Origin of the sequence: Mesorhizobium sp. M0011, assembly GCF_040324155.1 — a bacterium.
In the GTDB taxonomy this organism is placed as follows: domain Bacteria; phylum Pseudomonadota; class Alphaproteobacteria; order Rhizobiales; family Rhizobiaceae; genus Mesorhizobium.
This window is the reverse complement of record NZ_JAMYVQ010000015.1, coordinates 56392-157971: the sequence shown is the minus strand read 5'-3', so window position 1 is coordinate 157971 and position 101580 is coordinate 56392. Positions and strand designations below refer to the sequence as shown.

Annotated in this window: 84 protein-coding genes and 9 pseudogenes (1 of these 93 only partly in view); 52 read left to right on the top strand and 41 right to left on the bottom strand. The window is 60.7% G+C overall.

Translation table 11 applies throughout. From position 1 onward, the window contains the following. Positions 1-509, top strand: a 509-nt coding sequence (locus NKK51_RS18110) for an ATP-binding cassette domain-containing protein (RefSeq protein WP_352554145.1), incomplete at its 5' end; no start/stop codon positions are given. 307 nt (positions 510-816) lie between these two features. Here the strand turns inward: NKK51_RS18110 and NKK51_RS18105 are convergent. The 3 genes from NKK51_RS18105 to NKK51_RS18095 form a co-directional block, all read right to left on the bottom strand. Then, the gene (locus NKK51_RS18105; RefSeq protein ID WP_352554144.1) at positions 817-2112 is read right to left on the bottom strand and encodes an NAD(P)/FAD-dependent oxidoreductase; all 1296 of its coding nucleotides are present in this window, start codon (positions 2110-2112) and stop codon (positions 817-819) included. A 106-nt stretch (positions 2113-2218) separates the two neighbouring features. Then, positions 2219-3220 (bottom strand): dipeptidase, encoded by a 1002-nt coding sequence (locus NKK51_RS18100; protein WP_352554143.1) that lies wholly within the window; start codon positions 3218-3220, stop codon positions 2219-2221. Between the two features lie 788 nt (positions 3221-4008). Beyond that, a complete protein-coding gene (locus NKK51_RS18095; protein WP_352554152.1) occupies positions 4009-4926 on the bottom strand; it encodes a LysR family transcriptional regulator in 918 nt (305 codons plus the stop codon). Between the two features lie 245 nt (positions 4927-5171). On the opposite strand from NKK51_RS18095, the gene NKK51_RS18090 reads away from it, so the two are divergent. Next, the gene (locus tag NKK51_RS18090) at positions 5172-6623 is read left to right on the top strand and encodes an aldehyde dehydrogenase family protein (RefSeq protein WP_352554142.1); all 1452 of its coding nucleotides are present in this window, start codon (positions 5172-5174) and stop codon (positions 6621-6623) included. Positions 6624-6804: 181 nt separating this feature from the next. Here the strand turns inward: NKK51_RS18090 and NKK51_RS18085 are convergent. The 4 genes and pseudogenes from NKK51_RS18085 to NKK51_RS18070 form a co-directional block, all read right to left on the bottom strand. After that, positions 6805-6918 (bottom strand): annotated as a pseudogene (locus NKK51_RS18085) (ATP-binding protein); the annotation flags it as partial. Positions 6919-7196: 278 nt separating this feature from the next. Further along, positions 7197-8387: a hypothetical protein gene (locus tag NKK51_RS18080; protein ID WP_352554141.1), complete on the bottom strand. Its 1191-nt coding sequence runs from the start codon at positions 8385-8387 to the stop codon at positions 7197-7199. Between the two features lie 141 nt (positions 8388-8528). After that, on the bottom strand, positions 8529-9203 hold the full coding sequence (locus NKK51_RS18075; RefSeq protein WP_352554140.1) for a class I SAM-dependent DNA methyltransferase: 675 nt from the start codon (positions 9201-9203) through the stop codon (positions 8529-8531). Between the two features lie 298 nt (positions 9204-9501). Next, on the bottom strand, positions 9502-10239 hold the full coding sequence (locus NKK51_RS18070; protein WP_352554139.1) for a class I SAM-dependent methyltransferase: 738 nt from the start codon (positions 10237-10239) through the stop codon (positions 9502-9504). Between the two features lie 798 nt (positions 10240-11037). Between NKK51_RS18070 and NKK51_RS18065 the strand changes: the two genes are divergently transcribed. Beyond that, the gene (locus tag NKK51_RS18065) at positions 11038-12117 is read left to right on the top strand and encodes an IS630 family transposase (protein ID WP_352554138.1); all 1080 of its coding nucleotides are present in this window, start codon (positions 11038-11040) and stop codon (positions 12115-12117) included. A 314-nt stretch (positions 12118-12431) separates the two neighbouring features. On the opposite strand, the pseudogene NKK51_RS18060 reads toward NKK51_RS18065, so the two are convergent. After that, positions 12432-12981 (bottom strand): annotated as a pseudogene (locus tag NKK51_RS18060) (transposase); the annotation flags it as partial. 477 nt (positions 12982-13458) lie between these two features. On the opposite strand from NKK51_RS18060, the gene NKK51_RS18055 reads away from it, so the two are divergent. Further along, positions 13459-13584: a hypothetical protein gene (locus tag NKK51_RS18055; protein WP_352554137.1), complete on the top strand. Its 126-nt coding sequence runs from the start codon at positions 13459-13461 to the stop codon at positions 13582-13584. 415 nt (positions 13585-13999) lie between these two features. Here the strand turns inward: NKK51_RS18055 and NKK51_RS18050 are convergent, their stop codons facing one another. The 14 genes and pseudogenes from NKK51_RS18050 to NKK51_RS17985 all read right to left on the bottom strand — a co-directional run bounded on the left by NKK51_RS18050 (position 14000) and on the right by NKK51_RS17985 (position 27059). After that, a complete protein-coding gene (locus NKK51_RS18050; protein ID WP_352554136.1) occupies positions 14000-14971 on the bottom strand; it encodes a dipeptidase in 972 nt (323 codons plus the stop codon). Positions 14972-15687: 716 nt separating this feature from the next. Beyond that, positions 15688-15783, bottom strand: a pseudogene (locus tag NKK51_RS18045) (nitrogenase); the annotation flags it as partial. Positions 15784-15881: 98 nt separating this feature from the next. Beyond that, positions 15882-16031: pseudogene (nifH, locus tag NKK51_RS18040) on the bottom strand (nitrogenase reductase); the annotation flags it as partial. 1 nt (position 16032) lies between these two features. Next, positions 16033-16254: pseudogene (locus tag NKK51_RS18035) on the bottom strand (type II toxin-antitoxin system HipA family toxin); the annotation flags it as partial. After that, entirely contained in the window at positions 16229-16555 is a 327-nt protein-coding gene (locus NKK51_RS18030; protein ID WP_352554135.1) for a helix-turn-helix domain-containing protein, read from the bottom strand. The gene NKK51_RS18030 and the pseudogene NKK51_RS18035, both read right to left, overlap by 26 nt. 577 nt (positions 16556-17132) lie before the next feature. Further along, positions 17133-18236, bottom strand: a complete 1104-nt coding sequence (fni, locus tag NKK51_RS18025; RefSeq protein ID WP_502902474.1) for a type 2 isopentenyl-diphosphate Delta-isomerase — start codon at positions 18234-18236, stop codon at positions 17133-17135. A gap of 28 nt (positions 18237-18264) precedes the next feature. Next, complete coding sequence (locus NKK51_RS18020) at positions 18265-19167, bottom strand: terpene synthase family protein (protein WP_352554134.1); 903 nt, start codon at positions 19165-19167, stop codon at positions 18265-18267. Then, the gene (locus tag NKK51_RS18015) at positions 19164-20681 is read right to left on the bottom strand and encodes a hypothetical protein (protein WP_502902473.1); all 1518 of its coding nucleotides are present in this window, start codon (positions 20679-20681) and stop codon (positions 19164-19166) included. The genes NKK51_RS18020 and NKK51_RS18015 overlap by 4 nt, the downstream gene beginning before the upstream one ends. 176 nt (positions 20682-20857) lie before the next feature. Beyond that, on the bottom strand, positions 20858-21847 hold the full coding sequence (locus NKK51_RS18010; protein WP_352554132.1) for a polyprenyl synthetase family protein: 990 nt from the start codon (positions 21845-21847) through the stop codon (positions 20858-20860). A gap of 147 nt (positions 21848-21994) precedes the next feature. Beyond that, on the bottom strand, positions 21995-23338 hold the full coding sequence (locus NKK51_RS18005) for a cytochrome P450 (RefSeq protein WP_352554131.1): 1344 nt from the start codon (positions 23336-23338) through the stop codon (positions 21995-21997). Further along, positions 23338-24180 (bottom strand): SDR family oxidoreductase, encoded by an 843-nt coding sequence (locus tag NKK51_RS18000; protein WP_352554150.1) that lies wholly within the window; start codon positions 24178-24180, stop codon positions 23338-23340. The genes NKK51_RS18005 and NKK51_RS18000 overlap by 1 nt, the downstream gene beginning before the upstream one ends. A gap of 168 nt (positions 24181-24348) precedes the next feature. After that, positions 24349-24474: pseudogene (locus tag NKK51_RS17995) on the bottom strand (ferredoxin); the annotation flags it as partial. Position 24475: 1 nt separating this feature from the next. Beyond that, the gene (locus NKK51_RS17990; protein WP_352554149.1) at positions 24476-25765 is read right to left on the bottom strand and encodes a cytochrome P450; all 1290 of its coding nucleotides are present in this window, start codon (positions 25763-25765) and stop codon (positions 24476-24478) included. Positions 25766-25856: 91 nt separating this feature from the next. Then, entirely contained in the window at positions 25857-27059 is a 1203-nt protein-coding gene (locus NKK51_RS17985; protein ID WP_352554130.1) for a cytochrome P450, read from the bottom strand. A 1334-nt stretch (positions 27060-28393) separates the two neighbouring features. On the opposite strand from NKK51_RS17985, the gene NKK51_RS17980 reads away from it, so the two are divergent. The 3 genes from NKK51_RS17980 (at position 28394) to NKK51_RS17970 (ending at position 31708) form a co-directional block, all read left to right on the top strand. Next, complete coding sequence (locus NKK51_RS17980; RefSeq protein WP_352554129.1) at positions 28394-28927, top strand: peroxiredoxin; 534 nt, start codon at positions 28394-28396, stop codon at positions 28925-28927. Between the two features lie 69 nt (positions 28928-28996). Next, positions 28997-30433: an RNA polymerase factor sigma-54 gene (gene rpoN, locus NKK51_RS17975; RefSeq protein WP_352554128.1), complete on the top strand. Its 1437-nt coding sequence runs from the start codon at positions 28997-28999 to the stop codon at positions 30431-30433. Positions 30434-30490: 57 nt separating this feature from the next. Continuing rightward, on the top strand, positions 30491-31708 hold the full coding sequence (locus NKK51_RS17970) for an MFS transporter (RefSeq protein ID WP_352554127.1): 1218 nt from the start codon (positions 30491-30493) through the stop codon (positions 31706-31708). Positions 31709-31791: 83 nt separating this feature from the next. Here NKK51_RS17970 and NKK51_RS32425 read toward each other — a convergent pair whose 3' ends face one another. Continuing rightward, positions 31792-31947, bottom strand: coding sequence for a hypothetical protein (locus NKK51_RS32425; RefSeq protein ID WP_502902472.1), 156 nt, complete (start codon positions 31945-31947; stop codon positions 31792-31794). A gap of 211 nt (positions 31948-32158) precedes the next feature. Here NKK51_RS32425 and NKK51_RS17960 point away from each other — a divergent pair, with 211 nt between their 5' ends. The 6 genes from NKK51_RS17960 to NKK51_RS17935 all read left to right on the top strand — a co-directional run bounded on the left by NKK51_RS17960 (position 32159) and on the right by NKK51_RS17935 (position 38435). Further along, positions 32159-32530 (top strand): type II toxin-antitoxin system RelE/ParE family toxin, encoded by a 372-nt coding sequence (locus NKK51_RS17960; RefSeq protein ID WP_352554126.1) that lies wholly within the window; start codon positions 32159-32161, stop codon positions 32528-32530. Next, positions 32530-32925, top strand: coding sequence for an XRE family transcriptional regulator (locus NKK51_RS17955; RefSeq protein WP_023801991.1), 396 nt, complete (start codon positions 32530-32532; stop codon positions 32923-32925). Before NKK51_RS17960 ends, NKK51_RS17955 begins: the two co-directional genes overlap by 1 nt. Before the next feature lie 66 nt (positions 32926-32991). Beyond that, positions 32992-34335 carry a hypothetical protein gene (locus tag NKK51_RS17950; protein WP_352554125.1) on the top strand — a complete coding sequence of 448 codons (1344 nt, stop codon included), beginning with the start codon at positions 32992-32994 and terminating at the stop codon, positions 34333-34335. A 92-nt stretch (positions 34336-34427) separates the two neighbouring features. After that, on the top strand, positions 34428-35147 hold the full coding sequence (locus tag NKK51_RS17945; RefSeq protein ID WP_352554124.1) for an RNA polymerase sigma factor: 720 nt from the start codon (positions 34428-34430) through the stop codon (positions 35145-35147). Continuing rightward, positions 35144-36673, top strand: a complete 1530-nt coding sequence (locus NKK51_RS17940; protein ID WP_352554123.1) for a ParB N-terminal domain-containing protein — start codon at positions 35144-35146, stop codon at positions 36671-36673. The genes NKK51_RS17945 and NKK51_RS17940 overlap by 4 nt, the downstream gene beginning before the upstream one ends. Further along, on the top strand, positions 36663-38435 hold the full coding sequence (locus NKK51_RS17935) for a DEAD/DEAH box helicase (RefSeq protein WP_352554122.1): 1773 nt from the start codon (positions 36663-36665) through the stop codon (positions 38433-38435). The genes NKK51_RS17940 and NKK51_RS17935 overlap by 11 nt, the downstream gene beginning before the upstream one ends. A 183-nt stretch (positions 38436-38618) precedes the next feature. Here NKK51_RS17935 and NKK51_RS17930 read toward each other — a convergent pair whose 3' ends face one another. The 7 genes from NKK51_RS17930 to NKK51_RS17900 form a co-directional block, all read right to left on the bottom strand. Then, positions 38619-39176, bottom strand: coding sequence for an endonuclease III domain-containing protein (locus tag NKK51_RS17930; RefSeq protein ID WP_350314092.1), 558 nt, complete (start codon positions 39174-39176; stop codon positions 38619-38621). 46 nt (positions 39177-39222) lie between these two features. Then, entirely contained in the window at positions 39223-40668 is a 1446-nt protein-coding gene (locus tag NKK51_RS17925) for a DNA cytosine methyltransferase (protein WP_352554121.1), read from the bottom strand. After that, entirely contained in the window at positions 40652-40849 is a 198-nt protein-coding gene (locus NKK51_RS17920) for a hypothetical protein (RefSeq protein WP_023766888.1), read from the bottom strand. The genes NKK51_RS17925 and NKK51_RS17920 overlap by 17 nt, the downstream gene beginning before the upstream one ends. Then, positions 40846-41148 carry a hypothetical protein gene (locus tag NKK51_RS17915; protein ID WP_352554120.1) on the bottom strand — a complete coding sequence of 101 codons (303 nt, stop codon included), beginning with the start codon at positions 41146-41148 and terminating at the stop codon, positions 40846-40848. The genes NKK51_RS17920 and NKK51_RS17915 overlap by 4 nt, the downstream gene beginning before the upstream one ends. Before the next feature lie 111 nt (positions 41149-41259). After that, the gene (locus tag NKK51_RS17910; protein ID WP_352554148.1) at positions 41260-41880 is read right to left on the bottom strand and encodes a nitrogen fixation protein NifQ; all 621 of its coding nucleotides are present in this window, start codon (positions 41878-41880) and stop codon (positions 41260-41262) included. Positions 41881-42210: 330 nt separating this feature from the next. After that, entirely contained in the window at positions 42211-42411 is a 201-nt protein-coding gene (locus tag NKK51_RS17905; RefSeq protein ID WP_023770879.1) for a ferredoxin, read from the bottom strand. 40 nt (positions 42412-42451) lie between these two features. Continuing rightward, positions 42452-43669 (bottom strand): cytochrome P450, encoded by a 1218-nt coding sequence (locus NKK51_RS17900; RefSeq protein ID WP_352554119.1) that lies wholly within the window; start codon positions 43667-43669, stop codon positions 42452-42454. Between the two features lie 413 nt (positions 43670-44082). On the opposite strand from NKK51_RS17900, the gene NKK51_RS17895 reads away from it, so the two are divergent. Beyond that, a complete protein-coding gene (locus tag NKK51_RS17895) occupies positions 44083-44472 on the top strand; it encodes a hypothetical protein (protein WP_023813703.1) in 390 nt (129 codons plus the stop codon). A gap of 52 nt (positions 44473-44524) precedes the next feature. Here NKK51_RS17895 and NKK51_RS17890 read toward each other — a convergent pair whose 3' ends face one another. Then, positions 44525-45607 (bottom strand): hemin-degrading factor, encoded by a 1083-nt coding sequence (locus NKK51_RS17890; protein ID WP_023813704.1) that lies wholly within the window; start codon positions 45605-45607, stop codon positions 44525-44527. Between the two features lie 679 nt (positions 45608-46286). On the opposite strand from NKK51_RS17890, the gene NKK51_RS17885 reads away from it, so the two are divergent. From NKK51_RS17885 to NKK51_RS17810, 16 genes are all read left to right on the top strand, one after another. Next, positions 46287-46607, top strand: coding sequence for a HesB/IscA family protein (locus tag NKK51_RS17885; protein WP_023766895.1), 321 nt, complete (start codon positions 46287-46289; stop codon positions 46605-46607). A 431-nt stretch (positions 46608-47038) separates the two neighbouring features. Continuing rightward, on the top strand, positions 47039-48205 hold the full coding sequence (gene nifS / locus NKK51_RS17880) for a cysteine desulfurase NifS (protein ID WP_352554118.1): 1167 nt from the start codon (positions 47039-47041) through the stop codon (positions 48203-48205). 25 nt (positions 48206-48230) lie between these two features. Then, positions 48231-49439 (top strand): homocitrate synthase, encoded by a 1209-nt coding sequence (gene nifV, locus NKK51_RS17875; protein WP_352554117.1) that lies wholly within the window; start codon positions 48231-48233, stop codon positions 49437-49439. Beyond that, positions 49436-49816 carry a nitrogenase stabilizing/protective protein NifW gene (gene nifW, locus NKK51_RS17870; RefSeq protein ID WP_023736300.1) on the top strand — a complete coding sequence of 127 codons (381 nt, stop codon included), beginning with the start codon at positions 49436-49438 and terminating at the stop codon, positions 49814-49816. The genes nifV and nifW overlap by 4 nt, the downstream gene beginning before the upstream one ends. Positions 49817-50003: 187 nt before the next feature. Continuing rightward, positions 50004-50855 carry an electron transfer flavoprotein subunit beta/FixA family protein gene (locus tag NKK51_RS17865; protein WP_352554116.1) on the top strand — a complete coding sequence of 284 codons (852 nt, stop codon included), beginning with the start codon at positions 50004-50006 and terminating at the stop codon, positions 50853-50855. A gap of 17 nt (positions 50856-50872) precedes the next feature. After that, positions 50873-51982, top strand: coding sequence for an electron transfer flavoprotein subunit alpha/FixB family protein (locus NKK51_RS17860; RefSeq protein WP_352554115.1), 1110 nt, complete (start codon positions 50873-50875; stop codon positions 51980-51982). Positions 51983-51991: 9 nt separating this feature from the next. Further along, positions 51992-53299: an FAD-binding protein gene (locus tag NKK51_RS17855; RefSeq protein ID WP_023784677.1), complete on the top strand. Its 1308-nt coding sequence runs from the start codon at positions 51992-51994 to the stop codon at positions 53297-53299. Between the two features lie 11 nt (positions 53300-53310). Then, complete coding sequence (locus NKK51_RS17850; RefSeq protein ID WP_023678245.1) at positions 53311-53610, top strand: ferredoxin family protein; 300 nt, start codon at positions 53311-53313, stop codon at positions 53608-53610. Between the two features lie 179 nt (positions 53611-53789). After that, a complete protein-coding gene (gene nifA / locus NKK51_RS17845) occupies positions 53790-55553 on the top strand; it encodes a nif-specific transcriptional activator NifA (RefSeq protein ID WP_502902471.1) in 1764 nt (587 codons plus the stop codon). A gap of 239 nt (positions 55554-55792) precedes the next feature. Further along, entirely contained in the window at positions 55793-57268 is a 1476-nt protein-coding gene (gene nifB / locus NKK51_RS17840) for a nitrogenase cofactor biosynthesis protein NifB (RefSeq protein WP_352554114.1), read from the top strand. A gap of 31 nt (positions 57269-57299) precedes the next feature. Beyond that, entirely contained in the window at positions 57300-57494 is a 195-nt protein-coding gene (locus NKK51_RS17835; protein WP_023672218.1) for a 4Fe-4S dicluster domain-containing protein, read from the top strand. A gap of 88 nt (positions 57495-57582) precedes the next feature. Then, entirely contained in the window at positions 57583-57900 is a 318-nt protein-coding gene (locus NKK51_RS17830; protein WP_352554113.1) for a nitrogen fixation protein NifZ, read from the top strand. Beyond that, positions 57897-58109, top strand: coding sequence for a putative nitrogen fixation protein NifT (nifT, locus tag NKK51_RS17825; protein WP_023813715.1), 213 nt, complete (start codon positions 57897-57899; stop codon positions 58107-58109). Before NKK51_RS17830 ends, nifT begins: the two co-directional genes overlap by 4 nt. A 33-nt stretch (positions 58110-58142) precedes the next feature. Next, positions 58143-59045 (top strand): SIR2 family NAD-dependent protein deacylase, encoded by a 903-nt coding sequence (locus tag NKK51_RS17820; RefSeq protein WP_352554112.1) that lies wholly within the window; start codon positions 58143-58145, stop codon positions 59043-59045. 72 nt (positions 59046-59117) lie between these two features. After that, positions 59118-60962, top strand: a complete 1845-nt coding sequence (locus tag NKK51_RS17815; RefSeq protein ID WP_352554111.1) for an ABC transporter ATP-binding protein — start codon at positions 59118-59120, stop codon at positions 60960-60962. Between the two features lie 22 nt (positions 60963-60984). Continuing rightward, positions 60985-62877 carry an ABC transporter ATP-binding protein gene (locus NKK51_RS17810; RefSeq protein ID WP_352554110.1) on the top strand — a complete coding sequence of 631 codons (1893 nt, stop codon included), beginning with the start codon at positions 60985-60987 and terminating at the stop codon, positions 62875-62877. A 600-nt stretch (positions 62878-63477) separates the two neighbouring features. On the opposite strand, the gene NKK51_RS17805 is transcribed toward NKK51_RS17810, so the two are convergent. The 3 genes from NKK51_RS17805 to nifA (NKK51_RS17795) form a co-directional block, all read right to left on the bottom strand. Then, positions 63478-64518 (bottom strand): LLM class flavin-dependent oxidoreductase, encoded by a 1041-nt coding sequence (locus NKK51_RS17805; protein ID WP_352554109.1) that lies wholly within the window; start codon positions 64516-64518, stop codon positions 63478-63480. A gap of 89 nt (positions 64519-64607) precedes the next feature. Next, positions 64608-65747 (bottom strand): histidinol-phosphate transaminase, encoded by a 1140-nt coding sequence (gene hisC, locus NKK51_RS17800; RefSeq protein WP_023736288.1) that lies wholly within the window; start codon positions 65745-65747, stop codon positions 64608-64610. Positions 65748-65965: 218 nt separating this feature from the next. Continuing rightward, positions 65966-67732 (bottom strand): nif-specific transcriptional activator NifA, encoded by a 1767-nt coding sequence (gene nifA, locus NKK51_RS17795; protein WP_352554108.1) that lies wholly within the window; start codon positions 67730-67732, stop codon positions 65966-65968. Between the two features lie 1280 nt (positions 67733-69012). On the opposite strand from nifA (NKK51_RS17795), the gene NKK51_RS17790 reads away from it, so the two are divergent. Further along, positions 69013-70341, top strand: a complete 1329-nt coding sequence (locus NKK51_RS17790) for a dicarboxylate/amino acid:cation symporter (protein WP_352554107.1) — start codon at positions 69013-69015, stop codon at positions 70339-70341. A gap of 302 nt (positions 70342-70643) precedes the next feature. Next, the gene (locus NKK51_RS17785) at positions 70644-71675 is read left to right on the top strand and encodes a LacI family DNA-binding transcriptional regulator (RefSeq protein WP_023736284.1); all 1032 of its coding nucleotides are present in this window, start codon (positions 70644-70646) and stop codon (positions 71673-71675) included. A gap of 503 nt (positions 71676-72178) precedes the next feature. Here the strand turns inward: NKK51_RS17785 and NKK51_RS17780 are convergent. Then, a complete protein-coding gene (locus NKK51_RS17780; RefSeq protein WP_023736282.1) occupies positions 72179-73204 on the bottom strand; it encodes a LysR family transcriptional regulator in 1026 nt (341 codons plus the stop codon). A gap of 238 nt (positions 73205-73442) precedes the next feature. Between NKK51_RS17780 and NKK51_RS17775 the strand changes: the two genes are divergently transcribed. From NKK51_RS17775 to NKK51_RS17695, 17 genes and pseudogenes are all read left to right on the top strand, one after another. Continuing rightward, a complete protein-coding gene (locus NKK51_RS17775) occupies positions 73443-74036 on the top strand; it encodes a NodA family N-acyltransferase (protein ID WP_023736281.1) in 594 nt (197 codons plus the stop codon). After that, positions 74033-74692 carry a chitooligosaccharide deacetylase NodB gene (gene nodB, locus NKK51_RS17770; RefSeq protein ID WP_023766912.1) on the top strand — a complete coding sequence of 220 codons (660 nt, stop codon included), beginning with the start codon at positions 74033-74035 and terminating at the stop codon, positions 74690-74692. The genes NKK51_RS17775 and nodB overlap by 4 nt, the downstream gene beginning before the upstream one ends. A 14-nt stretch (positions 74693-74706) precedes the next feature. Continuing rightward, the gene (nodC, locus tag NKK51_RS17765) at positions 74707-76065 is read left to right on the top strand and encodes a chitooligosaccharide synthase NodC (protein ID WP_023736279.1); all 1359 of its coding nucleotides are present in this window, start codon (positions 74707-74709) and stop codon (positions 76063-76065) included. Positions 76066-76100: 35 nt separating this feature from the next. Then, positions 76101-76709 (top strand): nodulation methyltransferase NodS, encoded by a 609-nt coding sequence (nodS, locus tag NKK51_RS17760; protein WP_023736278.1) that lies wholly within the window; start codon positions 76101-76103, stop codon positions 76707-76709. 35 nt (positions 76710-76744) lie between these two features. Continuing rightward, positions 76745-76990: pseudogene (locus tag NKK51_RS17755) on the top strand (carbamoyltransferase N-terminal domain-containing protein); the annotation flags it as partial. Positions 76991-77033: 43 nt separating this feature from the next. Beyond that, positions 77034-77945 carry a nodulation factor ABC transporter ATP-binding protein NodI gene (gene nodI / locus NKK51_RS17750; protein ID WP_023736276.1) on the top strand — a complete coding sequence of 304 codons (912 nt, stop codon included), beginning with the start codon at positions 77034-77036 and terminating at the stop codon, positions 77943-77945. A 3-nt stretch (positions 77946-77948) separates the two neighbouring features. Further along, positions 77949-78737, top strand: a complete 789-nt coding sequence (locus NKK51_RS17745; protein WP_023736275.1) for an ABC transporter permease — start codon at positions 77949-77951, stop codon at positions 78735-78737. A gap of 66 nt (positions 78738-78803) precedes the next feature. Further along, the gene (locus tag NKK51_RS17740; protein WP_023736274.1) at positions 78804-79754 is read left to right on the top strand and encodes a LysR family transcriptional regulator; all 951 of its coding nucleotides are present in this window, start codon (positions 78804-78806) and stop codon (positions 79752-79754) included. A 74-nt stretch (positions 79755-79828) separates the two neighbouring features. Continuing rightward, positions 79829-80032: pseudogene (locus tag NKK51_RS17735) on the top strand (IS21 family transposase); the annotation flags it as partial. A gap of 623 nt (positions 80033-80655) precedes the next feature. After that, a pseudogene (locus NKK51_RS17730) lies at positions 80656-81170 on the top strand (beta-barrel domain-containing protein); the annotation flags it as partial. A 722-nt stretch (positions 81171-81892) separates the two neighbouring features. Beyond that, positions 81893-82693, top strand: a complete 801-nt coding sequence (locus NKK51_RS17725; protein ID WP_023766920.1) for a calcium-binding protein — start codon at positions 81893-81895, stop codon at positions 82691-82693. Between the two features lie 396 nt (positions 82694-83089). After that, on the top strand, positions 83090-84865 hold the full coding sequence (locus NKK51_RS17720) for a type I secretion system permease/ATPase (RefSeq protein ID WP_352554106.1): 1776 nt from the start codon (positions 83090-83092) through the stop codon (positions 84863-84865). Next, positions 84840-86153 carry an HlyD family type I secretion periplasmic adaptor subunit gene (locus NKK51_RS17715; RefSeq protein WP_352554105.1) on the top strand — a complete coding sequence of 438 codons (1314 nt, stop codon included), beginning with the start codon at positions 84840-84842 and terminating at the stop codon, positions 86151-86153. Before NKK51_RS17720 ends, NKK51_RS17715 begins: the two co-directional genes overlap by 26 nt. Positions 86154-86511: 358 nt before the next feature. Further along, entirely contained in the window at positions 86512-86997 is a 486-nt protein-coding gene (parS, locus tag NKK51_RS17710; RefSeq protein ID WP_352554104.1) for a type II RES/Xre toxin-antitoxin system antitoxin, read from the top strand. Then, positions 86994-87503, top strand: coding sequence for an RES family NAD+ phosphorylase (locus NKK51_RS17705; RefSeq protein WP_352554103.1), 510 nt, complete (start codon positions 86994-86996; stop codon positions 87501-87503). The genes parS and NKK51_RS17705 overlap by 4 nt, the downstream gene beginning before the upstream one ends. A gap of 229 nt (positions 87504-87732) precedes the next feature. Next, positions 87733-88170, top strand: a complete 438-nt coding sequence (locus NKK51_RS17700) for a hypothetical protein (protein ID WP_023813918.1) — start codon at positions 87733-87735, stop codon at positions 88168-88170. 214 nt (positions 88171-88384) lie between these two features. Continuing rightward, positions 88385-89440, top strand: a complete 1056-nt coding sequence (locus tag NKK51_RS17695) for a DUF4432 family protein (protein WP_352554102.1) — start codon at positions 88385-88387, stop codon at positions 89438-89440. A 6-nt stretch (positions 89441-89446) separates the two neighbouring features. On the opposite strand, the gene NKK51_RS17690 is transcribed toward NKK51_RS17695, so the two are convergent. From NKK51_RS17690 to NKK51_RS17680, 3 genes are read right to left on the bottom strand one after another with little or no spacing between them, the layout of a single operon-like run. Next, positions 89447-90322 (bottom strand): alpha/beta hydrolase, encoded by an 876-nt coding sequence (locus tag NKK51_RS17690; protein ID WP_352554101.1) that lies wholly within the window; start codon positions 90320-90322, stop codon positions 89447-89449. A 23-nt stretch (positions 90323-90345) separates the two neighbouring features. Next, positions 90346-92397 carry a Fe(3+)-hydroxamate ABC transporter permease FhuB gene (fhuB, locus tag NKK51_RS17685; protein WP_352554100.1) on the bottom strand — a complete coding sequence of 684 codons (2052 nt, stop codon included), beginning with the start codon at positions 92395-92397 and terminating at the stop codon, positions 90346-90348. Continuing rightward, positions 92390-93265 (bottom strand): ABC transporter substrate-binding protein, encoded by an 876-nt coding sequence (locus tag NKK51_RS17680; protein ID WP_352554099.1) that lies wholly within the window; start codon positions 93263-93265, stop codon positions 92390-92392. The genes fhuB and NKK51_RS17680 overlap by 8 nt, the downstream gene beginning before the upstream one ends. A gap of 513 nt (positions 93266-93778) precedes the next feature. On the opposite strand from NKK51_RS17680, the gene NKK51_RS17675 reads away from it, so the two are divergent. Continuing rightward, positions 93779-94126, top strand: a complete 348-nt coding sequence (locus NKK51_RS17675; protein ID WP_032808338.1) for a hypothetical protein — start codon at positions 93779-93781, stop codon at positions 94124-94126. Positions 94127-94212: 86 nt separating this feature from the next. Here the strand turns inward: NKK51_RS17675 and ggt are convergent, their stop codons facing one another. The 3 genes from ggt to NKK51_RS17660 all read right to left on the bottom strand — a co-directional run bounded on the left by ggt (position 94213) and on the right by NKK51_RS17660 (position 99648). Beyond that, positions 94213-95952 carry a gamma-glutamyltransferase gene (ggt, locus tag NKK51_RS17670; protein ID WP_352554098.1) on the bottom strand — a complete coding sequence of 580 codons (1740 nt, stop codon included), beginning with the start codon at positions 95950-95952 and terminating at the stop codon, positions 94213-94215. Between the two features lie 291 nt (positions 95953-96243). Beyond that, positions 96244-97533 (bottom strand): L-rhamnose catabolism isomerase, encoded by a 1290-nt coding sequence (rhaI, locus tag NKK51_RS17665; protein ID WP_352554097.1) that lies wholly within the window; start codon positions 97531-97533, stop codon positions 96244-96246. 12 nt (positions 97534-97545) lie between these two features. After that, on the bottom strand, positions 97546-99648 hold the full coding sequence (locus NKK51_RS17660) for a bifunctional rhamnulose-1-phosphate aldolase/short-chain dehydrogenase (RefSeq protein ID WP_352554096.1): 2103 nt from the start codon (positions 99646-99648) through the stop codon (positions 97546-97548). Positions 99649-99834: 186 nt separating this feature from the next. Between NKK51_RS17660 and NKK51_RS17655 the strand changes: the two genes are divergently transcribed. Further along, positions 99835-100644, top strand: coding sequence for a DeoR/GlpR family DNA-binding transcription regulator (locus NKK51_RS17655; protein ID WP_352554095.1), 810 nt, complete (start codon positions 99835-99837; stop codon positions 100642-100644). A gap of 55 nt (positions 100645-100699) precedes the next feature. Next, on the top strand, positions 100700-101580 hold the 5' portion of the coding sequence (rhaS, locus tag NKK51_RS17650) for a rhamnose ABC transporter substrate-binding protein (RefSeq protein WP_023813908.1). It continues 115 nt past the right edge of the window; only the first 881 of its 996 coding nucleotides appear in the window; the start codon lies at positions 100700-100702; its stop codon lies off the right edge, out of view.

Here is a 101580-nt window from a genome sequence, read left to right as displayed (position 1 = left end):
CCACCATCATCGGCCGGCCGCTCGAATTCTATTTCGGCATGCGCGGCCGCGAGCGCGACAGGCGCGTTACCGAACTGCTCGACAAGATCGAGATGGGCAAGGGGTTTTCCGATCGCTACCCGGCCGAGCTTTCCGGCGGCCAGAAGCAACGCGTCTGCATCGCCCGGTCACTTGCCGCCAAGCCCAAGTTGATCATCTGCGACGAGGTGACCTCGGCACTCGATCCGCTGGTGGCACATGGCATCCTCGAACTGCTGCTCGAGCTGCAGAAGGAGGAGAATGTCGCCTATCTCTTCATCACCCATGACCTGGCCACGGTGAAGTCGATCGCCGATTCGATCGCGGTGATGTATCGCGGCGAGGTGGTGCGCTACGGGCCGAAGAGCAAGGTGCTGGCGCCGCCTTTCGACGCCTATACCGACTTGCTCCTGTCCTCCCTTCCCGAGATGGAGATCGGCTGGCTGGAAAAGGCGATCAAGGGACGGCGCATGGCGAGCGCGGGAAGTTGAGACTGACTGTTCCAGCCGGTTGAACCAGCATAGACCATGGCGAAGGCCCGGATGGTAGCTAGGATCTGCTAGGGCAATTCCAGGAAAAATGTGAAAAGGTTTTCCGTCCGGAATTGCGTTGAAACAAAGAGTTAGAGTATCCGTCTTGGTCAAGGAATCGAGCGCACCGTGATCGAAGGCGCGATCCAGATCCGTGGGCGTCGGTGGGGACGAAGCGCTACGAGTGGGAGAGCGCCTCCCTAGTTCGTTCTTCACGACCCCTTTGCGTGCGAACGTCGTTTGAGTCAGGTGTCGTGAGCGTTCGTTGCTACGCCGCCTTGATGATTTCGTAGTCGCCGTCGGTGAACCTGGAGGACTTGAACTTGCTCAGATCGAGAGACGGCGCTCCGTCGACGATCCACTTGCTCATCTGCTTACCCACGACCGGACCGAGGGCGAAGCCGTGACCGCTGAATCCGCACAGCGCGTATACGTTCTCGTAGCCATGAAGAAGGTCTATGACGGGAATGAGGTCCGGAGTGGTATCGATCCGCCCTGCCCAGCTGTCCGCCAAAGTCAGGCCGCTGATGTGGGGGAACATGACACGAAACTCGGCTAGGTTCTGTTTCACTTTCGCGATATTCGTGGCAGGCTCCGAGAGCGGACTGTGCTTGCCCTTTCCCGGCAGTAGATCCGTCAAGCTTCTGATGGTGTCCCGTCCGAGCCCGATCCGCAGCAAGCCTTGGTTCTGCTTTAGGGCCGGCAGGAAATACCGAAGGTTTGTGAAGGCTTGGAGCGTCAGGTCGTAGTCAGTTCCGGCATTCCGATACCCGTTTCCGATGATGAAGGACCCATCTGGCCTGGGGCGGTAAGCCGTGGTGGGCGCCCACATGGCAATTTGGGTGAACGGGGTGGTTGCCGTCGTGAGGCCCACCGATGATCTGATGTTCTGTACCGGAAGGTTGTAGCCGAGTTTCGCCAGGAGCCTCCTCGATCCGATACCACTGGCAACAACCACCTTCGCACATTGATAGGTGTTCCGCAGCGTGCGGACGCCTGTCACGCGACCTCTGGTTGTCGTGAAGTCAATGATGACTTCGTCGTTGAAGAACTCGGCACCAGCCGCCTTCGCCGCGCGGGCTACCGTGTGGGTCGACAACTTGGGATCGCCGTGTCCGTCATCTCGCGTGAAAAGCGCGCACCGCCAGCTTCCAGCGAGTTCGGGAAGCTTTTCCTTGAGCGCTTTCGCATCCAGTATTTCCGAAGCCAGGCGATGCGTCTGCGCATCGCGATAGCTCGTTTCCACGAGCTCTTCGTCTTCGGCCGTTTTCGCAGGCATGAGGATACCTGATTTCACGCGCTGGGTGGAATCGAACCCGAACTCATCGGTAATCTCGTCCCAAAGGACAGAAGCCTCGGCCGCCAGAGGGATTTCAGCAGGGTGGCGGCCTTGCTTTCGAATAAAACCCCATGCACGGCTTGACTGCTCTCCCGCGACCGGACCGCGATCGAAAACCGCAACGCGCACGCTTTGGCGGGCCAGGTAATAGGCGGTCGAACACCCAGCGATACCCGCCCCGATTATGGCGACTTCGTAAGTCTTGGGAGTGGCCGTCTTCGCCATGAAAGCGTGGTCCTCAGTAACGTCGTCTACCCTGCGCTAGGCGGGTGGGGCCTCTTTCGACTGCGCCAGACCGCTCTGTTTGAGCCGATGTCGGGGTTCTAAACGCCTATTCCCAGTTCGCGGCTGCGACGCGCATGAAGTTGCCGCCGAGAATTCCGCTGATGTCCTTGTTGCTGTAACCCCTTGCCGACAGGGCGGCCGTGATCTGAGGGAACAGTTCGATATCAACGAAACCGAGATTGGCTCCGGCCGGGTAATGCTCCGGCGGCCAGTAATCGGTGGCGTTCGCGAAGCGCGTCGAAAGCGCATTCGTGATCTCCGCAAAATCTGTTCCGAAGCCCACGTGCTGTGGCCCGACCAATTCACAGTAATGGTCGATGTTCCGCACGAGGAGATCGACATTGGAGGTGTTGTCGCCTGCTTTCGTCATGAAGATACGAATACCGGTAACGCCGATCACGCCTCCGGTGTGCGCACAGGCGATAGCCTGCTCATTCCAGATGTTGCGTGGGTGGTCGTGGAGAACGCGGCTGTTCGAATGGCTGATGATGATCGGCTTCGACGAGGTTTCTGCCAGGTCAATCGACATACTGGGACTGCAGTGAGTCCCGTCAACGAGCAAGCCGACGCGGTTCATCTCCCTGACGACTTCCCGGCCGAACGCAGTGATCCCTGTGTTGGGGCCGTGGCAGCCGCCGCCTCCAGCGTTGTCCTTGTTATAAACGAATGAGATCTGGCGAACGCCCAGGCGATGGTAGGTCTCGACGAGTTCGATCTTGCCGTCGAGTGCCGACACGCCCTCGATGTCCATTGATACCGCGAGTTTTCCTGCCCGCTTGGCGGCGAGCACGTCTGCGACGCTGGAAACGCGAATGTACTTGTCCGTGTTGTCGCTCAGGAACTTGCGGTAGCCGGCTATGACCGCGAATGTATCATGCCAAGGCAACACGTCATAGCCAACGTTGGTACTGACGAACGTGAACCCGGCCTTCCGGATCCGCTCCAGCGAATTGACGTCGATGGGGACCTGAGGGTCCATTCCGCAATGGGCATCCCAGACGATGCTCTTCTGGAATAGTTCGTCAACGTTGAACTGGGTCACGTCCATAGCAATCACGCCTTTGAAATTGGGTGACAGTACAATCCGCGGAGGCGGCGAGCCTGTCCAACAGCAAATTGATATAGCGCGATGAGAAAGGGAGATCGGTGAGCCCCTGAGCAGGTATCGTCGGAGTTTCGCTGCAGTCTTTCTGAATGAGGGCCACCAGGTCACGCTTTAGGATCCGGCCGTCCAGTGGGTGGTGCTTCTTATGGCAATGCCGGAATCGCCGAACGAGCTGTCTGCCCATCGCGAACCCTAGTTCTGCGGCAGATCCCAAAATCTCTGGTTTGTCTTGGCGACGCGCTAGAGAAAATCGACAGGTCAGGCACGAGCCCAGCTATTTCTCAGTCGGAAAGCTCTGTCGGGACACGACCTCTACTCGATTTCATCTCAGTTCCCGGCATCATACACCGCGTCGGCAAACCAAGGGATTCGAAGCGGGGTTCCAGGCTAGAGAAACTGCGCGAGGTTTCGCCCAAGGTCACGGTATGAAAATAGGGCTGCTCGACGAGGGTGCGATTCAAGATCTCGAACCTAGTCTTTCTCAGATGCTTTCCAACGGAGTTCTGCGATCTCACTCACGCTTTGTAAGTTGTCAAAAAGGGCTGGTCGAGACTTGCGAGCGCCATCTGCTGGTCAGTGGCGGAGATGTACGCCAAGTTGCATTGAAAAGGATTGAGATTCGCGGTGCGGAATGCGCTATCGTGAGTGGAGAGGGGAACCTTTCGTTTTGAAAGCCTCGTGATGAGTGGCTAGGCGGTTCAGCGAATGCTACGGAGCGGGCGGAGTGTCGATCAATCGCCGGCAGGGTGTCCCAAGACAACATCGATGAAGTTTCGTAAGGTGGGTGCCGTGTTGTGCTTTCGCCAAGCCGCGTAAAGGTGGAACGGCTCTGGGTTTTCCCGAATAGCTACCGTGGCGACGCGGTTTGAGTAGGTGGCAGCCACCGAGCTTGCGATCAGGACGACCCCAACGTTTTCTTCTACTAGAGCGAACGCACTTTCGTTGTCCTGCATCATGATTGAGGGCCGCGGGAGGAAACCAGCCTGGCGGCAGATGTTGTTGATACGACGGGTGTAAATCTGCCAAGGTTCAGTCGACCACAGCAAAATGTGTTCGTGTTTCAGTTCGGACGCCGAGATCGAATCCCGCTGCGCCAATCTATGGGTCTTAGCGACCGCGAGAGCTACGTGGTCTTCGAAAAGGTGTATGGCCTCCAGCTCATCGTCTATAACGGGTCCAACCACGAACCCGATGTCGACCTCGCCGCGGCTGATTGTCCCCGCGGTGTTCTCGGGGATCATTTCCGACGTCGCCTGGCTAATCAGGCGCAGATCCACATTCGGATACTGCCTGTGGAACTTGGCCAGCACCTTCGGCAAAAACGTTCGGATCGAGATTTCGTTGTAGCCGATCTTCAACTGCCCGACTTCGCCACGAATCGCGGAAAGCGCCTTGATCGAGATTTCATCCAGGCCACCGACGATCGTCCGAGCGTATCCAAGTAGATTTTTTCCGACCGAACTCGGCTTCACGCCTCGCGCGGTGCGCTCGAACACCGGAACGCCCAACTCGGCCTCGAGCGTCTGGATTGTCCGGCTGATTGCCGACTGCGAAGTGTTCAAGCGTTCGGCAGCGCGCCGGAACCCTCCTTCGTCGTTTACCGCCAGCAATGCGCGGAGCTGCTGCAGACTGATCCGCGGCGATCTCACCAAGGCATCACCCAATACCAAATAGCTGTTAGACAGGTATCGTATATCATCGCAAGGAGCGTCCGTCTAATGCTCGCGGCGTGCCGCACGAAACTGTGCGGGAAGACGGTCCGAACCCATTGAAACTACCAAGGGCATTCTGTCAGGAACGGACCCGAGTTTCAGCCGCGGCTTGCCAAGCAGGCGATCAAGATACACTCGCGCTGCGATCTAGGGGAGACTCGTACCATGATGGAAGCGACCTGATGAATCTCCTCGAAGTGCGCAACAAAAGGTGGATGAATTTCGTCAACGGCGACTGGGTGTCTTCGACCGAGTTCATTGACATCGAGAACCCGGCTTCAGGGGAGATCATTGCTTCGGTCGCTGCCGCGAGAGAAGATGATGTCTCGAGCGCGGTCGCTGCGGCGAGAGCCTGCGTTGCAACCGGTGCGCTCACAAGCTGCCGACCAGCCGTCCGTGCGGAAATGATGACGAGAATCGCATCGGAGATTCGTAACCGGGTTGAGGATGGTGCCTACATAGGTTGCCTGGAGAGCGGAAAGCCACTCGGGGCGGCAAGGGCCGAGTTCGAAGAGGCTGCGAGGTATTTCGAGTACTACGCGGGCATGGCCGACAAGATCGAAGGCAGTGCGATACCGTTGGGGCACCGTTACCTGGATTATACGATCCGGGAGCCCTACGGCATCTCGTTACAGATCGTACCATGGAACTTCGCGCCTTCCATCTGCGCCCGCTCGCTGGCACCAGCGCTGGCCGCCGGGAATGCCGTCATCGTCAAGTCGCCAGAGCTGACTCCGTTGGCGATGATCGTCCTCTTCGAGGCCATGGAACGGGCAGGGGTACCGAAAGGTGCCGTGAACCTCCTGTGCGGCCTTGGGCGGGCCACAGGTGCGGCTCTGGTCAGCCATCCCGATATCGATCAGATCGTATTCACGGGTTCTGTCCAGACGGGCGTGTCAATCATGAAGGCGGCCTCTGAGCGATCGGTGCCATGCGTCATGGAACTCGGAGGCAAGTCCGCTGGGATCGTCTTCGCCGATGCCAACGTCGATCAAGTGGTCGAGAGCGTGAAGTCGGGCAGCTTCTACAACGCAGGCCAGGTCTGTTCAGCGTTGTCCCGCCTGATCGTTCACGCCTCCGTCTATGACGCTGTCGTCGAGAAGGTGTCGGCGATGGCCGGAGCCTTGCAGGTCGGAGACGGTTTGGTAGGCGCGGATATGGGCCCGGTGGCGTCTGAACATCAGCTCAGGAAGATCGAGGGCGTATGCGTTCGTGCCAAGAGCGCTGGCGCAAAGCTCGTGACCGGAGGGGAGCGCCTGCCGGGCAAGGGAGGGTGGTTCATGCAGCCCACCGTCTTTGCAGATGTCGACCCGAGCATGGAAATAGCTCAGGAAGAGGTATTCGGTCCGGTCCTGTCCATTATCAAGTTCGAGAACGTCGAAGAGGCCTACGACATCGCGAATGGCACGCGGTTCGGTCTGGTCGCGGGGGTCTTCACGCAGCGGCTTGACATCGCTCTCAAGGCGCCACCCCGCCTGAATGCAGGGCAGGTCTTCGTCAACGAATGGTTCGCTGGCGGGATAGAGACCCCTTTCGGTGGGAACAAGATGTCTGGGCATGGGCGGGAGAAAGGGCAGGAGGCGATTTACAGCTATGTCCGGACGAAGAACGTGGGAGTCTCCCTGGCACCTTAGAATCGAGAGAACGATAACTTCTCCGGGGCCGAATACGGTTTGTTAGGCCCAATCGGTGCGCATTTCCCTGATCGTGAGCAGTTTTTTCACGCGATCATGGGCGGCTGCCTCGCCCAACCTGTTCATTGATAGGCGATTGCGGCGGGTCAAGAGCGCTGGCGCGGGCGTTGTTTTTTTCGCATCGATTGTCGCGGCAATGGCCGAGGGCGCAGGCGATCCAACTCTTACCCAGGCCGATTCCGCCTGTGACCAGGAGGTTCTCGTGGCGGCCGATCCAGTCGCCGGCGACGAGCCTGGATGATGAGTTGAGCTACGACGCTACCTGGCCGGCGACGTCCCGACAACGCTGCTCGAGTTCCTCACGCGGAGTGGTGGACAATTTCACCGACTCTGTATTAATTGCAAAACTGTCAACTGATCGATCTCCTAATCGCCGCCGCGCCTCGTACGAGCCCTTTGGATGCAGGGTCTACCGGTCCCAAAGATAAGGCCACCAAAAAACTAGTTCATACCGACTACGACACTCGCTTTGACAAAGGGCTCGCTGAGCTAAGATTGGGAATGTCTCCACGCCTACCTTGGAATCGGCATCGCTTGAACGTCGCTCAAGGGGCGATACGGCAAGCCTTTTTTCTCCGCCGACAGCGCATGGGTCAGGTGGCCACCGTAGCAACAGACTCCGTCACGCAGGCTTTCATCTTCAGTGATGGCCTGCAAGGATTTGAGACTAGCGATGTAACGAATGTAAGGGAAAGTTCGCGCTGTGAGCAGCCGCGTCGCGGTGTTGGCCACCATTGATGGAATATGATCGCAGTTATAATGCACGACATTTTCTTCGCGATACGAGTGGTAGAGCGATGCTGAAGAAGTACAGGTTTCGATGAATTCACGATCACAGGCAGTACAATCGCACAGTATGCTACCTCTCTGCATGGCTCCAACCATGCTGCGGTCGATCAGGTACTCCATTCTCTGCTTCGGAAGATCGGGGCGACGCACCGCACAGTTGAGGACGATGTCGATCTCCGGCAGTGCCGCCGCAATCGTGTCCTGAGTGCGTGAAGGATCCTTCTTATCCATGAGGATTAGGTCGGTGCCAGTTGCGCCGATGTAGTCGACGCCTTCGGTTTCGAAGCGCGCATTGGCTTTGCAATTGAAATCCTCACGGCCTCGAGTGACAACAACGGTCAAGGCGACCCCGAGGTCCGACAAATATTTGAATGCGGACAGACCGATATTGCCGCATCCGATGATCAGAGCCCGCCCTCCGGGAAGGAAGTTCTCATTTCGCGGGCAGAACACTCCTTTTTCCTTGGAGCACAACTCTAATGCTTGCTGAGCGAAGAGATAACCAGTCAGTCGGCTCATCGGCTCAAGTAGTGGTTGCTGGCCGCCTTTTCCCACCCACTCATAAGCAATTCCAAGAAAGCCTCTACTGACGAGTTCAGAGATGTCCTGCGGATCGATGTTCTCATCGAAGTGCAAATACGTAAACAGAATGTGGTGCGGAGAATAGTCAGAGTATTCTGAGCGTAGCGGTGCCTTCACCTTGAGGAGGAGCTGCGCCTGGGCGAGGACCTCGTCTTTCATCGCCACCTTCCCCCCGCGGACCTGATAATCCGAATCCGAGTATCCAGCCCCTTCCCCGGCACTGATTTCAATATAGACATTGTGGCCGAGGCGCGAAAGAGCCTGCGCTTGGATCGGCTGGAGTGCGACACGCCGCTCGTCTTCTTTGATTTCCTTCAAGACGCCGATGTTCATCTTTGAAACTCCCTTTCTGCCTTCGGTATGCGGCTGTTGTCGATCTAATGACCTCTGTTCTTGGACATGTCAGTCGTTCCAGTTCTTTGCAATCGCAGGCTATATTTGCCATCATAGCTGTCGTTCCGTTGGCGCGTTGGCTTATGACGCAATCCGGAAAACCCAGTAGTGCGCCTGCTCGTCTGCGATGTATCTGCTGTCACTTAGACATTGGGCCGGCACAACGACGCCCCCATGCTGAAGACGCCGCACCTCGTCTTCAAAGGATGTGGCCTCAAGGTAGCGCCTGCTGGTGCTTGCAATGACGAACCCGTTCGGGCGCGTGACGCGAGCTAGTTCGCGTAACCCTTCCGGCCGGACTTGCCCGAGCCCGAAGACGCCGCAGCAGACGGTAATGTCATAGGTCGCGTTCGGGTATCCGGAGAGGGTCCCGTTAAGATCGGCGCCAACTTCGATACTGCGGTAGACGCCGGTTCGGCGTGCCTTTCGGGCCATCTCTTCCGTAAGGTCGAACCCGTCGATCAACTGGAAGCCCAAGCGTGCAAGTTGCACGCCGACCAGACCTGTTCCGCAGCCAGCGTCCAGGACTGCGATGGCTCCCCGCTCGCTCGCCAGATAGGCGGCCTGCACCACTCCCGCCAGTTCAGCCACGGCTATCGGTCCGTAGTATCTCTCGCCGCCGACATCCCGATTGTACGAACCGGCCCATTCTCGATAGAATAGTGACAAGCGATCGGCGTCGCATTCGAGGTGGGAAATCTCGGCGCGTTTTCGTGCGGCTTGGTCCAGTGCCGACTCTCGGTCGGGGGTTTTCATTGACAATTCCTTTAGGTTGATGGCATTTGGCACAGCCGCTTGAGCCATTAAGCTGTTCGTTGCGGAGCAATAGGTGAGGCAACAAGCTGTTCGGTAACAAGTTAGCTAGTGGACACAGAGTAGCTCATAAGTCCAACGAGCGATTTCGACACAGGCACAGGCCATGATCTCCATCGAACTTCAGCAATCGAACGGTTCCATGGTCGGCTGAGATCACCAACTCTTCTTTTGCCAGACCCATACGGTTGGAAGTTTCTAAGACCATTCATCGAATGATCGGCCGACGAAAGTTCCTGGACTACAGGCTGGTTCGGCGGTAAACGGAGATATGACGATTGCTGCCTTCGGCGAAAGCACTTCTCGTCCAGTCTCCCCAGCGTTCTGCGAGCTCCAGTCCTACGGACTCGGCCATAGTGTCAAGTTCTTGATGATAGACGTAACGGGCGCGATGTGGTAACCGCCTGACCGATGTACCAGAAAACCAGAGAAGGCTCGAAACCAAGTTCTGGTTCAGTGGATCGTGGACATGCGTGTTGAGAATCGTGTTGTCATGATCCACGAAAATCGTAGTAGTTTTTTGGCCGTTCACGAAGCCTTCCAAGGTCGGCACATCGAGCTCGATCACCAAAATTCCCTGAACGTCTAGCACCTCCGCAACAGATCGGAGGCATGCCAATTGAGCTTCGCGCGTGAAGAGGGCCTTGAACGTGTTATAGACACAATATACCAGGTTGTAGCGTTGCTCCGATCTGAAATCGGCAATGTCTCCCTTCCAAGCTTTAACAAGATCAGTGCGCTCGGCGAGCACTTCTAACATACTGTCCGAATTGTCTATACCTTCGACCCTGACCCCACGCTCACTCAACGGTACCGCTACGCGTCCGTCACCAATACCAAGTTCGAGAGCTCCCCCCTCGCCACAATACCCCTCAAGAAAATCAACAGTCTCGACTACATCAACCATTCTGCCGTGCACACGGGCAAATTTGCCGTAATTAAGAGCCCATTCCCTATCGTAAATAAAGTCGCCACCCATATTTTCTTCTCCTGGCAATATACTAGAGTGTATTCACTTCGCTATATGTTAATGCGGGTTGATCAGATCAACATTGTCCAAGCGATTGATCGCGAGTTCGAACTCGGCCGATCGTCTCCGGTCGGCGACCCGGCACCGTTGCCGGTCTGGTGTAAATCTGAACTGCTTTCCTTTTTGATTTCATCAATCACGGTAATCACCTCAGGATGGATATCGGTCGGCAACTCTCCTACGAGGTGATGCGAAAGTCGTGCCAACTGCCTCATCGAGGTGTTTTTAGGCGCTATTTAGCGAGTAAGACTGGTCCGGCAGATAATCAAATTGAGCAGCAAAGCGTCACACCCACGACAAACCCGACAGGAGTGTCGGCTGTCCGCCGTTTTCTTCGCCAGGGGTCGTAATTGACAACTAGCCCAGCCATCCAACTGTCGGCCTCGCAGATCGGGCCGGGCGAAAAAGCTGGTGAGTCGGATCTTGAATGAACCGTCGTGGTCGCCTAACCTCTAACTCGCACATGCAGCCGTCGCGAATGCCCAGCGTCGCCACGAACACGCCTTGATTTTCGCGCCGCCGATTTCGGCCAGACGCTCGCCGAAGTCGATCTGCAGCTGTCGCCCCGGTGGCCTCTCGAACCGGTCGCCAGCGCCGGCCCCCAGCCCGGCTGCCAGCGCGTTGCATGTTAGCCGGCGGCACCACGCAAGACCTTCACGGTGTGGTGGCCACAGCCTAGTGGATTGATCGAGACAAAAGAGTCCAACGTTGGATTCCCATCGGTTTTCGCTTGTGCAACGATCGGGCATGCGCACCGGTATTACATTTGACGTCACTGCCGCCGACAGGATTCGGCTCGAAGCCATCGTGGCAAAGCACGGTTCGCCGCAGAAGCATGCGTGGCGGGCGAAGATTATTCTGATGAGCGATGACGGCTTGGGAACTGTGGCCATTATGGAGGCTACCGGCAAATCGAAGACCTGCGTGTGGCGATGGCAGGAGCGTTTTATGGCCGAAGGCGTGGATGGCCTTTTGCGCGACAAGAGCCGCCCGCCAGGCATTGCGCCACTCGATCCCGAACTGGTCGATCAGGTGATCGCGCTGACGCTGGAAACGCCCAAGCAAGAGGCCACACACTGGACCGTTCGCGCGATGGCAAAGGCGGTGGGGATCGCGGCCTCTTCGGTCGTCAAGATATGGCACGAGCATGGTCTTGCACCGCACCGCTGGCGCAGCTTCAAACTGTCGAATGACAAGGCCTTTGCCGAGAAACTGCACGATGTCGTTGGGCTCTACGTCTCGCCGCCGGCCCATGCCATTGTTCTTTCCGTCGATGAAAAAAGCCAGATCCAGGCGCTGGACCGCACCCAGCCAGGACTTCCTTTAAAGAAGGGGCGGGGTGGCACGATGACCCATGATTACAAGCGCCACGGGACCACCACCCTGTTTGCTGCCCTCAATGTTCTCGACGGCTCGGTGATCGGCCGCAACATGCAGCGACACCGGCATCAGGAGTTCATCCGTTTCCTCAATGTGATTGAGGCGCAACTGCCGAAGGATAAGGCAGTCCACGTCATTCTCGACAACTACGCGACCTCTAAGCAGCCGAAGGTCCGCGCCTGGCTGGCAAGACATCCGCGATGGACCTTCCACTTCGTTCCAACATCATGTTCATGGCTCAACGCTGTCGAGGGCTTCTTCGCCAAACTGACACGACGCAGACTGAAACACGGCGTCTTCCACTCCGTCGTCGACCTGCAGGCGGCAATCAACCGCTTCATGACTGAGCACAATCACGAACCGCGGCCATTCGTCTGGAAAGCAGACCCCGATGAGATCATTGCAGCGGTCAAACGCGGGCACCAAGCGTTGGAATCAATCCACTAGCTGCCGCGCGATCCGCTTCAGTCGCTCCATCCGCACGCCTTCAGGCGCCACATCTCCGCGACATCGCATGGTCTCTTCATCACCTGCCCCCCGCGGATCACTCCACGACGGGTTTCCCGTGATTCGTTGTACGTTAATTTGCTGTCTTCTCAGTCGCCCCTGAGGTGGCAATTCCCGTGGCGCAGAGGAGGGCAATTTTCCATGACGCCCGACACTAGAGCACGTCCTGTTCAATCTGGGTCACCCGGCTGCGTTGAAGTAGTTGGCGCATTCGTCAGGGGTGAAGCGTTCGAGGACGCGCCGACCGCAGCCCGAGCGCCGTCGTAGACGAAGGGGGCGGTCATGCCGGTCAGCCGCAGCGCTCCGGTGAAGGTGGTGGTCTTCCGATGCCCGTGCGGCACGCCAGCCCGGCAGCGTTCGCCGCGCGGCGCTCTTCCGCGCAGGCGCGCCATCTCCGTGGAGAGGCCCGTCTCGTCGATGAACACCAGCTTCGCCGTATCGAGATCGAGCTGGCCGTCGAACCAGTCCCGGCGTCGCTTCAGGATGTCGGGGCGGTCCTGCTCCAGTGCGTGCGCGGACTTTTTTTGAATGTCCAGCCGTGCCGGCCCGAGCCAGGCGCTCAAGGCGCTGCGGCTGATCCGAACCGACTGCTCGACCTCCAGCCGCGCCACCATCTCGTTCAGCGTGATCTCCTTGCGCTCCTCGATCAGCCCGACGATGATGGCGTCATGCGCATCGAGGCTGGACGCGCGGCGGCGACCCTGCGGCCGCGCGTCCAGTCTCGCCGATCTTCGCCCGAGCAATCCAGCGGATCGCACTTGATATACCCACACCAAACCGCGCCGCGGCTTGGCGCGCCGACATACCTTCGTCCGAAGCCTTCAACACACGCCACCGCAGATCGCCACTCAGTGCTTTTCCCTTATCCACCTCCGTCGAGATGAATGTTGAATCAGCACATAACGCGGACGTCACTTCACAATCGATTCATCGATGGCAGGACGTGCTCTTGCAAGACGGCTTAAGAGAATCTCAACGGGCCACTCAACCGAGCCCCCCGACCATCTCGAGTTTTTGATCAGGCCCTGACGCGTACGGCTTATGCGGTGGCTGCAAATGCGATCACGTCAGAGGACTGCGCACACCCAAGGGTCCGGCGGTTTGGCGGACTTCCGATCAAAAGCTGACCTGATTGAGTTTGCGAAATTTCTCGACCTCTCAATTCTACGCGTTCTGTGGAATGTCGGCCCGAAATACCGTCTGTAGACAACAGGTACGCGCCATCCTGCGCGAGGCCGGTGTCAAGCTCGGACGCGCTCGCGCACTGCCTTAGCTGATCTTGTGCGCGAGCTGGCCGACGCCGAGGCGATGGTGATGGTGATGGTCGAGCCGCTGCTTTCGATCCTCGGCTCCATGCCCAAGGAGTTCGCCCGCCTGACCAAGCAGGTTTTCGACATCGCGGGCTAGGAGGAAGTCTGTCGACGAATGGAAGCCCCAAGACGTATTACGGAACTGCGGTAACCAACCCGCGGATAAAAGCGTGATCGACCGTCGCCCGAAGGCCCATCCCGTCCCCGTGCTGTCCCAATCGACGGAAACGAGCCTGTGACAAAGGACATCGGGAAGAAAATTCATGCATCACCTTTCACCACGGTGATAAGAGTTATGTGGCTGAGCCGATGCGATCGATCAGATTCTCATCCGGGCTGGGTAACCGCCTTCCGTGTCTTTGTCTCGGGGCTGTCCTCGGTCTAGAGAGCGGGCGTCGGGCGTCGTCTTTGAGATCCATCGCCAGCCTGTGCAGCTTCAGCCAATCCGACTGCTTCGCAAGCCTGCCAAGCAGGGAACATGAGAGCTAACATCCTCTGCCCTTAGCCAATCCTCACTTCCACACGTGGTTTGCGACACGGAGGAAATTTTCTCCCATTATCCCACGCACGTCTTTGTCCGAGTATCCGCGCGTGCTTAGAGTGTCAGCGATTTGTGGAAATGCTTCTGGATCCATAAACCCAAGACTTGGACCATTCGGATATTGCGACTTTGGCCAGTAAAGAGAGTTCCATGAAGAAACCAAACCGGCTCTGTCTGGAAAGTAGTCAAGTCCAATACCGACGGACATAGGGCCAACCAAGTCAGCCTTGTGATCAATGTGTCTGATCAAAGCTTCAACGCTAGCGACACCCGTTCCCAAAAAGACACCTAGACCGGTGACACCGCTCACTCCTCCCTTTGCGGCGCAGGCGATTATCTGCTCATCGCAGATGTTGCGTTCGTGATCGTAAATCGAACTGCAATTAGAGTGCGAGAATACGACGGGGTTTTCTGATAACTGGATTGCCTCCATCGAGGATTTAAAAGAAACATGAGAGCAGTCGATCACCATTCCCAGTCTGTCCATCTGCTGAACAATATCTCTACCGAACTTCGTGAGACCTTGGTCTTCGTCATGACATCCGGCGGCAGCCGCGTTGTTCCTATTGTAGGTAAGCGTCATCTGCCGAATCCCAAGATCATAGTAGAGTCTCAACATCTCTAAGGAGCCATTGAGGGCACTCATCCCTTCAATGTCGAACACAATAGCTAACTTGCCATCCGTCTTGGCCTGCCTAATATCCTTTTCACTGCGGACAATCACGCATTGGTTTGGGCGGGCTGCAACGGCCGCTCTGTAGACCGATAAATTTTGGATGCATTCGGACCACGGACTTACATCGGAACCGACATTGAGGGTCAGCAATGTCACACCAGAATCAATGTATCGCCGCAGATACGTTGGCTCATCAGTATCATCAAATAAGATTCCGGAATGACCGTCCCATATCACGCCTTCGAAGCGCGGGCCGTCTCTGCTCACGAGATGCCTCCTGCAAAGTGGTCACAATCAGAGCAAAACCTCGGCCTCGGCCAAGCAGAAAGCTCAAGGCAAGTTGTCGGGGCTGTGAAGCGGGGGCCCACTGCCACACTCTGGTTATCGGATTTCGTTGGCTTACCCGCTGCGGCTCTTCAGATCCGAAAGGAACTAAATTCGCTGCTGGGCGAGTGTAGTGGCTCTCGCGACGGAAGCATTTCGTTCATGTTAATTCCTTCGGGGCGGGTACTTCGAGGCCGCGATGGTCGTGACGGCCCCCCATTTTCCAGCAATATGTGTGCCAATGAAGCGATGCGCGAACAACAGGTCCAAAAACTAGTGTTTCGCCTCGCGATGTCGGCACTTGAGCCTCAATGTGACGGATTCCAGACATAGAGAGACGGCTCGCACCCCACGCGGAATGAGCTTGGCCTCGGTCAGGAAAATGACGTTCGGTCGTTCCCAGCCGAGTAGATGCTATGGGCCGAGCAACGAGGGATGTCATCCTTCGGCGCTGGAATCCACCATCAGAAGAAGGCCCCCGATGTCGCAGTCTTTTGAGGCAAGCCCGTCCTTACAGCTCTCGAACAGCAAACGTCGTAGCCGTCATCGAAAACAGCAAGGCAAATAGCTGATCCGCCGCACTCGTTCCGGGTCTTGAGCGACAGCCTCTCAAGAAGATCCATGCCGACACACCATCCCTTTGCGACGCTGAGGTGCTATTTGAGGCGCTTCGCCGACTTGTCAGGATATTGCGACAGCACTTCCTCGATAAGCCTCGCATGGAGGCCTCCGTCATTCTCGTATTCCAGGCTCATGGGACCCCTTTCAAGGTTCAGGGTGACGCCTCACCGACGAGGCGCCGTTCTTTGAAAGACGCACCAGGTCAGGCGGCGCCTCATGTCGGCAGCGGTCGCTACTGTGCGGCCGCCTTAGCCGGTTCCTTGACCTGAAGCTCGGCAAGCATCTGCTCGTCCGTCTTCATGATGCCGAAGTCGAGCAGCATGTCCTCGAGCTCCTCCATGGTGATCGGGGTCGGGATGGTGCCCTGGCCCGAATTGGCATGGCGCGAAAAAGGCGAGCAAGGCGCTAGCCAGGGGCCTCGGATGTTTCCGCAATCCTCCCGTCCCTGCCCGGAACGCAGGCTGAAAACCGGAAAGCCGCCCGTCGCGCGGCACGCCTCATCGAAGTTGGATGCACGGCGTCCTGACGATTGTGCCGATCTTCACTGCGTTCAAGAGCACGTCCAGCGACGGGATCGTCTTAGGTGCGCGAAATACTGGGGCCATGATCGTCATCGTCAGGTTGAGAAACAAAGGCGGGTCGATCGTCATCATCATGCGGACGCAATAGAGCCTGGACAGCTGGCACCATGACTTGCGGAACCAGCATCATTTCCAGGCCGAGCGCGCGAGCGATATTCATGAGCGTTGTTGCACGCGCGGCTGCGGCTCCCGTTTCGATGTCGCGATATCGGGGACGGGATATACCCGCCAAATTAGCGACCTGCTCCTGCGTCATCGCAGCGGCCAGCCTCGCCTGCCTGAAAAGCCCACCGATTTCCCGTAGAATTTCCGATTGAGAGTCCATATGATACGTAAACGATCCATTCCAATGCTAGATGATATGGAAGAGCATCTTATCCAGCGACCGAGTCAACACGTATGATCTGTTCGCGTATCATGCATTAGCCCTATGAAACGTAAAGAGATCACTCATCCTGCATTTAGCGCCGCCGGACGGTGGGACGCCGTCCGAAATTAGCGCCCGACGCGCTCCGAAATCATCGGAATGTTAAATCAAGGGGGTCCGGCGGCTGAAATCGCTTCCCTCTTCTCGTTCATACGGCCCACCGCGCTGACTCGGGGTCAATGTGGATCGCGACTCCTTTATTGCGATGGATTTGCACCATCTACTCCCTGCCGGTCTCCCGGCGCACCATGTTCCGACTCCTTCAGGGGCCCGGCTAGGTCGGCGTGACCGATCACCCTGATCAAAGCATCGACATAGCCGTCGAATACAGCTTCACTCTCGGCTGTCCAGTCCGGCATGGCGGGGTGCCTCCCTGATCACGAAGCAGCACCCGAACACAGCGCAAATCCCCCGCTTCCGAGACTTTCTGACCCAGTAAGACTAGCGTCCGCCGCACGTACGGGCGGCGCCGCCGTCAACCGGCGGGCAGATGCGCCGAGGGCAACAAGCGGGCATGACGCAACGCCGCCAGATCAGCCGAGCCGGTGCAGAAGCAGGCGACGGCCAACTGGCGGATGACGATCTCGAAATGCGCGACAACCGCCTCGGTGGATACCGTAGCCGCGCGCAGCACGCCGGCCGCCTGCCCGGCGATGTCCGCGCCCAGGCGGATTGCCTTGGCCACGTCGACGCCGTCGCGGATCCCGCCCGACGCGATCAGCTTCACCGCTGGCAGCGCCCGACGGACCGCCTGCACGCAGGCCGGGGTCGCAATCCCCCAATCCGCGAACGCCATCGCCGCTGCGCGCTCGGCGGCATCGGGGGCCCGCTCGCCCTCCACCGCGGCCCAGCTGGTGCCGCCGGCGCCGGCGACATCGATCACCGCCACGCCCGCCTCGACGAGCGCACAGGCCACCGACGCGGACAGGCCCGATCCCACTTCCTTGGCCACGATCGGCACGCCCACGCTGCGTGCGGCGCGAGCGATCTGCGCCAGGACGCCGCGCCAGTCGCGGTCGCCCTCCGGCTGTACCGCTTCCTGCAGCGGATTGAGATGGACGATGAGTCCATCGGCCTCCAGTGCATCCACCGCCCGGCGGGCAAGGTCCAGGCCGTCGGCCTCGCGCAGTTGCGCAGCGCCGATATTGGCCAGCAAGGGAACGTCTGGGGCCAGGCGGCGCAGCGCGCGCGTCAGCCCCTGGGAGTTGCGGGATTGCAGGCTCACGCGCTGCGAACCGACGCACATGGCGATCCCCAAGGCTTGCGCTGCCTCGCTCAGATGCCGGTTAATGGTCTCGGCCCGTGGCATGCCGCCGGTCATGGAGCTGATCAGCAGAGGCGCGCGCATGGTCTTGCCCAGCAGCGAGGCGCTAAGGTCGATCCGCGTCAGGTCCAACTCGGGCAATGCGCAGTGTTCGAAACGGATGTACTCCCAGCCGGCGGCCTTGGCCCGTGCCGTTCGCCGATTCAGCACGATGTCCAGGTGGTCGTCCTTGCGCCGGCTCAGGTTGGTGTCGCTGATGCTCGCTCCTTCCGCGTCATCGGGCGAGGGCGTTGCGTCGGATCGGACCGACGGCAGCGCGCGGACGCCGCCGTCTCCCGCGCGTTCAGGCCGGCGCACGCTCGCCTCCGCCCGCAGCGTCGCTGCGGTAGCGACTGGTTGAGGTCTCGTAGTACTGCGCGCGGATGGCCGCCATGGCTTCGATCAGCGGTCCCCACGGCGGGGGAAAGCGTTCTTGCGCCATCACCCGGTGCAGCATGCGTGTGTGGCCGGCCAGCTCGTCGTTGAGGAACTCCACCACAGGCATGGCCGGATAGCGCTGCAGCAGCAGGATCGCCGCGTTGTCGGCCTCGCCGGCCGATCTATCCTTTTCGCGTCCATGCAGGTCGTTCTGCAAGCGCCCTATCGCGGAGATGAGCCGCAGAACCTGGCGAAACGCCGGACGCGCGCGCAAGGTCGCCATGTCCAGCCCCCACAGCAAGGACAGGCAACAGAACACGTTCGTGTAGGCGATCGAATCGATGCCGTTGTGCAAGTACTCGGCGTACGACCAGCGCTGCGCCCCTGCCGCCTGCGCGTGTCCGGCGCGCAGCGCCGCGCAGTAGCACCGGGTATCGTGGAGAAGCTGAGCATAGTCGCGACGATCGTAGGCGAGCGCGGCGAGCGAAGTGCGCAGCACAGCACAGCCCTCGAATCCGGGAAGCGCGCACGGCACACCCTGCCCCAGCGCCTGCTCCACCGCGGCGAGCTGCTCCGGCGCGATCAGGCCAAGGTCGTTACAATCGTCGAGCCAGAAGAGCAGCGCCAGTTCGCGATAGAACGCCACGATCAGCGTTTCGTCCAGCGGATCGCGGCCGGTGCGGGCGCTGGCGTCGCGCAGGCTCGGATGGATGCGCTGCAGGATGTACTGGCCGCCCCGGACAGCTTCCACAGCATGCTCGTCGGCGAACCCAGTCAGGGAACGCCCCCACTCCAGCACGTGCTGCAGGGCGCGATCTGTCGGGATCATGGCCCCGCTCCTGCTCCCTCGGCCGAGACGCGCCGCCCCCAACGAAGCGCCAGCCACAACCCGGCGAGTTCGGCCACGCGCACCACCCGAGTGGGGCAATACAGTTCCTTGCCGATCCACAGCGGCGTCTGGGGCAATTCATGCGCCGCGTGGCGGGCGAGCATCCACTTCAGCGCACGCGCCACCGCCTGCGCGATGCGCCGGCGCCCTGCCGGCGCTTCGCTCCCGTCCATCACGTGCAACGCGAACAGCGCATAGGCGGTTTCCTCGAATGTGGACGCGCGACCGGCGCCCCAGCCGCCGTCGTCGCGCTGCGTCCGCAGCAGCCCGGCCAGCGCGCGCTCGTCGCGCCAGTGGGGGTTGCCTTGCGCGAGCGCAGCGACCGCATGCGCGGTTGGATACAGCCACGAAACGTGCCATTTTTCGTTGTCCCATACACCGTGGGCGTTGCGATTGGCCTGGACGTAGGCGCTGGTGCCGGCCGCGGGTTTTCCCAAGATTCGCAACGCATGCAGGGCATGGATGTTGGTCGACACCGAGGCATTGCGCTCGCCCGGGAAGGTGACGAACAGCTCGCCGGTGTCGAACTGGCGCAACGCGTCGGCCGCCGGGTCGCGGCCTGCAAGGCGAAGGACGCACAACGCAACGGCGGTGTCGTCCGCATCGGCCGCGAAGTGCAAGGCAGGGCCCAGACCGCGGACTCCGAGGCGGGCGTCGAGTTGCGCGATGATCACTTGCACCGCCTCGGCGAGCGCGGGATGCGCGAACAGACCGGCCAGATGCAGGGTGTACAGCGACCAGCATGGCTCGAACACATTGATCGGCCAGACGTTGGGAACGACACCTTCAATGCCGGTGCGCGTTGCCCGCGATGCAGCCTGCAGATACCCGTCGGTGCGCCCGACGTGCGGCGTTCTTCCCTGTGTCACGGCGTGCGCACGCCACGCGGCGGTGGCCGCTGGACTGATGCCAATGCTGCCGTCGTCGTCCGGGCATGCGGTGGCCGGCGACGTCCCCCAGGCTTCCCAGGAGTGCAGCAATGGATGGCCGCTCGGCAACGTCGCAACTGCCCCCAGCTTGGCCAGGCGTGCTTGCCGCAACGGCAACAGCGCCGGGTGGCGCGGAAACGCCACGCCACCCAGCAAGGATGCGGCCTCGTCGCACAACTGCTGCAGGATCAGCTCCGCGCCGATGGGCGCGTCTTCCGGCACCGCATGCGCGTAGGGATCGGGCTGGCGCTCGAGGAACCGGGTTGCAGCGTGGACTGCGTCGGCAGCGCCAGGAAGAGGATCGGCACGCTGCAATGCCAGCAACGCCGCCCAGGTAGGCGCATGGCGAAACAGCGGGAAGTCCGCACTTCCCCATCCGCCATCGGCCTGTTGCTGCGCGATGAGCCACGCGTATGCGTCCTGCCGACCGGTGACGTTGCCGTGGAACTGCAGAGCTCGCGCCGTATCGTAGACGGACGGACCGACACTGCCGCCGTCGCTCATATCGCTCAGCAGGTGGCGCATTTCGGAAAGGATCTGTTCGGACAAGTTCACGCGGGATGTTCCTTCTGCAGAAGGCTAACGAGAACAGAAACGGGCAGACGCCGCGCACGTCGCCGCCGACACGGACACAGTGCAGCATGCAGCGCCCGCCGGCCGATCGCAGCAGCACAGGGGCGAGTCCTTACGGATGCGCACGCTCATGCGTATGGCGCGGACAGATAGAGGTTGGCCCGCTGCAGCATCTGCGCCAACCCTTCCGCACGCGGCCCCAGAGGGGCGATGGCCTCCCCGGCGTCGTGCAACAAGTACAGGGCGAACTGGCGCGCAGCCTGCAGCCCCATGATCGACGCGCAGGTCGGCTTCTGCGCCGCCGCGTCCTTGCCGGGGCTCTTGCCAAGAGTCGCGGTATCCGCCGTCGCGTCGAGAATGTCGTCGGCCACCTGCAAAGCCAGGCCGAAACAGGCGGTGTAGCGATCGAGCGCATTATACAGCGCAGCGTGCGCGGCATCCTCCGCGATGGAGTATAGCGCGCCCATGCGAACCGACGCGCGCACTAGCGCTCCGGTTTTCATCCCATGCATCGCCAGGATCCTGTCCAGCCCGGCATGCTTTCCGACCAACGACAGATCGATGGCCTGCCCGCCTGCGGCACCCTCGGCGGACACCGCCTGCGCCAGTTCGCGCACGAGCGCGATACGGTTGTCGCCCGGCGCATCCAGGCTCGCCAGGGTGAGGAAGGCGTGGGCCTGCAGCGCATCGCCGACCAGGATCGCAGTGGCTTCGCCAAACTTTACGTGCACGGTCGGAAGGCCGCGGCGAAGCACGTCGTCGTCCATCGCGGGCAGGTCGTCGTGGACCAGGGTACAGGCGTGCATCATCTCGATGGCGGCGCAGACGTCGTCGAGCATGTGCGCCGGCGTGCCCGCCAGTGCCCCGGCAGCCAGACAGAGCAAGGCGCGGGTGCGCTTCCCGCCATGCAAGGTGGCGTAGCGCATGGCCGCCATCAGCTCTGTCTTACCGTCGTCTTCGGCGCAGAGCAGACGCCCCAGAGCCTGTTCGACCCGCTTTGCGCCGTCCTGCATCCAGATCTCCGGGAGCAGCCCGCCAGAGGCGCCGCGCGCCTGCGCGCCCAATCCGCCGAATGCGGAAACGCCAATTCGGTCGCGTGGAGTGGAACCGGTCTGCATGTTGTTGATGTCCTTGTAGCTGAGACGGCCACGGCGAGCGCAAGTCGTCACGGTGTTGCCGGCGTCACACGAGTGCGTGCGCTGAGTGCAGCAATGCCGCGCCCCGCCGGCGCCGCTGCCTTGCCACACAGGGCATGCGATGCCAGCTCATGAAAAGCCTATTCGAATTTTCATTGACGGATGTGCGGTCGGGTAATAGCGCCGGCCCTTTTCGACGTCGCTCAGCAACTGCGGCCGCACCCCGGCCTTGTGCATGGTCAGCGCCAAGGCGATGCAGAACTGCACCATTTCCAGCCATACCAGATGGTAGCCGATGCAGACGTGTGGGCCGGTACCGAACTGCAGCATGTCCACGGGCCGGATCGGCTCTGTGCGTAGCAGCCACCGCGCCAGGCGGAACTGATCAGGCGCCTCGTGCAGCAGCGCCGAGGTCGAGAAATGCAGCAGCGGGATGCATAGATGGGTGCCCGCGGGAATGCGCCGTTGGCCGAGTTGCAATTCCTGCAGCGCGCGACGCGGCAGGAGCGTGGTCGCCGGATGCAGGCGCAGTGTCTCGCGAAACAGCGCCTCGGCGACCGGACACTGCGCCAGATCCGCGTGCCGGGTCGGCACCGCGCCCACGCGTTGCGCCTCCTCGACCAGGGCGTCCCACAGCACAGGCTGCCGCGCCAGCTCGATCACAATCCAGGCCATCGTCGAGGCAGTGGTGTCGTGACCGGCAAGCAGCAGCAAGCGAATATTCGCGATCAGGACGTCATCGGAGAGCGGACCGTCGCTGCGGTCAAAGGCGCTCACCATGTCGTTGATCAGCCCGGTGCGCGCGGCATGCGCGCGCGCATCGCGGACGAACCGGCGCAACTGCGCGTCGATCCAGTCGCGGGCGGCACGGCCGCGCCGCAAGGGCAGTCCGGGCAGGTCGACCGGGGGGGCTACGATCAATTGCAGCAATTGCCGGTACTTGCGATGCCATCCCGGCAGATCCTGCGCGGGGATTCCCATGAGGCTGAAGATGAGCTTCAGCATCAGGTCCCCGGTTTCGCGCAGGATGGTTACCTCGCCGCGGGCGCGCCACGCCTGCACCCGCGCCTGGATGACGGGCGCGAACAGGTCGCCGATCCCGGCCTGGGTCAGTCCCTTGGGCAAGAACGCTGCCTTGATGGCATCGCGCGCCTGCCGGTGCGCGCCGCCGTCCAGGGCAACCAACGTTCCGCCAAGCAATTCGGGCGCGATCTCTTCGATCAGCGCCGAGGACACGTCCTTGTGCTTGAGCAGTGAGAAAGCGTCCGGATCCACACAGGTCATCAGATGTCCGGCAGGGCCGAAATCCAGCCAGAAGTGGCTGCCCAGCGTGCGTTGCGCGCGCCGCAGCAGGCGCGGCAGGTCGCAGACAATGGCGGGAAGATGCCCGACCAGGGGGAAAGCGCCAGGCATGACCGGGATGTCGCATCGCAGCCGGTGCCGACGGTTGAGTGGATTGAGCAGCATGTCCATCAGCAGCGCGCCGCCGCCGCCGATTCGGAGGCGCCTGCAGGGCGCGCGGCGCAGCTGTTGCCACCGTCGGCATATGTCGGCACATGCGCCAGCATGCCGCCATCGATGCACACGAGCTGGCCGGTGATGAACGCAGCATCGTCGGAGAGCAGGAACGCCACCAGCGCGGCCACATCCTCGGGGCGGCCGACGCGCTGCAGGAGCTGGTGCCGGCGCAGATGCCGTTGCATGCACTCGTCCAGCTTGGCGAGGAGACGCTCGGTCATGATAAGACCCGGCGCAACCGCGTTGCAGCGTATCTGAGAGTGACCGTACTGGGTGGCGAGCGAAGCCGAGAGCATGTTCATCGCCGCCTTCGACGCGGCGTAGGACGTCTGCGCCGTGTCACCGCTGAGCCCTTGGCACGACGACATGTTGACGATCGCGCCACCGCCGCGGGCGATCATCCGTGGGATGGCCTGCCGGCAGCAGAGCAGCGTGCCGCGCAGATTGGTCGCCATTGTCTGGTCCCAGACTGCCAGGTCCAGGTCGAGGATGGCGCGGTCGCGCGGGGTCAGATGCATGGCGCTCGCATTGTTCACCAGCAGGTCGACCCCCCCGAAGTGCCGCTCCGCCGTCTCGAACAGCGCTGCCACCGCCTGCTCATCGGCGATATCCATGGCTATGGCCAGCGCGTGGCCTGCTTCGGCCGCGATCTGCGCGGTGCAGGCGATGGCCGCAGGGCCATCAATGTCGGCCACCACCACTCTGCCGCCTCCGCGCGCGATGGCGAGAGCGCATGTCTTGCCGATGCCGGCGCCAGCGCCGGTCACCACGGCCACCTTGCCTTCAAACCGTCCCATCGTGTCTCCTGAATTGCATTGGTCTTTCGCGGCATGCCGCTGGGCCTGCGTCGGAGAAGGCGCCGGGTCGGCGCTGGCGCACTCGTCATGGCCAGCGTCGCTTTCGATGACCCGAATGGCGGCGACCGGGCACTGGTTCGCCGCAAGCCGCACGGCGGCGTGCAGCGCCTGCGGGACCGTCGCAACGCACACTTCGGCCACGCCGTCCGGTTCGCGCTGGCGAAAGGTGCCCGGCAGCGTCAGCACGCACTGCCCGGTCGTTCCGCACAGATCCTGATCGACCAGGACGCGCATCTCAGCCCTCCTGCCCATGCAGCCGTACCGGCAGCGCGCGGAACGTCCTAAGGAACGCGGAGGGCTCCCGGGTCGGCTGCTCGGCCAATGCCAGCGTGGGGAAGCGCGCCTGGATCCGCGGCAGGCTCTCGGCCAACTGCACCCGGGCCAGTTGCGCACCAAGGCAGAAGTGGATGCCGTGGCCGAAGGTCAGCATGATCTTCCCGTCGATCGACATGCCAGGACTGGTGCCGTAGAACCGCACGGCATCGAAGCGATCGGGATCGGCGAAGGCGTCCGGGTCGCGATTGCCGGCCGCGATCAGCACGCGCACGTCCGCGTTCTTCGGGATCACCACGCCGCCCAGTTCGATGTCGCGCTGGGCGATACGCGGAATGGAGCTGAACATGGCGGGCGCGTCATAGCGCAGGGCTTCTTCGACGAAAGCCTTCACCCCCACGGCATCTCCCTTGAGCCAGTGCCGCTGTTCGGGATACGCCAGCATCGCCAGGACCGCATGGCCGATGGCCGCGGCAGTGGTGGCGAAGCCGCCCAGCAGCATGCCCCAAAGCATGCTGATCAATTCCGCATCCGACAGCGTCTCGGCATCGTCGTCGTGTGCGCCGACCAGCATTGACACGATGTCGTGGCGGGAATCGGTGCGCCTGCGCTGTATGAGGTCGCCGAAGTAGGCCTGCACCCTGGCGCTGGCCGCGTCCCCCGCGGCGAGCTGGGGATCGCTGGCGTGCGGGCTCAGGCCTTCCAGAATGGCGCTGATGCCGGTGATGAGCCCGAGAATGTCATCCGGGGGCATGCCGAACAGTTCGCCGAAAACCAGCATGGGCAAGGCCAGCGCGAATTCCTGATGCAGGTCCACCGCCTCCCCGCGCTCCAGCGCGGGCGCCATGCCGTCCAGGCGCGCCGCGACGATGCGAGCGATGGTCGGCCTCAGCTTGTCGATCTGGCCGATGGTGAAATCTCGCGAGATCAGCCGGCGCAGACGCGTATGCGTTGGAGGTTCCTTCATCGCTAAAGTGGACGCCAGCAGACTTAGCGACAGGCTGGTCGCCGCACGCGGGAAATAGCGCGCCAGTTCGCCTGGCGCCGGCCCCCGAAAAGCATCGCCCGTGGCCTTGAGCGCCCAGTAGATGTCGGCGTGGCGGCTCAACAGAAAGAGGCCCGACGCCGCGCGATGTACCGGATCGTGCTCGCGCAACCACCGCATGAATGGGTACGGGTCCTGAATGCACGCTGGCGACGCCAGTTCGGCGAAGGCGTCCCGGCATGCTGCCGTGGTTTCTTGCACGTCCATCTTGGTCACCTGTTGGCTGGCTGATCTGATCGGCGCGCGGCAGGCGCGCCGGCAATTCGAGAACATCGCGATTCCTGGTGGCATCCGAGCATCACCAGAGCACCGGGAACTCCTCGAACCCACCAGTGATGATCTCCTTGCGCAACTTCAGTTCTTCGGGCGCCACGGCCAGGCGCAGCGCGGGAAAGCGCTGGAAGATCGAACCGAACACCGCCTTGAGTTCCAGCCTGGCCAGCGACAAGCCGACGCAGTTGTGCGGCCCGTAGGAGAACGCCAGGTGCGGGTTTTCGTCACGTCCTATGTCGAAGATTTCCGGGTCGTCGAAATGGCGCGGATCGAACGACGTCGCCGGCAGGCCGACCAGCACCTTGCTCTCCGCGGGAACATGCACGCCCGCGATGGTCACGTCGGTCCTCGGATAGCGCATGATGCCGTCCCAGCCTGCGCCCGGCGGGTACATGCGCAGGATTTCCTCTACCGCCTTGTCCACCAGGGATGGATCGCCGATCAGGCGTTCGCGCTGTTGCGGATGGCGGAACATGGCCAGCAGGCCGAATTCGATCTGCGCGACGGTGCTCTCGTGCCCCGCCACCAGCATGCCCGCCGCCAGGCCGATCGCCTCTTCCTCGGTCGCCTTGCCCTGGTCGACCGCCGCGAGCAGATCCGTCAGCACGTTGTCGCCCGGATCCTGGCGCTTGTCCCGCATCTTGCCGCGAATGTAGGCGCGGAGTTCTTCCCAGGCCAAGCGCGACGCGCTTCGCGGGCCGCTTTCATGCTGGTGCGTCATCACCTCGTCGGACAGCCCGGCGAAAAAGGCGTGGTCCTCGTAGAGCACGCCCATCAGCGCGCCAATGACTATGGCCGGAAGCGGAAAGGAGAGGTGGCGCCGCAGATCGGCGGGCTGGGGCTGGGCCGCCAGCGTCTCGAACAACTGCGCGGCGATCGCCTCGACCTGCTGCGCGAGCAGCTTCACCCTGCCGTTGCTGAAGGCCGGCGCCACGATCGTGCGTAACCGCGTATGCTCGCCCCCCTCGTGCGAGACCAGCCATCCTGGCGAGCCGAGAATCACCGAATCCGGGGTGAATGCCGCCGGTGGCATTCCCGCGGGCCGGAACGCCGCGTCGGACAACACCGCTTTGGCCTCGTCATAGCCTGTCACCCACCAGCCTTCGTGCCCGGACGGGAAGCGCACGCGGTGGATCGGACCGTTGGCCCGCAGCGCCAACATCTCGGGCGAGGGCTCAATGTGATCGACGCGCCACATCGGCAGCGTCGGCAAAGGTTGTTCGGGCATGGTGGCACTTCACTCGGTAGAGATGGAAGGGCGGAAGGTGACCGGCGGACGCTGCGGCGCGAAGACCTAAGACGGCATGTAGACGACGTCGTCCGGAGGCAGACCGATTATCAAGATCGGCTAACGCGTAACTGTCTAGGCACATCGCGCGGCGAGATGCAGAACATTATCCTGCACCTTCCAGGTCAGGATAAAGTCGGTGTGGTGGGCCTTTGACTCGCCGCCAGCCAAGATTTCCTGCGCAAGGGTCGACAAGGCCAACGCGCTGTTTGGTAGGGCGGTTTCGCCGAAGGCCCCCTGCTGTTAGACGCTATCCGACGCGGATTTGACATTTTGCTTTTCTTTCTTCGCTCCATTCGTGTCATCCACGAAATGAAAGTCGGTCGGCGGCTCCCGGCCCGCAACGAAGGTGCTTCAAATCTCGTGCCAATTTGGCCGCAGCAGAAAAAAATCGTGGCAGCTTCTCAGCGGCTTAGCCTGAGGCCAGAGAAGAGCTAGGCGAAATAAGCCGGTGTCGCGGGCCAACAAAGGCGACGGTACAGTGTCGGACAGAACGCCTCGGGCGACCTTTAGGTCGGGCCTGCGACATTCTGGTCCAGTTTCGAACATAAGAGGGCGGCAAACAGACACGATTGGGGAATTCGATCCTCACGGGGCCAGGGCGCTTGCCCAAGAGCGCGCGCTCATGTTGCTGCGACACGCGCATGTTCGCGATAGCCGTGCCTGCGCACCCAGGAACGCTAGCGCCACACGCTACGCAATGACTGGAGTGCCCTCCAGCCTCAGGTAATGCATCGGCTCGGCTTCCGGTTCGTCTTTGCCCAGCCGGGGCTGAAGCGCCGAATATCCGCACCGTACAGCATCGTTGTTGCCTGTGTGACGAGGCGGCATAGCGCGCGCCCGATCTTCTAAGACACGGCCTCCGAGAAGAAGGGGCGGTCCAACAGCACCTCTATTTGAAATGGCACGCCGCTTGCTGCTCCTGGTTAGAGCACCATCAAATCACGATGAAAGCGACTTGCACCATGCCCGACGCGCGAAGCTCTAGACAGTGGCCTGAGGAGACGGTGCCCGTTCCCGCTGAACATCGGGACATCGTCTCCTCCGGGCGCCATAGCCGTGGAAAGCAAGCAGCTCGACGGTCTCCAGCTCGCTCAGATCGATTGCGTTCGGGTGGCAAAGACCAGCAGCCAAGACATTCCCCGGCATGGAAAAAGGAGGTTGCTAACCGCGAGGTCCTCACTCCGTGCCCGGCATACGAGCCTCTGCTCGGTATTGCGCCAGGCTCTGCCAGAATCCATCGCGCCAGTTTTCTACTTTGCAGGAGCAAATTAATGACAGTTCAAAAGAAAGTTCCCTTCGTCACCTTTCTCACACGTGTTCACGATAAGTCCGTCCAGGGGCCAAATCCATATCGCTGGCAGGAAAAGACATCTGACGACTACTTTGCCGGCAAGCGGGTCATCCTGTTCTCGCTGCCTGGCGCCTTCACCCCGACCTGCTCGACATACCAATTACCCAAGTTCGAAGAGCTCTATGATGAGTTTGTGAAGCAGGGAATTGACGCGATTTACTGCCTCTCAGTCAACGACGCCTTCGTCATGAATGCGTGGGGGAAGTCCTTGGGCCTGAAGCAGGTCGAGCTCATCCCCGATGGCTCAGGCGAGTTCACACGCAAAATGGGCATGCTGGTCGCCAAGGACAATCTCGGCTTCGGGATGCGCTCCTGGCGCTACGCCGCCCTGATCAACAATGGCGTGGTGGAGCAGTGGTTCGAGGAGGAAGGTTTCTCCGACAACTGCGAGGCCGACCCCTATGGCGTCTCGTCCCCGCAAAACGTTCTCGAAACGCTGAAAGCCGCCGCATGACCTAGCAAACGTCTCATTGGTGCCATTGCCGGCCCCAAGAGGCCCCTCGACAGGATTATCCCGCTCACCATGCAATCCTCAGCAAGCCTGCTTCAGCGCCAGAAGCAATCTATGGTCGCATCGCCTCAACTCATTGAGTCGATTCGCCTGCTGCAACTGGCGCATACTGAACTGCATCAGTTCGTGGAGCGGGAAATCGAGAAGAACCCGCTCTTGGAATCTGCATCAAACGATGGCGGGCCTTTTGACGATGTTTCGATTTCGGGAGCGGATCAGCCTGTCGGCCCTGGCGCAAACGCCGTTGAAGGACCAACCGGGGCAGGGTCGCCTGAACGGCTCGGGCAATGGAAATCACTCCGCAACACCACCAACAACCCGCCGGGCAATGGCCCTTCCCTCGACGAGTTTGCCACCCTCGCCGAAACATTGCACGACCATGTCGCTCGTCAGATCGCCCTCACTGCGTTCACACCACAGGAGCGGCTGATCGCTGGCCAGCTTGCCGCCGATCTGGAAGACACTGGCTATCTTCGGGCAAACCTTTTGGAGCTGGCCGAGAGCCTGAATGTCCGTGAGGCTGTTGTGGAACGGGTTCTCGGAACCTTGCAGCAATTTGATCCACCGGGAGTTTTTGCGCGAAGTCTCAGAGAATGCCTCGAGATCCAGTTGCGCCAGCGAAACCGGCTCGACCCGGCAATGGCAGCTTTGGTTGCCAATCTTGAAAAGCTTGCGCGACGCGATTTTGAGGCGCTGAAGCAGCATTGCGGCGTCGATGAAGAAGACCTTCTCGACATGATGCATGAGATTCGGGCGCTCGATCCCAAGCCTGGAAACCGATTCCAATGCGGTGCGTCTGAATCAATCATACCCGATGTCTGGGTCACGCCCTCACCGCAAGGCGGGTGGCAGATCGAACTTGATCCCGCCACGCTGCCAAAGCTGCTGATCAATCAAAGCTACTATGCCGAAGTCTCGCGTCAAACTGCCCAAAATTCGAAAGATCAAGCATTTCTCGACGAATGCTTGCAAAACGCGAACTGGCTAATCCGCAGCCTCGATCAGCGCGCCAAGACCATTGTTAAGGTTGCGGCTGAAATCGTGCGTCAGCAGGATGCTTTTTTGGAACATGGCGTCGCCCACCTGCGGCCTCTCAATCTTAGAACCGTCGCTGACGCGATCGGCGTGCACGAGTCGACGGTAAGCCGGGTGACCTCGAACAAGTACATGCTTACCCCGCGCGGAGTCTTTGAACTGAAGTATTTTTTCACCGTCGCGATCGCGTCCTGCCAAGGCGGCGATGCGCATTCCGCCGAAGCTGTCCGGCATCGGATCAAAGCGATCATTGCCGCAGAATCTCCCGGCGACGTGCTTTCCGATGAGGACATCGCTGTCCGGCTGAAGGAAACCGGCATCGATGTTGCGCGCCGCACCGTCACAAAATATCGCGAAGCAATGAACATCCCCTCCTCCGTGCAACGCCGCCGGGAAATGCGCTTGTGTTTTTAGATTTGGGTCAAGGCAGCCAACATCACGTTGCATTGCATCAAAGTGGAGACTTCGTTCATGACCCAATCCGCAGCAGGTGTCATGGACGCTGTTCTGCACGATCCAGAAAAGCCCGTCCCACCGTCTGGTCCCGCATGGGGTGCGGTCATTTCGCTTTCCTTGGGCACCTTCGGGCTGGTCACGGCAGAGTTTCTGCCTGTCAGCCTACTCACGCCCCTCGCGCATGATCTCGGTATCAGCGAGGGAGCGGCTGGACAGGCGATGACGGCGACAGCTATCGTCGGGGCGATCTCGGCGCCGACGGTGGCCATTATCACAAAGCGCCTGGATCGCAGGACCGTCATGTGGACCATGACGCTGCTGCTGATCCTGTCGGACGTTCTGGCGGCCGGCGCGTGGTCGCTGGCGGCTCTCCTGACTGCACGCGTCGTGCTCGGCATAGCGCTCGGAGGTTTCTGGTCGATGTCGGCAGCACTGGCGATGCGGCTCGTTCCAAGCCACCTCCTGCCGCGCGCTATGTCGATCATCCTCACCGGCGTTTCCGTAGCTACCGTCTGCGCAGCTCCAATCGGCGCTTATGTCGGCGATATCTGGGGATGGCGAAGCGCCTTCATGCTCGCCGCAGCCGGCGGCGTCGCTACACTGCTCGTGCAGCTCATAACCATTCCGAGACTGCCTCCGATTGGAGTGGCTAGCTTCCGCAGCCTGCTGGATGTAGCCAAGATTCCGATGGTCAAAATTGCGCTTTTGGTCGTCCTGCTGGTCGCTTCCGGCCACTTCGCCGGAATCACCTATATCCGCGCCTTCCTCGAGAAGATTCCCGCGCTGGATGTAGAGACGATCTCGCTTGTGTTGCTTGCTTTTGGCATCGGCGGATTCTTCGGCAATTTGGCCGGCGGGCTTCTGGCCGAGTACAGTCTCAAGGCAGTCGCGGCCCTTGCACCGCTGCTCATAGCGATTGCCGCTGTTTCGCTGCTGACGGCGGGAGCATCGGCCTTGGCCTCGGCGATTGCTGTTGCCGCGTGGGGGTTTGCCTTCGGCGCGGTGCCAGTGGGATTGCAGACGTGGATGGTACGGAGGGCCGTTCCCGAGCAGGCCCAAAGCGCCGGTGTGCTGCTGGTCACAGTATTCCAAGTGGCAATCGCAGCCGGCGCGATTTTCGGCGGACTATTGGTCGAGAATGCGGGGGTTACCAGCGCCATTGCCTACAGTGCTGTTGCCACGTCCGTGGCTGCCCTCATAGTTTTCCTGCTCGGCCCGAAGCGCGAAACCTAGACCGCCTGACAGGAGAGATCTCAGCAGCGCAGCGGGACGAGAGTTCCAATCGCATGCACGGCGCGGCGCGATCCTCCGCACGATTACGCATGGACCAGCGCAAGCGCCTCGCCGGCTTCACCTCCGGCCCACGCGACCTTCCCCGCCAGACACGCGAACCTCGCCGGCACCGGGTTCCATTTGGCGACGGTGAGCGCTGCCGGCGCGATGGAACCCTTGCTGGCGGTCATATCCTTCACGACAAGCCGGGATTCTGAGCAAGCGACAGCTACGCGCCGGCCATGCCCGTCAGAACGCCGGTGACGATGCCGCTCGAATAGCGCAGACATGTCGGAATTGCCCGTCGTGTCAACGGCGGCCGGATTATCCCCGACCGCGCGCACCTTGTTTCGGCCGCAGACTATCCTTCGGCAGCTTGACGATGTTGACCACATAGCCTAGGAGCTATATATGACTTGGGAAGTCGTTTTTGGCGATGAGTTCGATGGGGAGTTCGAGGCGTTGCCCCAGACAGTCCAAGATGAGCTATTGGCCTCGGCTAAGCTGCTCGGTGTGTTCGGTCCCCAGCTGGGGCGACCGCATGCGGATACCTTGAATGACTCGTCGTTCGCGAACATGAAAGAACTTCGCTTCGACGCTGATGATGGTGTCTGGCGGGTTGCGTTCGCATTCGACCGGAAGCGGAAGGCGATCCTGCTCGTCGCCGGCGATAAGTCGGGCGTGAGTGAGAAGCGCTTCTATAAAAGTCTGATCGCCAAGGCGGACAAGCGCTATCAAGGGCATCTCGACCGTTTGGCGGCCGCGAAGAAGGAGAAGAAGTGATGGGACGCAAGCTTGACGACCTAATCGCTGCGCTCCCCGAGGATCGTCGGGAGCGGGTCGACGCGCGTTTCGAAGAGTTAAGGGGAGAAGTCGAGAGTCTCGGCGATTTGCGGCGTGCCGCTGGAAAGGCCCAGGCCGAAATCGCTTCGGTCCTCAAGATCAAGCAGCCTTCGGTCTCGAAGATCGAGAAACAAGCCGACATGTACTTGTCTACTCTTAAAAGCTACGTCGAGGCGATCGGGGGGCAACTCGAACTCGTCGTTCGCCTTCCCTCGCGTGCGCCCCTCCGTATAGAGCGGCTCGGCGACGTCGTGGCTCCCAAAGCCGTCTCCGTGCGTAGCGTTAAAAGAGCGGCAGGTGGACGTAATCGCACAAAGGCCGCACGCGCCGGCTGACCTCACTCTGTTTCGGCTAAAGACTACCGATGGGGCGAGATGGTCTCGTCCATGCAAGGAGTAGGTATGAGCAACGTCCTAGTTAAGCCAAAGACCGACCTGCCCGCCGTCACACTGCCCGACGTGACCCCTCTCTCCTCGCCCATGCTAGCCCAACTTACCGCCGCGTTGGGAGTCCCCCGCAATGTGCTCGCCGAGGACGACCAGATCGCCCATGCTTGGTCCCAGCTCCCACGCCTGATCAAGAAGATCCCTCCGCACCTGCGCGATGAGCGGATCGTCAAAATGTGTGTTGCCGTCGCCAGCGGTCTGTTCGACGCAGCCATCAACTACGTTTGGAACGCGGCCGTGGTGGAACTGCGTGACAAGGTGCGACGGTTCGGCATCAACGTCGTCCCTCAGATCCTCGACGACAAGTCCTTCGACGAGGACACGCTCCTCGACCTCAAGGACGCCGAGCTGCTCGACCTCTGCCGTAAGCTCAACCTGATCGGTGACGACGACTTCTTCTTCCTCGATCAGTGCAGGGCCACACGCAACAGTTTCTCTATCGCACACCCAGCTGCGGGGACGGTCGACGAAGACGAGTTCCTGAGCTTCCTAAGCCGCTGCCAGAAGCATGCGCTCTCGAGCGCCCACAACCCTAAGGGGGTGGACACAAAGTCCCTGCTCGCCGCGCTGAAAGCAACGAAGTTCAAGAAGGATCAACGACAAGAATGGGAACGCCGTATCCAGGAAACATTCGAGGCCCAGCGCGAACTGATCTTCGTCATGTTACACGGCATCTACTGTGACCCAGCGTCGGGAGAGGAAGCCCGCCTGAACGCCATCGCAATCTGCGAATCGTTCAGTAACGACCTTAGCCCCCGGACCAGGTCGGCGCTGGTGGATCGACACCAGGACTATAAGGCAAAAGGCGACGAAGCCCGTCAGAAGGCTTCGCTGCAGTTCTTCGAGACGCTGGGCCAATTGTCGCTGCTGAGCGAAGCCGAGGTTCACAGTATCTTCACATCAGCGAGTAGGAAGCTCTTAAGTGTGCACAATGGCTGGGATAACTTCCACAACGAGCCGCCCTTCGCCGATCGGCTCCTCAAGCTGTCGCGGAAAAACCGCGTTCCGGAAACAGCGCAGGCCACTTTTGTGGAGGCGGTCGTGACGGCAGCGACTGGCAACTCATACGGCGTCTCGAACGCGGCGTCGCCGTCCTACAATGAGATGGTGAAGTCGTTCTCGCCAAACGAGGTCAAGCTGATGCTGGATCTACCGAAGGCCTCAACCCTCGTGGCAAGTCGCATCAACTCGAACAGCGGCTGCGAGAAGCGGTTCCGCTCGCTCGTCGCTCTCGTTGATGCCAAGACGGTTCCTACGGGCTCGAAGAGCCTTTACGCAAAATGGGTTCCTAAGCTTTGATTCGCTGCGTTCCCGCTCACCCTGTTTCGCCCCTAGACTACTGTATGTAGGTGACCGGCAACCCGCTGGTTCGCAAAAAGGGGACGGCGAGTTTGAACGAGGAAGAACCCCCGGGATCAGATCCCGTCGCCAAGGCGTTTGCCTTCTTGTCCAAAGCCCAGAAGGCAGCCGAGGCGAAGGACGCACTAGGCATGATCGAGGCGCTTCATGCGAGTGGCTACCTCGCCGGTCTGAAGCGTATGCTCCAGTCCAAATGGTCCAAACTGCCTGCGGCCGATGTCGACGATAGCGTCGCCGAGGCGGTCGAAGGCGCGTATTCCGCTGTTTCGACAGGACGCAGGGTCGGCAGCATAGGTGCCTGGCTCTGGAAGGCGGCTGACAACATCGCGAACGGCCGATGGAACCGCGGCCACCTCGATATGCGTGAGATCGATGACGCGTCGGACTGCGCCGGCGAGATCGAACTATCCCCCGACGAGCGACGCGAGGCCGACGACCTCGCCGAATACCGGCGGACCGAAGCAGTGCGATTCGCACGCCAACTGCTCAGCGCGGTCGGTCACGGTCAAGTTCGGGACGTGATGGAACTCGTCATCGAGGCTGTCGAGGCAGGCGAACCCGACCTCTCTGCTGAAGTTGTCGCTGACACACTCGGCATTGGCCGGGACGCCGCGCGCGCGCTCATGTCGCGCGGGCTCGACCGCCTCAAGACCGCCGCTCGAAACCATGGGATCGAACTGCCCGAAGAAATCCCGTCCGACTTGGGCGCCAACGACAACGCCGAGAATATCGAAGAGGAAACCTACCAATGAATGACCTCTCCAATGAGTTCCGCGACCTCATCGCTGCAGCAGAGCGCGTCTCTGCCGACATGGGGAACATCGTCCGCGATGTATTGCAGGCTGGCCTCGATCAGCCTCTCGACCGAGACGAGGCTCGCACCCTGCTTGGTCGCGTGCTCACGGTGATGCGCGAACGCGCCGAGGCGCGCGAGGATCGTGTGGTTACAGCACAGATGACGGCGGATATCGACACGCTCATTGACCGCGTCGAGGCAGTGCGGGTCGCACTCCGCCCTCAGAGCCCAGCCGACCAGCCAAGTGTACAGCTTGTCAGCTATAACGGAGTCCAACCGCGACCCATCCGCCCCACGCCTGTGTTCCACGAACGGAGCGTCCCGGTATGGGAGGGCTTCGTCCGCACGCGTGACATCAATCTTTGGGGTGAGAACCAACGTATCGATATCCACCTGAACCAATTCTTCCAAGTCCATGGTCGGACGCCGGAGGCAGACGAGCTGTTGGCGATCATGCTCGGGAAGATGAGTCTGCCAGGGCTCGCTGAGGACGACCAGTTCGAGATTGAAGTGCTGGCACGCAGCATTGCGGCAAACGGCGTCCGCAAACCCCCCATAATCGACCGGGAAGGCAACCTCCTGGACGGCAACCGTCGGATCACGGCTTGTTACTTCATTTTGAACAGCAACGACTTCGACGCTGACCAGAAGCGACGCGCCGAGTGGGTGCAGGTATGGCAGCTGACAGAACACGCAACCGAGGACGACCGCGAGGCAGTCATCGTGTCGCTCAATTTCGAGCCAGATCACAAGCAGGACTGGCCTCAGTACGTGAAGGCGCGGAAGGTCTACGAACACTGGCAGGCCCTCCTCGCGCTAGAAGGACGCGCCAATCCAGCGCCGGCACGGCAGAAGGATATCCGCCGGGAGATCGCTCGCAAGTTCGCGATCGCCACGGACGAGGTCAGCCGTTATGTCGGGATGATTGAACTCGCATCGGAGTTCGAGGACTACCATGTCACGGAAGGAAAGAAGGACAAATACGCCGTCAAGCATAAGGCAGAGAAGTACTTTCAGTACTTCGATGAGTTAGGCAAAGGCCGGCGGAATGGTGTACTTGCAGCACTAAATGAAGACGATAGCTTCAAAAGCCTAGTCTACGACCTGTTGTATGACGGCAAGTTCAAGAACTGGAACCAGATCCGCGAACTCCGCTCGGTCTCTGAGAACGATGACGCGCTGACGTACTTCCGGGAAGCAGGTGACCAGCGGAACCAGAAAGAGGCACAGCGCCTTGTCGACACGGGGATTGCGCTCGCCAGGGCGAGTCGCGAAATCGAGCGCACGGTCGGTGCAAACAAGCGCGTTGAGATATTTACCAACTGGCTCGAGAACGCGCCGGTCAAAATCTTTCGCCCCGGCCCCCCGGACGCGCTCTCGCAGGAAAACCTCGACCGTTTGTACAGCGCACTGAAGCTGATTGAGAGCTACGTCGAGCCTACCGAAGCACCAACTTCGAACGAGGCCCACCATGCGGCATGAACAGTGGGCCGGTCAGACAGCCGCCGATGTACGTGTCGGCGACGGGCTCGATGGTCTGTATTTAACCGGGAGAGATCCCGCAGACGCGATAGGCCTGTTGGCCACGGTTAAGTCCGCGCTCGGTGCAAGTAACTCGGTGCGGCGCTCTGCCAACGGAGTATTCGTGCCGCACCAGCTCGCTGGCCAGCTCGAGCGGACTCAGCACCTTATCCTGCGGTGGACACCGGAGGCACGCCGTTTCGTTGAGAATAGGCGCCGTGCCTCCGAGGTCTTCGAAGAAGCTGTGCGTCACGTCCAGCGACTCAAGGCTGAGGGGTCGGACGCGGCCCGGACGGAGGTCGAGGACAGCGCGGGTCTCGCCGTCCTCGACGCGCATCAGGTTCTCAATGTCGCGGCCATGACGATCAAGAGGGGGTTCGGGCTCTGCGTTTTCGACGAGCAGGGCGCGGGCAAGACAGTCACCCTTATCTACGCGTTCGACCTTCTTGCCGCTAGGAATGAGGCTGATCGCGTCTTGATCATTGCGCCCAAGAGCATGGTGCCCGAGTGGCCGAAGGACTTCGGGCGGTTTAGGCCAGACCTCTACCGCATAGCAGTGGTCTCAGGATCTGCACGCGAGAAGCGTCGTGTGTTGCAGGATGACCCCGAGGTACTGGTCACTAACTTCGAAACTGCCGTGAGCATGGAGGGAGAACTCTCCGCACTTCTCCGCAGCCGTCCAGGCCGGACGGTACTCGCAGTCGACGAGTCGTTCTTTATCAAGTCCATGGACGCGCGGCGAACCCGCGCCATCCGGCGGCTCAGGGAGTGGTGTGGTCGCGCTTACGTGCTGTGCGGGACGCCCGCGCCGAATGCTCCACAGGACCTTGTCCAGCAGTTCAGCCTGGTCGACTTCGGCCTTGCCTTCGAAGGTGTCGAAGTCCCTACTGATCGAGCGGAGGCAGCTCCCGTCGTGCAGTCCGTCATCGACAAGCGTGGCCTCTACACTAGACACCTGAAGGCGGAGGTCTTGCCCGACCTCCCAGCGAAGAGCTTTCAACGCATCTTCGTCCCGCTCGCCCGGCAGCAGCGACGCCTCTACGAGCATACCCTTAACGAGTTGGTCTCCGATATCGAGCAGACCGACGAGAAGGAGTTCGGGCGTCGATACGCCAACTTCCTCGCCCGCAGATCTGCGCTCCTCCAGCTGTGCTCGAACCCCTCTGCGATCGATCCCTCATACAGCGAGACGCCCGCGAAGCTCGAAGCGCTAGACGCCGTGGTCAGACGGTTGATGTCTGCGAACGAAAAGGTGCTGGTGTGGTCGTTCTATACGCAGTCAATCACAGCCATTGTCGAGCGCTATAAGGCGCATGGAGCCATGCGCTACGACGGGCAGGTTACCGACATCGACACGCGTAGAGAGACGGTCCGCCGCTTCCAGGAGGACAACGAGTCGATGATCTTGGTGGCCAACCCGGCGGCTGCGGGTGCCGGCCTCACGCTACACCGTGCAAGATTTGCAGTGTACGAATCGCTGTCCAACCAAGCGGCGCACTACCTGCAGAGTCTCGACCGCATCCATCGGCGCGGCCAGCAGCGGGACGTTGAGTATCTCATCTTGCTCTGCGACAAGACCCTCGAGATCCAGGAGTATGAGCGGCTCGTGACCAAGGAACTGGCCGCACAGTCGCTCCTCGGAGACGTGGTCACCCCTCCGCCCACCCGCGATACTTTCTTGGAAGAGGCTCGAGCTGCCGCTGACCTCCTGATGAAAGATTGATAATGGGTGTGCCAAGTCAACAGCACGACGCGCTGCGACTGACGGACACATTGGCAGTCATTAACGGGTTCTAGACTAAGCAACCGTGCCTTTCCCGCGCTTCGCCTACACCTGTACGTCCGCCCGGGCAGAAGGGTTGTCGCGGCTCTCCGCATGGGATGGCATGGTGCGACCAGCAACTTGTCAACCCGCATTGCTTTGGCGCTGGGAGTATCCCGCTGAGGGACATAGTGCCCAAAGGGGACACTCTGGGCACTTGGGACGCATGGGTCGGCACAGCTCTCGACCATGCTGGAGTACATTTACGTGGTAGTCGTACCGACAGTCCGGCGGCACCGCTGCTTCCAGATTAGCGACGAAAAGCCGGCTCGGAGCATCTCCAACAAGCATCAGTCGGCGGGACACGCGAGCAACGTGCGTATCGACCGGGAGCAGCTCGCGACCGAGGCTGTACATGAGCACGCACTTCGCGGTCTTCAGTCCGACGCCGGGCAGCGTCGTGAGGAAAGTCTCTGCGTCTCTGTCCGTCATCCGTCGGAGGGGTTCGAGTGTGACCTCGCCAAAGTCTCGGGCGAGTTGGTTGGCAATAGCCACCATACGTGGCGCTTTCTGGTTGGCGAGACCGGCATCTCCGATGAGCGCTTTTAGGACAGTCAGATCCATTTTCAGCAGTTGCGACCAGTTAGGCACAGCTGCCTTCAACCGGTTGTAGACACGCTCATAGCTCGGTCCTGTCGTCATCTGGGACAAGAGGATAAAAAAGAGCTCGTCGAGAGCGTCGTCTTTGTTATTCAGCCGCGGCGAGCGGTACCTCGCCTTCAGCAGGCCAGTCACCCGCCGCGCTTTCTCCGTCACAGTTCGTCGGCTCCTCGTACAGCTCAGGGACCTCCGCGACTGCGGGCAGGCGCATAAGCGCGCGGAGTTCATCTTCGATCTCAGGCGCCGCGTATGCAAGCGCATCTCGCCGCAGCCGGCCTGGTTCTTTGTACCAGCCAGTGATCGTCTCTGTCTCGGTATCGTTCCGCATACGCGGTGGGTTCACGATTGTCCGAGGACGCTTCATGAGCTTTGTCAACAGGTCGAGGTTGAAACACTCGACGTGCCCAAACCGTCCGGCAACCGAAGGCATAGACATGATGTTGCGGAGTGCACGGCCGGCTGCCTCGCCGAGGCCGAGTGGGACAGCGTTACCGACTTGCTCATATTTTTTGCGAACTGGGCCGGCGAATATCCAGTCGTCGGGGAACTCCTGGACACGAGCATACTCACGTACACTCAGCGGACGCAGCTCGGTCGGGTGACAGAGGCTCGTCGCTTTGCTATCGGGACGGGTCGTTAGAGCCGGACTCGGTCGATCCCAGGCAAGGCGGCGGAAGAAGCCAGACCGACCGCCCCATGAGTCGAACGCGCGACCGAGCGCCTCTTTGCGCACCTCATGTGGCAGGTCGCGCCAGTTGCCGCCCTCAGGCACCTGTTTCAGGAACTTCTCCCTGGCCGGGGAGAACGTGTAGAATTCTGGAAGCGGATCCGTGAGGCCGCCTACGGCATCCCGTAAAGTGCGCCATCGGGATTTGCCTTCCGCACCGTCCCGCATATGCGTCGGCACCGGCATCTTGAGGGCTTCACCGTCGCGGCTCCCCAGCAACAGGAGACGTTGCCGCGTCTGGGGAGTCCCGTAGTCCGCGGAGTTCAGGATGTCGAAGACAGTGTAGTATTTCAAATCTCGCAGGTGCTCCACGACGACCTGGAATGCCGAACCGAGCTCTTCGTCAGGTGCAAGGGGCGGGTGTCCCGGACCACGCTTGCTCAGCGGCCGGTGCCGGGCGGCTGCCGACAGAAGCCCGCGAACGTTCTCCATGACGAAGAACCGCGGCTGGCTCTCGCGCACCACCCGGACGAAATGCTCGAAGAGCTCCCCGCGAGGATCAGCGAGCGAGCCGCGTGCTCCGGCCGTGCTAAAAACCTGACACGAAGGGCCGCCCGCAACCACAACAGGGTCACCCGGCCTTAGGCCGGCTACCTCTAGGATCTCCTCTGTCGACACGCCCTCGATAGGACGGTCGATCAGCGGCAGATCCGGCCGGTTCTTCCGGATCGTTGCTACCGCATAGGGGTTGCACTCCAGAGCCACAGCCACACGGAAGCCAGCCCTCTCCAGGCCAAGGTCCAACCCCATAGCCCCTGAGAAAAGCGAGATCACCGGGAGATCCGGCGCGTCAATTGCGTCGGCCACTCTGCACCTCCAAGCCAAGTTGTAATTGCCCGCGGTTCACGTCCTCGAAGAGTCGGGTGAGTGCGAGTTCGATCACGTAGCGTTTCGTCAGCCGCGGGTGTCGTCGGTCGGTGACATCTAATAAGCCCTCATAGATCTTAGGCTCGACCGTGACTGTGAGCCGCGGCTCGTCCTTTTTCATATCGCGTATACCCCCAAGTGCTTCGGCACAAGAATACACCAAGACTCACCAAAGGTCACCAAATATCTGGCCCCGGTAGCGGGATTGCGCCGGACGAGGCTCCAGTGATCAGGCCTCATTGCGTGATCGAGGCGAAACTGTGCACCGCGAACAATCACGGCGGTGAACCGCGGCCGTGTAGCCGCCGCAACCGCCAGGCAGGCGAGCAGCAACGGCCCGGAGAACACCAGTTGCTCGGCGGCGATGGTGCGGGTCGCATCCTGCACCGCCATCATGGCGGCGCCCGCCGAAGCGAGCATGGCGAGTAATCGGACAGCAGGCACAGCATTCAATCCTCGAAGGCGTCAGTCGACATTCGACAAGAGACATATGGCGCGGCGCGAGCGCGGCGGCTGTAACGAAAGCGGTTCTCAATCCGAGGCGATGCCGTTGTTAATCCGTGTGAGGCGGCTTTCGCCTTCCTCCGGGCCGAAGCAGCTTTCGAAATCATTGCAGTCCCGGCAACTGGGGGAGCTGCACAGCGAAAAGCCTTCGGCCTCGCAGAGCTTGCGATAAAAGTATTTTTTCCATTTCATGTTTTGGGTGTTGCCGGCCGCCAGCGTCGGAAAATGCCAGGCGAGCAGGCGGCCGAGGTCGGTTCGATTGAAAAGGCCAAGGTCCTGCCAGAGGTGGTCATTGCGCATGGCACGCCGGGCGATGATCTTGGCGAAGCGGGCGCTCGCCGGGTCGCCATGTCGGGCATGCGCCAGCAGCAGTCCATTCAGAAGTTCTTCTTCCAGATCCGGCTCGGGCTCGCTCACCTCTTTCAAGGCAAACGCGTTGATAGGAAAAGCAGGGAAACAGCGGACCAGGACATCGCGCAGCTCCGCGCGCGAAAGTCCGGTTGCCTCCGTCGCCGTTGCCTCGCCGGCCTCGATCTCCTCGAGCGCACGTGAAAGCACACAGGCAAGCACATGCTGGTCGAACCTCCTCTCCAGCTCAATGTGCGGCCATTGGCCGGTGCTGAGCCGGGCATAATGTTGGGCAAATATGGTGCGTTCTCCTGGTTTCGTCCTATCAATTCATGCAGAGACCCGGCCTGCCGCAACATGGGTCGGGCAGTTCTTCGGGTGTACGCAGTCGCGGATTGCCTCGCGGTCGAGTAGTTCGGCAATTTCGTCTGGTCCACTCGGCTCTGTCGCAAATTCTTTGATTGGAAGGAGGCGTTTCGCGAACCGCGGGCTCTGCCGTTTGCGCCTCACGGGGAACACAGGCGCCGGAAATGCCCCTGCAGAGTTGGACGTGAACCGTGCGGGACAGAGGTCGCGTGCTGAGTGCGGCCACATGCTTCAAGCCCGCCAGACTCTCGGTTGAATGAGTCCTCAAAGCGCGCAGCGGGTGAGTTCCAGCGCACGTTCAGGACAGGATCGCACGCCTCGTGATGCAGGCAGTTCCTCCCCTTCCGCAACTTCAATGTCACCAAGCAGGATGTAACCGTCATCATCGAGTTTGAAGATGTCAGGCGCTTGCGCCGCGCATCGCGCGTGGCCCTGGCATTTGGCCTTTTGGACGATGATGCGCATGGCACTGCCTCCATTGTCTGTGCCCCGGCTCGGGGCGGGCCTAAGACCAGTCCAGGATCAAATTTTCGATCCCGAACACATGGCCGCCAGAAGTTATCGGCGCCGTACCCTGCTTGATCCTGAAAGCCTGGACGCGCGCCAGCCACTCCTCCAGGCCAATGACAATCTCCCGCCGGGCAAGGTGTGAGCCAAGGCAACGGTGGGGACCATAGCCAAACGCTGCGTGGCGGTTGTCCTCCCGCTCCAAATCGATCGTGTTGGGGCATTCGAATTCCGCCGGGTCACGATTGGCAATCATCGTGGCGCAGGAAACATAGTCCCCCTTCCGGATCGGCGCGCCTTCGAAGTCGATATCTTTCGTGGCCACGCGGATCAACTGAATGGGCGGATAGGCCCGCAGCAATTCTTCGGTTGCGAGCGGGATGCGGTCCGGTTCGCTCCGCAGCAATTGCTGATCTTTGAGGTTGCGCGCGAGGTACGCCAAGTCAAAGCCTATAGCTGCTGCGACCGTGTCGAGCCCAGCGACGAAGACAAGCACGCCGATGCCGCGGACTTGGGTGTCCGTCAGCCGGCGGCCCTCGACCTGTGCCTGCACGATAAAGGTCATGAAATCGTCAACCGCCTCCTGGCGGCGCATGGCTGCAAGTTCGTCGATGAATGCCACGATCGTCCGGGCAGCCACGGGTCGTTCCTTATCGTCGCCGTGGAGCAGATCTTTCCCCCAGCCGACGAATGTATCGAGTCGGTCATCGGGCAACCCCAGAAAGCGAAGAAAGGTGCTCACCGCGAAAGGAAAGGCAAAATCCTTCATCACGTCGCAGCTTGTGCCCGACGCGGCGATCCTTTCGATCAGCTCGACCGCCCGTTCGCGGACAGCCGGTTCCAAAGCCAACACCCGCTTTGGCGAAAGCAGCGGATTGAGCAGTGAGCGAAAGACGCCATGGGCCGGTGGATCGAGCTCAAGCGGGATCGTCGGCCAGTTTTCACCCAGTATGGAGGAGAAGATGCTGCGATGGCTGGAAAAAGTCTCTGCGTCCTGCAGCACCTTCCGCTGGTCCGCGGCACGGGTGATGACCCAGGTACCCCGGCCATCTTGCGTGTTGTAGCGGGAGTAAAAGATCGGAGGCCCGTCATGTACGCGAGCGACAGCTGCGTGTGGATCCCCGTTGAGTGTTGGTGGCATCCCTGGCGATGTAAACAGGCTGAAATCCCTCACCATTTCGGGCGGGACATGATCTGGAACGGGGTTGGTCGCCATCTTGCTTTCTCTACATTGGCGTTCATGGCTCGATTGAGATTGCACCGCTGTTGATAAAATCGATTTCCGTATGGGTGCGTCTCGGGTCGGGCGCGTTCGAGATCTGTCGCCCGATCAGCCCACTGCCAGCGCGATGAGATCGGTTGCGAAGTCAATCAGAAGGGCATCTCCGCCGCGCTGCCGTCAGAAGCAAAGCCGCCGCTTATCCCGTTAGGGTTGAGAGGCGATCAATCACCTCTGAGATCGTGACGCACTGCTGACACCCCGCTGGCCAAATTGTCAAAGCAAGTCGCGTGCCGGATAGGCGTGCCCCTGGCCTGTACCAAGCGACGCCAGCCTGAACTGGGCCGCCGCCGCTAAGTTGATGATCACCTGTCCATCATTCTTAGGACAACGTCCGACAACCGACATCCGTGGTCGGTTTTGTCGAGTCCGCGACATCGGGCTGTTCGGCCTGGCTGCTGCTGCACAGCCTTCCGGTCGACGAGCGAGGAGATCGCCTCGCACGGCCCGGATTGAGCAACGATGCGATCCAGCGCAAGGATCGGGTGCGATCCGACAAGACCCGACGGCGTTTGATCGGGAATATCAACAAGATCGAGCCGCGCTTCGGTTCGGCGATGATGGCGTATGCGTTTTATCGCTCGCAGGCGCTGCAAGGATTTTCGGTCAGACGGCGATGCACTCGTGCGCAGCAGTCCGGCCGCGACGAGCTTGACTGTATCGATGCGGTCTGTTCCGGCGTGCACACCCAACCGTCCGTATGCGCTTATGGAGGCAAGCCTTTCCGCACATGGAGCTAAATTCCTCGCGAGCCGCTGTCGGAACGTGCTGCCGAGTCCTATGGCGGCCGGTTCAATCCGAGGGCCTGTCGGCACTCTCCACATCCGGACCGGGAACACATGGCAGACTCTCGGCCAGAAACCGCCAGTCGCTGCCCTCGCGTTCGCCTTCCTTGCGCCTGCCGAAGAACTGGATGATCATCTTGCCGTCCGCGCCATAGGCTTCAATGGACGTGACGTGACCGTCCCTCGTCGGCTTGCGCACGGCCCAGACCTCGCGGATGCGATGGGTCCTCAGATGCAGATGGAAGGTCTCGTCGAGCACATTGATCCGCGGCCCGATCTGCTTGACCGACTTGATCGGGCCGGAATGGATCTGGATGCAACCACGATTGCCGACAAAGCACATGATCGGCATCTCGTCTTCGGCCGCCTGTTGGAACAGGGCGCCAACGGCATCATTGTCGAGCAGCCAGGCGTTATCCTCGTCGGCCGTACGCATAGCCTGGCAGCGGCTGAGCTTCAGTGTCTTCAACATATGGTAGAACTGATGCACGTCGCTTAGCCGGCCCCAGTGCTCGCGTAGGTCGTCGACCGTGGCGGCGTGGTCTGGACTCACCGTGTTATCGCGCGCCCCGCTCGCCTCGAGCAATATGATCGGCTCCTGATCGGAGGATACAAGCTCTGCCGTCAGATCCTGATAGGCCTGCAGGTTCGAGGCGGGCCTGAGATGAGCTTTGTGCATCGCCTCGCCGGTGGCATCAAAGAATTGCAGGCTGCGGCGGATCTCGGCTCCCTCGCGCTTCTCGACGGCGAAGCCATACGCCCACGCTTTCGGGAAGATGCGCAGGTTGATCCCGTCGCCGAGCAATATGGCATGCTGGTTGCCGGTGACCACTTTGCCGTACACGCCGATCTTTTGGTGCACGGCACTATCGTTGCTGGTGACTGCCATCACCTCGCCGACCGCTTCGAGGCCGGTCAGCAGATCATCAACGCGCGGCTCGATGCGCACCGCGCCATGACCACAATGCGCCGCGACCAACTCGACTTCCGAAATGCCCAATCGAGCGGCGAGATCATGCTCCCGGATCTTCGGATTGTCTTTGCACGCCCGCCGGATTTCGTCCGGCGACGGTTTCTCGCGTTGGTCCATGCTTACCTCTGTTTCTACCGACGTGTGAGGATCATCTGCCCTGCCCGGGAATCTTCAGCCGATGAGGCGCGCCGAAATGCTCGATCCTGATCTGCTGCTGGCCCATGAACAAGGTGTCTGGACAGCGTGCGCACGGCGTCGCACCCGTGCGAAAACCGGCGGCAGGCACATGCCAATGGCATCCATCGAGCCGGTCGGCCGCTACTGGGCGGTGGGTGAGCGAGTGTGGGTGTTGTCGCAATCGGCCAAGCGGGCATTCGGATGCCACGGGCGGCGCTGCTTTGCCAAACAACGCGTGTCTGACCCGGTCCTGACATGTTGCTCCCCTGCTTCGCCCCATCCATCGCGCGGGCACCCACGGCATGGTTGTGGATCGGCATGCTCTTGCCGTCTCGCCAAACGGAGCTTCAAAAACCGTGCCAACTGCGCCGAAGCAAGCTCAGAAGAAGTTCTGTACTTGGTGATGTGAGTTCAACCGGGAACTCAGGCCCAACATCCCTGGTGGCGGGACCGGACAAACCGACAGTACGTGTCGGTTTGCCGACACCTTCGCTGCAATGCACTCACAAGAAGCACGGCAGTGTCAGAGATGCCCCGCTGTGTTGAAACGTTTTTTCGCTTTGGCACGGTGCATGCGACGTGATGCGCAAGCAGGTCCCGGACTGAGGAGAATGGAGCCATGATTACGCTCACCGACAACGCTGTTGCTGCCTTCAAGACTGCTCTTTCCCGCGCCAGCGAGCCGGCGGAAGGTTTTCGCATCATGGTCGAGGCCGGCGGCTGCGCCGGCTTCAAATACTTAATGGGCCTGGAGAGCGTGTCGCGCGAGGGCGACGCGATCACTGGCACAAATGGGATCAAGCTGTTCGTGGACGCGGGTTCCCAACCACATGTCGCCGGCATGACCGTTGACTTCCTCACCGGGCTCGAATCTTCCGGCTTTGTCTTCGATAACCCCAATGCGCGCGAGAAGTGCGGCTGCGGCAAGTCCTTCAGTTAAACGCCCGAAGCGCCTATGCGGCCGTCGGACTCATTTTGCGGCAGAGGAGACTTATATGGCCGGCACGACAGATGTCCCCGTCCTAAAGACCAAGGAAAACGGATCTCGGGACCGCCATTCGCTTCCGGTAGGGTGCAAAGAACGCCGCCTCCCGAAACAGCTCGGGTCCTGGTGTCACCCGAGCTGCTTGCGGACAGATCGCGCTGCTGTGCCAAATTCGGCTCATCGATAACGTTATCGCGTTCGGGCGTCCTTACGGCTGACGGCGGCCACTGCGAACATGTCCATCTCGACGGAGATCCGGTCTGCGTCAAACACTCCGGGCGTCTGCGCGGGCTGCCAGTTCAGGCCCATTATCATCAACGGCATGCGCCAGAGGCTCAACGACTCGGTCCGCGCCGCGTCATTCTGGTCAACTGAGGATCGCACCTATGAAGCCTGTCTACCTCGACAACAACGCAACCACACGGGTCGATCCTGCGGTCCTGCAAGCGATGTTGCCGCTCTTTAGGGATCAATTCGCCAACCCTTCGTCGGCGCACGCTCTTGGCGCCTCAGTCAGTGCGGCGGTGAGAAAGGCGCGGAGGCAGTTGCAAGCGCTGATCGGCGCGGAGTTCGACGATGAGATCACCTTCACCTCGGGTGGGACAGAAAGCGACAATGCAGCGCTTCTTTCAGCGCTCGAGGCGGCGCCCAACCGAACCGAGATCGTTACGTCCGCGGTCGAGCATCCCGCCGTGCTGACGCTTTGCGCGCATCTTGAGAAGACCCGCCGCGTAAAGGTGCACAGGATCCCGGTGGATTGCCGTGGCCGGCTCGACCTCGACGCCTATATGGCCGCCCTCACCCCACAGGTGGCAATCGTTTCCATAATGTGGGCGAACAACGAGACTGGTGTGATCTTCCCCGTGGCCAGGCTTGCCGAGTTGGCCAAGGAAGTGGGCGCCCTATTCCATACCGATGCTGTACAGGCGGTCGGCAAGCTTCCGATGGACCTGAAGTCGACCTCAATCGACATGCTGTCGCTCTCCGGCCACAAGCTGCACGGGCCGAAAGGGATCGGTGCGCTTTTCGTAAAACGTGGCGTCAACTTCCATTCGCTGATCAAGGGGGGTCACCAAGAACACAACCGGCGTGCTGGCACCGAGAATACGCCCGGCATAGCCGGGCTCGGCACGGCGGCCGAACTCGCCTTGAAGTTCATGGACGACGAGACCACACGGGTAAAGTCGCTCCGCGATCGTCTGGAGGGCGGGATCCTCCAGCGCATCCCAGGCACCTGTGTCACGGGTGATCCCCTGGAACGGTTGCCCAACACCGCAAACATCTCCTTCGAACATGTCGACAGTGATGGAATTCCACTTCTCCTCAGCCGCATTGGCATCGCGTGTTCCTCTGGCTCGGCCTGCACCTCCGGCTCTCTGGAACCAAGCCATGTCCTAAGCGCGATGAAAACGCCGCACGCGGCAGTCCGCTTCTCCTTGGCGCGGGACAACAGCGAAGAGGATATCGACCGGGTGCTCGAGGTCATGCCGGCAATCGTGGGGAAGCTGCGCAGCTTTTTCGGTTCTGGGCCGGGTAATCCGGTCTATGCGTGAGCGGCAGAAGAACAGGCTACCGGTCATGACCCGTCATGTCTCTCTCAACGATACGACGTTGCGCGATGGCGAGCAGGCGCCGGGCGTCGCCTTTACCACGACGGAAAAGCTGGAGATCGCTGAGGCTCTTGCGGCGGCCGGCGTGACAGAGATCGAGATCGGCACGCCGGTCATGGGCGTCGACGAGATCGAAACAATTCGCGCCGTGGTCGCGCGGCGTCTTCCGGTTCGGCTCATGGCCTGGTGCCGGATGACGTCGTTGGATCTCGATGCAGCGATCGAGAGCGGGGTCCAAGCGGTCAATTTGTCGCTGCCTGCGTCGGACATCCAACTTGCCGCCAAGCTCGGCCTCGACAAGGCGGGAGCGCTCCAGGTCATCGATGATATGGTCAGGCGCGCCGCCGCCGCCGGCTTCTTCGTCGCGGTGGGGTGCGAGGATGCCTCGCGGGCCAATCGGGATCATCTCGCCCGCGTCATCGAGACGGCCGCACGCGCCGGCGCAAGCCGCGTGAGGCTGGCCGACACAGTCGGTGTTCTCGACCCGTTTTCAACCTTCGAACTTGTCGCCCAGCTGGTGGTGCAGTCTCCAATCGACCTTGAATTTCATGCGCACAACGATCTCGGACTTGCTGGCGCCAACACGCTAGCCGCGATCCGCGCAGGCGCGCGCCATGCCTCCGTCACCGTCCTGGGGCTCGGCGAGCGTGCGGGCAATGCCGCGCTGGAAGAGGTGGCCGCCGCGATGGCGGTCTTCGGCGGCGCAGATACCGGCATCGAGCTGACCGCATTGCCCAGCCTCGCCGCCCAGGTGGCTTGGGCCGCCCGCCGGCAGACCGCGGCCACTAAGCCGGTCGTCGGCGCCGATGTTTTCACCCACGAATCCGGCATTCACGTCGCAGGGCTGCTGAAGGACTCGCGTACTTATCAGGGGCTTGATCCGGCTCTCGTGGGCCGTTGCCGGCGGATCGTCATCGGCAAGCATTCCGGCGCCTCTGCGATTGCTCATGTGCTGAGCGAAAGCGGTCGCGATCTCGACCCGGATCTGGCAGCCGCGATGGTGGCCCGCGTCCGGCGCGAGGCGGCCGAGACCAAATCGACGCTCACTGCAACTCAACTGGTCGAGCTCTACGATAAAATGTGCAGCGAGGCGTCCCTCTTCGAGCTGTGCGGGTCCAGGTCAGCCGTGCGCGCGCGCGCAAAGGCCACAGTTTTGCGACCAGGGAGAATGCAATGAATTGTTCCGCTGACAGCCGCCCCATCGATGTCACAGACATCCTCGCACGACTGAAGCGCCTGTCGGCCGCGGAGGAGTTCTTCTCAGTCCTTGGCGTCTCCTATGACCCCAAGGTGCTGAATGTCTCGCGGCTCCATATAATGAAGCGCGTGGGCCAATACCTTGCCGAAGAAGATTTCTCCGGTCTGCCCGACCAGGTGATTGCCGCGAGGGTGCGCGCGACGCTCGAACGCGCTTACGAGGACTTTGCGATTTCCTCGCCGCTCACGCATCGGGTCTTCAAGGTGCTCAAAGACCACGATCCGAACAAACCTGCCGCGCCGGGTCACACCTTTGTCCCGTTCGACTCGGTACTGAAGCGGTTCGGACGGGAATGAGCGGCGACAAGGGTTGCGACGCGACAATGTCGAGCAGCCGACAAATCCGGTCATCACCACAGCGCCGTCAGAAGCAACCAGCCGAAGTTGTAGGAAGGGGGCAGCGCAAGAGACTTGGCACGAATTATGCGGATCAAGGAGATAACCGCAATGCCCACACCCGGACAGGAGCCTAGAGAAACCGCCAATGCACATCGTAATCTGCATCAAGCAGGTGCCGGACTCGGCACAGATAAGGGTCCATCCGGTGACGAACACAATCATGCGCCAGGGTGTTCCGACCATCATCAACCCTTACGACCTGTTCGCCCTCGAAGAAGCGCTCAGACTGCGCGATGCCTATGGCGGGCAAGTCACTGTGCTCACCATGGGTCCGCCCATGGCAGAGGACGCGCTGCGCAAGGCGCTCGGCTACGGCGCCGACCGAGCGGTGCTCTTGACCGACCGCTATTTTGCCGGCTCCGACACGCTGGCGACCTCGTTCGCCCTTTCCCAGGCAATCGCGAAGGTCGGCGAGACGTTTGGCACGCCAGACCTCGTCTTCACCGGCAAGCAGACGATCGATGGCGACACCGCTCAGGTCGGGCCCGGCATCGCCAAGCGCCTCGGACTCCTGCAACTGACCTATGTCGCGAAGATCCCCTCTATTGACCTTGCTGCAGGCGAGATCAAGGTCGAGCGCCGCTCCGAAGGCGGCACACAGATGCTGAAGAGCAGGCTGCCTTGTCTCATCACCATGCTAGAAGGCACAAACGAGATCCGCCGGGGCTCGATCCACGACGCCTTGTGCGCCGCGCGCAGCCAGGTCTTGAAATGGAGCGCGGCCGACGCCGGCATTGAGGATCTCACCAAATGCGGCCTGCGCGGCTCACCGACGGTCGTCAAGCGTGTTTTCGCCCCTCCTGCTCGAGCTGACAAGGCGGCACTAATCGACACCGCCGAGAAGGCCTTGCGCGATGTCGCTGACGAACTCATCACCGCAATCTTCACCCGCCAGCCGGCGCTGGAACATGAGCTCGCCTTCAACGGCGGCGCGTGACGGCAAGGAGCAAAACGATGTCGACCGCGAACCGAGAAACCCCTCGCCCTGCCGCCGGCCGCGCCGGCATAAAGAAGGAGCTGCCCGCCCATTTCAAGGACTACCGGCACGTCTGGGTCTTCATCGAGCTCGAACGCGGCCAGGTCCACCCCGTATCATTCGAGCTGCTCGGCGAAGGCCGCAAATTAGCAGACAAGCTTCAGGTCCAGCTTGCAGGCGTCGTGCTCGGACCGCCGGGAGAGGCCGTCGGGAACGCCGTTGCCGAAGCATTCGCCTATGGTGCTGACCTTATCTACATCGCCGAGGCGCCCCTGCTCGCCGACTATCGGAACGAGCCTTTCACCAAGGCAATGACGGATCTGGTCGATACCCACAAACCCGAAATCCTTCTTCTCGGTGCCACCACACTCGGCAGGGATCTTGCCGGCTCCGTGGCGACGACCTTGCAGACAGGGCTCACGGCCGACTGCACCGAACTCGATGTGGATACCGACAGTTCGCTCGCCGCCACGCGTCCGACTTTCGGCGGTTCCTTGTTGTGCACGATCTATACGCTCAATTTCCGCCCTCAGATGGCGACAGTGCGGCCAAGGGTCATGCCCATGCCGCAGCGGACGGATAAACCGGTCGGGCGTGTCATCCGGCACAAGCTCTCGCTTGCCGAGGACGAGATCGCTACCAAAGTCCTCGGCTTCCTGCCGGACAATCAGTCGGCAAAGGCAAACCTTGCCTATGCCGACGTCGTGGTTGCGGGAGGCCTTGGTCTTGGCGCGGCGGAGAACCTGCAGCTTGTGAAGAACCTCGCGCGAGCAATCGGCGCCGAGCATGGCTGTTCGCGCCCGTTGGTCCAGAAGAGCTGGATGCCAGCTGATCGGCAGATCGGCCAGACTGGCAAGACCATCCGGCCGAAGCTTTACATAGCGGCCGGGATTTCCGGCGCCGTCCAGCATCGGGTTGGCGTCGAGGGGGCGGATCTCATCGTGGCCATCAACACCGACCCGAACGCGCCGATTTTCGATTTCGCTCACCTCGGAATCGTCACCGACGCGATCCGCTTCCTGCCCGCACTGACGGAAGCCTTCACCCGGCGGCTGTCGCCCCACAGTCGCGATAAGCTTGCGAGCTAAGGGACGGACATGATCGAGGAAAACTTCGACGCCATTGTTGTTGGGGCAGGCATGTCCGGAAACGCAGCTGCTTACACCATGGCCAGCCATGGCCTAAAGGTGCTGCAGTTGGAGCGCGGTGAATATCCGGGCTCCAAGAATGTCCAAGGTGCCATCATGTACGCGAACATGCTGGAGAAGATCATCCCGGATTTCAGGGACGATGCGCCTCTCGAGCGGCATTTGGTTGAACAGCGGCTTTGGGTGATGGACGACACATCCCATACCGGGATTCACTATCGGTCGGACGACTTCAATGAGGCCAAGCCCAACCGATACACAATCATCCGTGCCCAGTTCGACAAATGGTTTTCGCGTAAGGTGCGCGAGGCAGGCGCGACGGTTCTGTGCGAGACGACCGTGACGGAGCTCATCCGTGACGCCAAGGACAGGGTGGTCGGCGTCCGCACAGATCGGGCCGGCGGAGCCATCTACGCGGACGTGGTCGTTCTCGCAGAAGGTGTCTGCGGACTGCTTGGCACGCGAGCCGGCCTGCGCCAGATGCCGAAGCCGCAAACCGTGGCGCTCGCCGTTAAGGAAATGCATTTCCTGCCCGAAGAGGTCATTGAGCAGCGGTTCGGCGTCAAGGGCGATGAAGGCTGCGTGATCGAGGCGGTGGGCACGACCTCCCGCAGCATGGCCGGGCTCGGCTTCCTCTACACCAACAAGGAGTCGATCTCACTGGGCATTGGCTGCCTCGTCTCCGATTTTGCCGCGATGGTCGAGAGCCCCTACGTTCTCCTTGATGCCTTAAAGAGCCATCCTTCGATCCGGCCGCTGATCGCCGGCTCGGAAGTGAAAGAATATTCCGCACACCTCATTCCCGAAGGCGGCTACAAGGCTATTCCGCAGCTGTTTGGCGATGGTTGGGTCGTGGTCGGCGATGCCGCGCAACTGAACAACGCCATTCACCGCGAGGGTTCGAACCTCGCCATGACCTCCGGCCGCATCGCGGCTGAGGCAATCATCGAGGTCAACAGCCGCAACGCTCCTATGACCAAACGAAATCTCGCTCTTTACAAAGCCATGCTGGACAAGTCCTTCGTGGTCAAGGACCTAAAGAAATACAAAGATATGCCGGCCTTGCTCCACACCAATTCCTGCAATTACTTCACAACTTACCCGCGGTTGATGTCGCAAGCCGCGCAGAACTTCATGCGTGTCGACGGCACGCCGAAGATCGAGAAGGAAAAGGCGACCACGGCGGCCTTCATCAAGGCGCGCTCGCGTTGGGGGCTGGTCAGCGACGCGGTCCGCCTTGCATTGGCGTGGCGCTGAAGGGAGACGAAATGACGATCGCAGTGACAAAGTCACGTGTCGAGGACAAGCTTTACCAGAACCGCTACTTGGTGGATTCCGGCCGCCCGCATATCAAAGTGCGACCGCACGAGAGGCCAAGCGCGAACTTGCTCGCGCTTACCCACGTCTGCCCGGCGAAATGTTATGAGTTGAACGACAAAGGTCAAGTGGAGATCACTGCTGACGGCTGCATGGAGTGCGGCACCTGCCGGATTTTGTGTGAGACCAGTGGCGAGATCGAGTGGAACTATCCACGCGGCGGTTTCGGAGTCCTCTTCAAATTCGGATGACCGACGCACGCACGTATTAAGAGGGTTGATCTTGATACAGTTTAGGTCTCGCCCAATGCCAAGTCTATTTTCTTTGCTTCGATCGTCGCTTTGACGAAGAGAAGCTCGTGAATACCATGCTTTCAGAATTCAGATAAAAAAGGAGGAGCACTCTGGACGACAACCCCTGAGGTGTTTCCATGACCCACGGACCGCAAGATCGGGTCGACGAGGTTGGACCTCGGGAGACCCGCCCTGAACCGCCCATCAAAAGCATGCCCCAATCAGATATCGCGCTCAGAGGACTCTACGAGATATCGAAGGTGCTCACCGCCCCCAGCGAGCTGGAGATTACGCTCGCCAATGTCGTGAACGTCCTGCCTTCATTTCTGCAGATGCGTCACGGAGCAATCGTCGTCCTGGACGCTGAAGGAGAGCTGGAGATTGCCGCGACTGCCGGCAATACCCACGTACGTCAATCAGGCACTCGCCGCGTCATACCACAGGCCGTAACAGATCAAATCGTCGCTACGGGGACGCCGCTCTTCATACCGGACGTGCGCAAGTCCCAACTATTTCAGGCTGACCTTCAAACGTCTTCGAGCATCGGAACCATCCCAATTGCCTTTATCGGTATCCCGCTAAAGGCTGATCATGATATCCTTGGGACATTGTCGATCGACCGCGCCGGAGACGGCGCCACCGACTTTCGCGACGACGAGGACATTTATTTCCTGACGATGGTCGCCAACCTTGTCGGCCGGACCATCCGCCTCCATCGCGCCCTGAGTACAGATCGTCAGCGGTGTGGCCATGAGCAATCGGGACCGGAGAAATCGCCCAACGAGGGGAGGACCTACGACCCTGCCCGGCATGCGGATGCCAAAATCGACGGGATCATCGGGGAAAGCCCCGCACTCAAGCAGGTGCTCGAAACCGTCTCGGTCGTAGCAGGGACCAATTCCACCGTGCTTCTGCGGGGTGAAAGCGGCACCGGCAAGGAATTCTTTGCGCAGGCCATCCATAAGCTCTCACGTCGGAGGAAGAAGTCTTTCGTCAAATTGAACTGCGCCGCACTGTCTGAAAGCGTTCTGGAGTCAGAACTGTTTGGGCATGAAAAGGGCGCTTTCACGGGTGCTATCTCCCAGCGCGCCGGTCGTTTTGAATTGGCAAATGAGGGAACGCTGCTACTTGATGAAATCGGCGAGATTTCGCCGGCCTTTCAAGCCAAGCTGTTGCGTGTCTTGCAGGAAGGCGAGTTGGAGCGAGTCGGCGGCACCAAAACGCTACAGGTCGACGTGCGCCTCATATGCGCCACCAACAAGGACCTCGAGACGGCCGTCATAAAAGGGGAGTTCAGGGCCGACCTTTATTACCGCATCAATGTCGTGCCAATTATCCTGCCTCCGCTCAGAGAGAGAACCGGCGATATTCCACGCCTTGCGAACGCCTTCCTCAACCGGTTCAACAAGGAGAACGATCGCGCACTAGCCTTCGCGGCGCCGGCGCTTGACCTGATCTCGCAATGTTACTTCCCTGGTAACGTCCGCGAGCTGGAGAACTGCGTCCAAAGGACGGCCACACTTGCGCGCTCAAGGACGATCACTCCATCCGATTTCGCCTGTAAGAAGGGCCAGTGCCTTTCCTGGCTCCTCTGGAAGCGAGCCGACCGATCGAATGGCGGCAATGCCATCGACGATCTCGCACGGGTCAACGCAGCGCCGGTCGGATTGCGGCTGCCGGCCAGTTGCATCGGTGCCTCCGCAGGCAAGATATCTCCCTTTACGGCAGGCGATCCGAACGATCCCACTTGTCCCCCGCGTCTGGCGGAACGCGACCGGGTGATCGACGCGATGGACAAGGCCGGTTGGGTTCAGGCCAGGGCGGCTCGTATCCTCGGGCTCACGCCGCGGCAAGTCGGCTACGCCCTGCGCCGGCATGGTATCGTGGTGAAGAAATTCTAGACGTCGTGATGACGTCAACCGTAAGCAGCCCGGAGTGGTCTCGCTCACACTTTGCGCGCCCAAGGCTGGTAGCCTCGCGACCCTATTTGCGTGTCCACTGTCGTAAGCCCGACAAAGGTGTGTCGGAGCAATCCGAAGGAATCTGACACGACAAGCCTATTCGTGAACCGAAACAGCTCTTTGAGCTGGCATAGCTCTTGCGCTTTGAACTGCGACATCACGCAGCAACGGAGCCGTTCATGTCTGCACCGGCAATTTCGCTTGAGAGCCTCAGCACGACATTCGGTGACCAGTTGCTTGGCACCATGAAACCCGGTGGCTGCGCGTCATCCTGCGGCTCGTCGACAAAGCCCGACGACACGGATCCGGCTGTCTGGGAGAAGATCAAGGATCATCCCTGCTTTTCAGAAGAGGCGCATCACTATTTCGCGCGCATGCACGTCGCGGTCGCGCCGGGCTGCAACATCCAGTGCAACTACTGCAATCGCAAATATGACTGCGCCAACGAAAGCCGGCCTGGGGTGGCCTCTGAAAAGCTGACGCCCGACCAGGCGCTACGCAAGGTGATCGCGGTCGCCAGCGAGGTGCCGCAGCTTTCCGTGCTCGGCATCGCCGGACCGGGCGATGCCTGTTACGACTGGAAGAAGACGAAGGCGACCTTCGCCAGGGTCGCCAGGGAAATCCCAGACATCAAGTTTTGCATCTCCACGAATGGGCTCGCGCTACCGGACCATGTCGATGAGCTTGCCGACATGAATGTCGATCACGTGACGATCACCATCAACATGGTCGACCCTGAGGTCGGTACAAAGATCTATCCTTGGATCTTTTACGACCATCGCCGCTACGTCGGCCTCGAAGCCGCCCGGATGCTGCACGAGCGGCAGATGTTGGGCCTGGAGATGCTGACCGCGCGCGGCATCCTCACCAAAATCAATTCGGTGATGATTCCTGGCGTGAACGATGAGCATCTGATCGAGGTGAATAGATGGGTCAAGGAGCGAGGCGCGTTCCTGCACAACCTCATGCCGCTGATTTCGGACCCGGCGCACGGCACGCACTACGGACTGAGTGGGCAGCGCGGCCCAAACGCAATGGAGCTGAAGGCTCTTCAGGATCGTCTCGAAGGCGGCGCCCAGTTGATGCGCCACTGCCGGCAGTGCCGGGCAGATGCCGTCGGCATGCTTGGCGAGGATCGTGGCCAGGAATTCACGGCCGACCGGATTCCCGGCGAGGTCACCTACGATGCCAGCAAGCGTAACGCCTATCGGGAGCTGGTCGCGCAGGAGCGCCGTGATCACGTGGCGGCCAGAAGTGAAGCGATCGGATTGGTCAAGGCAGCGAGGCCCGGCAAATCCGTCCTCTTCGCGGTGGCGACCAAGGGCGGCGGCCGCGTCAACGAACATTTCGGCCATGCGAAGGAATTCCAGGTTTACGAAGCCTCGCCGAGAGGGATCAGCTTTGTCGGGCATCGCAAGGTGGAGAAGTATTGCCTCGGCGGCTTGGGCAAGGAAGCCGCCCTCGATGGCATCATCGCAGCCCTTCAAGGCATAGATATCGTGCTGTGCGCCAGGATTGGAACTTGCCCGCAGGATCAGCTCGCGGACGCTGGAATCAGAGCCACCGACGCTTGCGCCCATGACTATATCGCGACGGCAATCAGCGCGATTTACACCGCCGCGTCAGGGGCCCCCGCACTCGCGGCGACGGCCTGAGCTGTCTCATCCATTCGGACCAGGAGTTAAAATGGCTTTCAAGATCATCGCATCCCAATGCACCCAATGCGGCGCCTGCGAATTCGAATGTCCTTCCGGCGCGATCAAGTTCAAAGGCGAGAGCTACGTGATCGAGTCACAGAAGTGCACCGAATGCGAGGGGGTCTTCGATGCGCAGCAATGTGCCTCGGTATGTCCGGTGCCGAAGACCTGCGTTCCTGCGTGACCACATGGCTGCCGACATGGTTGGGGCTGCCTACGCAGGACGCCTGGAACGCACAACCTGCAGCCGCAAGAGAAATCAGGGAACGGACATGTCGCTCGGACGCGAAGAGGAGATCGAAATCCGCAGGCCGCCACGCTTCATGCCGGGAGAGCGGGTACGTGCTACTCGCCACATAAAGAATGACGGCACCTATCCTGGCAGGGAGATCGGCGAAAATCTCGTGCGCAAGGGCGACGAGGGATATGTGCGCGACATCGGCACCTTTCTCCAGCAGTTCTTCATCTATGCGGTCGAGTGGATCGACCGTGGCACCGTCGTCGGCATGCGAGCGCGTGAACTGATGAGCCTCGAGAAAGCCGAGTCCTGCAGTGCTGAAAGCAATACCAATGAAGGGACCGCCAGATGAAAGTCATGATCCGCAGGACCGATGCTGGCTTGTCGGCCTATGTCCCCAAAAAGGACCTCGAAGAGCCGATCATCAAGCTCGAGAAGGAAGAGTTGTGGGGCGGAACTATCACGCTCCGGAACGGGTGGCGGCTCGTCTTACCCGATCTCCCACGGGATACGCGTCTGCCGATCACTGTCGAGGCAAGGAAGGTTTCCGAAGAGGACTGATGCTGCCGCTAAGTGCGTCGCGAGGAAACGAGCATGAATACGATCCTGACATCGGGCCACCTTGTCATAGTGCGGGACAGTTTTGCCGATAAGCTGCTTGACCTGGCGAAGGCAGCGCTCGCCGCCGATGAGGTGATCCCCTATCTCGGTCCGGGTCTTCTTGGGTTCAACTGTGCGGAACCGCCTGTGCCGCATACTCCGGAGGTCGTTGCCGCGGCACTCAATGCACGGGCGCCCGCCCCTTCCAGGATCCGCACCAATATGTGGTCGGTTGCGCAGTTCATCGAACAGCGCCGGCATCGCCGGACGCTTCAAGCTTGGATGACCGAGATATTCGCAGCGCCGGTGAGGCCAACCCTCCTCCACGCCTGGCTCGCAAGGCTGCCGCTCTCCCTCATCATCGACAGCTGGTATGACAGCGCGATGCGCACGGCTCTCGTGGAGACCGGCCGAACGGACGTCGTTGAGATACAAGGCGTCACGCGGGCGAACGAAATCGGCAACATTTGGACAAAAACCTACGATTTGTCCGGGAGGGAGCTCGACCGATCGGGGGCAAAGACGGTCCTCTATACACCTCACGGGAGTAGTAGGCCCTCGCAAAACTTTCTCGTCGCAGATTCCGACTATGTCGAAGTCCTGACCGAAATTGATATCCAGACACCTATTCCTGACGTGGTGAAGGAACGGCGCATCACCCGTGGATTTTTCTTCGTTGGCTGCCGCTTCAACGATCAGATGCTGCGCACCTACGCCAGACAGATCATGAAGCGCTCCCGCGGTCCCTATTGCACCGTAATGGACGCGGAAACCCTGACCAGAAACGAAGCGCGTTTCCTTGCGGCAAGCGGAATCACGGTGATCGACATGCCACTTAGTCAAGCGGCGGCTCGGCTTCTGGGAACGGGCAAGGCTGCAGGTTGTGGACAGGATTAAAATGGCGGTCGCCTTTGATGATGCGTCCTTCGGCTTTCCTCGAAGGCGCAAAATGCAGTCGGGAATACACCCGTGAACAGTGATGCTGTCGGCAGCGCAACGAACGCTCTGAATTCGTTGACCCATGTTGAAGCGGCGCGCTGGGGCCGGGATTTGAGTACGCTGTTGCGCATAACGCGCATGAATTTTCGGCATCCCTGGCAGGTCGCCTTCGCTATGGGCTCGACGGTCATGGCGGCAATCCTCCAGTTGCTCATTCCCCAGCTTCTCGGCCGGGCTGTCGACCAGGCCCAGACAGCCATCGGGGGCGGTGTCGCCGGGAGCGCGGCGGGACAAGCGCTCTGGACCCCGGCTCTCCTGCTGCTCGCCGTCAGCGCGCTACGCGGCCTTTTCACGATGGCGCAGAACTATTTTGCCGAAGCCGTCGGGCATCATGTCGCGTACGAACTGCGGCTCGCCTACTACGACAAGATCCAGCGTCTCAGCTTTTCCTTTCACGATCGGGTCCATTCAGGCGATCTGATCACCATCGGAATGCTCGATCTCCAAGGCGTGCGGATGTATTTTTCCACCGCGCTCGTTCGCGTGGTCCTGCTCACCATGCTGATCGGGATCGGCGCCTACATGATGATCTCGATCGATCTCATGCTCGGCCTGGTCGCGCTGAGCTTCGTGCCTTTTGTCGCCTGGCGCTCATCGACCACACAGCTTAGGCTGCGCGCCACCTGGCTCGACCTCTATGAGCGCCTTTCGGTACTAAGCCGCGTGATGAAGGAAAATCTCGCAGGCATCCGCGTGGTTCGCGCTTTTGCGGCTCAATCCTATGAGATGCTGAAGTTCGACCGCGCTTCCAAGACCGCGCTCGGCCTCGCCAACGATCTCGTTGACATCTACGTACCCAGCACGTCGGCGATGACCTTGTCCTTCTTTTTCGCAATGGGATTGGTGCTTTGGATCGGTGGCAACAAGCTCATCGCTGGCGAGATCAGCGTCGGAACGATGGCGACCTTCCTGACCTTCATGACCATCCTGCAAATGCCAGTCCGCCAGATCGGCCTCATGGTCAATGCCTTTGCCCGCGCTTCCAGCTGCGGTTCGCGGCTTTTCGGTCTCCTCGATCAGGAGATCACGATCAGGGATGCTCTCGAGGCCAGACCGCTTGAGATAAGCGACGGCACTCTGCGCTTCCACAATGTCTCATTTGCGTACCCCAATGTCGAAAACCGCGCCATTCTGAAGAACCTCAGCTTTGAGGCCCGGAGAGGCGAGACGATCGCGATCGTCGGTCCGCAGGGTTCCGGCAAATCGACGATGGCTCATCTGATCCCCCGCTTTTACGACGTGACCGGTGGCGCCATCACGTTGGACGGCCAGGACATACGCAATGTCACCCTCGAGAGCCTTCGCAAGGCGGTTGCCGTTGTACAGCAGGATGCGTTCCTGTTCACCACCACGATTGAGAACAACATCGCTTATGGCGACCCCTGGGCGAAGAGACAGCGAATTGAACGCGCTGGCGAATTCGCCCAGCTCCACAACTACATCCTCGGGCTCCCAGCAGGGTATGAGACGGTCGTGGGCGAACGCGGCGTCTCTCTCTCTGGCGGCCAGCGCCAGCGTCTCACGATTGCTCGCACCATGATGCTGCGCCCCTCTGTCGTCGTTTTCGACGACTCGATGGCCGCGATCGATGCCGGCACCGAGCAGCGCATTCGCGCGGCGACGCGGCGCTTCGCCAAGGATCGGGTGACGATCATCATCGCGCACCGGCTGAGTGCGCTTCTGCATGCCGATCAGATCCTTTTTGTCGATAACGGCGAAATCGTAGAACGCGGCACGCATGAAGAGCTTCTGGCGAAGCGGGGACGCTACAGGGCCCTTTACGATCTCCAGACGCGCCCAGGTGATAGCATATGACCCAGTATGGGGGCGCCCGCTGATGGACCAGGGCCCCGGCGAACTCGAAGCCGAACGTGACGACGGCAGACGCCCTCCGCGCGCGGTCGTCGGCTCGCACCGGATCGAGGAGGAGATGTTCGGCCGGGCTTTCGACAAGAGCATCCTCCGCCGGATCTGGGGCTTCGTCCATCCCTATCGGGCAAAGGTATTTGTCACGATTGTCGCGATGTTGATCTTCACCGGGACGCAGCTTCTCATCCCCTTGATCATCCGCTACGCGATCGACCAGGGCATGAACCCGGTAGCGAGCGATCGCTCAGCCCAGCTTGCGGCCGTCGGCGCGTTCCTTTCGGCGATTTTGGTCAATTTCGCCGCCGGTTACATGCAGGAAACCTTGGATGGGAAAATTGCCGAAACTGTCCTGTTCGACATCCGCCGCGCCATGTTTGGCCATCTGCAAAAGGTTTCGCTCTCGTTCATGGACAAGACTGAGGTCGGACGTCTGATGTCGCGCCTGCAAGGCGACGTTAACTCCATACAGGAGTTCCTGGAAACCTCGGTATATTCCCTAGGCGATGTTGCGCTTCTCTTCGGCATCGTTTTCGTAATGCTGTGGCTCGACTTTCGCCTCGGCCTCCTGACGCTGTCGGTTCTGCCGATCCTGGTGATCGTCCGCATTGTCTGGCTGCCGCGTGCCCGCGACGCCTTCATGGCTGCACACGAAACCAATTCAGTCGTCAATGGCGCGCTGGCCGAAGCCATTCACGGCGTGCGGACCATACAGTCGATGGATCGCCAGCAGGTGAATTTCATTCTTTTCGACGACCGGGCCCATGCCAACCTCAGGACCCAACTGATCGCTGCCAGATATGCACTGGTCATGGTGCCTATCGTCGATGGCCTGACGGGCCTCGCCTTGGCCGCCGTTATTGTGGTCGGCGGCTCGATGGTCGTGAATAGCCGTATAGATGTGGGCGTGTTGGTAGCCTACCTGTTTTACATCCAGCGCTTCTTTGACCCGATCCGCTCACTCACCCTGCAATATTCGATCATGCAGCGCGCCATGGCCTCAGGCAAGCGCCTGACCGATGTGCTCGATGTCAAGATCGATGTTCAGGACAAACCCAATGCCGAGGTGCTTTCGCCCGAAATGGACGGCTCGGTTGAGTTTAGGGACGTCACATTCGGCTACGATCCGAACCGTTCGGTTCTGAAAAATGTCTCCTTCAGGGTCAACCCCGGCGAGACGGTCGCACTGGTCGGACCGAGCGGTTCTGGCAAATCGAGTGCGATGGCCCTGGTCCACCGCTTCTATGATGTTCAGCAGGGTCAGGTGCTGGTCGGCGGGCATGATGTGCGCGACCTCACCCAAGAATCGCTCGGCCGCCAGGTCGCCATGGTGCTGCAGGAGCCATTCCTGTTCACCGGGACGGTCTTCGAGAACATTCGATACCAGAAGACGGAAGCCACGCGCGACAAGGTGATCGAGGCGGCGACGGCGGTCGGCGCGCATGACTTCGTCATGAGCCTCGCCGACGGGTATGAGACCCAACTTGGCGAACGCGGCGACAACTTATCTCTTGGCCAGCGCCAGCTTATCAGTTTCGCCCGGGCCCTCGTCGCTGACGCCAAGATCCTCGTGCTCGACGAAGCTACCGCCAACATCGACAGCTACACGGAATTGCAGATTCAGAAGGCTCTGATCAAGCTGCTTGAAGGGCGGACTGGCCTCGTCATCGCCCACCGCCTCGCCACGATCCGGGGGGCCGACCGCATCATCGTGCTTCAGAATGGCCAAGTTGTTGCGACTGGCAACCACGATGAGCTAATAGCCATGGGCGGCCTGTATTCCAAACTCTACTATCTCAACTATGCCTCCTTCGACGACATCCCCGAACACGAGACCACCGTGCAAGCTGGCTCCCAGACCTGACTTTTTGGCGGCCTTGTGGTAGTGGCGTTGACTTTCGGGCGTGTCGGCGGACCACTCAGGCACCGCAGACGGCCAGCAGGCAGCATTCAAGGACAAGCACTCCTCGCAGTTCGTGAAGACCGGCTGCGAACGATTTCCTCCAGCATCGTATCCCGACCGCGGTGCACCCCATCATCGGGCGAGCTCGCTCCTGGTGGTGGCTGGGCGTAGCAAAGCCGCTCGCGAGCGCGCCCTCAACAGCGCCGAAGCGAGTGGCGGCTTTGCTACCGCCGGGCCGCTGATGAAGCTGGAGGCGCCGCACCGACGCCGCCCCGGGCGAGAAGAACCTCTGCGGCGGGCTATGGGCAACGGCTAGCGCGAGCGCGACGAGCAGACGCGTGCCTGCATTGTGACGCGCTCGGCCATCATCTCCTTAGGATCATGCAGGTTCACAAGATGGCCCAGACGCCAGCCAACGCACAAACCTGGTATTCTGTGCCGCCGGCTCGTCGTCAGTTTGGCCTCCCTCCCGATTGCCCGTCCCCACCACGTGCACGCTAGAGCACGTGGATGTGAGGGAGCGCTGTACAACGATTCAACCTCAGACTGCGAATTTCATGGTCAGCCAAGTCGAGCCATGATTTCGGATTGGATGGTCGTCGCAGTGTACAGGGAAGCATCTAGCGGCAGATTTCCAAATGCCAGTTGACAAAGCAGGTAGTTGGCACCTGCCTCTTCCAACTGACCTAACAGAGCTTTTCGCACAGATTCTGCTGATCCTACCACGCACAATTCACTCTCGACTGCCGCATCGAAGGTCAGCGGCAGGTTTGGTGGAGTGGGGATAGCGTTGAGCTCGTAAAGGAATTGGAAGCTCTTGAGCCAGCGTTCGTAAGCAGGTGCCGCGAGCGAATAGGCATGTGTGTCACAACGCCCAACCACGACCATGCGGAGCAATCCGATAAATTGCGCCTGATCCCCCGCGCGGGCGTTGTCCTCTCGATAGGCGCGGAACGCATCAGTAGTTTTGCGAACAGAAGAGGAAGGTCCTACACACGCGATATTTGTTCCATTCGCAGCCGCCCAAGCTGCGGACTCGGGTCGATTGGCAGCGACCCATGTCGGCGGATGTGGACGCTGATGAGGTCTTAGCGTCAAAGGAACGTCATTGAGATCAAAATGGCGGCCTTGATAGCATAGCGTGCCGACCTTCATCGGATTAACAAGTATTTCCATGAGGATTTCGCTGGCTTCAGCATAACGGCCCGGCACCGCGTCCGCACCAATCCCGAAGTAGCCCAATTCGATCGGGAGAGCACCGCGCCCTATGCCCAGTTCGAGCCTGCCACCGCTCAACTGGTCCAGCATACAGATCTCTTCGAACGCACGCAGCGGATGATAAAGCGCAAGCAGCATCACCAAGGGTCCGAGACGCAAGCGCCGGGTGCGCTGGGCGACGCTCGATAAGAACAGATTCGGCGATGGACCTCTCCCATGGGGAGTACAGTGGTGTTCTGCGAGATGATAGGCATAGAACCCTAGCTGATCGCACGCCTCTGCTAATATCAGGCGATCTTCGTACTGCCGACCGATGTCGCGGCCATCCTCGTCCAGATGATCGAAGATGCCGAACGCTAGGTTTGAAGGAAAGACGTTTGTCACTCGATAAGTCCCCGATTTTAAAAGCAGGCTGTTCTCTTGCTGGGATGACCAAGCAAGTCGGAAGAGATGTGTGTGATCGCCGATTAACGTCAGCGTAACGAAGAAGCAGAGCCTGACGCTTCCCTGCCCTTGGAGCTTGGCACCGTTAAGCTTCCAGCAATGTCGCCAGCGGCAGCAAGAAATGCATCCATCTGCTCTTTTGTGCCGATGCTGACGCGGATGCAGTGTTCCAAGCCTTTGTCCGGAAAAAACGCGACAAGTATCTTTTGCCTTTCCAATGCTGCTTGCCACCATGAGCCGTCCTGTCCCGCGGGCACACGGGCCAGCAAGAAATTTGCGCGGGAGGGCGTTACGGAAAATCCGAGTTGCGACAGCGCGACTGTCACTCGCTCTCGTTCATCCTTGATGTGCTTGTGGTTCTCTGCGTAGGCGCCGCGATGCGCAAGCACGCTGATACCAACGGCATGCCCGATGACGTTCATGTTGAAGACGTTCTGGATGTTTCGCAGCCTGCCAATAATTTCAGGGTGACCGAAACCGAAACCGACGCGAATGCCGGCGGCGGCATAGCTTTTCGAGAATGACCTCAAGATCAGAACGTTCGGATACTGGTTGATGAGGCGCAGGCCATGATCGGGTGCAAAGTCGACGTAGGCTTCATCAAGGACAACCAAGCGGTCTGATTGTGCTACGAGGCGTTCGATATCGCTTATCGGGAGGAATGTTCCGGTCGGATTGTTTGGATTGGCCAACATAATGAACTTGGCGTCTTTTGCCGGACCAGAAAGCAATTGCTCCATTGGCAGGGAATGAGCTTGACATCCGATTTCGAGAAACTCGGCGCCCTGAATCATGGCAAGTTTGCGGTTGAACGAAAACCCTGGCGACATCATCGCAACCTTGTCGCCAGGCGCGAGGAAAGCTCTGTAGATCAGTCCGAGCAGTTCAGACGACCCATTGCCTGCGATGACCTGATCCCTGGAAACGCCATAGGTGCTGGACGCCGCTTCCCTCAAGCTGATGTTATCGTCATCCGGATATAGATACTGGCACTTGAGGGCCGCCACTGCACTTTGCATTATGATTGGCGGCAACGGAAACGGGTTCTCATTCGTATTCAGCTTGACAAAATTTCCGTCCGGTGCTGGTCCGTTGGACGGCAGAGCATATAAGTGTCGCGTCACTGGCGGAAGAGCCGAAAGCACAGTTTGCAGTTTTGCATCGGACATATTTTAACTCCGTTTTAGTCACCAGGGGCATCCGTATGAGCTCGCAACGAGAGCAACATGGCGGACAGGATTGACGATGGAAGCGTTGCCTCTCACACGATGGTCGCAACGCAGACACGGGAATTCGGCCAGGCTGTCCTCGATGAATCGAGTGGAAGCGGACGCGGACCTGCATCGCTGCCGCAAGGCGCTAAGCAGCTCAGCTCATCTCCTCGGTTTCAGATACGCTTGATCTCGACGCCGTATTTCCTCAGCACGTAGCCAATCTGGCGCGGGGTCAGTCCAAGGAGGCGCGCTGCCTTTGCCTGCACCCAGCCACATCTTTCCATGGCAGCAATGACGCGCTCTATGTCGGGGGTCCTCGCACCAATTGGGTGTGTTGCGCCGGCACGCGGGACTGTGGTCGCGGCCGAACAGGCTGCCGCATCCGGCGGCGTGGCCGGATTCGCTGACTCCGGCAGGATCGGCGCTGGTTGCATCGCGGCCTTGCCCGATCTGCACTTCCACAGCGCCTCGGCAAAGCATTGGCCTTGGGAGCAGGCAAAGTCGTTTCTCCCGATTGATAGTCCCTCGGCCAGGATCGCTGTCCGGTGCACGCAATTTTCAAGCTCGCGAATGTTGCCGGGAAACTCACATTTCATCAGCACTTCAATCGCACACGGATCGAAGGTAAGCGTACAGCCGTTCTCGTCGTTGAACTTCTTGAGAAACTCAGCTGCGAGCAGCGGAATATCGCTGCGCCTCTGGCGCAATGCTGGTACCAGCAAGGGAACCACGTTGATGCGGTAGTATAGGTCGGCGCGGAACTCATTCCTTGCAACCGCCTCTTCCAGGTTCCTGTTCGTGGCGGCAATCACGCGAACATCGACCTTGATGGTCTGATTGCTGCCGACGCGCTCAAACTCCTGCTCCTGCAGCACGCGCAGCAGCTTTGCCTGGAACGAGGCCGAGATCTCGCCAATCTCATCCAGAAACAACGTCCCCTTGTCAGCGAGCTCAAAGCGCCCCTTGCGGGAATTGAATGCGCTTGTGAAGGCACCCTTCTCATGACCGAACAATTCGGATTCCAGGACTGTCTCTGGGAGCGCTGCACAATTGAGTTTAACGAAGGGCCGCTTGGCGCGCGGCGACAACTCGTGAATTGCCTTGGCAGCCAGCTCCTTCCCGGTACCGGACTCGCCTCGCAACAGAACCGTGGTTTTTGCCTTGGCTACGATCGCGATCTTCTCCAGCAGCGCGCTTATCGCCGGACTGTCACCAATCATCCCCTCGACATGAACCTTTTTGCGCCGGGGTGCAGGGTGCTTAACATCGGAAAATTTCGTCTGCAGCCGATCTTCCAACTCCGGCGGTCGCTCGCGGTCCCCCGCGCAGAAGCGGTGCAACTTGACTGTCTGTCCCACCATGTTGGCAATCATGGTGAGCAGTCGGACATCGTAATCGAGCCGATAGCTTGACCTGCTTTCCAAAGCCCTGTCCACAGTCAGCGCGCCTACGGCGTTCCCATCAACACGAATGGGAACGCCGATGAAGGACACGGTGTCGGAGGCCCCAAGCACCTCGATGTCAGCGGCAGTGAAGGCCGGATGCATCGCTATGTCCTCGGCGATGAGCGGCGTGTCCGTCGTCACAATCTGATCGATGGCGTTGCGCGGCACGCGCGACCGGGAGGGCTCATTGCTGTTCGTGTCGCAGTCGCTGGCCACGGTGATGTCCAGTCCGGCCTCGGCATCGCAGAGAGTGATGATGCCGTGCCGCATCTGCACTAACGAGTGCAGGAGATCAACGACCTTGGCCAACGTGAGTTCGAGCCGGGCGGGACCGGTGAGTATTTTCGATATTTCGAAGATTCCGGTGAGGGCGCGCTCGTGCAATACCCCATTCGCAGGATTCGTCTCGGACGTTGGACAACCTCTTATCGCATCCGGCAGCGATATGCCGCACTCGCTGGCATTTTGTTCTGATTTGCGAATGTTGTGGTGCATGTGATCCTCGATCTCGCGCCATCAAACGTAGGCCGGCGGCATGTGCGCCCGCGACGTCGCGAGCAAGCGCGAAAATACTCCGACGTGAACTCGTGCCGCCGCCGTTTGGTCGAGTGCAAAGCGGATCGAACCCTGATGCATCGCTTGGCTCTCCCCTCCACGAAGCTTGGCCATGGTCTCGGCTTGCACCAAGGCAACCACACGTTGTTTTCAACAGACTGGAGCGAGGCGGGATAGTCAATCGAGCTTTCTTTCATTCGTGAAAGGAAACCTCGCGGCATATGATAGAATTCATCAATTCTGTTTTTGCCGTTGAACGACGGAAATACTTGCGCCGGCGATGCGGTGCCCGAGCGGCTGACCGCGCCGAGTGTAAAAGCCGGGCCGTGCCATTCACCAGCGCCCGCGACGGAGGGGCGGAAGTGATAATAACCGCCAACGGCACTGGTCGTTTGCGGCAACCGCCCATTTTGCTCGAGTTGATCATACGGCGGCGGTGTCGCGTGTGAAGGCGCGAAGCTGGCGTCGAGTACGGCTTGGTAGCCGGTGCTCGCAATTTCCAGATCGCATCGTCGTGGTCAGCGCCAACGGCGTCAATCTCTACGTCTGGACGTGGCTTTCATGCAGCGGGAGCGCTGCAAAGAGCACAGCCATTCTCGGCTCTGATGCCACCGATGAACCGCGAGCCAGAGGGATCGACTGGCAGCACTCTGTCAGTGAACATCAACGGGTCGTGCTGGACCCTCGTCGTTCCCGCCTTGTGCCAGCGCATTCATTCCATCATGGGTGCCACGGCTAGTCAGGGAAAGCGAAGCTCTCGGCCTCCTCTAGACCAACGGATTTCGTCATGTGGCGCAGGCGTTCCGGCGAGAGGAACTCGCCTCTCACAGCGCTTCCGAACAGGGGTAAGTTAGCCTGTCATCTGGACGGGCTTATGAACAGGCGACCTATTTGGTACGCGCTGGCGCCAGCGATGCGGCCCGGTCCAAAGCCGGCTAAACGAGGAACCCACCACGCTCTGTGCAGCAAAACCGCTAGCCAGAGGGATCGACCGGCAGCACTCTGCCAGAGACCATCAAGGGCGTGCCGGACCGCGGCCATCCCGCTGGTCTGACACCGCATTCCTCCATCATTGGCGAGCCCACGTCAGTTCAGGTCATGCGGATTCATCTGGCATGGGTATTGCGGCGGCGTTGGTGCAGCGTTCGACCGGAGCGCCGCGATAGGGAGAAGCCCGGGAGAAGTCACGCCACCTCGATCCGGTCAGGGAGAGAGAAACAGTGTCAGCTGCACAAGTCCGCGGCGCGAGTCCCGCGCCCCGCAAACCCTTCTACACCAAGCTCTACGCCCAGGTGCTTGCCGCCATCGCGCTCGGCGTCGCAATTGGCTATTTTTATCCGGAGACCGGCGAGAGCCTGAAGCCGCTGGGTGATGCCTTCATCAAGCTGGTCAAGATGATCATCGCGCCTGTCATCTTCCTGACAATTGCCACCGGCATTGCCGGCATGAACGATCTTCATAAGGTCGGCCGGGTCGCCGGTAAAGCAATGGTCTATTTCCTCACCTTCTCGACGCTCGCGCTGATCGTCGGCCTCATCGTCGCCAATGTCGTCCAGCCTGGCGCCGGCCTCAACATTGATCCGGCCTCGCTCGATGTCCAGGCCGTGAATACCTATGCCGCAAAAGCCAGCGAGCAGTCGGTCACCGGCTTTCTGATGAACATCATCCCGCCAACGATCGTCGGTGCCTTCGCGGAAGGCGACATCCTGCAGGTGCTGTTCTTCTCGGTTCTGTTCGGCATGGCGCTTGCGATGGCCGGCGAGCCGGGCAAGCCTGTCGTTTGCTTCCTTCAGGCGCTCATCGCGCCTGTCTTCAAGCTCGTTGGAATTCTGATGAAGGCCGCGCCGATCGGCGCTTTTGGCGCAATGGCCTTCACCATCGGCAGATATGGCATCGGTTCGGTGGTCAACCTCGCGATGCTGGTCGCGACGTTCTATTTCACCGCCTTCCTCTTCGTGTTCGGGGTTCTCGGCGCGGTCTGTCGCTACAACGGCTTCTCGATCTGTTCTCTCATTCGCTACATCAAGGAAGAGCTGCTGCTTGTCCTCGCAACGTCCTCCTCGGAGGCGGCGCTCCCTTCGCTGATGCAGAAAATGGAGAGGGCGGGCGCCAGGCGTTCGGTTGTGGGTCTCGTCATCCCGGCCGGATACTCATTCAATCTGGACGGCACGAATATCTACATGACGCTGGCGGCCCTCTTCATCGCGCAGGCGACGAACACGGATCTGTCCATTGGCGATCAGGTGCTGCTGCTGCTCGTAGCAATGCTTTCCTCCAAGGGCGCTGCAGGTGTCACAGGCGCGGGCTTCATCACCCTGGCGGCTACGCTCGCCGTAGTTCCGAGTGTTCCCGTTGCTGGGATGGCACTGATACTCGGCATCGACCGCTTCATGTCCGAATGCCGGGCGCTGACGAATTGCGTCGGCAACGCAGTGGCATCCCTCGTCGTCGCCCGCTGGGAAGGAGAATTGGACCGAGCACAGATGAAAGCCGCCTTCTGCGGTCATCAGCTTGCCAAGGCATCAAACCGGCTACCCTCCTCCAAGTAAGGTGGGCGGCCCACGACCTGTTAAGTCGCCTAGCTGGTCACATGAACTGAACGACCGACCCGCAGCCTCTAAACGGCTCCTCACGGACCATGTAGCCGAAGCGCTAAATGTGTGAGTGCAAACCGTCACCGCCCTTTAAGCGAATGAGCCTTTCAGTATACCCGGCCGGTTTACGTCTGGAATGATGTTCGTCCAACACGCTGTTGGCCGTTCGTATGGGACGTTTTCACTTTGCCACCCGAAACCGAAACCCGTTAGGCGACAGAGAGCCGGCCGGCGTCAAAAAGATCAGAATAGGACCTATGACCAAGCGCCCCACAATTGCCGATCTCGCCCGCGAAGCCCGAGTCAGCGTAGCAACGATCGATCGGGTTCTGAACGCCCGCCATCCGGTGCGCGAGGAGACCGCGCGGCGGGTCCACGACGCCGCCCACGCGATCGGCTATCATGCTGCCGGGCTAATCAAGCAGCGCTTGCGGCGAGACCTACCGCACTACCGTCTGGGCTTCATCTTGAGAAAACCGGCCCAGCATTTCTACCAAGATTTTGCGCGCGAGGTCGAAGCATCGGTCAATTTGGCCCAGTCCTTCCACGGCATTCCGCTCGTCGAATTCGCCCCGTCACATATGCCGAGCGACCTGATCGCGCGGCTCAAGGATTTGGGCGCACGCTGCCATGCGATCGCGATGGTGGCACCGGACCACCCGAAAATTACAGCAGCGGTTGAGGACCTCAAGGCCAAAGGCATTCCGGTTTTCTCGCTGCTTTCCGACTTCGCCGCCGGCGTGCGACAGGGGTATATCGGCCTTAACAACCGCAAGGTGGGGCGCACGGCCGCTTGGATGGTGTCGAAGGTCGCAAAACGGCCCGGCAAAGTGGCGGTTTTTGTCGGCAGCCATCGTTTCCAGGGGCACGAGCTCCGTGACGTCGGCTTTCGCTCCTATTGCCGTGAGAACGCGCCCACGTTCGAGGTGCTGGATCCTGTCATGAACCTCGAGAAACGGCAGATCACCTACGAGGCAACGCTTGATCTCATGCAGCGAGAGCCCGAGCTCGTCGGCTTCTATGTCGCCGGCGGCGGCATGGAGGGCGCCATCTCCGCGCTCCGAGAAGAGGGCAAAAGTCGCGATCTCGTCGCGATCGTGAATGAAATCACGCCGGAGTCTCGGGCGGCGCTCGCAGATAATATCGTCACGATGGCGGTCGCCACGCCAATGCGCCGACTTTGCCGGGAGCTGATAACGCTGATGACGCGGGCTATCGAGACCGGCACCGCTGAAACACCCGGACAGACATTTCTCCCGTTCGACATCCATCTGCCGGAAAATATATGAAACTCATGGACTCTATCGTGAGCGGGGAGTTTCCTTTCATAAACGAGAGAAAGTTGAATGTTGATCCCATCCCGCGGGGTGGCCGCACCCACGGACCTCAGCCGGGCAGAATGTAGCGCCGATTAGATGAACGGATCGGCCACGCGTTCAGGCAGAAGCGCGGGGTCAATTGCCTGGGTCCGCAGCGTCAAGCTCGACCGGCTTCATTGCCAAGTGCCCGACTTTCTCGGTGCAGGGGACTGTCGTCGACGCCAGTAGCCGAGCGAGGCTGGCACAGATGATCGACCACGTGGACCGCCATCTCCTCGCCTGGCCGCGCGTGAAAAGCCGCGGCAAGGCCTGCGACGTTGGCATTTAAGTGGGGCTGAGCATCTTCTGGGACTCCGCAAGCAAAATCGGAGGCGGCAGTCAATTCAGTAGCAACCCCGGGCGTGTGTTCTGCTCGTTCCTGGCCCTCGTACTTGACGATCAACTGCGCCGCTCTGCTGGGCAAGGCCCGGTGTTTAAGTGGGGCTTAACATCTTCCGGGACTTCGCACGCGAAATCGAGGTGGCAGTCGGTACCAACAACCGCAAGGTCGGATCGGCGTGCCCGAGACGCTCATTGATTTCAGGCAAAGGCGCCAGGCTAGATGCCTCCTGCAACATCATTTCCCGCATCCACATGCTTGCCGGATCAGTATTGTGAAGCTCAGGCCATTGGACGGCCTCCGTGAATGCGGGAGGAGGAAGTGGCGGCGGAAGTTGGACAATCCGCAGGGGTGTTGTTTTTGCGAAATGCTGCGCCAGCCGTAAGGGCATGGTCCCGATGCGGTTGCTGCCTGACAGGACGGGCGCGATCAGGCTAAAGCCCTGTACGACGACCTCGACACGTCTCTCGAAACCGTGCTCGAGCAAATACCATTCCTCCATGGTGGGCTGCCGGGTGTGCCTGAATTTGAGCACGACATGCCCCATGGACAAGTATCGCTCGAATGTAAGTGGCTCTGACAGCTGCTTGTTCGTGCCGCAGCCTACGCATACGAGCATATCTTCGAACAGGACTGCGCGAGGATGTTTCGACATGAACACTTCCGGCATAATCAGAAAATCAAGGTCGCCGCGCCGGAGAAGCTCCTCGGGGTCGTCGCAAATAGGCAGACATTCAAAGCGAACGGCGGGTGCTTCCCGCGCAGCACGCTCTACGATCTTCTTAAAAAATACGAGCGTGATGTAATCGGAAAGCATCATTCGGAAGAGACGATCCGATTGGGCCGGGTTGAAAGCGTCGGAGGAAATAATCGATAGCTGGATGTGCAGCAATGCCTCCCGGACTGCTGTGGCGAGCCCGTCGGCGCGCGGTGTCAAAATGAGCTCGCGGCCGTTCATCGTAAATAGCTCATCGTTGAAATAGGCGCGTAACCGAGCAACGGCGGCGCTCATGGCCGGCTGGCTCAGGTTGATACTGCGAGCCGCGGCAGTGACTTTACGCTCCCTCATCAGAGCGTCCAGCACAACGAGGAGATTTAGATCGAGTCCCTTGAAACGCATGTCATGTTCTATCCAACGCGTGGATGCGTATCATTCAAACAATCAATTTTACGAATTTACGAGCCATGCATTAGAGGAACGTTAATGAGCGACGTCAAGCTCAAATCGACGACACGGGCCGGAACTTCGAGAGAGCGTCTGGCTCACCTTCGCCAACGACAACGGCTGAATGCAGCCAACAGCGCCGCTTTGGTCGGGTAATGCGGCCGCAAAAAACTAATATGAAGAGAGGTCCTGAATGCGCCATCAGGTGCAGTGGAAGTTGTGCTGGGAAAACGAATTGCAGCTCTCCGATCACGTTGAGCTCGCCGAGTTCTTTCGTGATACGTACGGGCCGACTGGGGCGTCCAACGCAGAACCGTTCGAAGGTAGTCGAAGCTGGGCCGGAGCCAGGCCTGAACTCCGCGTGATCGCCTATGATTCAAGTGGTGTAGCGGCTCACATGGGCATACTGCGCCGTTTCATCAAGGTTGACGCGGTCGACCTGTTGGTGGCTGAGCTGGGCCTGTACGGGGTACGCCCGGACCTTGAGGGTCTCGGAATCGCCCATTCAATCCATGTCATGCTTCCAATACTGCAGGAGCTTGGCGTTCCATTCGCTTTCGGAACGGTCCGGGACGCGCTGCGGAATCATGTTGAGAGGTTCGGGCGGCGATACAGGCCTTTGGCCGTTTTGTCGGGAATTCGCGTCCGCTCGACCCGACCAGAGGCCCGCCTCGACCTGCCGCCCACACGCATCGATGACGCACTCACCATTGTTCTGCCGGTTGGACGGCCGATCAGCGAATGGCCCACGGGCACGATGATAGATCGGAACGGACCAGAGCTATGAGCCGTCCCGATTGCTTGTACGAAGTGCGCCGTGAGTGCTCTGACGGCACCGGCCGTCGCAGCGTTTATCTGACGTTTGACGACGGTCCCAATCGACTTTTCACACCGGAGATTCTCGATGTGCTGGCAGAGCAGCGGGTGCCGGCGACTTTCTTCGTCATCGGCGCCTACGCCTTAGAGCACCCAGATCTAATCCAACGGATGATCGCAGAAGGGCACGAGGTAGGCAACCACACGATGTCTCATCCGGATCTGTACCAATGCGGTTTCGGCGAAGTGCAACGTGAGGTCTTTGAAGCGAACGACGCCATCATGAGAGCGTGCCCGCAGGCCTCGGTGCGCTATGTTCGCGCGCCCTACGGCGCCTGGAGTGAAGAAGTCTTCACAGCGTCACAGATCGCCGGGCTGGCGGCCCTCCATTGGTCCGTCGACCCTCGAGATTGGTCTCGCCCTGGGGTCGACGCGATTATCGATAAAGTGCTCGCCTCTGTCCGGCCGGGCGCAATCGTACTCTTGCACGACGGATGCCCTCCCGGCGAGTTGGGCCGGGGCGCTCACGCCGGTCTGCGCGACCAGACGGTCACGGCGCTGTCCCGGCTGATTCCAGCATTGCGTGAGCGCGGATTTGTAATCCGCTCACTTCCTCAACATCACTGAACAAACGAGATCCCATGACTCTTCTTGGTACAACCAGCACTGTGGCCATATCGCTTTATGCGCTGCTCTCGACTGCTTATAAGAGCATGCAGGGGCTTTATGCTCTGCCGACAAACGACTCATCGGCGTTGGAGGTTCTCGTCGGCTCCGATCAACTGCCCAGCGTGGATGTCATCGTCCCCTGCTTCAACGAGGATCCGCGCACGCTTTCAGAGTGCCTGGCTTCCATTGCCGACCAAGAATACGCCGGAAGAATTCGGGTCTATGTGGTTGATGACGGTTCTGGAAATCGCGAAGCCTTAGGAACTGTCCACGAAACCTACGCGCGCGACCCTAGGTTCGACATCATTTTGCTTCCCGAGAATGTTGGAAAGCGCAAGGCGCAGATCGCCGCGATACGCCGCTCATCAGGGGATCTGGTGCTTAACGTTGATTCAGACACGTTACTCGCGTCCGACGTCATTGCCAAGCTTGTACCGAAGATGCGAGATTCAGCGGTCGGCGCAGTCATGGGTCAGTTGACGGCCAGTAACCGGACCGAGAGCTGGCTGACCAGGCTGATAGACATGGAGTACTGGCTGGCTTGCAACGAGGAGCGCGCGGCGCAGGCTCGCTTCGGTGCCGTTATGTGCTGTTGCGGCCCATGTGCCATGTACCGCCGGTCTGCGCTCCTTTTGTTACTGGACCAGTACGAGTCGCAGTTTTTTCGGGGCAAGCCAAGCGACTTCGGTGAGGATCGCCATCTTACTATCCTGATGCTGAAAGCAGGCTTTCGAACCGAGTACGTTCCGAGCGCCATCGCGGCCACAGTCGTCCCGAACAGACTAGGACCGTATCTGCGCCAACAACTCCGTTGGGCACGAAGCACATTCCGGGACACGCTGCTTGGGCTGCGCTTGCTGCCCAGCCTGAATAGCTATCTCACGTTGGACGTGGTCGGACAGAATCTCGGCGCGCTACTCCTCGCCATATCGGTATTAACGGGCCTCGCACATTTCGCACTGACAGGCTCTGTGCCTTGGTGGACAGGACTGATGATTGTGTCCATGACCCTGCTCCGATGCAGCGTGGTAGCATTTCGTGCCCGACAGTTTCGATTTCTGGGCTTTTCGCTGCACACGTTCATCAACATCTTTCTCTTGCTTCCGTTGAAAGCCTACGCGCTGTGTACATTGAGCAATAGCGATTGGCTGTCGCGAGGCTCTGCTGTCGCTACATCGAACACTGGGGGAAAACAGGCCCCCACCCAAACTCCGATCACTGGTTCCAGCAGGGCAGAATTCTCGCCGCATGCGGCTCCGCTTCGCAGGCTCAATCTTGCGCGGGATTCTTCGGAATTAGTGCTGTCGGGCAACATTTGCGGCGACGAGTGATCGCTAATTACCTAGTGGACGAGAGGTGCACGAGTTTGACCCAGAACGTGAATCATCAGTTGCTTGATCGGGAATTGGCCGCAGACGATCCGTGGCTTCTCGACGGCAATCCGTTCGAGCGGAAGCGCCACACGCAAATGCTCCAGCTGGCGCTTGCCCAAGGCTCCATTTCAAATGCCCTCGAAGTCGGGTGCGCTGCCGGCGCATTCACGGAAAAACTAGCCCCCTACTGCCAAGGGCTCACCGTCATCGATGTCGTGGCGCAAGCGATTGCTCGAGCACGTCAACGGATAAACGAGCCGTCGCGCATCAACTGGATAGTCTCCGATGTTCAACAGTTTTCGACCGACGAGTTGTTTGACCTGATCGTTGTGGCGGAGGTCCTCTACTATCTCGAAGACATAGCCGAGATGCGCGAGGCCGTCAAAAACCTGGTGCGGGTGCTTGCGCCAGGCGGGCATCTGATCTTCGGATCGGCAAGGGATGCTAATTGCCGTCGCTGGGGTCACGCCGCTGGTGCTGAGCCGGTCATCGCCATGCTGAACGAAACGTTGATCGAGGTAGAGCGTCTTGAGTGTCGGGGCGAGTCGGTCAACGAAGACTGCTTGCTCGTCCGTTTCCGGAACCCGCTTTCCGCTTCCTGATGAATCGAATCTATCGCCGTTAACCTGGAGACACTATGCGCATCTGTGGTACCAAGCTGACCCATGATGGGGCGATCGCCCTGGTCGAGGATGGACGGCTCGTCTTCTGCGTTGACCAGGAAAAGCGGCACAACGATCCGCGTTACCCAGCCATCGATAATCTTGACGCAATTGTCGCCGCTTTACCGGAACAGGGGCTAAATCCTTGTGATGTCGATCAGTTCGTTATCGACGGCTGGGATGGCGAAGACGAGTCACAGTTTCAGGTCCGGCAGGCAACCAAGCAACCGCCAGTCTTGGCGTCCCTCTCGGTAAAATGAACCCATGTCCATGGTAGCGATCGATCTTACTGACGTAAGCAAAACTTATGACAAGCTCGTTGTCGACAGACTGTCGTTCCGCGTTGCGGCGGGGGAATGCTTCGGGCTCTTGGGACCGAACGGCGCGGGCAAAAGCACGATTGCGCGTATGGTCCTCGGCATGACATCGCCCGATGCGGGGAAGATTACTGTGCTCGGCGTTCCAGTGCCGGCGCGCGCGCGTTTGGCACGTATGCGCATCGGCGTGGTCCCGCAGTTCGACAATCTTGATACCGCGTTCACTGTACGCGAGAACCTGTTGGTGTTCGGGCGCTACTTCCGGATGAGCAGACGCCAGATCGATGCGGTCATACCATCGCTGCTTGAGTTCGCCCGCCTCGAGAACAAAGCGGATGCGCGCGTCGCCGAACTGTCCGGCGGCATGAAGCGGCGCCTGACGCTCGCGCGTGCGCTGATCAATGACCCGCACTTGCTGGTGATGGACGAGCCGACCACCGGCCTCGATCCGCAGGCCCGCCACCTGATCTGGGAACGGCTGCGATCGCTGCTGGCGCGGGGCAAGACTATTCTTTTGACTACCCATTTCATGGAAGAGGCCGAGCGGCTGTGCGATCGGCTGTGCGTTATGGAGGAGGGGCGCAAGATCGCCGAAGGCCGCCCGTCCGCACTCATTGACGAGCAGATCGGCTGTGACGTGGTCGAGGTCTACGGCGGCAATCCGCATGAACTGGGTGCGCTGATCCGGCCGTACGCACAGCGCATTGAGGTGAGCGGTGAGACGCTTTTTTGCTATGCACCCGATCCGGAGCAGGTGCTGGCGCAGCTACGCGGGCGCGCGGGTCTACGCCTTCTGCAGCGTCCTCCCAATCTCGAGGATGTGTTTTTGCGGCTAACCGGGCGCGAGATGGAGGACTGAACAATGGGCGAACGTTATGCGGCGGGCATGCCCGCCAATGCGTGGAATTGGGTCGCGGTTTGGCGCCGCAACTATCTTGGATGGAAGAAAATCGGGCTTGCATCGGTGCTCGGCAACCTCGCCGATCCGATGATCTATCTGTTCGGTCTCGGCTTTGGAATCGGAACAATGATAGGTCCTGTTGAGGGCACTTCGTACATTGCGTTTCTCGCGGCTGGCATGGTTGCCACAAGCGCGATGGCATCGGCGACCGCTGAAACGGTTTACGGGAGTTTCGGCCGCATGGGCGACCAGCGCACCTGGGAAGGAATGCTATGCACTCAGCTGACGCTCGGCGATATCTTACTCGGCGAATTGGCGTGGGCAGCCACCAAGGCCCTGATGGCGGGCACAGCAATCACTATTGTTGCGACCACGCTAGGCTACGCATCGTGGCCATCCATCCTCTGCTTGCTGCCAGTCATCGCTCTCAGTGGCCTCGCCTTCGCGAGTCTAGCGATGGTCGTCACGGCGCTTGCGCCCAGTTATGAATATTTCATATTTTATAATACGCTTGTTATAACACCCATGCTGTTCCTTTGCGGCGCGATGTTTCCGGTCAACCAATTGCCCGGCGCTTTTCAGGACGTCGCCTCCTTGTTGCCGCTCGCACATGCAATTGACCTCATTCGTCCGGCGATGCTTGGCCGTCCCGCCGGCAGCATGGGCCTGCATATCGGCGCGCTTTGCATATACACGGTTTTGCCGTTCTTCCTATCGGTTGCTCTGTTTCGTCGTCGGCTGATGCGTTGACGCTCTCACCATTCGTGAAATTGATTGTTTGGGCGATACCCATCCACGCGTCGGATAGGTCAATGCATGCGTTTTAAGGGACTCGATCTAAATCTCCTCGTTGTGCTGGACGCTTTGATCAGGGAGCGTAAAGTCACCGCCGCAGCCCGCAGTATTAACCTGAGTCAGCCGGCCATGAGCGCCGCCGTCGGTCGGTTACGCGCCTATTTCAGCGATGAGCTATTTACGATGAACGGCCGCGAACTCATTTTGACACCGCGCGCGGAGGGGCTCGCCACAGCAGTCCGGGAGGCATTGCTGCACATCCAGCTGTCGATTATTTCCTGGGACCCCTTTAACCCGGTCGGATCGGATCGTCGCTTCCGCATCATCCTTTCCGATTACCTCACACTCGTATTTTTTAAGAAAATCGTAAAGCGTGCTGCGCGGGAAGCTCCCGCCGTCCGCTTCGAATGTCTGCCTATTTCCGACGACCCCGAGGAGCTTCTCCGGCGCGGCGACGTTGATTTTCTGATTATGCCGGAAGTGTTCATGTCGAAACATCCTCGCGCAGCCCTGTTCGAAGATATGCTCGTATGCGTAGGCTGCGGCACGAACAAGCAGCTGTCAGAGCCACTTACATTCGACCGATACTTGTCGATGGGGCAGGTTGTGCTTAAATTCGGGGACACCCGGCAGCCCTCCATCGAGGAATGGTATTTGCTCGAGAACGGTTTCGAGAGACGTATCGAGGTCGTCGTACACGGCTTTAGCATGATCCCGCCCCTTCTATCAGGCACCAGCCGCATCGGGACCATGCCGTTGCGGCTGGCGCAGCATTTCGCGAAATTAACACCCTTGCGGATTGTCGAACTTCCGCCGCCACTTCCTGCCGCATTCACGGAGGCCGTCCAATGGCCTGCGCTTCACAATAATGATCCGGCAAGCCTATGGATGCGGGAAATGATGTTGCAGGAGGCATCTCGTATGATTGCCCTGCCTAAGAGCACCGGACGTCTCAGTTGTCGGCCGAATTGAGAAACTGACCCCTCGGTTATGAGAGGAGGCATGGATGGCGATTGGGATTGGGCGATTCCTCATTGTCGAGAACGATGCAGGGAGAGCAGATCCTTCAGCCTGAAGAGGTGGCAGCGATGCTGCGGCGGCATGAGGTTGGCGGGGAACCGACGGGCGAAGGAATTCGGGTGCGCGCGCAACACCGTGCATCGGCATCTAAGCGAGGGCGGGACTGTTCCGTTTCGCAAGCCCGTGCGGCCGACGGCGTTTGACGGGCTGACGATTGGCTGCGGGAGCGCTGTTCCCCCATGGGTCGAGCCGGATGACGATCTCGACCCGCTCCAGATGCACCGGGAACGCCTTGCGCGGTCGCGCAGCACGTCGCGGCTCGCCTGTCGGTCTTGCGGCCTTGCGGCCTCGAGTTCGGACTCAATCGCGCCGAGCCCGGTCTGGATTCGAAGGCGAAGGCCTGCTGGGCACGTTCGAGCTTCTCGGAGCTGCGACCGAAGCGCCGCGCTCCAGCTGCTTGACGATCCCTGAAGGTCGGCGAGCCTCTCCTGGGCACGCTCGTTGAGTGTCGCCATCCGGACGATCTCGGCCTTGAGTGTTCGCTCCGGAGTTGTTGCAGTTCGGCCTTCTCCGCCGCCATGGGGACGAATATCGCCTTGAGCGGAACGATTTCGTGGAGACGGGCCAAAGCGCTTCTCTTCATGACGCCGACAAAAGCTTATTTTGCACGGCCAGAGGCCCGCCTTTTGCGCCTGAGTCACTTCGCCACGGCCTATCCGGCCAACGTCGGACGCCGTCTCCGTTCGGCTTAAGCGCGCCAGTCCATGCCTTCGACGAGCGCCATCAGTTGGGCGCGGCAAGCCGGATCACGCCGTTCTCCACCCGCGGCCAGCGGAACTTGTCCTCGTCCAGCGAGGCGCAGGTCGGGGAGTATGGTGAGCGCAAGGTGGCGGCTGAACAGGAACTGCGACGGATCGATATCGTCGCGCCGCAGTCAGGCACCATTCAACAACTCGCAGTTCATACGCTCGGCGGAGTGATTACGCCCGCCGATCCGATCATGCTAATCGTGCCGGAAGGCGACGATCTTGCGCTGGAAGTACGGATCACCCCGAAGGACATCGACCAAATCCAGCTTGGTCACAAGGCCGTGCTGCGGATGTCAGCCTTCAATCTGAGAACCACGCCGGAATTGAACGGATATGTCAGCCGGATCGCAGCCGATCTGGCGACGGACGAAAAAAAAACGGCATTTCGTATTACCTGGTGCGTCTATCGGTTCCGCATGCGGAACTGACGAAGCTCAAGGACCTGACGCTCGTGCCCGGCATGCCGGCCGAAGCGATGGTCCAGACGGGCGAGCGTACGGCGCTTTGCTATTTTGTGAAGCCGCTGTCGGACCAAATCAGTCGAGCATTCCACGAGTAATGAAAGTAATTCTGTTAGCTTGGCGTAGGCCGCGTCGCGTAGAGCCCGTGCGGCCGACGTGCGGAAGCTGTCGTTCCGAGATCCTTGAACTCTCGGCTCGCGCGAACGCGCTCCCTAATGTTCCATTGCTCGCAATGGGCAGTGCTGGCGAGATACTCGGCAACACAGCCCTATGCCTGTTCTTCCGAGGCCGGCTTGACGGTGAGCGAATGCGTAACGCAGCTGTGAGGACCCGTCAGTTGTCGTTTCAGCTCGGCTTCGGTCAACTTCGACAGCCTGTCGGCGAAAGGCGCTATCACGAGACCATTGGCGGCAAATTGCCCTCCCCTTGTTGCGCGGTAGCAGCATGCGTGTCGGGGAAGGAACCGTCTCCGGCCCCCATTCATCGCTGAGCCGCGCCGTACCCGCCGCCACCGGAACTTGTCCACGTCCAGCGCTTACGGTGCGGGTATGCCGGCGTCGAGCAAACAGAGAGAGGTTTGGGCCCAACCAGGGCGGCCGGTTACCAAGTTTTCCTCGTCCGCTTGAGTGTGAATGTTCGGGTCGATCGTCTGGGCGCGTCCCCGCCGCCTGCGAGCCCGCTACTGCTCAGCGGAAGGGCGAAGTGAACGTGAATGCATCCATTTCGTAAATGTGTGTCTATCCAAGCAATCGATTTCTCTAATTACCCGATGGGCAATATGAACGCGTCAGGCAGGGTGCATCATTAGGAGTATTTTTCGATGGCAAACATTATCGAGGGTAGCCCGGATGCCGAAACACTCCTCGGCACCAAGGGTGAAGATTGGATGGAGGGTTTCCAGGGCGGTGACTGGATTGACGGTCGTGGCGGCAACGACGAGATCTCGGCTGGCCCGGGCAGTGACCGAGCCCTTGGCGGCGAGGGTAACGACCGCATCTTCGGCGGAGATGGCTGGGACGATCTCTCCGGCGACAACGGCCGCTTCAACGCGCGCGTCTCCGGTGAGGACAATGACAGGCTCAGCGGCGGTCCCGGCCAGGATGTCCTCTACGTGGGTGACGGCCAGGATACGTTGACCGGGGGCACCGACAATGACACGTTCGTGTTCCAGTTCCACAATCCGGTGCCTGGGGTCGATCCGAGTGTCGGGTCGAAGCCGGACATTACCACTATCACCGATTTCAACCCGGCGGAGGACAAGTTCGCCTTCGATGCGGTGGGCCTCTACAACGACGGTTTTGGCGCGAACTTCGTCAACAACGCCAGCATACAGTCCGGCTACCCGGTGAGCAGCTTCTACAGTGGCGCGGCCTCGGGTGCGAACGGCGAACATGTCGTGGTAATCACTGGCGAATCTTTCAACTCTGCTAATGAGGCAGCGAGTGCGATCTCCGGCGAGCACGCCGGCGACATCATTGTCTACCAAAGCAGCTACACCGACAGAGTCGCAACTCTGGCCTATGTCACCGCCGACGGCAGCGCGCACGAGTTCGCCCACCTGGGCGGTGTGGTCACCGTGGCCGACCTAGGCCTGACCGCGTCGGACTTCACCTTCGTTTGATCCAGAAAACCGATACGGAACCGCGCCCCGCCCCCCTGGGCGGGCGCTTTCCCGTTTCCGCTACTTGCCATGGCCGGGGCGGCCGAGGGGCGCCCGGGAGCAGTTGCAGCGTGGATAGCTTGACGAAGCCCTGCGCGTCGCGCTGGTCGTGCACCGAAATCTCCTGAAAGTGTGGAGGCGGAAGCCTGTCCGGGCCCTTGCGGCCGGCCACGATGACGTTGCCCTTCCAAACCTTCAGCCGGACGGTTTGTGGACCCGCTCCATTAAATGCCGGGACCAAACATATTCGGCGGGAGCACTGATCCTGAACCAGCGAGCGGATGCAGTCGGTCGCCGGTCGGGGAGCAATATGGGGCTGAGTCGCCAGCCTCCGGAACTTACGTGAGAAGCCATTCCTTGAAGGATTCAGCTTTGAGACCTTTCCCTCTGAGTTCCGCTATTTGGGGCGTTGTGTTGATCAGCGGCGCGGTCAACGTGCTTGCGCTGATCTCGCCGCTGTTCATGCTTCAGGTCTATGACCGCGTTCTGGCAAGTGGCAGCGTATCGACGCTGGTGGGGCTCGTCGTGCTTGCTGCGGGGCTTTATGCGTTCCAATGCCTGCTCGACATTTTGCGCGCCCGCGTGCTGCTGCGGATTGGCGAGCGTTTCGATGGAGAGTTTTCCGGACGCGTTCACGATGCGATCGTTCGCCTTCCGCTTTCAACGCGCATGCCGGGCGACGGCTTGCAGCCGCTTCGCGATCTCGACAATGTTCGCGGCTTCTTGGGTGGAAACGGTCCGACAGCGTTCTTCGATCTGCCATGGATGCTGTTTTATCTTGGCATTTGCTTCCTCCTTCATTTCTGGATCGGCATGACGGCACTTATCGGGGCGGTCGGCCTCACATCTCTGACACTCCTTGCCAACACTCTCTCGCAACGGCCAATAAGCGATACCGTTGCCCACAACATGGCACGCAATGGTCTGCTGCAAGCAGCGCGTTGCAATGCCGAGGTCGTGCAAGCTCTCGGCCTTGGAAAGCGGATCGCTGCCCGATGGCAAAAGGCCAATGCCAAGTATCTGGCCGCCAACCGGAAAGCTGGGGACGTGGCAGGTGGGCTGGGTGCCATTTCAAAATCGCTGCGCGTGCTGCTGCAATCGGCCATTCTTGCCGTCGGCGCGTACCTTGTCATCAGACAGGAGGCTACGGCCGGGGTTATGATTGCCAGTTCGATCATGATGGGGCGTGCGCTGGCTCCGGTCGATCTGGCCATTTCAAGCTGGAAACCTTTCCTCATGGCGCGCCAGGGTTGGGCGCGGCTGGAGGACCTCTTGGAAAAGGTTCCTGAATCCGCTCCTGTTATGCCAATGCCTGCACCTGAACGCGAACTGCGCCTCGAAGGCGTGACAATCGTTCCGCCCGGCGAAAGGAAGCCGACCGTGACCGGCCTTGCGTTTGCCATTCAGGCGGGAAGCGCACTCGGGATCATCGGTGCATCGGGCTCGGGCAAGTCGACACTCTCGCGCGCCATCGTCGGCGCATGGGCGCCGGTCGCCGGAAAGGTTCGCATCGACAGCGCAAGCCTCGATCAATGGGACCGGGAAGCACTAGGCCGTCATATCGGCTATCTGCCGCAAGGTGTTGAACTGTTCGACGGCACCATTGCCGAAAACATTGCTCGTTTTGAAGATAATCCTGACCCTGAGGCTATTGTCGCCGCGGCGAAAGCAGCGGGCACGCACGAACTGATCCTCCGATTTGAGCACGGCTACGAAACTCCGATCGGTGAGGCCGGATCGGCACTTTCCGCCGGGCAGCGCCAGCGTATCGGTCTTGCCCGTGCTCTTTATCGAGACCCTTTCCTTGTTGTGCTGGATGAACCCAATGCCAATCTCGATGCGGAAGGCGAGGCTGCGGTCGTTAAGGCGATCGCCTCCGTGCGCGAGCGCAAGGGCATTGCGGTTGTCGTCGCCCATCGGCCGAGCGCCATCCGCGCCGTGGATTTGGTGTTGGTGATGGAAGGTGGACGGCAGCGAACATTCGGTGCGCGTGATGAAGCACTTTCCAAAGTCCTGAAGGGGACAGCGATGGCACGAGGCGCTGGCGTCAAGGCCATCGAATCTACACAGGATCATGTGGGAGAGCGCGCTGACATGGAGGATCCCGGTGTCCGGCATTCATCAGAACAATGACGTTTCCAGCTCCATTCGCCGCCACCTGGTGGCGGGCCTTCTGGCGAGCGTAATCTTTGTGGGAGGAGCCGGAGCCTGGGCGGCCTTCACGAATCTCTCCGGTGCGGTTGTCGCGTCCGGACACTTTGTCGTCGATTCCTATGTCAAGAAGGTGCAGCACCCGACCGGCGGGGTGGTGGGAGAAATCCTGGTGCGCGAAGGCGATAAAGTGAAAGCCGGCGACATCCTCATGCGGCTCGATGCCACCCAGACGCGCGCCAATCTCGCCATAGTCACCAAGCGGCTCGATGAGCTCGCCGCCTACCAGGCAAGACTCGATGCTGAACGTGACGATCTCGCGGAGATCGCCTTCCCGGACTGGCTGCTCGTCCGAAGAGATGTTCCGGACGTAGCTTCGGCAATACATAGCGAGACGCTGCTGTTCGAATTCCGCAGACAATCCCGCGACGGAAAGCAGGCGCAACTGGCGGAACACATTACTCAATATCACCACGAGATCGAAGGATTCGAGGCGCAGGAAATTGCCTGTGAAAAAAGGATCGAGGTTCTCCTTAAGGAAATTGCTGTTCTGAGTGTGCTGCGCGACCAAGGCATTGTCTCGGACCAACGGTTGAACAGCCTGAAGATCCAGGTTGCCACTTTCGGTGGCGAACGCGGTGAGAAGATCGCACATCAGGCACAGACAGCAGCCCGCATAGCCGAAACGCGCCTGCAGATCCCGCAGATCGATCAGGATTTCAAGACCGAAGTCGGCCAGGAGCTCAGAGAGGTTCAGGCGCAGATCGGGGAGTATGGTGAGCGCAAGGTGGCGGCTGAACAGGAACTGCGACGGATCGATATCGTCGCGCCGCAGTCAGGCACCATTCAACAACTCGCAGTTCATACGCTAGGCGGAGTGATTACGCCCGCCGATCCGATCATGCTAATCGTGCCGGAAGGCGACGATCTTGCGCTGGAAGTACGGATCACCCCGAAGGACATCGACCAAATCCAGCTTGGTCACAAGGCCGTGCTGCGGATGTCAGCCTTCAATCTGAGAACCACGCCGGAATTGAACGGATATGTCAGCCGGATCGCAGCCGATCTGGCGACGGACGAAAAAAACGGCATTTCGTATTACCTGGTGCGTCTATCGGTTCCGCATGCGGAACTGACGAAGCTCAAGGACCTGACGCTCGTGCCCGGCATGCCGGCCGAAGCGATGGTCCAGACGGGCGAGCGTACGGCGCTTTCCTATTTTGTGAAGCCGCTGTCGGACCAAATCAGTCGGGCATTCCACGAGGAATGATAGTAATCCACAGAAATATATTGTTGGTATTTATGTTGGTTGTTCGCAGGCTACGTGGGTAGTAACATCCTGAAAGTACTGGCATACTTTCCTCACTTGGATTCCGCCTCTGGGCACCATTTTCCAAACAATATAAATGACTTAATCGTTGGACGCTTAGCCGTCTTGCGCGCCGTCAAGACCCTGCCCACTACGTCAGATACGACCGCCTTTCCGGCCTTAATTCTAATCATCTGGCTACCGACGCCGCGCACTCGGTCATATCTTCCGGACTGGGTTCAAGCAGCGCCCGCTGCCCACTTGAAATCGCCACCGTCAACTGTCATATTTTACGCGACAGTTGACGCAGGAGGCGCACATGACGGCTACGGCGGATAAGGTCGTTACGGAAGCGAGAGACGGCGGTCTCCAACGAGTGGAGGCACTGCTCGGCGGGTCTCGTATATTGTCGCGTCGATTGACCAGCGCACTTGATGCGCATGAATTGCTTCTAAGTGGCCTGCCGGCCTCGGCGCTAAACCATCTCGTCGGACAACTGGTCTTCATTGACAAGACGGCGTCCCTCGAAAAGGCGGTTGGTATGAGCCTGCGAACCTGGCAGCGCCGGAAAGACGCTCCATCCAAGCCTCTTAGCCAAGAGCAAAGCGGACGGACTTGGAAATTCGCAGAGATCCTGGCGAAGGCGACGGATGTCCTCGGTACGCAGGCGGAAGCTGAGCAATGGTTGGAGCGCCCGGCGATCGGTCTCGACCAGCGCCGTCCGATCGATCTTCTGGGCACTCCCGCCGGCGTGGAACTGGTCGAAGACTATCTCGAACGGCTTGAATACGGCGTCTATGCATGACGCCTCTGCCAATAGCGCTCGGAGGAACGGAACTCATCGCGTGGCGGCTTGACCAGGCCGTCCATGCCGCGACATGGAATAGTGGCGAAGGTGCCTATCGGGTGGGCGGCCGCTGGAACAGCAAGGGCGTAAGAGCTGTGTACTGCTCGATCGATCCCGCCACGGCTATCCTCGAAGTCGCCGTACATAAGGGTTTTCGCGCCCTCGACACAGTTCCTCACACGTTAACAGCCGCTGTCATCAGCGATGCATCGGCTATACATGTCGTCGATCCTGCAAGCGTGCCCAATCCGAACTGGCTGCGCCCCGGCATACCAAGCGCGGGTCAGCAGGCATTCGGGGATGACCTTCTGATGGGCCATCGCGTGGTGGCGATACCGAGTGCGGTCTCTTCACATAGCTGGAACTTGATCTTCGTGGCAAGCGTAGCGACAGATACCTATGCGGTGAAGCTCCAGGAAACTTTTGCTCTCGACACAAGGCTGCATCCCCCGGCCGGCCGCTAATCTGGCCGCGTGGGCGCTGTGTGCAAGGCGTCGGCTCACCGGGAGTCGCAGCCAAAATATCTGCCGCTTGGTGACGGCCAGCAGGGTGGCCATAAAAGCTGGCCAACCGGTCACCGCAAGCATCATTGGCCGAAACAAGTTTGCGCTCTTCTGCCTGCATGCGGATTTAATTTGCTTGGCCACCCGTCAACCCTGGGGCAAACTGCCTGCCGGGGCTGCAGGAGGTGAAATGAGAGCACGCGCAGCAACGCTTGGGGATCTGGAGGATGTCTTTCGCGGTCTGTCCAAGCGGATGTCGGACGAATACGTGGCGGCCGGCAAGGACAGCAAGATCGCCTACGACAATCTGATGATGAATTTGAAGGAGGGCCGCGCGCACGCGCTTGTCGAGGGCGACAAGGCCGTGGCGATTATCGCCTGGCACGAGAACAGCGACGCCGCCGACACGCTGTTCGCCGCACGGGAGGATTTCTTCCGTGCGGCGACCGTTCGCTTCTGCAAGCGGCATATCCGGCACATCCAGGCGCTCGCCGGCAACCTCGCCATCCACTCGCGCAGCTGGCTGCAGGGGCCGGATGTCGCAAGATGGTTTGGCGTTATCGGCTATGTCGAGCGCGGCCGGGAGAATGGCGCCACTTTGTTCGAGCTGCCGCCGGCTCGCGGATAGGCAATCGCGGGATATTGCCTGGCAAGCTTGCAGTTTCGAGCGCTCTCCCAGAAGGGTGCGAAGAGACTTTTCCACCAGCCGTCCTGGCAGAAGCTGTGAGGCGTGCTGCCGTTGATTTCCAGATGTTTCCTGCGACTATCGGCACGCACACTTGCGGAAGATAGAGGTCGAAACAATGCATCTGGACCACTCCGATCACGTCTTCGTCGACCTCGTGCCCGAGCAGTTCGGCCCGTCGGAAACCATCGTCGCGCGCTATCGCGGGCTTATCGCCACCGCCTTTCGCTATCGATCCGGCGTTGCCGGGCTTCGGATCAGCAACGCGAAGGGCGAAATCGTCATGCTGCCGTTCCAAGGACAGCAGATCTGGGACGTGACCTTCCTCGGCCGCTCCCTGACCATGCGCTCGATGTTCAATGAGCCGGTCGCGACCCGGGACTATCTTTCCAACTACGGCGCGTTCTTCATTCACTGCGGCGCTACCGCAATGGGAAATCCGGGCTCGGATGACCGTCACCCGCTTCACGGCGATCTGCCCAATGCGCCTTATCAGGACGTGCAACTGATCGCCGGCAGCAATTCCGAAGGACCCTTCATGGCGCTGACGGGGCGCTGCCGACAGACCGTCGCTTTCAGCCATGACTATGTGATGGAGCCGACCGTACGGCTGCAACTCGATGCCAGCAGCGTCGCAGTCGACATCGTGATCGAGAACCTGAAACGCTCGGCCATGGAGTTGATGTACCTGGCGCACATCAATTTCAAGCCGGCCGACGGCGGGCGCCTGGTCGACACCGTAGCGGATGATTCCGTGGACATTGTCGTGCGCCAGACGCTGCCGCCCTTTTTCACACCGAGCGAAAGCTACCTTGCTTACCGCGATGCCGTTGTCGCCGATCCTTCGCGGCATCGCCTGCTGACCAAGGGCGAGCCGATCGACCCAGAACTCGTGCTGACGATGAGGGCTAAGGCGTACCTCCAGGGCTGGGCGCACGCCTTGCAGGTCCATCCGGACCGTACGGCGGATTTCGTCAGCTTTCGCCCCGACGAGCTCAATTATGCCGTCCGCTGGATCACGCGCGGCGCCGACCAGGACGCACTTGGCCTCGTGCTGCCGGCCACCGCCGAACCAGACGGCTGCGGCCAAGGAAAGAGGCCGCCTGGTTCGCGTCGTACCCGGGGAAAAATTCCGCTGTGCCCTGCGTTTTGGCGCTATGGACGCGGACGCAGCCGCACAACGGGAACAAGCCATCGCAGCGTTGAGAGGTGAAGGCCGTTAGTCGCAAGCCCTGACCGCAAACGCTGCCTGAACCGCGCGATTGACCGTGACCGGCAGGATCGACATGTGGTTCTCGCCGGCGTGCAGCTCGAAGCGCGCGCGCACGCCCGGGAGAGCATCAAGCCGCTGCGCCATTGCCCGCGCGAATTCGTCGGTGCGTGTCACCTTCTTCTGCCGCAGGCGCTTTTCCTCGTCCTCGGCGCCAATCTGGAACGGTGCCAGCTTCTCGGTCTCGTACTCGCCGGCCGACAGGATCATGGTCGCCGTCAGGCCATCGGGAACAGCGGCCGCGAAGGTTTCGAGAAAGCGGTCGATGGCACGGTCTTCCCAATAGATGGTGGGGCTCGCCGCGATCCAGGTCTGGAAGGCAGAAGGCCGCGTGAACAGGGAATAGAGCGCAAACAGGCCACCGAAGGAATGGCCGTAAAGCGCCTGGCGGCTTGCATCGACCGTGACCCAACCGGCGACCCATGGCTTCAGCTCGTCTTCGATGAAGGCAAGGAATTCCGCTGCCCCACCCGTCCGGACTTCGGGCGTACCCTCGTAGAAGGGCGGATAGGTCTTGCCCGGCGGCGGGCCGAGATCCCATGAGCGGCGCAGCGGGTCGTAGGCGCCCTCGACGGGATAGCCGATGGCGACGATGACGCCCCAGCCGACATTGGTGCCCGTTGGATAGAAGGCCTGCGCGCGCATGGCGTCGACCGCCGTGCCGATGACGGCATTGCCGTCGGTCATGTAGAGGACCGGCCAGCCGGCTTCTGGCACCGGCCCGGACGGCACATGCAGGAATATCCGCCAGGGGGCGCCGCCCTGCGCCGGGACAAAGTCGTGGACCGTGGTGTCGGCGATCAAGGCTGGCATCGACGTGGACATGGATATCTCCAGGGGCAAAACGGTCAGCGGCGGCGCAGCAGCCACATCAGTACCGGGCCGCCGATCAGCGTGGCGACGAGACCGGCCGGGATCTGGCGCGGGAAGATGGCGGTGCGGCCCACCCAGTCGGCGGCGACCATGATCAGCGCGCCGGCGAGCACCGCGCCAACGGCCTGCGGCAGCGCACGGGAGAGGCCAAAGCGACGGGCAAGGTGCGGCGCCATCAGGCCGATGAAGGTCAGCGGACCGACGATCAGGGTCGAGGCTGCGGTGAGTGCCGCGACCACCAGAAGCACGAAAAGCCGCGTCCTCTTCAGGTCAATGCCAAGGCCCTGCACAGCGGCGGGGCCAAGCGGCAGGATGTCGAGCCAGCGCATGAAGAAAGGCGCGAGCGCGAAGAGGCAGACGGCGATACCACCGGTCAGCAAGGCGTCACCGACATCGACGCCATAGGTCGAGCCGGTCAGCCAGTTGAGCAGCAGCATGGCACGCGGATCGCCGGTGGCGGTGAGCACCAGGATCAGCGCGTCGAACAAGGCCGTCAGGGCAACGCCTGCGAGCAGCAGCCGCTCCGGCGCATAGGCGGCACGGCGGCCGATCGCCAGCGTCACCAGCAAAGCGGCGAAGGCGCCGATGGTTGCCGCCGCCGTCTGAACCGGACGTCCGGCATCGGAGAGCGCAAACAGCGCCACCATCATGCCGAGCGCAGCACCGGCGCTGATGCCAAGCACTTCCGGGCTGGCCATCGGATTGCCGGTCAGCCGCTGCATCATCAGCCCGGCGAGCGCCAGCATCGCCCCGGCGCTCAGCGCGGCAAGCACACGAGGCCACCGCCACGACAGCAAAGGCTGCAGCTCGTCGCCGAAGGCGAAGGTCCAGCCATGCGGACCCGGTCCATAGAGCAGGGCCAGCCCGAGCAGCAAAAGCAGGGCCAGGCCGATCGCCGTCAGTATAAGGCCGGGCCGGCTTGCGCGCGGCAGGCGCGCGGCCATCAAGGTCGGGGCTTCCGAGCCAAGAGCAAGGCGCGGCAGCAGCCAGAGAAGCAGAGGCGCGCCGAAAAGTGCTGTGATCGCTCCGGTCGGCAGCAGGTCGCCTTGCGGTCCAGTGGCGATCTGTACGGCCTGGTCGGCTGTCCACAACAGCGCCCCGCCGATCAGTGGCGCCATCACCAGTTGTTGGCCCAGCCGCCGGGCACCGCCGATGCGCGCGAGCGTCGCCGCGGCCAGGCCGACGAAACCGATGACGCCGACAGCGGCAACAACAAACGCGATCAGGGCGACCGCGGCCGCCAGTCCTGCGAAGCGATAGGCGCCGAGCGGCACGCCAAGGCTGCGCGCGCCTTCATCGTCGAGACCAAGCAGGGCCAGCGGCCGCACCATGAGGAAGATCGCCAGTGCCGCGCCGCCGATGCGTGGCAACAGCCACAGTGTCGTCGACCAGTCCTGCTGGCCCAGCGAACCGGCGCCCCAGATGAACAGGCCGGCCAACCATTCATGCCGCAGCACAATGAGGGCAGCGCCGATAGCGCCGGCATAGAGACTGACAACAAGCCCCGCCAGCACGACCGAAAGCGGTGACAGGCCTTTGTGCCAGGACAGAGCGATGACGGCGGCAAGGGCAACGAATGCGCCGCCCAGCGCCACCCATTCGCGGCCAAAGGCAAGCAGCGACGGTGACAGAAGCGTCGCCAGCGCCAGCGCCAGATAGGCGCCGGCCGAGACGCCGACCGTTTCGGGCGAGGCAAGCGGGTTGCGCAGAACCTGCTGCAGGACGGTTCCGGCAAGCCCGAGCGCCGCACCGCATAAAAGGCTGACGGCAAGCCTGGGCAGGAAGGCGTAGTGGACGAGCACCTGCCGCATATCATCAATGTCCGGGGCGGCGAGCGATTGGAGCCAGAGCGCCGATGGCAGCTGCACGGTGAGGTTTGAGACGGTTGCCGCGATCGCCGCCGCGAGCAGCACCGCGCAAAGCAGGATCGCGCCTACCGGCTGATTGCCAAGAGAGCCCCATGGCAAGGCGCGGCCCGACGGCGCAAGCTTTCCTTCTTGAGTGACGGCCGCGGCATCCTCAGCCATGGGCGGCCTCCGCGGTCATCGCCGACGCCAGGTCCCGAGCAAAACGGCGCGCGGATGGAAGCGCGCCAAACATCAGGACGGCAGGAAGGCGCATGATCGAGCGGTTGCGCACGAAGGGCATGGCGTTCCAGACCGGACTTTCGGTCAGCGTGCCGCCGGCGCCCTCAGGCAAGGGTTCGAGATAGGCGAGGCGCGCATCGCTGGATGTTGCGAGCCCGTCGATACCGACGGTCGAAAACCCCCAGTAATTGGTCTCGGCCGTCCACGCGTTGCTGAGCCCGATGCGGTCGAACACCTCCTGAAACAGGCTCTTTGCGCCGTAGACGCGCACATTGCGGGGGTCCAGGAAGCTGACGACATAGATCGGCCGTGCCGACAGCGGCGCCAGTTGCTGGCGAAGCTCCGTAAAATACGCGTCTGTCGCCGCGATCAGCGCTTCGCCTTCGCTTTCCTTGCCGACAAGCCCGGCGAGCTGGCGCGTCGCCTCGACGGCGCGCTGATAGGGCTGCCCGGCTTCGGTGTAGAGACCGATCGTCGTCACCGGAGCCACGCGTTCGAGCAGCGGCTTGATGCCGTCGAGATACGGCATGGACAGGATGATGTCGGGCCTGAGCTGCTGCAGGAATTCAAGATTGGGCTCGAGCAGCGTGCCGACATCGGCGATGTCAGGCGGCAGCCGCGGCTCGACCACCCATTTCTCCCAGACCTCCCGATCGGCAATGGCGACCGGGCTGACGCCGAGCATGAGCAAGGTCTCGGTCAACCCGTCATCCAGGCAGACTATGCGCAACGGACGGGCTTCAGCCGTGGAGAACCCCATGCCGGCGAACGGCAGCGTGAAAAGCCCGAGCGCCTGGCGCCGGGTCATTCGGCTGCGCAAGTGATCGGACGCGGCTCTCGACTGGGGCTCTCGGTCTCTCTGCAATGCGGCGTGCCCTGCTTTTCGGGATACGGTCTCCAGTGACCACTGCCCGGTTGACTATGAACATGAGTTCAATAGTCAACATTTTGATGGCCTGACAAGTCAACTTTTACGCAACCGCATGCCAGGCGCAGCCGCCGCTTGGCCGCAAGGCGATTCGCCCGTACAACAGCGCTGTGCGATGTGGCCGCCAAAAAATCACGGCCCGCGAAGCCCAATCCGCGCCTCGCATCATTTTTCCTCCACGAAGGCATTCCATGATAGACGAAGCCACGGTCGCCTTTGGGCAGCCGTTTCCTGGATTGCTTGAGAGACCAAAGACGGCCAAGGAACGAACCAAAAAAGCCGGCAGCAAGCCGCCGCCTGAAGACGTCAAGGACCGGTCGAACGCATCAAGGCAGCGCGATCGGGTTGCACTCGGCAAGGCTTGATGATTTGTTGCCGCTATACGGAGAACGAATGATGCGAGAGCCTGCCGGTCAAGACGAATACGGGTCGACGAACCCCTTCGATCCGGACGACCTGCCGACGTTGAACGCAATCGGCCCGAGCATGGGTAGCGGCAATGATTTCGAGAGATATGCCGTTGCCGTGATCATCGTGTTCGGTGCGCTGATCATTGGCGGGCTGATGGCCGCATCGATGGTCTTCGGGCACCGCAACGGCTTCCTCTTCGCGCTTGGCGGCGCCACGTCCGCTTGGATATCCGGAAACGCGCTGCTGCTCGACCGGCCGCGTATCTATGCGCTGTTCGTCGGCATTGCCGCCTTGATGCTGGTTGCGTCCACCCTCACGCTGGTCTTGTGACGATCAAATCGGTGTGAGCCGATCCACTTGAGCAGCGGGCGATCAACCCGAATCGCCACGCTGCACCAAGCTTTTCCTCCGAGCTATCAGTATCCGAGCGCCTCGCCAGAGGCCGCGCGGCTGTCGATGGCGCCGTTGTAGCGCGCGCCGCCGCCCTTCTCGATTTCCGCCAGGCTCTTGCCGCCGACCAGGATGCCGGCCGCCTGCCCCCAGGTCTGGTCAGCGAGATCGAGGTGATATCCCATGCTGGCCAGCAGCTTTTCTGTGTCCGGCGACAGGCCGAACGGCTCGACATAAACCTTGTCGGGCAGCCATTGATGGTGGATGCGAGGCGCGTCGATCGCCTCCTGGATGTTCATGCCGTGGTCGATGACATTGACGATCGCTTCCAGCGTGATGGTGATGATGCGCGAACCACCCGGGCTGCCGATGACCATGAACGGCTTGCCGTCCTTGGCCACCACGGTCGGGCTCATCGACGACAGCGGCGTCTTCTTCGGTTGGATGGCGTTGGCCTCGCCCTGGACCAGGCCGTAGAGGTTGGGCACGCCGGGCTTCTGGGTGAAATCGTCCATCTCGTTGTTGAGCAGGATGCCGGTGCCGTCGGCAACGACGCCGGCGCCGAAGGACCCGTTCAGCGTGTAGGTGACCGCGACCGCGTTGCCGTCATCGTCGATGATCGAATAATGCGTCGTCTCCTTGCTCTCGCCAAAGCCCTTCGGCATCAGCTCCTGCGACACGCCGGCCCGGAACGGGTCGATCTTGTCGCGGATATCCTTGGCATAGGCCTTATCAAGCAATTTCGAGACCGGATTGTCGACGAAATCGGGATCGCCGAGCGCGGAATTGCGGTCGACATAGGCGTAGCGCATCGCCTCGATCATGACGTGGATCGTCTCGGCAGAACCGGCACCGAGGTAGGATAAGGGATAGCCCTCCAGAACGTTGAGGATTTCGCAGATGATGACGCCGCCGGAGCTGGGCGGCGGCGAGGAGGTGATCTCGTAGCCGCGATAGGTGCAGGTCACGGGCTTGAGTTCGCGCACCGCATATTGCTCGAAATCCGGTTTGGCGAGAATGCCGCCTTTGGCGCCGCTCGCCTTGACGATGGCGTCGGCGATGGCACCTTTGTAGAAGGCATCCGGGCCTTTTTCGGAAATGGCGGCGAGCGAGGCCGCGAGGTCGGGCTGGACCAGCCGCTCGCCGATGCCATAGGGCTTGCCGTCGGGTTTCAGGAATATGGCGGCGGCCGCGGGGTCCTTCGCCAGCCTGTCGGCACTGCCGGCAAACGAGGTGGCGTCGCCTTGGTTGAGGATGAAGCCGTCCTTGGCATAGCCGATTGCCGGCGCCATCAGATCCTGGCGGGACAATTTGCCGTATTTTTCACGGGCCAGTTCCAGACCGGCCACCGAACCCGGCACGCCGACCGCAAGATAGCCGTCGAGACTGGCCCCCTTCACCGGGTTGCCGTCCTTGTCGAGATACATGGTTTTTGTCGCCGCCAGCGGCGCCCGCTCGCGGAAATCGAGAAAGGTCGATTTGCCGTCCTTGAAGCGGATGGTCATGAAGCCGCCGCCGCCGATATTGCCGGCATTGGGGTAGACGACCGCGAGCGCATAGCCGACGGCAACCGCCGCATCGACAGCATTGCCGCCCTTCTTCAAGACGTCGATGCCGACTTCGGACGCCAGATGCTGGGCCGTCACCACCATGCCGTGCTCGCCCTTGGCCGGTTGCGGGGAAGCGGCAAAGGCGCTCGTCAACGGCGCCAGGGCGAAGGTGATGCAAAGACTGGCGGCGATCAGTGTTCTGCGGGTGAGCGGCATGGCGGTTCTCCGGGCGGGGGGACGCCTAGAAAAGACCCTTGGGATGGGTTAGTCCAGCCAATAGTGATGGTTGGCGTTCCTTCACACCCCCCTCTGTCCTGCCGGACATCTCCCCCGCAAGGGGGGAGATTTGCAGCTTCAGCTGCGGCGCTCTTCCTGCATCGTTGGCGATTGGCGAAAGCAGAAATGACATCCGATCTCCCCCCTTGCGGGGGAGATGTCCAGCAGGACAGAGGGGGGTGCTCAAGTGCCGCCCTCTCTGTCGGATCGACGGAAAATCGAACTAAAGGCCTACACAATCCCGCCTGAACCGCCCGCAACCGCCGGGCGTTCGGCCGCGACTTTCGCCCGGTAGCCCGCCGCACGATACGCCGCGACCGGATCAATGGCGCCACCCGTCTTCAGCCGCGCCATGGCGAGGATCGGCTCGACATCGGTGCGGTAGGCGGCTTTCAGCGTCTGCGTCGCCATCAGCGCGTCGTTCAAGTCCTGAAAACCTTCCAGCGCCTTGCGGTCGACGAGCAGCGCCTGCGCATAGGCGCGCTGCACCTCGACCGCCGACAGCATCAGGCTTTCGATCGGATCGGTGACGTTATGGCTCTGGTCGAGCATGTGCGCCGGGTCAAAACCCTCGGCGCCGGAAAGCTCGGCATCGACCAGTTCGTTGAAGACGAGGAACAGCCGGTAGGGGTCGATCGAACCGGCATCGAGATCATCGTCGCCATATTTCGAATCGTTGAAATGGAAGCCGCCGAGCTTCTTGAACTGGATCAGCCGCGAGACGATCATCTCGATGTTGACGTTGGGGGCATGGTGGCCGAGGTCGACGAGACAGAACGCCTTGTCGCCCAATTCCCTGGCGATCATGTAGTTGGTGCCCCAGTCCTGCACGACGGTGGAATAGAAGGCCGGCTCGTACATCTTGTGCTCGGAAAACAGCTTCCAGCCGGCGGGCAGTCCGGCATAGATCTCCTTCATGGCGTCGAGATAGCGCTCGAACGCCTTGGCGAAATTGACCTGGCCCGGGAAGTTCGAACCGTCGCCGATCCACACCGTCAGCGCCTTGGAGCCCAGCGTCTCGCCGATCTCGATGCATTCGAGATTGTGCTCGACCGCTTGCCGCCGCGTGCCGGCATCGGCATGCGACAGCGAGCCGAATTTGTAGGAAAGCGCTTGGTCCTTTGCATCGGAAAAAGTGTTGGAATTCATGGCGTCGAAGCTGAGGCCAAAGCGCGAAGCCGCCTGCTTCAGCCGGTTCGGGTCGGCCTTGTCCCACGGAATGTGCAGGGAGACGGTCGGCGTCGCCTGCGTCAATTGCTGGATGACGGCGCAGTCCTCGATCTTGTCGAAGATGTCGCGTGGCTCGCCGGCACCGGGAAAGCGGGCAAAGCGCGTGCCGCCGGTGCCGACGCCCCAGGACGGGATGGCGATCGCGAATTTCTCGACCTTGTCGCGGATGGCGTCGATGGCGATGCCGCGACGGTCGAGGCGCTCGCCGAGCGACGCGTAGTCGCGCTCGAGGTTGGCCTTGCGCGCGGCGTTGTCCTTATCGAGGAGGTCGGCGGAGATGATGTGTTCCATCGTCCCCTCCGCTCAGCGCGTGAACGACTGGGCGTTGCCCGCGTCGACATTGATGATGTTGCCGGTCGACTTGGCCGACATGTCGGATGCCAGGAAATAGATCGCCTCTGCGATGTCTTCCGGGAAGACCGAGCGCTTCAGCATCGAACGCGAGCGGTAGTGCTCCTCCAGATCGTCGGTCGACATCTTGTAGGCGGCGGCGCGCTGTTCCTTCCACTCGCCGGTCCAGATCTTCGAGCCGCGAAGCACCGCGTCCGGGTTGACGACATTGACCCTGATCTGCGCCTCCGCGCCCTCCAGCGCCAGACAGCGGGCGAGATGGATCTCGGCGGCCTTGGCGGTGCAATAGGCGGCAGCGTTGGGCGATGCGGCAAGACCGTTCTTGGAGGCGACGAAGACGACGTTGCCGCCAATCTTCTGCGCGCGGAACAGCCGGAACGCTTCCCGCGAGACCAGGAAATAACCGGTCGACAATATGTCCATGTTCTTGTTCCACAGCGCCAGCGTCGTCTCCTCGATCGGCGCCGAGGAGGCCAGCCCTGCGTTCGACACCAGAATGTCGATGCCGCCGAACTCGACCGCCGTCTCGGCAAAGCCCGAAATGACCTGATCCTCCGAGGTGACGTTGATCAACACCGGGCGGACGAAATCCTTGCCGTAGACTTTCGCCAGTTCGTCATTGGCGCCGGCCAGCGCTGTCTCGTCGATGTCGGCCAGCACGACGCAGGCGCCTTCGCGCAGCAGGCGGTTGGCCGTGGCGCGGCCGATGCCGCCGGCGCCGCCGGTGACCAGCGCGATCTGGCCGGCAAGCGACTTCGGCTTCGGCATGCGCTGCAGCTTCAGGTCCTCGAGCAACCAGTATTCGATGTCGAAGGCTTCCTGTGCGGGCAGCCCGACATAGGACGAGACGGTGGAGGCGCCGCGCATGACGTTGATGGCGTTGACATAGAATTCGCCCGAAATGCGCGCCGTCGCCTTGTCGCCGGCGAAGGTGAACATGCCGACGCCGGGCATCAGGTAGACCACGGCATTGGGATCGCGGATGGCGGGCGAATCCGGATGCTTGCAGCCCTCGTAATAGGCCTGGTAGCCGACGCGATAGGCTGCGATGTCGTCGGCAAGCCGCGCAATCACCGCATCGACATCGGGCTTGGCCGGATCGAATTCGATGACCAGGGGGCGGATCTTGGTGCGCAGGAAATGGTCGGGGCACGACGTGCCGAGTGCCGCCAGCGGGCGCAGATCCCTGGAATTGACAAATTCGAGCACGGCGGCGGAATCATCGAAATGGCCTGTTTTGTGGCTCTTTTCCGAGATCAGGCCGCGAATCCTCGGCATCAGTTTGGCCGCGATGGCACGGCGCTCGGTGGCGTCGAGTGCCTTGACCTCCTCACCGCCGAAGATAGCGACACCCTCGGAGCGGCGCTCGAACCATTCGATCGCCTGGTTGATCACCGAGATCGTCGTCTCGTAGCATTCCCGGGGAGTGTCGCCCCATGTGAACAGGCCGTGGCTTTCGAGGATGACGCCCTTGGCATCGGGGTGTTCGAGGCAGAATTTCTCCAGCCAAAGACCAAGCTCGAACCCGGGACGCTTCCACGGCAGCCAGCCGATGGCGTCGCCGAAGATTTCTTTCGTCAGCGCCTTCGAATCCTTGGCGGCGGCAATGGCGATGATGGCATCGGGATGCATGTGGTCGACAAAAGGCTTCGGCACGTAGGCATGCAACGGCGTGTCGATAGAGGCCGCGCGCGGATTGAGGTTGAAGGTGCAGTGGGGCAGGAAGCCGACCATTTCATCTTCGTGCTCGACGCCGCGATAGAGGCCTTTGAGCGCGCGCAGCTTGTCCATGTAGAGCGTGGCAAAGCCGTCCAGCTTGATCGAGGCGCTGTCGCCGCCCGAGCCCTTGACCCAAAGCACTTCGACATCCTCGCCGGTGAGCGGGTCTCTCTGCCATATCTTCGAGGAGGTGTTGCCGCCGCCATAGTTGGTGACGCGCTTGTCGGAACCAAGTGTGTTCGAGCGGTAGACCAGAAGTTCCGGCCCGCTCATAGCGTGAGCCTTGGCCTCGTCCCACAGATTGGCGAGGCTCGCGCCGGTGCGCTTGTCGAGCATAAGAAATCCTCCCGAAAGGCACGCAAAAGGTGCGGCCATTTGGCCCCGAATTTCCACGGAAGCGGCCGGCTTGTCAATCACAAACGATCAATATCGATCATATTGCACTGCACAATGAAATTATATGATCGGAAATGATTGACACTGCGCGTTTTGGGTGCCTAGATGCTCAGGCAGGGAGGAACCATGCACGAAAAAGAGCGCCACAGGATCATTCTGTCCGCCGTCCAGGAAAAGCCTGTGGTGACGGTGCAGGAGATGGTCGACCTGACGGAGTCTTCCGAGGCGACGATCCGGCGCGATATCGCGGCCCTCCACGTCCAGAAGCGGCTGCGCCGTGTGCGCGGCGGCGCCGAGGCAAACTCGCCGCCGCAGTTCATTGGGCTGGCCGGCCGGCCCTTTTCCGTCAACGAAACGATCAACGCCTCACAGAAGCGGGCGATTGCGCGCGAAGCGGTCGAGCTGTGCAAGGACGGCGAACCGATCATCATCAATGGCGGCACCACCACATTCCAGATGGTGCATTTCCTGACCGGCCGCCGCATGCCGATCTTCACTAATTCGTTCCCGATCGCCGAGCACCTGCTCAAGCACTCCAAGAACACCGTCATGCTGTCTGGCGGCACGATCTACCGCGAGCAGAACATCATCCTGTCGCCCTTCGACAATGACGTGACGCGCAATTTCTATGCGCGCCGCATGTTCATGGGCGCGCAAGGGTTGGGGCCGCTCGGCCTGATGGAGGGCGACCCGCTGCTGATCCAGGCGGAGCAGAAACTGATCGACCAGGCCGACGAGCTGGTGGTGCTGGTCGATTCCTCGAAATTCCGCAAACGCTCCAGCCTGATCCTGTGCGGCCTGTCGCGCATCGCCACCGTCATCACCGATGACGGCATCGAGGATCGCGAAGCCAAGATGCTGGAAACCGCCGGCGTGACGCTGGTCGTCGCCCGCACATCCGCAACCAACAAGGAAGAATCTTCACTGCAGGCCTGAGGCCAACTCGCGCTCGCAGCGGCGATGGAATGCAACGCTCAAGGGAGGAAATTCGATGAGCTTCTTGAAGAAATTGATGGTGACGGCTGCATTCTCAGCCGCCATGTTCGTGAATGCCGCCTATGCCGAGAACGTCAAGATCGCGTTGGTGGTGAAGTCGCTCGGCAACGGCTTCTTCGATGCCGCCAACAAGGGCGCCGAAGAGGCGGCCAAGGAACTCGGCGATGTCGACATCATCTACACCGGCCCGACCAAGGCGACCGCCGAAGCGCAGATCGAAGTGGTCAATTCGCTGATCGCGCAGAAGGTCAACGCCATCGCCATTTCGGCCAATGACGCCGACGCGCTGGTACCGGTGCTGAAGAAGGCCATGGAACGCGGCATCACGGTCATCTCCTGGGATTCGGGCGTCGCCAAGGAAGGCCGCCAGCTTCACCTCAACCCGTCCGACACCGGCCTGATCGGCGAGACCATCATCAAGCTTGCCGCCGATTACCTGCCGGAAGGCGGCGAAGTCGCCATCCTGTCGGCCTCCTCGACCGCGACCAACCAGAACGCCTGGATCGATGCGGCCAAGAAAATCCTGCCGGAGAAGTTCCCCAAGATCAAACTTGTCGCCACCGTCTATGGCGATGACGATTCGGCCAAGAGCACTGATGAGGCCAAGGGCCTGTTGAAGTCCTATCCGAACCTCAAGGCGATCATAGCGCCGACCACCGTCGGCGTCGTTGCCGCCGCCCAGGTTGTCACCGATGAGAACTTGATCGGCAAGGTCAATGTCACCGGTCTCGCATTGCCGTCCGAGTTCAAGAAGTTCATCGACAACGGTTCCAGCCAGGCGGTTGCGCTGTGGAACCCGATCGACCTCGGCTACTCGGCCGTCTACCTCGCCCATGATCTGGCAGTGAAGAAGGAAGAGGCCAAGCCCGGCGCCAC

Excerpts from the sequence above, each read along its gene's own strand:
- hisC (WP_023736288.1), bottom strand. The coding sequence starts at position 65,747 with ATGTCCGATGCAAAACTGCAAACTGTGCTTTCGGCTCTTCCGCCAGTG.
- nodB (WP_023766912.1), top strand. The coding sequence starts at position 74,033 with ATGAGCCGTCCCGATTGCTTGTACGAAGTGCGCCGTGAGTGCTCTGAC.
- NKK51_RS18080 (WP_352554141.1), bottom strand. The coding sequence starts at position 8,387 with ATGAACATCGGCGTCTTGAAGGAAATCAAAGAAGACGAGCGGCGTGTC.
- NKK51_RS17920 (WP_023766888.1), bottom strand. The coding sequence starts at position 40,849 with ATGAAAAAGGACGAGCCGCGGCTCACAGTCACGGTCGAGCCTAAGATC.
- nifV (WP_352554117.1), top strand. The coding sequence starts at position 48,231 with ATGACCCGTCATGTCTCTCTCAACGATACGACGTTGCGCGATGGCGAG.
- NKK51_RS18005 (WP_352554131.1), bottom strand. The coding sequence starts at position 23,338 with ATGGACATGCTGCTCAATCCACTCAACCGTCGGCACCGGCTGCGATGC.
- NKK51_RS17740 (WP_023736274.1), top strand. The coding sequence starts at position 78,804 with ATGCGTTTTAAGGGACTCGATCTAAATCTCCTCGTTGTGCTGGACGCT.
- nifT (WP_023813715.1), top strand. The coding sequence starts at position 57,897 with ATGAAAGTCATGATCCGCAGGACCGATGCTGGCTTGTCGGCCTATGTC.
- NKK51_RS17915 (WP_352554120.1), bottom strand. The coding sequence starts at position 41,148 with ATGCTCGCTTCGGCGGGCGCCGCCATGATGGCGGTGCAGGATGCGACC.
- parS (WP_352554104.1), top strand. The coding sequence starts at position 86,512 with ATGACGGCTACGGCGGATAAGGTCGTTACGGAAGCGAGAGACGGCGGT.
- nodI (WP_023736276.1), top strand. The coding sequence starts at position 77,034 with ATGTCCATGGTAGCGATCGATCTTACTGACGTAAGCAAAACTTATGAC.
- NKK51_RS18020 (WP_352554134.1), bottom strand. The coding sequence starts at position 19,167 with ATGATCCCGACAGATCGCGCCCTGCAGCACGTGCTGGAGTGGGGGCGT.
- NKK51_RS18015 (WP_502902473.1), bottom strand. The coding sequence starts at position 20,681 with ATGCGCCACCTGCTGAGCGATATGAGCGACGGCGGCAGTGTCGGTCCG.
- nifB (WP_352554114.1), top strand. The coding sequence starts at position 55,793 with ATGTCTGCACCGGCAATTTCGCTTGAGAGCCTCAGCACGACATTCGGT.
- NKK51_RS17990 (WP_352554149.1), bottom strand. The coding sequence starts at position 25,765 with ATGGACGTGCAAGAAACCACGGCAGCATGCCGGGACGCCTTCGCCGAA.
- NKK51_RS18105 (WP_352554144.1), bottom strand. The coding sequence starts at position 2,112 with ATGGCGAAGACGGCCACTCCCAAGACTTACGAAGTCGCCATAATCGGG.
- ggt (WP_352554098.1), bottom strand. The coding sequence starts at position 95,952 with ATGCCGCTCACCCGCAGAACACTGATCGCCGCCAGTCTTTGCATCACC.
- NKK51_RS17955 (WP_023801991.1), top strand. The coding sequence starts at position 32,530 with ATGGGACGCAAGCTTGACGACCTAATCGCTGCGCTCCCCGAGGATCGT.
- fhuB (WP_352554100.1), bottom strand. The coding sequence starts at position 92,397 with ATGGCTGAGGATGCCGCGGCCGTCACTCAAGAAGGAAAGCTTGCGCCG.
- NKK51_RS17830 (WP_352554113.1), top strand. The coding sequence starts at position 57,583 with ATGTCGCTCGGACGCGAAGAGGAGATCGAAATCCGCAGGCCGCCACGC.
- NKK51_RS17690 (WP_352554101.1), bottom strand. The coding sequence starts at position 90,322 with ATGTCCACGTCGATGCCAGCCTTGATCGCCGACACCACGGTCCACGAC.
- NKK51_RS18000 (WP_352554150.1), bottom strand. The coding sequence starts at position 24,180 with ATGGGACGGTTTGAAGGCAAGGTGGCCGTGGTGACCGGCGCTGGCGCC.
- NKK51_RS17900 (WP_352554119.1), bottom strand. The coding sequence starts at position 43,669 with ATGGCGACCAACCCCGTTCCAGATCATGTCCCGCCCGAAATGGTGAGG.
- NKK51_RS18065 (WP_352554138.1), top strand. The coding sequence starts at position 11,038 with ATGCGCACCGGTATTACATTTGACGTCACTGCCGCCGACAGGATTCGG.
- NKK51_RS17980 (WP_352554129.1), top strand. The coding sequence starts at position 28,394 with ATGACAGTTCAAAAGAAAGTTCCCTTCGTCACCTTTCTCACACGTGTT.
- NKK51_RS18030 (WP_352554135.1), bottom strand. The coding sequence starts at position 16,555 with ATGGACTCTCAATCGGAAATTCTACGGGAAATCGGTGGGCTTTTCAGG.
- NKK51_RS17970 (WP_352554127.1), top strand. The coding sequence starts at position 30,491 with ATGACCCAATCCGCAGCAGGTGTCATGGACGCTGTTCTGCACGATCCA.
- NKK51_RS17885 (WP_023766895.1), top strand. The coding sequence starts at position 46,287 with ATGATTACGCTCACCGACAACGCTGTTGCTGCCTTCAAGACTGCTCTT.
- NKK51_RS17660 (WP_352554096.1), bottom strand. The coding sequence starts at position 99,648 with ATGCTCGACAAGCGCACCGGCGCGAGCCTCGCCAATCTGTGGGACGAG.
- NKK51_RS17675 (WP_032808338.1), top strand. The coding sequence starts at position 93,779 with ATGATGCGAGAGCCTGCCGGTCAAGACGAATACGGGTCGACGAACCCC.
- NKK51_RS17725 (WP_023766920.1), top strand. The coding sequence starts at position 81,893 with ATGGCAAACATTATCGAGGGTAGCCCGGATGCCGAAACACTCCTCGGC.
- NKK51_RS17985 (WP_352554130.1), bottom strand. The coding sequence starts at position 27,059 with ATGCCCGAACAACCTTTGCCGACGCTGCCGATGTGGCGCGTCGATCAC.
- NKK51_RS17705 (WP_352554103.1), top strand. The coding sequence starts at position 86,994 with ATGACGCCTCTGCCAATAGCGCTCGGAGGAACGGAACTCATCGCGTGG.
- NKK51_RS17785 (WP_023736284.1), top strand. The coding sequence starts at position 70,644 with ATGACCAAGCGCCCCACAATTGCCGATCTCGCCCGCGAAGCCCGAGTC.
- NKK51_RS17930 (WP_350314092.1), bottom strand. The coding sequence starts at position 39,176 with ATGACGACAGGACCGAGCTATGAGCGTGTCTACAACCGGTTGAAGGCA.
- nifW (WP_023736300.1), top strand. The coding sequence starts at position 49,436 with ATGAATTGTTCCGCTGACAGCCGCCCCATCGATGTCACAGACATCCTC.
- NKK51_RS17700 (WP_023813918.1), top strand. The coding sequence starts at position 87,733 with ATGAGAGCACGCGCAGCAACGCTTGGGGATCTGGAGGATGTCTTTCGC.
- NKK51_RS17775 (WP_023736281.1), top strand. The coding sequence starts at position 73,443 with ATGCGCCATCAGGTGCAGTGGAAGTTGTGCTGGGAAAACGAATTGCAG.
- NKK51_RS17850 (WP_023678245.1), top strand. The coding sequence starts at position 53,311 with ATGACGATCGCAGTGACAAAGTCACGTGTCGAGGACAAGCTTTACCAG.
- NKK51_RS18070 (WP_352554139.1), bottom strand. The coding sequence starts at position 10,239 with ATGGGTGGCGACTTTATTTACGATAGGGAATGGGCTCTTAATTACGGC.
- NKK51_RS17745 (WP_023736275.1), top strand. The coding sequence starts at position 77,949 with ATGGGCGAACGTTATGCGGCGGGCATGCCCGCCAATGCGTGGAATTGG.
- NKK51_RS17935 (WP_352554122.1), top strand. The coding sequence starts at position 36,663 with ATGCGGCATGAACAGTGGGCCGGTCAGACAGCCGCCGATGTACGTGTC.
- NKK51_RS17890 (WP_023813704.1), bottom strand. The coding sequence starts at position 45,607 with ATGGACCAACGCGAGAAACCGTCGCCGGACGAAATCCGGCGGGCGTGC.
- rpoN (WP_352554128.1), top strand. The coding sequence starts at position 28,997 with ATGCAATCCTCAGCAAGCCTGCTTCAGCGCCAGAAGCAATCTATGGTC.
- NKK51_RS17855 (WP_023784677.1), top strand. The coding sequence starts at position 51,992 with ATGATCGAGGAAAACTTCGACGCCATTGTTGTTGGGGCAGGCATGTCC.
- NKK51_RS18100 (WP_352554143.1), bottom strand. The coding sequence starts at position 3,220 with ATGGACGTGACCCAGTTCAACGTTGACGAACTATTCCAGAAGAGCATC.
- NKK51_RS17780 (WP_023736282.1), bottom strand. The coding sequence starts at position 73,204 with ATGCGTTTCAAGGGACTCGATCTAAATCTCCTCGTTGTGCTGGACGCT.
- NKK51_RS17865 (WP_352554116.1), top strand. The coding sequence starts at position 50,004 with ATGCACATCGTAATCTGCATCAAGCAGGTGCCGGACTCGGCACAGATA.
- NKK51_RS17810 (WP_352554110.1), top strand. The coding sequence starts at position 60,985 with ATGGACCAGGGCCCCGGCGAACTCGAAGCCGAACGTGACGACGGCAGA.
- NKK51_RS18075 (WP_352554140.1), bottom strand. The coding sequence starts at position 9,203 with ATGAAAACCCCCGACCGAGAGTCGGCACTGGACCAAGCCGCACGAAAA.
- nifA (WP_352554108.1), bottom strand. The coding sequence starts at position 67,732 with ATGCACCACAACATTCGCAAATCAGAACAAAATGCCAGCGAGTGCGGC.
- NKK51_RS18010 (WP_352554132.1), bottom strand. The coding sequence starts at position 21,847 with ATGCAGACCGGTTCCACTCCACGCGACCGAATTGGCGTTTCCGCATTC.
- NKK51_RS17820 (WP_352554112.1), top strand. The coding sequence starts at position 58,143 with ATGAATACGATCCTGACATCGGGCCACCTTGTCATAGTGCGGGACAGT.
- nifS (WP_352554118.1), top strand. The coding sequence starts at position 47,039 with ATGAAGCCTGTCTACCTCGACAACAACGCAACCACACGGGTCGATCCT.
- NKK51_RS17940 (WP_352554123.1), top strand. The coding sequence starts at position 35,144 with ATGAATGACCTCTCCAATGAGTTCCGCGACCTCATCGCTGCAGCAGAG.
- NKK51_RS17905 (WP_023770879.1), bottom strand. The coding sequence starts at position 42,411 with ATGCGCATCATCGTCCAAAAGGCCAAATGCCAGGGCCACGCGCGATGC.
- NKK51_RS17680 (WP_352554099.1), bottom strand. The coding sequence starts at position 93,265 with ATGACCCGGCGCCAGGCGCTCGGGCTTTTCACGCTGCCGTTCGCCGGC.
- nodC (WP_023736279.1), top strand. The coding sequence starts at position 74,707 with ATGACTCTTCTTGGTACAACCAGCACTGTGGCCATATCGCTTTATGCG.
- NKK51_RS17950 (WP_352554125.1), top strand. The coding sequence starts at position 32,992 with ATGAGCAACGTCCTAGTTAAGCCAAAGACCGACCTGCCCGCCGTCACA.
- nifA (WP_502902471.1), top strand. The coding sequence starts at position 53,790 with ATGACCCACGGACCGCAAGATCGGGTCGACGAGGTTGGACCTCGGGAG.
- NKK51_RS17960 (WP_352554126.1), top strand. The coding sequence starts at position 32,159 with ATGACTTGGGAAGTCGTTTTTGGCGATGAGTTCGATGGGGAGTTCGAG.
- NKK51_RS17860 (WP_352554115.1), top strand. The coding sequence starts at position 50,873 with ATGTCGACCGCGAACCGAGAAACCCCTCGCCCTGCCGCCGGCCGCGCC.
- NKK51_RS17835 (WP_023672218.1), top strand. The coding sequence starts at position 57,300 with ATGGCTTTCAAGATCATCGCATCCCAATGCACCCAATGCGGCGCCTGC.
- rhaI (WP_352554097.1), bottom strand. The coding sequence starts at position 97,533 with ATGGAACACATCATCTCCGCCGACCTCCTCGATAAGGACAACGCCGCG.
- NKK51_RS18090 (WP_352554142.1), top strand. The coding sequence starts at position 5,172 with ATGAATCTCCTCGAAGTGCGCAACAAAAGGTGGATGAATTTCGTCAAC.
- NKK51_RS17655 (WP_352554095.1), top strand. The coding sequence starts at position 99,835 with ATGCACGAAAAAGAGCGCCACAGGATCATTCTGTCCGCCGTCCAGGAA.